Consider the following 86,396-nt stretch of genomic DNA (forward strand, 5'->3'; position numbering starts at 1 on the left):
GGGCGAGCGGTGGGGTGGGGGGCGCCGCCCTCTGCGGGCAAGGTGCCCCTGCCCGGCTCCGCCGGTGGCCGTGCGGCTTCGGGCCGCCCGCCTCGCCCGGTGCGTGAGCGGGTGGCGCGGGCCTCGGCGCCGGCGAGTTCACGCAGCCGGGTACGGGCGCGGGAGAGGCGGGATCGGACGGTGCCGACCGGCACGCCGAGCGCCTCGGCCGCGGCCGCGTAGTCCAGGCCCTCCCAGACCACGAGGGTGAAGACCTCCCGGTCCCGGCGCCGCAGTCGGGCGAGGGCGGTGTGCGCCGCGCGCAATTGCTCGGAATCCGCGAGGTGGGTCACGAGGTCGTCGGCGAAGTCCGGGACGGAGTCGCGTTCCGGGACGCGGGCGAGGGCGATGTCACGGCGCCGGCGTGTGCGTGCGTTGCGGCGCATGATGTTGGTGGCGATGCCCAGCAGCCACGGGCGCAGACTGTCCCCGTCGGGGTGCAGCTTCTCCCGGCTGCGCCATGCCTCCAGGAAGGTCACCGAGACGACGTCCTCGGCCTCCGCCCAGTCGCCGGTCACCCGAAGGGCATAGCGGTACAGCACCTGGGCGTGCTCGTCGTACAACTCCCCCAGGGCGTTGCGGTCCCCGTGGCGGAAGCGATTCCTCATGAGTGTTTCCACACTCTGCCCTGCCCCGTCCGTTGCACCGGTTCCCGTGACGTGCGCCACATGCGTTGTCCGGGGCTGTGGCCTCGTGGCCGGTGTGACGCGGCTCACCGGAACTCCTGGGCCGGGCGGCGCAGTGCAGGTCATGACCAATTCTTCCGTACCCCGCCGGACCGTCCTGCGGACCATGGCTCTCGCCGCGGCCGTGGCCGGCAGCACGACTCCGCTCTGGAACACAACGGCGTTCGCCGCGGCGCCGCAGACGTACGCCCTCACGATCAAGCACCTCGACCGCAACGGCCGGCCGACGGGGGCGTACGAAACCACCGTCACCGGCGTCTCCGGTCCGGGGGCCGACCAGGAGGTCCAGCCGCACGACGCCTCCGGCACGGTCACCGTGCGTCTGCCCAAGGGCCGTTACCTGCTGAGCAGCGCCCTGACGGCCGGTGACGGTGCGGGCGGCACCGACTGGATCGTCCAGCCGCGGCTGGACCTGGACCGTGACACCACCGTCACCGTCGACGCCCGGACCGCGGCGCCCGTCGACGTACGGCCGCCCGACCGCTCGGCGGGCTTCCTGCACAGCGCGATGGTCGTCGAGGTCAGGCATCGGGGCGCCGAACGGCTCGTCAACCTGATCTCGGCCTCGGCGAACCTGCGCGTGGCGCACCTGGGCCCCGACGCCGAGGCCGGTTCGGTGAAGCAGTGGTTCGACTCGTACTGGACGGCCAGGAGCGTCGACTACGCGCTCGGATACGTCTTCACGGGTGCCCGTGCCCTGACCGGCCTGACCCGGCACCCCTCCGCCAAGGACCTGGCCACCGTGAAGATCCGTGCCGCCGCGCTCCCGGGCACCGCGGGCACCGGCTCCGTCGACCTGCAGCCGAGCGCCGGACTGACCGTCGGTGTCTCGCGGAGCCTGGCCACTCCCGGCACCGCCACCTACCTCGTGAATCCGGAACGCGGCACCTGGGACATCACCTACATGGCTCCTCGTGCGCCCGGCGGTTCGACGAACCGCTACAGCGCGGACGGTGTCGCCGTGCGCGCCGGATCCACGACCACCCATGTCTTCGACAACGCCGTGTTCGGGCCCGCCCTCGCGGGCCGTCCCGGTGTCGTACGCGACGGGGACAGCCTCACCGTCGATGTTCCGCTGCTCGCGGACGGCGGCGGCCATGTGCCGTCGTCACCGTCGTACGCCTCGGCCTCGACCGCCCTGCACCGCGACGGCGTGCTCGTCGGAACCCGGACCGGCGCCCCCGGTCGGGCCGGGTTCACCGTCGCCCCGGGGCGCGCGGCGTACCGGATGACCAGCACGGTGAAGCGCACGGGTGCGCCCGGCACCGCCACCCGTGTGACCGCGTCGTGGACCTTCGTCTCGGACACGACCACCGGTCCGGCCCCGGTACCGGTGAGCGCCGTGCGGTTCTCGCCCGTGCTCGGCCCCACCGGAACCGCCGCGGCGGACGCGGTGCTCCGGGTTCCCGTCACCGTCCAGGGCGCCGCCGCGAAGGGACGTGTCCGTGTGCTCGCCGTTTCGGTGTCCATGGACGGCGGTGCTTCGTGGCGCCGGGTGCCGGTCGAGCGCGGTGCCGTCCTGATCCACAACCCGGGCGCGGGCACCGGTGTCTCCCTGCGTGCGGAGCTGACGGACACCGCGGGAAACACGCTCACCCAGACCATCGTCGACGCCTACCGCACGCAGTGACCCGGCCGGGGCCCGCGGCCCGGACGCCCGGCTGTTCCGGGCGACGGTAGACGGCCGGGGCGCAGGTGCCGGGGTGTCGATGCCGACATGGTGATCGCGGTCCGCGGGCCCCATGCGCATCGACGCCCCGGCGGCCGTGGAGCCCGCTCCGGTGGCTGACCCGGCGTCAGGCGGACGGCCGGACGGCCGCCGACGAGCACGGCGCGAAGTCCCGGCAGAACCACACCGCCGGAATCAGCCAGATCGAACAGTTCAGGCCACAGTCATCTGTGATACCCCACCGGGCCATCCCGAGCAGCGACACTCCCCCTGTCCCATTCGCACGGGGGCGTACAGACGAAGGAAGTTCCGATGGATCGCAGATCGTTCATGGCCACCACAGGCACCGCATCCCTGGTGGGCGGTGCTCTTGCCGCCGGGGCCGGTATCGCGGCACCGGCCGCCGAGGCCGCGCCGCACCGGCCCGGCAAGGGCCGGACGGTCCGGTTCAACATCATCAGTGACATCCAGGGCGACCTGACCGACTTCGGCAAGGCCCTCGACGACCTGCACCGCATCAACCCCGACAGCGCCGGCCTCGGTATAGCCGGCGACATCACCCCGCGCGGCTACGACTTCGAGTACGCGGCGGTCCGCCAGACCCTTCAGCGCCACCCGCACCCCAGGAACGTCGCCTGGGCCATCGGCAACCACGAGTTCTACGTACCGAAGTACAGCGACCCCAACACGCTCGCGCAGGCGACCTGGCCCAACGGCACCACGGAGGACTCCCTCTTCCGCAGCTTCTACAACTTCGCGGGCCGCAACAAGGTCTACTCGGAGACCTCGTTCGGCGGGGTGCCCGTGCTCAGTCTCGGGACCGAGCGCTACTCGCACTACCACGACGCGAAGCTGTGGGACGAGGTGTGGATCAGCGACGAGCAGTTCGCCTGGCTGGAGGACCGTCTCGCCTACTGGGCCCGCCGTCGCAGGCCCGTCATGGTGATGACCCACCACCCGCTGCCCAACACCGTGTCGGGCACCCACAACAAGCTCTACCTCAACGACTACCTCCAGCCCGACCGGCTGCTGTCGATCCTCGGTCGCCACAAGGACGTCTTCCTCTTCTCGGGGCACACCCACTGGGACCTGAACCTGTCCGACTGGGTGGTGCGCCGGGTCGTTCCCGGCACCGGCAACCTCGAAGGCTTCACCGTCGTCAACACCTCGGCCGTCCAGGTGGGCTGGATGGACGACGGCAAGGGCGGCGAGGTCTCCCTCGGCGATGCCTTCAACCAGGGGCTCCAGATCGAGGTCGGTCCCCACTCCGTCGTCATCAAGGCCCGTGACTTCACGACGGGGACCTGGCTCAAGCAGCTGACGGTCCCGCTGCACACCAGCGCCTGAGCCCCCACAGCACGGATGCCGTGCCGTTCCGCACCGAAGCCCGGCGCAGTACGGCACGGCATCCGCCGGCGGCTCACTTCGGCAGCCACGCCCGCCAGGTGGACTCGTTCTTCTTCGCCCAACGCTCAGCGGCCTGTTCGGGCGACAGCTTCTGGTCCGCGATCATCAGTGCCACCTCGTTCTGGTCCCCGGTCGTCCAGTGGAAGTTCTTCAGGAACTCGGCGGCCGGACCGCCCGCGTCGGCGAACCGGGCGTTGAGGAACTTGCGCAGCGGGGTGTGCGGATACGCGCACGCCACCTTCTCCGGGTCGGCGTCACAGCCCTCCTCGTACGCGGGCAGCTTCACCTCCGTCATGGGAACCTGCTCGAACAGCCACTGCGGCTTGTACCAGTAGGTCAGGAATGGCTTCTTCTCCTTGGCGAACTGCTTGATCTGGGTGATCTGTGCCGCCTCGGAGCCGGAGAAGACCACCTGGTAGTCCAGGCCCAGGTTCTTCACCAGTGCCTTGTCGTTGGTGACATAGGACGGCGAACCGTCCAGGAGCTGGCCCTTTCCGCCGCTCTCGGCGGTGCGGAGCCGGTCGGCGTACTTGTCGAGGTTCTTCCAGTCCGTCACGTCCGGGTTCGTGTCGGCGAAGTACTTCGGTACGAACCAGCCGATGTGGCCGGTCACTCCGAGTTCCCCGCCCGGCGCGATCGTCTTCTTGTCCGCGACGTACCGCTGCTCCTGCTCGGGGTGGCCCCAGTCCTCCAGGATCGCGTCCACCCGGCCCTGGCTGAGGGCGTCCCAGGCGGGGACCTCGTCGATCTGGACGGTGTCGACCCGGTACCCCAGCTCGTGGTTGAGCAGGTACTGGGCGACGGCGGCGTTGGCCTGCGCGCCCACCCACGACTGGACGGACAGGGTGACGGTCTTCGCACCGTGTGCGTCGGCGTACGGGGACGACTGCTTGGTCATGTCGGCCGCGCCGCAGCCCGTCAGGGCCAGCAGCCCGAACGCCGCGGCGGCCGCGATGGTACGGCTACGCATCCCGGGTCTCCTTTCCGGCGGGCTGGGTCACCCGGTCCAGCATCAGCCCGAGGCACACGATGGCCGCGCCCGCGACCAGCCCGGTGGCCAGGTCGCCCTGGGCCAGCCCGAACACCACGTCGTAGCCCAGCGCACCGCCGCCGACCAGGCCGCCGATGATGACGACGGCGAGGACGAGTACCACGCCCTGGTTGACGGCCAGCAGCAACGCGGGCCGGGCGAGGGGAAGCTGGACCTGGCGCAGCTGCTGCCAGCCGGTCGCGCCGAGCGAGCGCGAGGACTCCATCACGACCGGGTCCACGGCCCGCATGCCCTGCGTGGTGATCCGGACGACGGCGGGCAGCGCGTACACCACGGCGGCGGCCACGGCGGGTGCCCGGCCGACGCCGAACAGCGCGACCACCGGGATGAGATACACGAACTGCGGCATCGTCTGGAAGACGTCGAGCACCGGCCGCAGCAGACGCTCCAGGCGTGGGCTGCGCGCCGCGGCGACGCCGGTGGCGACCCCGGCGAGGAGTGTGACCGCGACCGCGGCCAGCACCTGCGAGAGGGTGTCCAGGGCGGGTTCCCACTTTCCGAGCACGCCGATCGCGGCCATGGCGAGCACGGCGGTCAGCGCGGTGCGCCAGGTGCCGATGAGCTGGGCGAGGACCGCCACCAGGAGCAGTACGGTCCACCAGGGCAGCCACTGCAGACCGTCGCGCACCGGGTCGAGGATCCAGGTGGTGAAGCGGGCCGCCCAGTCGGCGGTGCCGCCGACGACGGGCACCCCGGAATACAGGTGCGCGGTCATCCAGTCGACGACGCGGTTGACAGAGGCGGCGATGTCTACGGTCCAGGCGTCGGGCCACGACAGCCGGCCGGTGTAACGGCCGACGACAGCGACGGCGACCGTGCCGGCCGCGGCGACGGCCCAGCCGCGGCCCGTCCGCCGGGAGGGCCCGGCGCCGATCCGCTCCCCCGCCGCGGCGGTGACCCGGTCCAGGACGACGGCGAGCAGTACGACCGGCACACCGGCGGCGAGCGCCGCGCCGACATCCACGGAGGCCAGCGCCTGGTACACGCGGTCGCCGAGGCCGCCGGCGCCGATCACGGACGCGATCACCGCCATCGAGAGCGCCATCATGATCGACTGATTGACACCGAGGAGCAGTTCCTTGCGGGCCAGCGGGAGCCGGGCGGTCAGCAGCCGCTGCCGGCCGGTCGCGCCGAGCGAGGCCGCGGCCTCCATCACTCCGGCGTCCGCGCCGCGCAGCCCGAGCGCGGTCAGCCGGGCCATGGGCGGGGCCGCGTAGACGACGGTGGCGAGGACCGCCGCCGGGACGCCGATGCCGAAGACGAGCACGACCGGGAGCAGATACGCGAACGCGGGCAGCACCTGCATGGTGTCGAGCACCGGGCGCAGTGCCCGGTGCACCCGGTCGGACAGTCCGGCGGCGAGCCCGAGCAGCGCGCCGAGCAGTACGGACGCGGTGACGGCGACGGCCATCAGCGCGAGGGTCTGCATGGTGGGAACCCACATGCCGAGCAGTCCGCACACGGCGAACGCGGCGACGGCGGTGAGCGCCGGGCGGATGCCCGCGACGCGCCAGGCGACGAGTCCGGCGGCGGTCGTGACCCCGGCCCAGCCGGCGGCCAGGAGCACGAGGTAGACGGCGCGTACGGACAGGACGACGGCGTTGCTGATGTGGCCGAAGAAGTACAGGAAGAGCGGGTGGCTGTCCCGGTTGTCGATGATCCAGTCGCTGGCGTGGCCGAGCGGGCCGGACAGGTCGACGGCGAGGCGTGCGGGCCAGGTTCCGCCGCCCAGGAGCAGGGTGCCCAGGAGGAGCGCGAGGAGTGCGGCGCCCGCGACGAGGGCGGTGCGGTGCCGGGCGAGGGCGTCGCGCGGCCGGGTGCGCAGCGGGGGCGCGCCGGCCTCGGTGCCCGCGGTGGACCCGCTCCCCGTGGTGGCGGTGGAGATGCTCATCGAGGTCGCCTCCCCGTCGTGTGCGGGCCACGGACGGGCGCGGTGGGTCGTGCGGTGCGCAGGCCCGGCGGGCCCCAGGTGGTGTGTGCGGGCATCAGGCCGCCTCCTTCCGCGGGGCGAGCCCCGCCACCACACCGAGCAGGTCCGCGTGGCCGACCACGCCCACGCAGCGGCCGTTCTCGACGACGCGGGCGGTCCCGCCGCTGCGGACCACGGCCTCGATGGCCTCGTGGACCGTCGCGTCGGGGCCCAGCGCCGGACCGCTGTCCGCCTCCGCGGCCTCGGCCGGGCGCATCGCCGTGCGCACGGTCATGACCTGTTCGCGCGGCACGTCGCGGACGAAGTCGCGTACGTAGTCGTCCGCGGGGGCGCCCACGATCTCCTCCGGCGTGCCGAGCTGCACGATCCGGCCGTCCCGCATCAGCGCGATCCTGTCGCCGAGCTTCAGTGCCTCGCCGAGGTCGTGCGTGATGAAGACCATCGTGCGGCCCTCCTCACCGTGCAGCCGTACGACCTCTTCCTGCATGTCGCGTCTGATCAGTGGGTCCAGTGCGCTGAACGGCTCGTCGAACAGGAGCACTTCGGGGTCGACGGCCAGTGCGCGGGCCAGTCCCACCCGCTGCTGCTGGCCGCCGGAGAGCTGCTCGGGGCGGCGGTGTTCCATGCCTTCGAGGCCGACCTTGGTGACGAACTCGGCCGCCCGCTCGCGCCGTTCGGCGCGCGGGACGCCCTGGATCTCCAGCCCGTACGCGACGTTGTCGATGACCGAGCGGTGCGGCAGCAGTCCGAAGTGCTGGAAGACCATGGCGGCGCGGTGGCGGCGCAGTTCACGCAGCCGTGCCGTGTCCATCGACAGCACGTCCTCGCCGTCCATGGCGATCGAGCCGGAAGTGGGCTCGATCAGTCTGGTCAGGCAGCGCACGAGCGTCGACTTGCCGGAGCCGGACAGGCCCATGACGACGAAGACCTCGCCCTTGCGGACGTCGAAGGACACATCGCGCACGGCGGCGGTGCAGCCGGTGCGCCGACGCAGTTCGGCGGGCCCGAGCGCGGCGAGGGCCGGGTCCTTCGGCACCCGGTCGGCCTTCGGGCCGAACACCTTCCACAGCTCGCGTACGGAGAAGACCGGCGGCTCGGTGTTCATCAGGCGTTGCCTCCCAGCAGGTCCGCGCATTTCTCCCCGATCATCAGCACGCCGATCATCGGGTTGACGGTCGTCATCGTCGGGAAGACGGACGCGTCGGCGATCCGGATGCCGTCAAGGCCACGGATCCTCAGATCGGGTGAAACCACGGCGAGTTCATCGCTCGCGGCACCCATCCGGCAGGTCCCCGCCGGGTGGTAGACGGTGTGCGCGACCTTGCGCGCGTACTCGCCGAGCTCCTCGTCCGAGGTGATCCCGGGCCCCGGGCAGACCTCGCGCCTGAGCCAGCCGGCCAGCGGTTCCTGTGCCGCGATGCGGCGTGCGATGCGGATCCCGTCGACGAGGGTGCGGCCGTCGTAGTCGTCCTCGTCCGTGAAGTACCGGAAGTCCAGGGCGGGCTTCGCCTCGGGGTCGGCGCTGGTCAGGTAGAGCCGGCCGCGGCTGCGGGGCTTGGGGATGTTGGGAGTCATCGATACACCGTGCGGGGGCCGTTCGTAGCCCAGCCGCTCGGGGTTGTCGGTGAACGGGATCTGGTAGAAGTGGAACATCAGGTCCGGCCCGTCGGCGTCCTGGTCCCTGCGTACGAACAGGCCCGCGTCGCTGTCCATCGCGGAGTTCTCCGGGATCGGCCCGTCGGTCTCCCAGACGATGACCGACTCGGGATGGTCGAGGAGGTTCTCGCCGACGCCCGGCAGGTCGTGCACGACGGGGATGCCGAGCTTCTCCAGGTCGGCGCGGGGCCCGATACCCGAGTGCAGCAGCAGCCTGGGGGTGTCCACGGCGCCCGCGCAGACGAGCACCTCGCGCCGGGCCCGTACGACGTGTTCCTCGCCGTCCTTGGTGCGCACGTGCACTCCGGTGGCCCGGGTGCCTTCGAGCTCCAGCCGGAACGCCCAGGTCTCCAGGGCGATATGGAGGTTGGGGCGGTCCAGGAACGGGTGCAGATACGCCACGGAGGCCGAGGAGCGCTTGTTGTTCTCCGGGTGGTACGCGAGGTCGAAGAAGCCGACGCCTTCCTGGAACGGCTGCTTGTTGAAGCCCTCGACGCGCGGCACGTCGAGTGCGGTGCGCGCGGCTTCGACGAAGTCCCGGGCGATGGCGTTCCGGTCGGCCTCGTCGACGGGGACGATGTTGTTGCGCAGACGGGCGAAGTACGGATCCATCGACGCCGCGTCCCAGCCCTCGGCACCCGCGTCGGCCCACTCGTCCCAGTCGGACGGCAGGGGCTTGAACGCGATGAGGGTGTTGTGGGACGAGCAGCCGCCGAGCACCCTGGCACGGCTGTGACGGATGTGGGAGTTGCCGCGGGGCTGCTCGGTCGTCGGGTAGTCGTAGTCCAGCTCACCGCCGAGGAGGCCCATCCAGCGGCGCAGGGCGAGGACGTCGTCCCGTCCGACGTCGCTGGGGCCGCCCTCGATGACGGCGACGGTGGCGCCGGGGTTCTCGGTGAGCCGGGAGGCGATCACCGATCCGGCGGTGCCGCCGCCGACGACGACGTAGTCGTAGACATGGTTGTCGGTCATGTGCTTCTTCCCTCTGCTCCGTTGGGTGCCGGCGTGCATCGGTCACGTGCGTCGGGGCGGTCGCGGGCGTGGTGGGCCGTGCGGCGTGCCGCGCCGGGGTCAGGTGCGTCGCGTCGCGTGTTTCAGCCCGCGAACCAGCGCACGGGGCGCGGAGCGAGGTTCTGGTAGATGTGCTTGGCCTCGCGGTACTCGGCGAGTCCGGTCGGGCCCAGCTCGCGGCCGATGCCCGACTTCCCGAAGCCGCCCCATTCGGCCTGCGGCAGGTAGGGGTGGAAGTCGTTGATCCAGACCGTGCCGTGGCGCAGCCGTCCGGCGACGCGCCGGGCGCGGCCCGCGTCGGCGGTCCACACCGCGCCGGCGAGCCCGTACTCGGTGTCGTTGGCGAGAGTGACGGCCTCCTCCTCCGTGCGGAAGGTCTCGACGGTCAGGACAGGACCGAAGACCTCCTCGCGGACGACGCGCATCCGGCGGTCGCACCGGTCCAGGACGGTGGGGCGGTAGAAGTAGCCGGGGCCTTCCGGCCGTTCGCCGCCGGCCCGGAGCACGGCGCCCTCCGCGATGGCGGACGCGACGAAGTCCTCGGTCTTCGCGAGCTGTTGCCCGGAGACGAGCGGCCCGCATTCGGCGCCCGGGTCGGTGCCCCGGCCGAGGCGGATCCGCTCGGCGCGACGGGCGAGTTCGGTGACGAACCGGTCGCGCAGCGGCTCCTCGACGATGAGGCGGGATCCGGCGGAGCAGACCTGGCCGCTGTGGATGAAGGCGGCGTTGAGCGCCTGGTCGACGGCGGTGTCGAAGCCCTCGTCGGTGGCGCAGGCGTCGGCGAAGACGACATTGGGGTTCTTGCCGCCGAGTTCGAGGGCGACCTTCTTCACCGTGTCGGCGGCGGCCCGGGCCACCTTCGTACCGCTGGACAGGCCGCCGGTGAACGACACCAGGTCGACGTCCGGATGCTCGGCGAGGCGGGCGCCCACGGTGGCGCCGGCACCGGTGACGAGGTTGGCGACACCCTGCGGCAGCCCGGCCTCCATCAGGAGCCCGATCAGGGCGACGGTGGTGAGCGGGGTGATCTCGCTGGGCTTGATCACGAAGGTGTTGCCGGCCGCGAGGGCCGGTGCGATCTTCCAACTCGCCTGGAGCAGCGGATAGTTCCAGGGGGTGATCAGTGCGCACACCCCGACCGGCTCGTGCACGACGACGCTGTGGACCTCGTCGGTCCCGGCGTCGACGACGCGTCCGCCGCTCTCGTTCATGACGAGGTCGGCGAAGTAACGGAAGGCGTCGCGTACGCAGTCGACGTCGACGCGCCCCTCTTCGAGGGTCTTGCCCGCGTCCTGGCTCTCCAGGGCGCCGATCTTCTCCCGGTCCCGCTCCAGCAGGGTCGCGACGCGGCGCAGCAGGTCGGCCCGTTCGGCGACGGACGTGCGGGGCCAGGAGCCGTCGTGGAAGGCGGCACGCGCCGCGGCGACGGCGTCATCGGTGTCGGCGACGCCGCCCTCCGACACGACGGCGAAGACGCTCGCGTCGGCGGGGTCGATGATGTCGCGCGTGGCGCCGGAGACGGCCGGGCGCCACTCTCCGCCCACGTGGATGGTCTGTTGTGCTGCCGACACGTCGTATCTGGCCTTTCGGTCCGGGTGGCTTGCCGCGCCGGTCACACCCCGGCGATCTGGCCCCCTGCCCCGGGTCCGAAGAACCATGCCCCGCTGTGTACGGAAAGTGACCCTCCTCACGCGGCGACGCCGGCCGCCGGGCCGTGCGGCCGGGTGCGCCGCGCCGGAGAGGGTCTGCTGCCATGATGGACACCGATCACCGCACCGCACCGACAGCCCTTGGGGTTTCCACCATGGACAGATTCGTCCTGGGCGACACGGACTTCGCCGTCGACCGATCGGAGTCATCGGTCGACATGGCACCGGACGGCACGGTGACGATCGAGGTGTGGGGAACCGCCGAGGCCCTCGATGCACAGCCCGACACCGGCCGGTACGCGTGGGCGATCCATCCGCCGCGCCTCTATCTCACGGACGTTCCCGTGGCCCGGTCGGGTGCCGTGGCCACCGCGCGGCTCGACGACAGCATGGCCGACCGCTACGACATCGGTCTCTACCTCCACGAGCACGGTGACGTCATCGGCGAGCTGATCCTCGATCCGGCGCGCTCCCTGCGCATCAGCGGTTCGGCACAGGTCAACGGGCGGACCGAACCGATCGATGTCGAGGTGGAGCTCCCCCTGCCTCCCGAGTAGGGGAGCTCCGCGGCCCGCCGCCCTACCCTCGTGGCAGCGGGTCGACGGCGGCGGAGCCGACAGCGGCGAGCCAGGCGTCGGCGATGATCCGGTGGCCGACCGGACTCGGGTGGACCCCGTCCCGGGCCAGCTCCGCGGCCTCGTACCGTTCCCGGGCCTGCCGCATCGCGAGGTCCGCACGGACCAGCCGGGCCCCGTTGGCCTTCGCGGCACGGAGCACGGCGTCCGTACGGGGCGTCAGGTCCTCGAACCAGCCCTCCTGTTCGGCGGTGACCGGAAGCAGGAACGGCGTGATGACGACCAGTCGGGCCGACAGCTCCCGCGCGGTGTCCGCGAGCAGGCCGTCGAGGCAGGCCTCGAACTCGTCGACCGGGCTGGCGAGTCCGCTGTCGTAGCGCCGCCAGGTGTCGTTGATGCCGATCTTCACCGTGACCACGGTGGGCCGGTGAGCGATGACGTCGGTGGTCCAGCGGGCTTCCAGGTCGTACACACGGTTGCCGTTGACGCCCCTGTTGATGACGGCAGGACCGGGTCCGCCGTTCGTCCGCTCGTGCAGGGTGCGTGCGATCTCGTTCACGTACCCGCTGCCGAGCGATGCGGAGTCCGTACGGTCGCGGCCCGCGTCGGTGATGGAGTCACCGATGAACAGGAGTGTGTCCGTCTCCTCGAAGTGCGTGCCTTCTCCGTGCGTGCCTTCTTCGTGTGTGCCTTCTTCGTGTGTGCCTTCGGTGTGCATGTCTGCCGTCCTGACGGGGGGTGGGTGCTGGGTCAGTAGCTGCTGGTCGAGTGTGCCCCGTACGCCGGGGTGTCCTACCGAAGCGCGCCCTGGGACAGCGGTCCCCGGCGGTGGGCCGCCACGCGCCGCAGTGTCGAAGCCTCGCGCGCCAGTACGGCGGGATCGTCGCCGGGCACGAACTCCAGCAGCGCCTCCATCGGCACGTGCCGTGCGTTCAGCAGCTCGAACACTCCGGCCCACAGTTCGCCACGATCGGCCAGCGGCAGTCGATGGTTGGCCGGCCACCACGAGAAGACATGCACCGCGCTGACCCGGTCGACGAGCTGGGAGAGCCCCGCCAGCGCCTCCTCGTCACAGACGTCGAGCGGCGGCTGCCAGTAGGTGCGGAGATTGTCCGCGCCGACCTCGTCCAGCAGCCGGAGCGTCGAGGCGACGGTGTCGGTGAGGGTCTTCGAGTGGAACTCCAGCGCGAGTTCCAGCCCGTGGTCCGCGGCGATCCGGGCCGCCTCCCGCAGACCCGCCACGGTTTCGCCGCGTTCCTGCGGGGTGGCGGCCGCCGACCCGGTTCCGCCCGCCCAGACCCGTACCCGGGGCGCCCCCAGCAGGACCGCGGCGCGGGCGATCCAGGGGAACGCGGCCCGCTCGTCCTGCGTGGCGCGGAAGTAGGAGCCGTACGAGCAGCAGGTCAGCCCGTGCCTGTCGCAGGCCTCGCGGGCATCGCGGAGCGCGTCGGGGTCCGCCGCAGGCGCGTGCACATCCGCTCCCCACTCGATCGCCTCCAGGCCCGCGTCCGCGGCCCGGCGTGCGACCTCGGCCGCCGGCAGCTGCCGGAAGGTGACCGAGCACAGTCCCGGCGTGGTCACGGTGGTGCCCGGAGTACGGTCCCGGCTTTCCCTGCCTGTCACGGCGCTCCTCTCCTTCGGCCGCCGAACGGCGACTCGTTCCTGCCGGGCAGCACCCCGCCCTGCCCGGGGAGCCCGCCTGGCGGCCTTCCGTCGACGGGCTCCCCGGACCCTCTCACCGGCGGCGCGTCACATCACCACCGGTGTCGCCTCACGACGCGTTCGGGCCGACGTCCGCGGCCGTGAGGGGGTGCCGGAGCGCGGGCGCGGTCGAGTACTCGTCGGCGCCGATGTCCCGCGCGCTGCCTCGCGCGTCACCGTCGATGTCGTCGGCCACGGCCGTGCCGGTGAACGTTGCCGCGCCGATCGCCGGGCTTCCCGCCGACAGCCGGGCGACGCCGTCCGTGCCGGTCACCAGCTTCGGGTCGACACGGGTGTAGCCACCGGAAGGGATATTGCCGTTGGCGGCCGCACCCCACAACATGTTGCTCTTCCAGGTGAATCCGGTGGTCGCACCCATCGACACGAGGCTGCCGTTGTCGCCGACGATCAGGTTGTCGGCGACGACCACGTCCTTGGGCTCGTACGTCCGGGTCTCGCCCGAGAGCGAACCGGAGTTGCCGAGCAGGGTGTTGTGCACGATCACCGCGCGGTCGCAGGCGTCGTTGCCGCGCCGCTCCTCCTCGGTCTCGCCCGAGTTGTGGTCGCGGGTGGTGCCGCTGCCGACCACCAGGGCCCGGGCGGACAGCCCGCTGAGGTAGTTGTTGACGATCACATGGTCGTTGCCGTAGAGGCGTACGCCCTCGCTGCCGCCGATCAGGTAATTGCCCTCCACCCTGGAGCGGTTGCCGTGGCGCAGCACGATTCCGCCGCGGCTGTCGCGGATGGTGTTGTAACGGATGATGTTGTCGGATGACTTCACCGAGATCGCCTCGGGGTCTCCGTCCGCGTGCTCGAACAGGTTGTACTCCACCACCGCGTGGGCGCTGGACAGTGCCCGTCCGCTGACGCCGAGCCGGATCGACTCGCCGCCGTTGGCCCCGGCGAAGCTGTGGTCGGAGAAGTGGTTCCGCAGGATCTGGAGGTTCTGGGCCATGTCGGTCGAGCCGGGGCCGTCGACGACGAGGAAGATTCCGGCGGTGGTCTTGTCGTGGAAGTGGTTCCGGTCGACCTTCGAGTCGTTGGACCGCACCACGAGCCAGTACGGATCGCCGGTGTCCGCGAACTGGAAGTCGTTGCGGGTCATCCGGATCGACGAGCAGTTCGCCGGGAGTTCCATCGTGGTGCTCTGCCGGAAGGCGAAACCGCTGATGGTGATGTTGCTCGAATTGGCGAGGACGAAGCTGCGTTCGCCGCGCAGCACCGCGCCGCCGCGGGTCTTGGAGACGATGGTGATCTGCGCGGCGCTGGTGCCGTTCTTGCCGGACACGTTGATCGCGCCCCCGGACGGAACGGTGTACGTGCCGTCGGCCACGATGATCCGGTCGCCGGGTACGGCGGCGTTGATCGCGCTCTGGAGTTCGGCCAGGGAGCTGACCGGCTTGTCGGCCGCCGAAGCGTCGATCGACATCGAGGTGCTGAGCGGCACGGCGGCGAGTGCTGCCACCGCGGTACCCCTGAGGAACGTGCGTCGTTGCATGGTGCCTCCTGTGGCGACAAGGTCATGACGGGCCCGATCCGTGCAGCCCCCGCGGCTGGACGTGCCGGTGCCGGGTGATCGGCGGCGGGGACAGCCGGGGGCGCACCTGACCGGCTGTCCCGCTCGGGCGGAAGTGGTCAGCGGGCGTCGGGGCCGACGTCCGCGGTGGTCAGTGGCCCGCGCCGGGGCGGCCGGTGCGAGTACTCGTCGGCGCCCACGTCGGCGTGCCGGCCGCGCCGCTCGCCGTCGATGTCGTGGGTGACCGGTGGCCGCCGGAGCGTGCCCGCGTCGATCACCGGGCTGTCGGCGGCCGGCCGGGCGACGCCGTCCGCACCGGTCACCAGCTTCGGGTCGACGCGGGTGCGTCCGTCGGCGGGGATGTTGCCGTCGGTTCCGGCACCCCACAGGATGTTTCCGGACCAGGTGAAGCGGACGGTGTTCGCCATCGCGACCAGCTCGCCCGTGTCCCCGACGAGCAGATTGTCCGCGACGGTCACATCGCGCGGCTCGTGGGGGCGCTGGCTCTCGCCGGAGAGGGTGCCCTTGTTGTTCGCCAGGGTGTTGTAGGCGATGAGGACCCGGTCGGGCGCGTCGTTGCCGCGGCGGTCGTCGGGCGATTCGCCGGGCAGGTGGTCGCGTTCCGAGCCACTGCCGATCACCATGGCCCGCCCGGACAGACCGGCGAGGTGGTTGTTGACGATCACATGGTCGTTGCCGTAGATCCGGACGCCTTCCGTGCCCGCGACGAGGTAATTGCCCTCCACCCGGTTGCGGTTGCCGTGCCGCAGGACGATTCCGCCGAGACTGTTCCGGATGGTGTTGTGCCGGATGACGTTGTCCGAGCTCTTCACGGAGATGGCCTCCGGGTCGCCGTTGGCCCGCTCGAACAGGTTGTACTCCACGACCGCGTGGGCACTGGACAGTGCCCGGGGGCTGACGCCGAGCCGGATCGGCTCGCCGCCGTTGGACCCGGCGAAGGTGTGGTCGGAGAAGTAGTTCCGGAACACATGGACGCGCTGGGCCATCTCCTCGGTGCCCGCGCCCTCGATCCCGAGGTAGATGCCCAGTGTGGATTTGCCGTGGAAGTGGTTATGGTCGACCTTGCTGTCGTCGGCGCGCACCATCACCCAGTGCAGGCCCTCGATGTCCGCGAGCTGGAAGTCGTTGCGGGTCAGCCTGATGTGCGAACAGTTCGGGGGGATGTCCAGGGTGCTGCTCTGGCGGAAGGAGAAGCCGCTGAGCGTGATGTGGCTGGACGCGTCGAGGACGAAGCCCTGTTCGCCTTCGAGGACGACGCCGCCGCGGGAGGCGGCGACGACGGTGATGGGCGCGCGCTCGGTGCCCTGCTTGTTCCGGATCGTGATGGGCCGGTCCGACGGCACGGTGTACGTGCCGTCGGCCACGACGATGCGGGCGCCCGGCCGTGCCCGGTCGATGGCGGCCTGGAGCTCTTCGAGCGAACCGACGGCGGCCGGGGCCGTCGTGGCGCTCGCGGTCACGAGACCGCCGGTGGCGGCGACGGCGAGCGCCGCCCCTGCCGCGGAAGCCATGAGGAACGTGCGGCGTTGCATGGTGCCTCCGTGAGTGTGGTGGTGGATCGGTGGGGCAGGGCCGGTGTCAGCCGTCGGCCGGGTCGGCCGGGGTGTCCAGGAACAGCTCGATGACGGGCACCGGGGTGTCGGGACGCTGGACGGGGATCTCCAGGGTGAGCGTGCCGGCGGGCTGCCCGCCCATCTCCGTGTTCATCGCGGGCCGGTCCGGATCGATGTGCACCTGGATGATCTCGGAGGCGTCGTTCAGCAACTGGGCGTAGCGCACCCGGCCGGCGAGTCCCGGCAGGTGCAGATGGCGCAGCGGCCAGGCGAGGAGGTGGACGTAGAGCCGGTCGCCGCGCTGGGTGTACCGGCACTCGGGCGGGGCGGTGTACGGGGCCGGGCCGCAGCCGCGGACCGAGCGCTCGTGCAGGTCCATCCACCGGCCGATCTCGCCGAGGACGGCGGTGGCGCGCGGTTCGAGGTCGCCGCGGCCGGTCGGGCCGACGTTGAGCAGCAGATTGCCGCCCTTGGACACACCGTCGACGAGCATGCGGATCAGCAGGTCGGCGCTCTTGTGGTCCAGGTTGTCGCGGTCGTAGCCCCAGCTCCCGTTGAGCGTCTGGCACGCCTCCCACAGCACGGGCCGGCCGTCCTTGGTCATGGGACCGGAGGGCTGGTACTGCTCGGGGGTGATGAAATCACCGGGCAGGCCGGTCCTGTCGTTGACGAGGATGTGCGGCTGGAGTTCGCGGACCGTCTCCAGCAGCTTCGGGGAGTCCCAGTCGTCCGGCCCCTTGCCGCCCCACCAGATGCGGCCCGCGTAGGAGAAGTCGAAGAACAGGTAGTCGATGCGGCCGAAGGAGGTCAGCAGCTCGCGGACCTGGCCGTGCAGATAGCTCCGGTACTCGCGGATGTCGCGGTCGGCGGCCGCGGCCTTGAACTCCTCGTCGTCACGCTGCGGATGGGTGCCGTCCACGGGGAAGGAGGGGTGGTGCCAGTCGATCAGGGAGTAGTAGAGCCCGACCTTGAGCCCTTCGGCCCGGCACGCCTCGACGAACGGTCCGACGAGGTCCCGGCCGTGCGGGGTGTTGGTGACCTTGTACTCGGTGAGGGCGCTGTCCCAGAGGCAGAAGCCGTCGTGGTGCTTGGTGGTGAGGACGACGTACCGCATGCCCGCCGCTCTGGCGGCCCTGGCCCACTGGACCGGGTCGTAGCGGTCGGGGTCGAAGTGGTCGAAGTAGACCTGGTACTGCTCGTCGGTCAGCTTCTCCCGGTTCTTGACCCATTCGTGCCGGGCGGCGAGGGAGTACAGGCCCCAGTGGACGAACATGCCGAACCGGTCGTCGGTGAACCAGGTGGTCTCCGGGGCCGGCGCGGGGGCCGGGTTCGCGGCGGGTGCGGAGGTGGACGCCGACGGGGTCTCAGCGCTCGGGGTCATGGGGCATCGTTCCTTGTCGTCGGCGTCCGGGCTTGCCGGTGCGCTTCCGGAGGGCTGGGCTGGTCGTACGGGAGCTTCGGTGTGCGGACGTTGTGCCGGGTCAGCCCTTCAGTGCGCCGGAGGACAGTCCGTGCACGAAGGAGCGCTGGAAGAACAGGAAGACGATCACGGAGGGGAGCAGGGCCAGCAGGGAGGCGGCCATCACCACTCCGGGGGTGACGGCGGGGTCGATCCGCAGGGTCCGCAGCGCGAGCGGGAGGGTGTACGAGGAGGAGTCCGTGGAGACCAGGAGGGGCAGCAGGTACTGGTCCCAGATCATGGTGAAGCCGAAGACCCCGATGACCCCGAGCGCGGGCTTGCACATCGGCAGGATGATCTGGGCGAAGATGCGCAGGTCGCCGGCGCCGTCGATACGGGCGGCCTCTTCGAGCTCCCGGGGCACGTCCTTCATGAACTCGGTCATCACGAGGATGGAGAAGCCCCAGGCGCCCAGCGGGACGATCATTCCGGCCAGGGTGCCGATGAGGTTGAAGTGGACGACCGGCAGGTCGGAGAGGATCACGGACAGCGGGAGGGCCAGGATCTCCTCGGGCAGCATCAGCGTCGCGAGGATGGCGACGAGCACCAGGGTCATCCCCGGGAAGCGCTTCCTGGCCAGTGCGTACCCGGCCAGGACGGAGACGGCCACCTGGAGCAGCAGCCCGAAGCCGACCACGAAGAACGAGTTCAGCAGGTACGCGAGCACGCCCTGGTCGAAGGCGATCCGGAAGTTGTCCAGGGTGGCGCCCGAGGGGATGACGCTGAGCTGGGTCGGGTCCTTGATGTGGCTGAAGGCGCTGACCAGCAGGGCCAGCAGGGGCCCGGCGAAGACGATCAGGACCAGCAGGTAGGTGACGGCCTTCAGGATCCGCCCGCCGGGACTGCGGCTCTCCGTCAGACCCAGCGCGGTCTCGGTCGGCGCGTTCATTTGCTCTCTCTCCGTCGCAGCAGGTGGACGACGACTGTCAGGATCAGCGTCGCGATGAACAGCAGGACGGCTCCCGCCGCGCCGACGCCGAGTCGGTTCTGCTCAAGCCCGAGCTTGTAGATCAGGGTCATCACGACCTCGGTGGAGCCGTCGGGCCCGCCGTTGGTGAGCAGGAACACCTCGGTGAAGACACGCAGTCCGCGGATCGCGGCGAGGATGAACAGGATCGAGAACACCGACCGCAGTCCGGGCACCGTCACGTGCCAGACCCGTTGCAGCCGGGAGGCGCCGTCGACCTTCGCGGCCTCGTACAGGCCGCGGTCCACGCTGGTGAGGCCGGCAAGGAAGATCATCATGTCGTAGGGGGCGCCCCGCCAGATGCCGGTGACCATGATGGAGGCCATCGACGAGTCGGGGTCGTTGATGAATCCCGAGGGGCCGAACCCCACGAGGCCGAGGATGGAGTTGAGCATGCCGTCGGAAGTGGGGTGGTACATGATCCGCCACAGCTCGGCGACGACTGCGATCGGCACCACCACCGGCAGGAACGCGGCGGAGCGCACGAACCCGAGCCGGCGGCCCTGCCCCTCCATCAGCAGTGCGAGTGCGAGACCGAGGGCCATCGATCCGGCCGTCTGCCCGGCGGCGAGGACCACGGTGTGCCAGGCGGCCTCGCGGAAACCGTCGGACTGGAGCACCGTGGCGTAGTTCTCGGTGCCGACCCACCTGTTGCCGAGGTAGGGCTGGACGTCCTGGAAGGACATGGTCAGCGCACTGACCATGGGGATGAACTTGAAGTACAGGAAGAGGAGCAGTGCCGGTGCCAGGAACAGCCAGGGCGTCCACCACCGGCCCGCCCGGCGGTCGTGCCCGCGGCGGCCGGCGGCCCCGCCGGCCGCGCGGCCCGTTTTCCGGGTGGCGGGCCCGGCCGCCGGGAGGGCGGCCGGATCCGCCTGGTCAAGACTCATGACGCGGCGATTCCCTGTTCCTTGAGGATGTCGGCGAGCTGCTTGTCGAGCTCCTTCAGCTTGGTCCCGGTGTCCAGGTCGCAGTCGGCCAGCAGGGCGTTGACGGTCTCCGCGGTCGTCTGCCGGACGGGGGTCCAGTTCGGGATGGACGGCGCGTACCGGCCGGTGCTGCGGTAGATGTCTGCGTAGGTCTTCCACCGGGGGTCGGGGCGGACCTGGGAGATGTCCACCGTCTTGTTGACGGGCAGCTGCACGGTGAAGCCGGTGTCGCCCGCCATCCCGGTCTTCTGGCCCTCGGCGGAGATGGCGAAGTCGGCGAAGGCGTCCTGGCCCGCCATGTTCTCGGAGCCGGCCATCAGGTAGATGGATCCGCCCTCGGCGAGCACGGTGGCGTCCTTCGGGCCCTTGGGCATCGGGACGACCTCGTACTTGTCCTTGCCGAGGGTCTCGTCGAAGCGGGGCAGCAGATACGGGCCGACGACGAACATGCCGGTCCGGCCGGCCTCGAACGTCTCGTTGGTGGGCGGGGTCTCCATGGTCACGGCGCCCGGCTGGATGACCTTGCTCTTGCAGCCGAGGTCGCGGAACCACTGCACGGCCTGAACCGATTCCTTCGTGGTCATCGAGGGCTTGTACTTGCCCTCCCCGGCCCCGGTGATGAAGTCACCGCCCGCGGCCCAGAGGAAGTTGGAGAAGTACCAGGAGGCGTATCCGCGCTTGGTGGACAGCGGGGCGGCGAGGCCGTACGTGTTCTTCTTGCCGTCGCCGTCGGGGTCCTTGGTGGTGAAGGCGGCGGCCATCGCGGCGAAGTCGTCCCAGCTCTGCGGGACTTCGAGCTTCAGCTTCTCGCGCCAGTCCTTGCGGATGAGCAGCGCGGACGCCTGCGCCGAGTACGGCAGGCCGAACTGCTTGCCGTCCACACTCTTTCCGGAGTCCAGCCCCTGGCCGACGATCTGCTTGCTGTTCTTGAGCTTGTCCAGGTCGATCTCCCGGAGCAGGCCCTGACTGTGCATGGCGCCGAGCTGCGTCACATCGTTCATGACGATGTCGGGCAGCTTCTTCTGTGCGGCCCGCTGCTGGAGCTTGGTCTCGAAGTCGTCGAAGATCGCCGTGACCTTGACCTTGAAGCCCGTGGACTTCTCGAAGGCGGCAGCGAGCTTGAGGGCTCCCTGCTCTCCCGGGCCGCCCGGTGTCGTCCGGGTCCACAGTTCGAGCGGTGCCTTCGAGTTCTGCTTGGCGTCCACTCCCGCAGGCCCTGATGTACAGCTGGTGAGGACAAGTGCGGACGCGAGAACACCCGCACCGATCCACCGCGTTCTCTGCATGACAACTCCTGTTTCGCCGCATCACAGCTGGCCTGGAAGCGCTTGGTCACAACTGGGCTGGAAAGCGCTCGATCACAGCTGGCCTGGAAAGCGCTTGCTGGGACGCTAACGGGGTCCGAATCCTTGGTCAATAGTCCGATGAATACAAAAGCTTCGCGATGGCTCGCGAGAGCCTTGCCGGACCTGCTCCCACACCCCTCCCCCACTCCCCACCATCCCGGCACACAGACCGGACACCTCGCGAAAACACCTGGTGGGCCGGTAGTTCTGCCAGCTGGCACACCAGCCGGTCGACCGCACCCCGGCCGCGCGTGAGCATGACAGTCGCCGGGACAGCCAGTTCCGGGTGACCGATCTTCATCCGAGGTCTCCCCAATCATCCGATGTATCGTGCCTGCAAGCACATCGACCAAGGCAACGAACAAGCCACGCCAATCTTCAACACCGGGTCAGACATTTCCCCACACGCCCGACCAGGGCTCAGGAGTCGACTCGCTGACCGTCTGTCAGTAAAGAGCTGAGGAGCGCAACGCCATGAACGAGCCGGCCCGCAGACCGACAGCCCTGTTGGTCATGGAGGAAGAACGCAGGGCGGACGTCTATCCCCACGAAGTCCTGGCCGAGGTCGAACGTCTCGCAGACTTGCAGGGCCCACCGCTCACACGTCAGCAGCTCGACGAGGATCCCGGCGTGCTGCGACAGGTCGAAGTCCTGCTCACGGGCTGGGGCGCGCCCGTGCTCGATGCCGCCTTCCTCTCGCATGCCCCTCGGTTGCGGGCGGTCCTCGTCGCCGCGGGCTCCGTGCGGCATCTGACCACACCCGAGTTCTGGGCCCGCGGCATCCCGATCGTCTCCGCCGCCGCGGCCAACGCCGTCCCGGTCGCGGAGTTCACTCTCGCCCAGGTCCTCCTCGGGCTCAAGCAGGTACATCGCATCGCCCGGGAGGTGGCGAGCAGTCGCCGCTTCCCCCACAACCCCCAGGTACCGGGCGCCTACCGGTCACGCGTGGGCCTGTTGGGGCTCGGGCACATCGGCCGTCTCGTCGCGGCCCACCTCGGCCGATTCGACATCGAGGTCCTCGCCACGGATCCCGTCGCGTCCCCCGAGGCCGCCCGGCAGGCCGGCGTCCGGCTGGTCGGCATCGAGGAACTGTTCGCCACCTGCCATGTCGTCAGCCTTCACGCGCCCCTCCTGCCCGAGACCCGCGGCACGATCGGGGCACGGCTGCTGAACTCCCTGGGGCCGGGCGCGACACTGATCAACACCGCGCGCGGCGCGCTCGTCGACGAGGCCGCCGCGGCGCAGGTCCTGCACGCCAGACCGGACCTCACCGCCGTACTCGATGTCACGCACCCGGAGCCTCCCGCCCATGACTCGCCACTCTTCACCCTTCCCAACGTCGTCCTGACACCCCACCTCGGCGGCGCCCTCGGGGCCGAACGTCATCGCCTCGGAGAGCTTGTGCTCGACGAACTCCGACGCTTTATACATGACCAACCTCTCCAGCACGTGATCGACCCCGCCCGCGCCGCGTCACTGGCCTGAGGCGACAGGGGCCGGCCCGCGACGTCAGCGAAACGTCAGCGAAACGTGCGCGGAACGTCAGCGCGCAGCAGGAGAGTTCGGGGTCCGGCCGGGCCGTCGGCCCCGAATCGCGCATGACCTGTTGGGTCTTCGCGTGTTGGGCTTTCCCGTGTTGGGTTTTCGTGTGTTGGGTTTTCGCGCGTGTCCGCGGGTCGGCCGGGGCGGCCGTCCGGGAGCCGTGCCGGGGCTGAGCGGCGGTCGCGGACCTCGGCTCCACCGCGCCGAGCGGCCGGCGACGGCCGGCGGAGTGGGCGACGGACTCGCGCCGGCCACCCCGCACGGCCGCTGCAGAGCGAGCCTCAGTGCGGCCGCCAATGGAACTTGCCGCCGCCCACCCACCGCACGACACCGGGGTCGTCGAGGTCATGGACCCTGATTCCCGCGGCAGAGGCGGCGGCGAGCACATCCATCATCGACGTTGCCGCGCTGACCACCTCCCCGTCGATCTCCACCAGGCGGAAGGGCGGATCACCGGGCTGGACTCCCAGCACGGTGATCCGGGGCGACGAGATATAAGGACTGCCACTTTCGGTCATGCGTAGATCGCTTCCACGCCACGGGCGACACTATGCCCGGCGGCAGTACGGGTGACGCCCCATCGCGGAACAGTGCGTCTACCTGGGGCAATGGCATGCGGCCCGCGGCCCCGGCCCACGCCCGGGCCGGGGCTCGCCCACCTGTCGCCGTCCGGTGGCCCGGTGCCGGGCCCCGGGGTCAGTCCTCGCCCTCCAGGTTGCCCTCCGTCTCCAGGTACGCCTGGCGCAGGGCGTCGAGGACCGCCGGGTCGGGCTTGGCCCACATACCGCGGGACTCGGCTTCCAGGAGGCGTTCCGCGATGCCGTGCAGGGCCCAGGGATTGGCCTGCTGGAGGAACTCGCGGTTGGTCGGGTCCAGGACGTACGTCTCGGTGAGCTTGTCGTACATCCAGTCGGCGACCACGCCCGTCGTCGCGTCGTAGCCGAAGAGGTAGTCGACGGTGGCGGCCAGCTCGAAGGCGCCCTTGTAGCCGTGCCGCCGCATCGCCTCGATCCACTTGGGGTTCACCACCCGGGCGCGGAAGACCCGTGAGGTCTCCTCCACCAGGGTGCGGGTGCGGACCGTCTCGGGGCGGGTGGAGTCGCCGATGTACGCCTCGGGGGCGGTGCCGCGCAGGGCGCGGACGGTGGCCACCATGCCGCCGTGGTACTGGAAGTAGTCGTCCGAGTCGGCGATGTCGTGTTCGCGGGTGTCGGTGTTCTTGGCCGCGACCGCGATCCGCTTGTACGCCGTCTCCATCTCCTCGCGGGCCGGGCGGCCGTCGAGTTCGCGTCCGTAGGCGTAGCCGCCCCACACCGTGTAGACCTCGGCGAGGTCCGCGTCGGTGCGCCAGTCTCGGGAGTCGATGAGCTGGAGCAGACCGGCGCCGTACGTCCCGGGGCGGGAGCCGAAGATACGGGTGGTGGCGCGGCGTTCGTCGCCGTGGGCGGCCAGGTCGGCCTGGGTGTGGGCGCGTACGTGGTTCTGCTCGGCCGGCTCGTCCAGGGAGGCGGCGAGGCGGACCGCGTCGTCGAGCAGGCCGATGGTGTGCGGGAAGGCGTCGCGGAAGAAGCCGCTGATGCGCAGGGTGACGTCGATACGCGGGCGGCCGAGCTCGGCCGGCGGGATCGCCTCCAGGCCGGTGACGCGGCGCGAGGCGTCGTCCCAGACGGGGCGGACGCCGAGCAGCGCGAAGGCTTCGGCGACGTCGTCACCGGCGGTGCGCATCGCGCTGGTGCCCCACAGGGACAGGCCGACCGAGGTGGGCCAGTCGCCGTTGTCGGTGCGGTAGCGCTCCAGGAGCGAGTCGGCCAGGGCCTGGCCGGTCTCCCAGGCCAGGCGCGAGGGTACGGCCTTGGGGTCGACGGAGTAGAAGTTGCGGCCGGTCGGCAGGACGTTGACCAGGCCGCGCAGCGGGGAGCCGGACGGTCCGGCGGGGACGAATCCGCCGTCCAGCGCGTGCAGGGCGTGGTCGAGTTCGTCGGTCGTGGCGGCCAGTCGCGGCACGACCTCGCGGGCGGCGAAGTCGAGGATGTCGGCGACCGCCTCCGGGTGCCCGGCCGCCACTTCGGCGACGGCGTCCGGGGACCAGCCGGCGTCCTCCATCGCCTGGACCAGTGTCCGGGCCCGCTCCTCCGCCTCGTCGGCGGTGACTCGGGTCGCGGCGGACTCGTCGAGCCCCAGCGCCTCGCGCAGGCCCGGCAGGGAGGCGGTGCCGCCCCAGATCTGGCGGGCCCGCAGGATCGCGAGGACGAGGTTGACCCGGTCGGCGCCGGCCGGTGCGCCGCCCAGCACATGCAGGCCGTCTCGGATCTGGGCGTCCTTGATCTCGCAGAGCCAGCCGTCGAGATGCATGATGAACTCGTCGAAGCCCTCGTCCTCGGGGCGGTCCTCCAGCCCCAGGTCGTGGTCGAGCTTGGCGGCCTGGATGAGGGTCCAGATCTGTGCGCGGATCGCCGGGAGCTTCGCCGGGTCCATCGCCGCGATCTGGGCGTGCTCGTCCAGGAGTTGTTCGAGGCGGGCGATGTCCCCGTAGCTGTCGGCGCGTGCCATCGGCGGTACGAGGTGGTCCACCAGGGTGGCGTGGACGCGCCGCTTGGCCTGCGTTCCCTCGCCCGGGTCGTTGACCAGGAACGGGTAGACCAGCGGGAGGTCGCCCAGGGCGGCGTCGGGGCCGCAGGCGGCCGAGAGGCCGGCGTTCTTGCCGGGCAGCCACTCCAGGTTGCCGTGCTTGCCGAGGTGGATCATCGCGTCGGCGCCGAAGCCGTTGTCGTCGGCGGCAGCGGCGATCCAGCGGTAGGCGGCCAGGTAGTGGTGCGAGGGCGGCAGATCGGGGTCGTGGTAGATCGCGATCGGGTTCTCGCCGAAGCCGCGCGGCGGCTGGATGAGGATGAGCAGATTGCCGCGGCGCAGGGCGGCGAGAACGATGTCGCCGTCCGGGTTGCTCGACCGGTCCACGAACATCTCGCCCGGGGCGGGGCCCCAGTGCTGCTCGACGGCCTCGCGCAGCTCGGCCGGGAGGGTCGCGTACCAGCGCCGGTAGTCGGCGGCGGGGATCCGGACCGGGTTACGGGCCAACTGCTCCTCGGTGAGCCACTCCTGGTCGTGGCCGCCGGCCTCGATCAGTGCGCGGATCAGCTCGTCGCCGTCGCCCGAGACCAGGCCGGGGACCTCCTCCGTACCGAAGTCGTATCCCTGGTCGCGGAGTCGGCGCAGCAGGGCGACGGCGCTGGCCGGGGTGTCGAGGCCGACGGCGTTGCCGATCCGGGAGTGCTTGGTCGGGTACGCGGACAGCACCAGCGCGATCCGCTTCTCGGCGGCCGGGATGTGGCGCAGCCGGGCGTGGCGGACGGCGATCCCGGCGACGCGGGCGGCGCGCTCGGTGTCGGCGACGTACGCGGGCAGGCCGTCCTCGTCGATCTCCTTGAAGGAGAACGGCACGGTGATCAGGCGGCCGTCGAACTCGGGGACCGCGATCTGGCTGGCGGCGTCGAGCGGGGAGACGCCCTCGTCGTTGTCCTCCCAGTCGGTGCGCGATCCGGTGAGGCAGAGCGCCTGGAGGATGGGGACGTCGAGGTTGCTGAGGACGCCCGCGTCCCAGGACTCGTCGTCGCCGCCCGCCGATGCCTCGGCCGGCCGGGTGCCGCCCGCGGCGAGGACGGTGGTGACGATCGCGTCGGCGGCGCGCAGCGCGTCGATCAGCTCGGGCTCGGGGGTGCGCAGCGAGGCGACGTACAGCGGCAGCGCGCGGGCACCGGCGTCCTCGACGGCGCTGCACAGGGCGTCCACGAACGCGGTGTTGCCGCTCATGTGGTGGGCGCGGTAGTAGAGCACGGCGACGACCGGGCCGTCGGTGCGGCGGGCGGTGCGCTCCAGCGGGCCCCAGGAGGGTGCCGGGGCAGGCGGTGCGAAGCCGTGGCCGGTGAGCAGGACGGTGTCGGAGAGGAAGCGGGCGAGCTGGTCCAGGTTGGCGGGACCGCCGTGGGCCAGGTAGGCGTGGGCCTCGGCGGCGATGCCGATGGGGACCGTGGAGGCGGCCATCAGCTGCGCGTCGGGGGCCTGTTCGCCGGTGAGGACGACGACGGGGCGTCCGGTGGCGAGGACTTGGTCGAGGCCGTCCTGCCAGGCGCGTACGCCACCGAGGAGGCGTACGACGACCAGGTCGACGCCGTCGAGGAGCTGCGGGAGGTCCTGGAGCGGGAGCCGCGAGGGGTTGGCGTAGCGGTAGGAGACCGGGCCGTCCGAGGCGCGGGCACTGAGCAGGTCGGTGTCGGACGTCGACAGGAGCAGGATCATGCGGCGTCGGGCCTTCCTCGGGGTGTCCACGCCCCGGGCGGTGTCGGAATGGAGTCTCCCCTGCTCGACGGAGTCGAGGGGCGGGGAAGGGAGTTCCTGACTCGCCCGGCCGGGGCCGGGCTCACAGTGGCGGGACCGTGCCGGAATTGCACCGGACTTCCTCCCCTGTCGCCGTCTGTGGCGACGACGTGCCGGATGGCCCGTCACTAGGCATAGTAAGGGCCGGTCAACTGATGGAGGACATACGGTTCTGCTCGGATGGTCGGTATGCTCGCCGCCATGCCCCCACCTGCCACTTCGCCTTCGCTGCCCGCAGACGCGTCTGCCCGGGACCGCGGTGACGCCTGCCCCGGCACGCTGCGGCTGCACCGGGCGGACGACGGCGCGCTGGCCCGGGTCCGGGTGCCCGGTGGTCTGCTGACCGCGGTGCAGGCGGATGCCCTGGGTGCGGTGGCGGAGTCACTGGGCGATGGTGAGTTGCATCTCACTTCGCGCGGCAATGTGCAGTTGCGCGGGCTGAGCCCCGACTGCGGTGGCGAACTGGCCGGCCGGCTGGGCGAGGCGGGGCTGCTGCCCTCCGCCCGCCACGAGCGGATACGCAACATCGTGGCGTCGCCGCTCTCGGGGCTCGACGACAGCGGAGCGGCGGACGTCGGACCGTGGCTCCGGGCGCTGGACTCGCTGCTGTGCGCGGGCGAGGGGACGGCCGGGCTTTCGGGCAGGTTCTTGTTCGTGCTCGACGACGGCCGGGGCGATGTGGACGCGCTGGGCGGCGATGTGACACTGCTGGCGCAGGACGGCGGAGCGGCGCTGCTGCGGATCGGCACGGCCCGGACCGTGGTGCGGATACCTGGTGCGCGGGCGCCGCGGGCCGCCCTCATGGCGGCGGAGATCTTCCTGGAGAGGGCCTCGGGCACCGGCGCCTGGCGGGTGTCGGACCTGCCCGGCGGCGCCGGCTCCCTTCTCGACGAGGTCGTACGGCGGTTGCGGGAGGAGGATCCCGGCACCGCCGTCACCGAGGACCGTGGCTGCCCGCGCGGCTCGGACGGCCCGGCCCCCGGTGTGGTGACCGGTCCGCACGACGGGGCCGCGCTGTCCGCCGGCATCCCCCTGGGGCGGATCACCCCGGCGCAGTGGCGGTCGCTGACGGACACGGCCCGGCACCGGGGACGTGGTGAATTGCGGCTGACCCCGTGGCGCGGGGTCGTCGTGCCGGGGGTGGAGCGGCGGCGGGCGGCGGGGCTGCTGGACGAGCTGGGGGCCACCGGCCTCGTCGTCGGAGCCGACTCCCCCTGGACCGGGGTGGGTGCCTGTATCGGCCGGCCCGGCTGCGCGAAATCGCTGGCCGATGTGCGGGCCCGGGCGGCGGCCGTGGTGGGGCCCGTGGGTCTGCTGCCGGTGTACTGGTCCGGGTGCGAACGCCGGTGCGGCCATCCCCGCGGCGAGTGGGTCGATGTGGTCGCCGTCCCCGGCGGACACCGGATCTCCGTCGTACGGGGCGAGGAGCGGGACGCACCGGTGAGCGTCCCCGACAGCCCCGCCAGCCCCGGCGGGCTCGCCGAAGCGGTGGCTTCGGCCCGCGGTACGCGCGGCTGATCCCGTACGGCCGACTCCCCTGTACTCGCGGTACTTGCTGTACCCGACCGTTGCACGCCCGAGGAAGAAAGCGAAAGCACTGTGCACCAGTACGAGAAGGACGGACCGGCGATCTATCGCCAGTCCTTCGCCACGATCCGCGCGGAGGCGGATCTCGCGGGCCTGCCCGCCGATGTGAGCCAGGTCGCGGTCCGCATGATCCACGCCTGTGGGATGGTCGACCTCGTCCGCGATCTCGCTTTCACCCCGGACGCGGTCGCCCGTGCCCGTGCCGCGCTGCGGGGCGGCGCGCCCATCCTGTGCGATGTGGCGATGGTCGCCAGCGGTGTGACCCGCAAGCGGCTGCCCGCGGACAACGAAGTGGTGTGCACCCTGTCCGACCCGGCGGTGCCGGGCCTGGCGAAGGAGCTGGGCACCACGCGCAGCGCCGCCGCCCTGGAGCTGTGGCGCGACCGGCTGGAGGGTGCGGTGGTGGCCGTCGGGAACGCGCCGACCGCCCTGTTCCGGCTGCTGGAGATGGTCGAGGCGGGCGCGCCCCGCCCCGCCGCCGTCATCGGCGTGCCGGTCGGCTTCATCGGTGCCGCCGAGTCCAAGGACGCCCTGGCCGCGCACCCGTCGGGCCTGGAGCATCTGATCGTCCGGGGCCGCCGCGGCGGCAGCGCCATCGCGGCAGCCGCCCTCAACGCGATCGCCAGCGAGGAAGAGTAGACGTGAGCGAGCAGAAGACGGGCCGGCTGTACGGGGTCGGGCTCGGCCCCGGCGATCCGGCTCTGATGACCGTACGTGCGGTGGAGATCATCGCCGAGGCCGATGTCGTCGCCTATCACAGCGCCCGGCACGGGCGGTCCATCGCCCGGTCCATCGCGGCGAAGCACATCCGTGCCGACCATGTCGAGGAGCCGCTGGTCTACCCCGTCACGACGGAGACCACGGATCACCCGGGCGGCTACCGGGGGGCGATGGAGGAGTTCTACGCCGAGGCGGCGGCCCGTCTGGCGGCGCATCTCGACGCCGGGCGGACGGTCGCCGTGCTGGCCGAGGGCGACCCGCTCTTCTACGGCTCGTACATGCACATGCACAAGCGGCTCGCCGACCGGTACCCGACCGAGGTGATCCCGGGCGTGACCTCGGTCAGCGCGGCCGCCGCGCGCCTGGGCACCCCGCTCGTCGAGGGCGAGGAGGTGCTGACGATCCTGCCCGGCACGCTGCCCCAGGAGGAGCTGACCGCCCGTCTCGCGGCCACCGACGCCGCCGTGGTGATGAAGCTGGGGCGTACGTTTCCGGCCGTGCGCGGCGCCTTCGAGGCGTCCGGGCGGCTGCCCGAGGCGCGTTACGTCGAGCGCGCCACGATGGCCGGGGAGCGGGTGGGTGACCTGGCCGGGGTCGACCCGGACTCGGTGCCGTACTTCGCGGTCGCGGTCCTGCCCAGCAGGATCGGGGCGCCGCGTCCCGAAGGCGCCCCGGAGGGGGGCGAGGTGGCCGTGGTCGGCACCGGTCCGGCCGGGCCGCTGTGGCTGACCCCCGAGACGCGCGGGGCGCTGGCCGCCGCCGACGACCTGGTCGGCTACACCACGTATCTGGACCGGGTGCCGGTCCGGCCGGGGCAGGTGCGCCACGGCTCGGACAACAAGGTCGAGTCGGAGCGGGCCGAGTTCGCCCTCGATCTGGCCCGGCGCGGACGGCGGGTGGCCGTGGTGTCGGGCGGCGACCCCGGGGTCTTCGCGATGGCGACGGCCGTCCTCGAAGTGGCGTCGCAGGACGAGTACGCGCAGGTCCCGGTGCGGGTGCTGCCGGGGGTGACGGCGGCCAACGCCGCCGCCGCCCGGGCGGGTGCGCCGCTGGGCCACGACTACGCGACGATATCCCTCTCCGACCGGCTCAAGCCGTGGGAGGTGATCGCGGAGCGGCTGCGCGCGGCCGCGACGGCGGACCTGGTGCTCGCGCTGTACAACCCCGGGTCGCGCAGCCGGACCTGGCAGGTCGGCAAGGCCCGTGACCTGCTGCTCGAACACCGCTCGCCGGACACTCCCGTGGTCCTGGGCCGCGATGTGGGCGGGCCCGCCGAGAACGTACGGACGGTACGGCTCGCGGACCTGGACCCCGCCGACGTCGACATGCGCACGATCCTGCTCGTCGGGTCCTCGCAGACCCGCTGGGTGAAGCGCGGAGCGGGGCAGCAGATCGTCTGGACGCCCCGCCGCTATCCGGAGGGCTGAGCCGGATCCGCCGTCGCCCAGCCCTGGCGGAAGAAGTGTTCGCGTAGCCAGGCGACGGCCCCCTCCGGACCGTCGACGACCGGGATCCCCCGGGGCACGGGCGGCCGCCGCACCACCACCACCGGGATCCGCGCCTCGCGGGCGGCGGCGAGCTTGGGGGCGGTGGCGGCGCCGCCGCTGTCCTTCGTGACGACCACGTCGATGCGGTGGCGGCGGATCAGCTCGCGCTCCCCGTCCAGGGTGAACGGGCCCCGGTCGAGCAGCACCTCCATGCGGGCGGGGTACGGCGCCTCGGGGGCGTCCACCGAACGCATCAGGAACCACAGTTCGTCCAGCCCGGCGAAGGCGGCCAGCCCCATGCGTCCGGTCGTGAGGAAGACCCTTCGGCCCAGCGCGGGCAGCGCCGCCGCGGCCTCGGCCAGCGAACCGGCCGGGTGCCAGTCGTCGCCGTCACCGGGCACCCAGCCGGGCCGGCGCAGTGCCAGCAGGGGAACATGGGCCCCGGCGGCGGCAGCGGCCGCGTTGAAACTGATCGTCCCGGCGAAAGGATGGGTGGCGTCGATGAGCGCGTCGACCCGGTGGGTACGCAGCCATGCGGCGAGCCCGTCGGCTCCGCCGAAGCCGCCGACGCGGACCTCGCCGGGCGGAAGCCTCGGACCGGCGACGCGTCCGGCGAGCGAGCTCGTCAGCCTGGCCCCGGCCGGGAACACCTCCACCAGCAACTCGGCGAGGCGGCGGGCCTCCGTCGTGCCGCCGAGTACGAGTACATGCATCGGATCCATCCATGGGTGAGATTGAGGGCGGGCGCAGCGCCCAGCTGAAACACACCGGTCTGCGGCCCGGCTGGACCACCGGCGCCTGTGCCACCGCGGGGGCCACCGCCGCGTACACCGCCCTGCTGACGGGCGACTTCCCCGACCCGGTGACGATCACCCTACCCAAGGGGCAGACGCCCGCTTTCGCGCTCGCGGTGGAGGAGCTGGCCGGGGGGCGGGCGACGGCCGGGGTGGTCAAGGACGCGGGCGACGATCCCGATGTGACGCACGGTGCTCTGGTCCGGGTCACCGTGCGGCCGCTGCCGCCGGGCTCGGGTGTGGTGTTCCGGGCCGGACCGGGTGTGGGTACGGTCACCCTTCCCGGGCTGCCGCTGGATGTCGGGGAGCCGGCGATCAATCCGGTGCCGCGGCAGATGATCCGCGACCACATCGCCCGGGTCGCCGCGGAGCACCGGGGCACGGGGGACGTGGAGGTCACCGTGTCGGTGGACGACGGCGAGGAGATCGCCCGCTCGACGTGGAATCCGCGTCTCGGCATCCTGGGCGGTCTGTCGATCCTCGGCACGACCGGGGTGGTGGTGCCGTACTCCTGCTCGGCGTGGATCGACTCGATCCGCCGCGGGGTGGACGTGGCCCGTGCCGCCGGGCACACGCATGTGGCCGGGTGCACGGGTTCCACCTCGGAGAAGACGGTGGTGTCCGAGTACGGGCTGCCCGAGATCGCGCTGCTCGACATGGGGGACTTCGCGGGCGCGGTGCTCAAGTACGTCCGCCGTCATCCGGTGGACCGGCTCACGGTCTGCGGCGGCTTCGCGAAACTGTCGAAGCTCGCCGCCGGGCACCTCGATCTGCACTCCGCCCGGTCCCAGGTCGACAAGCCGTTCCTGGCCGGGCTGGCACGGCGGGGCGGGGCGGACGAGGCGCTGGCGGCCGAGGTGGCGGTCGCGAACACGGGGCTCGCGGCACTCCAGTTGTGCCTCGCCCGGGGTGTTCCGCTGGGGGACCTGGTGGCCGTGGCGGCGCGGGACGAGGCGCTGTCGGTGCTGCGGGGCGCGCCGGTCGCCGTCGATGTGATCTGCATCGACCGGGCGGGCACGGTCGTCGGGCGCAGCACGGTGCGCTGACCGGCCGCCCGGCCGATGCGGCGGCCCTGTCAGCAGACGTGGCGTTCGCGTCCCGGCGAGTAGAGGTGGCTGTCGTGGAACTGCTCGGCGCCCAGGGTGCGGCCGACCATGATGACGGCGGTACGGATCACGCCCGCCGCCTTCACCTGCCCGGCGATGTCGTCGAGGGTTCCGCGCAGGACGATCTCGTCCGGGCGTGAGGCCAGTGCCACGACGGCGGCCGGGCAGTCGGCCCCGTAGTGCGGCAGCAGTTCCTCGACGACGCGGTCCACGTACCTGGCGGCCAGGTGCAGCACGATCAGGGCGCCGCTGCGGCCCAGAGTGGCCAGGTCCTCGCCCTCGGGCATCGCGGTCGCGCGCTGGGCGATCCGGGTGAGGATGACGGTCTGGCCGACGGTCGGTACGGTCAGTTCCCGCTTGAGCGCCGCCGCGGCGGCCGCGAACGCGGGTACGCCGGGCACCACTTCGTAGGGCACCCCGGCCTCGTCGAGCCGGTGCATCTGCTCGTTGACCGCGCTGAACACCGAGGGGTCGCCCGAGTGCAGCCGGGCCACGTCGTGGCCGGCCCCGTGCGCGGCCAGCAGTTCGGCGGTGATCCGGTCGATGTCGAGCTGCGCGGTGTCCACCAGGCGGGCGTCCGGGGGGCATTCGGCGAGCAGTTCCCGGGGCACCAGGCTGCCCGCGTACAGGCACACCCCGCAGGAGGCGAGGATGCGGGCGCCGCGCACGGTGATCAGGTCGGCCGCCCCGGGGCCTGCGCCGATGAAATACACGGTCATCTGTTGTCTCCTGGGTGTTGCGCGGGCTCGTGTGCCGAGTGTTCCGCTTCGGGACCGGTCAGGGGTTTGCGCACGGACCACTGGGTGACGGGCATGGCCTGCCGCCAGCCGGTGAAGCCGCCGACCGGCACGGCGTGCGCGACGGCGAGCCGGACCAGTTCGCCGCCGTGTTCGCGGTGGGCCTCGGCGAGCAGTGCCTCGGACTCCAGTGTGACCGTGTTGGCGACCAGTCGTCCGCCGGGCGGCAGTGCGTCCCAGCAGGTGTCGAGCAGGCCGGGCACGGTCAGCCCGCCACCGATGAACACGGCGTCGGGCGTGGGCAGTCGGGTCAGGTTGCCGGGGGCCGGTCCGGTCACCACGCGCAGGGCAGGCACTCCGAGCCGGTCGGCGTTGTGGGCGATGCGTTGTGCCCGTCGCGGATCGCGTTCCACGGTGATCGCGCGGCAGGAGGGGTGGGTCCGCATCCATTCGATCGCGATGGATCCCGAGCCGCCGCCGATGTCCCACAGCAGTTCGCCGGGGGCGGGTGCGAGCACACCGAGGGTCGCGGCCCGGATGTGCCGCTTGGTGAGCTGCCCGTCGTGTTCGTACGCGGCGTCGGGCAGGCCGGGTACGGCGCCGAGGCGCAGGGCTTCGGGGGTGCGCCGGCATTCGACGGCGATGACGTTCAGCGGGTCGCCCGGTGGGTGCGGCCAGTGGTCCGCGGTGCCTTCCAGGCATGCTTCGTCCGCTCCGCCGAGCTGTTCGAGCACGCGCAGCCGGCTCGGGCCGAAGCCCTGTTCGCGCAGCAGTCCGGCCACGGCGGCGGGGGTCCGGGCATCCGCGCTGAGGACGAGGACCCGCCGGCCGTGGTGCAGGGCGGCGGCCAGCCGGGCGGCGGGGCGGCCGACCAGGGTGACGACCTCGGTGTCCTCCACCGGCCAGCCGATCCGGGCGCAGGCGTAGGACACGGAGGACGGGTGGGGCAGGATCCGCAGCGCGCCGGTGCCGAGCACTTCGGTGAGGGCCCGGCCGATGCCGTAGAACATCGGGTCGCCGCTGGCCAGGACGGCGACCCTGCTCCCGGCGTGCGCGGCGAGCAGGCCGGGAACGGCGGGCCGCAACGGCGAGGGCCACGGCACCCGCTGTCCCCGGCAGGACGCCGGGAGCAGGCCGAGTTGCCGCTCGCCGCCGATGAGGACCTCTGCGTCGATGAGCTCCGTACGCGCCGCGTCGGGCAGTCCCGCCCATCCGTCGGCGCCGATTCCCACGACGGTCACCGCAGGTGGGACGGGTTGTTCGGGTGGTGCGAGAGTCACGGACGGTACCTCGGTGTTCAGGGGATGACGCAGCCGAACTCTACTGTCCGGCCGTGATCGGGCAGCGGCCAGGTGGCCGCCGTGGGGCCTTGCGCCAGGGAGTCGGCTTCCTCAGCTGTGCGGCGAGTGAGCCGACGGCGGCCGGATCGCGTGGGCTTTCCGCCGGATCCGTGTGCTCGCGGGGCGTGGCCACGGGCGGCCGGTCAGTACGCGGACATGCTGGCGAGCCACGACCGACGGCACCGGCCGAAGGGCTCGGCGTCCTCTGTGAGCGCAACCCTCAGCTGTTCGGCCGTTGTTGTGGCCCGGGCGATGGCCTCGGGCGGGTAGGCGTACCGGACCTGGTGGTCGGCGAACTCGTCCTCGTCGTCGACGAAGACGATTCCCCCGTCACGTGTGCGGCAGACGTCGAGATCCAGGTCGACCATGGTGACCTCCCCGGGGTGCAGCCACCGGGACGGGGTGGTGACATCGCAGTAGGCGTCCAGCCGTGCCGGGGCCGCCTGGAACAACCCCGTCCACCAGCCGTCGCGGGGAATGACCATCACCCTGGCTTCCCGCGTGGTGTAGACGGGGCCCTCGGTGCCCTTGCTGTAGACGGTGCCGGCCGGCGCCCCGAGCCAGACCCCGTGCTCGTCCTCGCCCAGCCGGAGCGTGGAGTGGTGCCAGTGCAGGCTGCCGTCGTACTTGCGGACGGAGACCAGCACCTCAGCAGCGTTCATGGACGGGACAGTACAGCGGCGAGTGGTTCGTCCGTCGGCCGCACAACCACCGGTTGTGTTCCTCCGGCAGGTCGGTTGTTTGATCTCACTGTCCCTCGCTCGCTTTGATACCGACGTTCAGCGCGCGGTTGTTTCGGAGTCGGCGAGAGGTGCATCGGGAATGGCGGGCAGGCAGGCTCTGGGGCGGCGGTTCGGGTGGTTGTGGGCGGCGTACGCGGCCAGTGCGTACGGCACCGGGCTCGGGTTCGGCGCGTTGCCCCTCATCGCGGTGCTCGTGCTGCACTCCGGGCCGACCCAGGTGGCGGTGCTGGCCGCGGCGGGGCGGGCGGTGGGGGCGGCGCTCGCGGTGCCGCTCGGACCGTGGGTGGAGTTCCGCCGCAAGCGGCCGGTCATGATGGCGATGGACCTGACCCGATTCACGGCCTTGATGAGCGTCCCCGCCGCGTTCGCGTTCGGACTGCTCGGCTTCGCCCAGCTTCTCGTCGTCTCCGTGGTCGTCGCCGCGGCCAACATCGCCTTCAACGCGGCCAGTGGCGCGTATCTCAAATCGCTCCTGCCGCCGGAGCACCTGCTCGTCGCGAACGGCCGGTTCGAGTCCACGACGTGGACCGCGACGACGGTCGGACCGCCCCTCGGCGGGGCTGCGATCGGGCTGTTCGGCCCGGTGACGACCGTGGTGGTCGACGCGGTCAGCTATCTGCTCTCGGCACTGGGCATCCGCGCCATCGGCGGGACGGAACCCCGTCCCGCACGGTCCGGCGCCCCCCGGCTGCGGGCGGGCGATCTGCTCGCGGGCTGGCGCCACATCCTCGGCCACCCCGTGCTGCGCCCGCTGCTCTTCAACTCGATCGTGGTCAACGGCCTGATCATGGCGTCCGAGCCGCTGCTCGCCGTGCTCCTGCTCGGCCCGCTCGGGTTCTCCCCCTGGCAGTACGGTCTCGCGTTCGCGGCCCCTTGCGTCGGCGGCCTGATCGGCTCACGTCTCGCGCGCCCGCTCGCGGCACGGTTCGGGCAGCACCGGGTGCTCCGCATCGCCGGAGCGCTGCGCGCGTGCTGGCCCCTCGGGCTGGCATTCGTCCGGCCCGGTGTCCCTGGGCTCGTACTCATCATCGTCGTCCAATTCGGCCTGGTGACCTGCTGCGCGCTGTTCAACCCGCTGCTGTCCACCTACCGGCTCGACCACACCGATCCCGGCCGGGTCGCCCGTACCCTGACCGCGTGGTCGATCAGCAGCAGCGCCGCCATCGCCGTCATGACCGCGGGGTGGGGTCTGCTCGCCGCCGTCACCGGTCCCCGTATCGCGATCGCGGCCGCCGGAGTCCTCCTTCTCTTCACTCCGCTGCTGCTCCCGCGCCGCGGGAACGCTCCCCTGGACACGGGGAAACAGGCCGCAAGCCTCTTGTGACCGTTCGAACTCCGCCTCAGTCACCCGGCAGTAGGCGTTTCCAACGACCCGCCCGGTGGCTGGGCTCCGCGGTTCATGCATCACTGGATACCGGGAGCCGTCATGGAGTTCGGCCGCAGGGCTGCGTCGCGCGCAGCCATCGCCACCGCACTCGCCGTCGGTGCCGGCTGGTTGTTCGCCGTGAGCCCGGCCGCCGCATCAGTACCGTCTGAGGACCAGCTGTTCGGTGTCCGGAACCCGGCCACCCGCACCTGGACCGAGGAGCCCGCGCTCGACTACGCGGCGGCCGTGCATCAGCCGATCGGTCGACCCCGATGTCGTCCCGACGTCCGCGCATCGCCATCCGGTTCAGCGACGCCATGGGCCGCCGGGCACGCCCAGCATGGTCGGTGCGGGCCCGCACCGTCCGGGTCCCCGCCCCCACGGATTGAGAGGAACCATGTCTCCGACACGACGCGCCGCCCTCCTGATCGTCCCCCTCGTCGGCCTGGCCGCACTCGCGACCGCGTGCGGCGCACAGTCGGACGGTGACGCCGCCGGGCACAAGCCCTCGGTCACCGGCTCCGGCACCCTGACCGCGAAGCGGTCGGCCGCCGACCGCGAGCTGCTCGAAGCCGCACGCTCCGGTGACACCGGCGGGGTGCGCGGTGCGATCGAGCGGGGCGCCGACCTGGAGACCCGCGACGAGAGCCGCCGTACCCCGCTCCTTCTCGCGGCCGCCGGTGATCACGTCAGGGCCGCGGAGATCCTCGTCGACGCCGGGGCCGACCCGGATGCGCTTGACCATCAGCACGACACACCGTGGCTGGTGACGGGCGTGACCGGAAGCGCGGCCATGGCCCGTACCCTCGCGGCGGCCGGCCCCGACTACACCGTCGTCAACCGGTACGGCGGCACGTCCCTCATCCCGGCCGGAGAACACGGCCATGTCGCCTACGTCCGGGAAGTGGCCACCAACCCGGACATCGACGTCGACGTGAACCACGTCAACGACCTCGGCTGGACCGCTCTGCTGGAGGCCGTCATCCTCGGCGACGGCGGAGAGGACCACCAGGAGACCGTGAAGCTCCTGCTGGCGGCGGGTGCCGATCCGGCCGTCGCCGACAAGACCGGCACGACCGCGCTCCAGCACGCTCAGCAGCGCGGGTTCGACGAGATCGCCCGGCTACTGGGCCGGTGAGGCGGACCGGCCATCGGTGGTCCGCTCGATCACGACGCAGACGAACAGCGCCACGACCAGTCCGCTCACCGCGTCGGAGAACTGTGGTGCGTACCGGTCCGGGCGTCAGCACGTTGATGACATGCCGGAAGAAGCTCTCGACACGACCGCCGGGACCGGGCCTCCGCAGGTGGTCGAGGAGCACCGCGTCCGCGGCCGTGCGCGCAGCACGACAGCGCCGCACCGGGTGGACGTCATGGCGCACCCTCCTTCTCCCCCGTCGACAAGGACCTCGCCTCGGCGGCCCTGGCGGCCGAACTCAAGGCGGACATACTGGTGATGCTGACGGACGGTGACTTCGTCGGCGAGAACTGGGGGACGTCGAGCGGCGCGACATTCTCACCGCTTCACCGGAGGCGATCCGCCGGCCGGCCTTCGCCGAAGGGGCCATGAAGCCGAAGGCCGACGCCGCCGTGCGGGTCGCGCGGGCCGGAGGACGGGCGCTCATCGGCCCGCTCGAACGGCTCGACGATCCCCTCGGCCGGAGCGTCGGGACGGAGATCCGCCCGGATGTCCCGGACGGAATCGTCTGCGTCTGAGCGCTCGCGCGGCGGCCCGGCGCCGAGGCGTGCCGCCCCCGCCGGGCCGCCCCCGCTCAGTCCTGGGACTTGCGTCGTGCGGCAGCCGCGTTGCGGCCTGTCACCAGGTGCTTGCCGGCCAGCCGTTCGACCCCGGCGACGTCCCGCTCCGCGATCGCCCGGTACAGCCCTTCGTGCTCCTGCGCGACGCCCCCGAGGTCGTCGTGCTGCCCCAGCAGCCAGCGCATCCTGCTGCGCAGCGTGCTCTGGAGCTCGTTGAGGAGTTCGTTGTCGGCCAGCTCGGTGACCGTCTCGTGGAAGTCGGCGGCGGCGCGGTGGGCCCGTACGGCGTCCCCCTTGTCCGCCGCCTTCAGCTCGGCGTCGAGATCCGCCCGCAGCTTTTCGAGCCCCGCGCGGGTGCGCCGTTGGGCGGCGAGCCGGAAGGTCAGCGTCTCCAGTGCCGCGCGGACCTCGTCGAGGTCCTCGACGTCCGCCGGCGTGAACTCCCGTACGACGGCCCAGGTCCGCGGCCTCGGCGTGACCAGCCCCTCGGTGACCAGTGACTTCAGGGCCTCCCGGATGGGCAGCCTGCTCACACCGAGCTCCGCGGCGAGCTCGCGCTCGACGAGTTTGCTGCCCGGTTCACGCACACCGTCGATGATCTCGTCACGCAGCAGGCGTGTGACCCGCTCCGACTCGGGCTCGAACTCCCCAGACCCTGTCATGTGCTCAATTCTCTCATCGCTCGAAGTCAGTTCTCGGTATGCCGTCCGTGGGACGGGGTGCTCAGGCAGGTGCGTAGCCCCGTGCGCCGACCAGGTCGCGGGCCAGCCGGGTGAAGGCACGTGCGGCGGCGCTCTCGTAGGCGCTCTCCCGGTGCAGCAGCGTGGCGACGCGGGCGGGCAGCGGAGGGTCGACGGGAATGGGCCTGAGATGCGGGTGGTCGTCCGTGACCGCGTCGGGCAGCACGGTGGCCAGCAGCCCGGTGCGCCGGACGATCTCCGTGAGGGCCTGGATGGTGTTGGCCTCCACGGCGATCGGCGGGCTGACGCGATGCGTGGCGAAGTAGCCGTCGATGTGGACCCGGGTGGCGAAGTCACTGCTGAGCAGCGCGAGTTGCTGGTCCGCCAGATCACGCACCGGCAGCGGCCGGTCGCCCCGGTCCCGGGCGCGGTCTGTGGTGACGACCAGGCCCAGGGTCTCGGTGAACAGCGCGGTCGCGGTGATACCGGGCAGATGGGTGCCCGCGAAGGCGATCCCGAGGTCGAGGTCGTCGGCCAGCAGGCTCGCTTCTATGCGGTCCTGCGTCATCTCCCGCAGATCCAGCGTGATGCCGGGATGCCGCGTGTGCAGCGCCTCCACCAGTGGGCCGATGAGGTACGCGGTGAAGGTCGGCGTCACCGCGAGGCGCAGATGCCCCCGGGAGAGGTCGGCGACATCGAGCACGGCGCGGTCGGCGGCGGCCAGCTCCCGCAGTGCCCGCCGCGCGTAGTGCACATAGGCCTCGCCCGCATCGGTGGGGCGGACGCCACGGCCGCCGCGGTCGAGCAATTGCACACCGACGACGCGCTCCAGTTGCTTGATCTGCTGCGAGAGCGTCGGCTGCGAGATGTGCAGTTCTTCGGCGGCGCGCGTGAAGTTGCCGTGCTCGGCCACCGCGATCAGATAACGGAGGTGACGCAGTTCCGGACCCATGCCCGAAGTATAGAGAACCTCAATCGGTATTCCCGCATGAGCACCGTGACACCTATGGAACCCCGACCGACGGGCATCCACCCGGACTTCCTCATTGGCGCCATCTATGGAAATTATGGATGGCAAGACTTGGACACTATAGGCGGAGCCCATGCATGGTGGAAACCGCCGGCCCGCCGGCCCGCCGACCGAAACACAATGCTCCCCAACACCCAACGCCCTACTCCGGAGACCCCACCATGGACTTCGCCCAGCACACCATCGACATCGCCCGCAAGAACGTGGAGGAGGGCGGACGCCCCTTCGCCACCGTCATTGTCAAGGACGGCGAGATCCTCGCCGAGAGCCCCAACAAGGTGGCACAGACCAACGACCCCACCGCCCACGCGGAGATCCTCGCCATCCGGGACGCCTGCCGGAAGCTGGGCACCGAGCACCTGGTCGGCGCGACCATCTATGTGCTCGCCCACCCCTGCCCGATGTGCCTGGGATCGCTGTACTACTGCTCCCCCGACGAGGTCGTCTTCCTCACCACCCGCGACGCCTACGAACCGCACTACGTGGACGACCGCAAGTACTTCGAACTCGGCACCTTCTACGGCGAGTTCGCCAAGGACCACACCGAGCGGCGCCTGCCCATGCGTCACGAGCCGCACGACGCCGCCGTCGATGTGTACCGGTTGTGGCAGCAGCACAACGGCGGCGACCGCCGCGTCCCCGGCGCACCGACAGTCGCGTAACCCCTTCCCGGCCGGCCCGCCCGACACTCGTCCGAGTGTCGGGCACAGGGCGAACCACAACACAACATGTCGACTCCCGCATCCATGTGAACGACCCCGGGCGCAGCGAGTGGGAAGGCTCCTCAACAGTCACCCGGGCGGCGGCCGCCGGTGGCATCACCACGCTCGTCGACATGCCGCTCAACCCGCTGCGGCCGGCCACCACGGTCGACAACCTGTGGGTCATGCGGGAGGTCGCCTGCGCGAAGGCGCACATCGACGCCGGTTCCCGGGGCGGTGCCGTCCCCGGCGACGTGAAGGATCTGCGCCCGTTGCACGAGGCTGGGGTGTTCGGTTCCAAGTGCTTCCACTCGCCGTCCGGGGCCACTGATGGAGAGGGGCGAGGGCTGACCGGGGTGCCCTGCGGGGGCCGCCCGCACCGCCTGAAGCCCGGCGGGCCGGCCCGCCGGGCTTCAGCCCGTCATGCACCGCCCCCACCGATAGAGTCCAAGACTCACTTCCCATAGATTGCATTGCTGGCATCTATGGCCCCGCCCTCCGTAGGACGATCGGGCTTCGGCGCAGCGGGTCGCCCGCGCTTGCGGGCGAGGGCGGCCGTCACGGCGGCGGCGAGCAGCAGAGCGGCCAGGGGGTACCGGACGGCGGTGGTGAAGCCGTGGAGTGTGGCCGTTCGCGCACTGCCGTGAAACGCGGTCGCGGCGCTCGCCGCGACAGTGTTGAAGACGGCGGACCCGATGGAACCACCCATCTGCTGGGCGGAGTTGACCGAGGCGGAGGCGATTCCGGCGTCCTGCGCGGGTACATCGGCCGTTGCCCCGGTCATGATGGCGAGGAAGCTGGCGCCGTTTCCGACACTGAAGGTGACCAGCGCGGGCAGGACGTTCGCCGCGTAGCCGGAGTCCGGCGTCAGGAGGGCGAGTTGAAGCAGGCCGCAGGCCGATATGGACAGGCCCGCCGTCATCATCACCCGGGGGCCGAGCCGGGGCAGCAGCCGTGTGCCGACCTGGGTGGCCGTGGCGGTGGTGACGAGGCTGATCGGCAGGAAGCCGAGGCCACTGGCCAGTGCGGACCAGTCAAGGACGGTCTGCAGGTAGTAGGTGAGGAACAGCGAGACGGAGAGCTGTCCCATCATGAGGGCCGCCCCGGCCGCCAGCGAGGCCACCCTGCGGCCGTCGCGCATCAGCCGTGGCGGCAGCAGGGGCACCGAGGCCCGGGTCTGCCAGTACCCGAAGGCCACATTTTTGTATACCAAATGGCCGCCTTCTGACAAAGAAGACCCCATCCATGCCCCGACCCAGGCGACCAGAGCCACACATCCATGGAATATGGGATACGGAAATTCGATATCGGCAGGAGGAACGGATGCCTGAGCTGAATGCCCCACCGACACGCGTGGCCGGCCGTGGACGAGGTTGGTACCGCGGTGATTGCCATGTGCATTCTGTGCACTCGGACGGCGAGCTGACACCGGATCAGCTCGCGGCCGGTGCCCGGGCGGCGGGGCTCGACTTCCTGGCGACCACCGAACACAACACCGCCGCGGCGCACGGCGCCTGGAGCCGGCACGTCGGCGACGATCTGCTGGTGATCCTCGGCGAGGAGGTCACCACCCGGACCGGGCACTGGCTCGCGCTGGGTGTCCGCCCGGGTCAGGTGGTCGACTGGCGGTACGGCCTGCGGGACGGGCGGATCGACGGCCGGATCGAAGAGGTGCACCGTGCCGGTGGGCTGTGCGTGGCGGCCCATCCGCACGCACCGTACGCCTCGGGCACGTTCATGTATCCGTACCGGGGGTTCGATGTGGTCGAGGTGTGGAACGGGGCGTGGAGCTCGGACGTGCCGTGGAACGCCGACAACGAGGCGGCCCTGGCCGAGTGGGGACGCGGCCTGGCCGCGGACATTCACCGGGGGCGGTGGCGCCCGGCGATGGGCAACAGCGACACGCATCTGGCGGGCCAGATCGCGATCCCGCACACCGTCGTGCTGGCCGAGGAACTGAGCGCCGACGCGATCCTCGCCGGGATCCGGGCCGGCCGGAGCTGGATCGCCGGATCCTCCGCCGTGGAGCTGTCGTGCACGGCCTCGGCCGGTGGTCGGAGCGCCGGAATCGGTGAACGGCTGAAGGCAGGTGACGCACCGGTCGTGGTGCGGGTGGACGTACGCGGTGTGCCCTCGGGCACGGTCGGCTTCCACACCGAGCAGGGCAGGGCACACAGCGCGTCGTTGCCCGAATCGGGAACGGGCGCCGTGGAGTGGCGCACCGGTACGGCGGACTCCGCGTTCGTCCGTATCGAGGTGCGCCGTCCCGACGGGCACATGGCGGCGCTCGGCAACCCGATCATCCTGGCCTGAACGGCCCTGAACGAGCCAGGACAGGCCGGGACAGGCCGGGACAGGACAGGCCAGGGCCGGGCCTGAGAACAGGCCTGCCCCGGCCTGAACGGGCCAGGACCGCCTGCTACGCCTCCGGCGCCAGGTGTTGCCACAGGAAGGTGTGCATCAGTGCCTCGTTGTGGGCGGACTGCTCGTTGTCGCTGGCGCCCGCGTGTCCGCCGCCGGTGTTCTCGTGGAACAGGACCGGGTGGCCGAGCTCGCGCAGCCGTGCGGCCGCCTTGCGGGCATGGCCGGGGTGGACCCGGTCGTCACGCGTGGAGGTGGTCAGCAGCACCGGCGGGTAGACCTGGTCCGCGGTGAGCCGGTGGTACGGGGAGAGCTCGCGCAGGTGCGGGCGGTCGGCCTCGTTGTCCGGGTTGCCGTACTCGGCGGTCCAGGAGGCGCCGGCCAGGAGCTTGTGGAAGCGGAGCATGTCCAGCAGCGGTACCTGGGCGACGATCGCACCGAACAGGTGCGGGTAGCGGGTGAGCATCGCGCCCATGAGCAGGCCGCCGTTGCTTCCTCCCGCGGCGCCCAGCATGGCCGGGGTGGTGATGCCCCGCGCCACGAGGTCGCCGGCGACGGCCGCGAAGTCCTCGAAGGCTCGCGGCCGGTCCGCGCCGAGGGCGGCCTGGTGCCAGTCCGGTCCGTACTCGCCGCCGCCCCGGATGTTCGCGATCACGTACGTGCCGCCGCGCTCCAGCCACGCCCGGCCGGTCACCGCGTCGTAGGAGGGGATGAGGGGGACCTCGAAGCCGCCGTAGCCGTAGAGCAGCGCGGGGCCGGGTCCGGCGCCGGGGGCACGGCCGGGGCCGATCACGAAGTACGGCACCCGGGTGCCGTCCTGGGAGGTGGCGAAGTGCTGTTCCACGGCCAGCCCTGCCGTGTCGAAGCGGGCCGGGCTCTGTTTGAGGATCTCGGAGTCGGCGCCGATCCGCCCGTGGTGGAGGGCGGACGGCTGGAGGAACCCGGACACGTCCAGGAAGTACTCGTCGGAGACGTCGGGGTCGGTGTCGACGACCGTGACGCGGGACAGCGCCGGGACGTCCGTCAGCGGCCTGCGTGTCCATCCGCCGCCGGGGGTGGGGGTGAGGACCTCGATGTGGGTGCTGACGTCGCGCAGCGTCTCCAGGATCAGATGGTGGCGGGTCCAGGAGTGCCCGGCCAGGGCCGTCCGCTCGTCCGGGGTGAACAGCACCTCCGCGGTGCGGTCCCCCGCCAGGAAGGCGTCGAAGTCGAAAGCGAGCAGGGAGCCCGCCGGCTGTCCGAGCCAGTCGGACTTCAGGGTGACGATCAGATGCCGGCGGTGGGCGTAGGCGTTGGCGTCGTCGGGGACGTCGATCCTGACCAGCGAGGCGTCCGGAGTCAGGAGGTACGTCTCGCTGCGGAAGAAGTCCAGCCAGCGGGAGACGAAGCCCCGCTCGAACCCGGGTGTGGCGTCGTGCGTGCCCCAGGCCGCCACATCGCCCTTCCCGGCCTCGAAGACCAGGACGGACTCTTCCAGAGGCGTGCCGCGGCGCCAGCTGCGTACCGTGCGCGGATAGCCGGCGTCGGTCAGCGAGCCGGGGCCGAGGTCCGTGCCGATGAAGACCGTGTCCGCGTCGATCCACCCGATCCGGGTCTTCGCCTCCCCCACCCGGAACCCGTCGTCGACGAAGGTCCCGGTGGCGAGGTCGAACTCGCGGACCACGACGGCGTCCCCGCCGTCGCGCGACAGACACACCAGTGCCCGGTCGTGATCGGGGCGGCGCACCTGCGCACCGGCCCACACCCATTTCTCGTCCTCCGCCGCGGCGAGCGCGTCGATGTCGAGGAGGACCTCCCAGTCGGGCGAGTCCTTGCGGTACTGCTCCGGTGTCGTACGCCGCCACACACCGCGCACCTGCTCGGCGTCCTGCCAGAAGTTGTAGAGGAACGCGCCGCGCCGGACGGTGTAGGGGATGCGGTCCGAGGCGTCCAGCACCTCCCGCAGGTGCTCCTTCAGGACGGGGAACCCGGCGTCGGCGGCCAGTGCCGCCGCCGTCTCGGCGTTCCGCTCGGCCACCCATCGGAGTGCGGCCTCGCCGTCGATGTCTTCCAGCCACAGGTACGGATCTTCATCAGTCACGAGTCGCATTGTGCAGCCACGACCCGCGTACGGAGAACACAGCCACGCGTTCGACGTCCGGGCGTGCGGGCGTGCGGGCTCAGAGCCAGCCGCGGCGGGCGGCGATCACACCGGCCTGGAAGCGGTTGGCGGCGCCGAGGAGCTCGTGGAGGCGGCTGATGCGGCGGCGCATGGTGCGCACCGACCAGCCGAGCTGGCGGGCTATCGCCTCGTCCTTGAGGCCGCTGACCAGGAGGGTGAGCACGCGCCGGTCCTCCTCGCCGAGCGGGTCCTCGGCGGGGGCGTCGAGGGGAAGGGCCTGCTTCCAGCACATCTCCCAGTAGTTGGTGAGGGCGTCCAGCAGGGTGGACGGGCGGATCACCGCGGCTCGGACGTCGTCGAGGTCGAGGGAGAGCGGCATCAGGGCGAGTCTGCGGTCGGCGATGGCGAGCTTGATGCGCAGGCCGGGCATGACGCGGGCCTGTTCGCCGTGCCGGACCAGTTCGCGGATGTCGTCGAGGACGCCCGGCCATTCCAGGGCCTCGGGGGCATAGACCGCGCGGTAGCGCACGCCGCGGCCCATCGCCGTCGCCTCCACCGGGTTGGAGGTGGTCAGGGCGTACGGCGGCCGGTCCAGGGTCATCACGTCCTCGTGGGCCTCCTGTTGAAGCCGGACGAACCAGCGGCCGAGCGCCTCGCTGCCGGTGGTGATCTCCACCTCGTCCTCGTCCGTGGCGCCGGTACGCGCCGCGGCGAACAGCCGGGACAGCTCGTCGGCCGCGGAACGGACCCGTTCCAGCTCGTTGCTCCTGGCCCGGACCAGTGCCTCGACGGCGGCCCCCGGCTCGATCGCGGCGTACCGGCGGCGGGTGCCGGCGAGACGGCCGACCAGCCCGTGGTCGCGGAGCCGGTCCAGCGCCCTGGCGACGCGCTCGGCCGAACAGCCGAGGTCCGCGCCGAGTTCGGCGGGGGCGGCCGTCCGCCGGGTCAGGACGGCTCGGTAGACGCTCTCGTCGAACGGATCGATGCCTGCCGCGGTGAGTCGCGGTGTCTCGGGAGTCATGGACGGATGGTGGCCCAGTTGTGCCAGCGGCAGCAATGGGCCACGAAGATCCATTGTGCGGCAAGTGCCCGCACCACTAGGACCTTTACGCATGGCAATGAAGTCACGAAGATCTCGTCATGCCGCTCTCGCCGCCGCTGTTCTCGCCGGCACGTTGGCGGCGGCACCCGGTTCCGCCGACGCGTCCACGCCCGACCCTTCGCAACGAGTGATCGTCGAACTGTCCGGAAGGCCCGCGGTCACCGCCGCGCCCGGTGGTTCGCTGCTGTCCGCCGAGGCCGCCGACGGCGTCGGCGCCGCCCGCCGCGCGCTCGACGCACGGCAGGCGACGTTCCTCGGCTCGGCGAAGAACGCCGGGCTGCACCCTTCGGCGACCCGCAGGCTCGGACTGCTCATCGACGCCGTGGCGATGACGGTGCCCGCGTCCGAGGTGGGGCGGCTGTCCGCGCTGCCGGGCGTCACCGCCGTCCACCCCGACACCCGGGTACTCACGAAGACGGACGTGAGCGTGCCGCTGATCGGCGCACCCGCCGTCTGGCGGCGCGAGGACCCCGGCAAAGGCCGCGTCGACGGGACGGGGACCACCGTCGCGATCCTGGACAGCGGCATCGACTACACCCACCCCGACCTGGGCGGCGGGCTCGGCAAGGGCCACAAGGTCGTCGGCGGGCACGACTTCGTCAACGGCGACGACGACCCGATGGACGACAACGGCCACGGCACCCACGTCGCCGGGATCGTCGCGGCCCGGGCCGCCGCGAAGGGCGGCATCACGGGCGTGGCGCCGGGCGCGGATCTGCTGGCCTACAAGGTGATGGACGCCGACGGCTCGGGCTACACCTCCGACATCATCGCCGGGATCGAAGCGGCCTCCGACCCGGCCAATCCGCACCGTGCCGACGTCATCAACCTGAGCCTCGGCGGCCCCGGCGACGGCACCGACCCACTGGGGCGCGCAGCCACCGCGGCCGTACGGGCCGGTGTGGTCGTGGTGGCCGCGGCCGGCAACGAGGGACCGGGCGCGGGTACGGTCAGCAGCCCCGCGACGGCCGACGGTGTGATCGCGGTCGGCGCGTCGACGAGCAATGTGCGGCTGCCCAGCGCGTATCTGGCGGGCGAGAAACCCGAGTTGATCCAGAGCTACCGCGGCATCCTGTCCGCGAACCCGCCCGAGCGCCCGGTCACGGCGCCGCTCGTCGATGTCGGCGAGGGCACCCCCGAGGACTGGGAGCGGGCCGGCGACGTACGCGGAAAGGTCGTACGGGCCCGGATGCTCGTCGCCGCGGACGCCCAGTACCTGACGGCGAGCGCGCTGGAGTGGGCGCAGGAGGCGGAACGGCGCGGCGCGATCGGCGTACTGGCCGGACTGCCCGGCAACGACGGCCCGGTGTTCGCCGCCGGAGCGGCGGGAGAGGCCCGGCCACCGGAGGTGCGCCCCGAGCCGGGAGTGGCGCAGGTGCCGTCCTCACCCGCACGGATCGACGCCTCCGGCGACTCGCTGCGGATGGACCACCTGGTGGTCATGGGCATCGACTCGACCCAGTACACGGAGTTGAGCTCCAGGCTGGCCGCCGGGAAGGTCTCCGTGACGCTGCGCGGCACCGACACCACCGACCGGATCGCCTCGTTCTCCTCACGCGGCCCCTCCCGGTCGTTCGGTCTGAAGCCCGATCTGGTCGCGCCGGGGGTGGAGATCCGCTCCACGATGTCCAAGGCGCTGTACGGGCCAGGCGAGTACCGCATGTCGGGTACGTCGATGGCGGCCCCGCACGTGGCAGGCGCCGCGGCCCTGCTGCGCCGGCTGCACCCCGGCCGTACGCCCGCCGGGATCAAGGCCTCGCTGGTCGGCACCGCCGAGCCGCTGAGCGGCAGCGGGCCCACGACGCAGGGCTCGGGCCGCCTCAATGTGGCCGCGGCCGCCTCGGCCACGCTCGGCGCCGCACCTGCTTCGGTGTCCTTCGGGCTCGCCGACCTGTCCGGGCGGAAGGTCGGCGGCACCGCGAAGGTGACGCTGCACAACTCCGGCAGGCGGCCGGTCACGGCCTCGCTGCGCACCGACGGTCCGGCGACGGTCTCGCCGAGGCGGGTCACCGTACCGGCCGGGCGGACCGCGACCGTCACGGTCTCGCTGCGCGTCGCCAGGCCGGACACGGACACCGAGATCAGCGGCCGCGTCACGGCGACCCCCGACCGGGGACCGGCGATCCGGGTGCCGTACCTGCTCGCCGTCCGGCATCTGGCGGTCCAGGCCGCACCCGACCCGAGCGACGGTCACTCGACCGTGCACATCGCCCCGCCGACCCGGCTGGCCGCACCACCGGTCGTCACCGTCACCCCGCCTCGCGGCCGGTCCACCGACATCGCCTCCACCCTGGATCCCGCGACCGGCTACTACCGGGCGGAGGTGACCGGCAGGGCGGCCGGCGCGTACCGGGTCTCGGTGCACGGCACCGCAGGCACCGGGCAGCGGCTGACCGGCTCCAGCGCCTTCGAGGTCACCCCGGCCGACAGCCGCGGCGACCGCTGGCAGCCGGTGGGTCCCAACGGGGAGGCCGGCTCCCTCACCCTCTCGCCGGGCCGGCCGAAACAGGCCGTCCTCACCCAGTACCAGAAGGCAGCTCCCTGGCTGACCACCGACAGCGGTACCTCCTGGCGGCAATTGGGACGGCTGCCGGTCGCGGACGGTACGGGGCAGCTCGTGGTGGACGCGGAGAACCCCGACCGCTGGTGGTACTCCGTGAACAGCGTCCACGACCTCAGCCGCCGGGGCACCGTGCTGCGTACCGACGACAACGGCCGGACCTGGCGCACGCTCGACGTCCCGGACACCCGCATCACCGCGTTCACCGCCGATGAGCACACCCGCACCCTGGTCGCGGTCACCTCGGACGCGCTGCTGGTCAGCACGGACGCGGGCGACCACTGGACGACGTACCCGACCGGCGTCACCGGTGCCGTCACCGCCGCCGCGATCACCGGTGACACCCTCTACATGACGACGAACGACGGCGTCTGGGCCCGCTCCGGCATCGGCTCGGGCGATCCCGGTGAGGCGCGCCGGCTGTACGGCCCGTCCGGCGAGCACGTCGGCGGGCTGGCCGCCGACTCCTCGGTCGTGGCGGTGTACGTGACGGGCACCGGAGTCGTCGGGTCCCACGACGGCGGGAAGAGCTGGGCCACCCTGCTGCCCCTGGCGGAAGGCGGCCTCGGACTGACCGTGTCGGGCGGCGACCTGTACCTGCGCACGCTGTCCGGCAGCGGCCGGCTCAGCCGCGACCACGGGCGGACGTGGACCACGGTGGCCACGCCGTCGCGTGCGGCGGTACCGGTGGACTACGACCGCTGGGCCGACGGTTCCGTCACCGTCTCCGGCGAGCAGGACGGGATCTACCGGGGCGCCGCGGACGGCACCGGTTACCGGCGGATCGGCGTCCAGGGACAGACGGTCCTCGATCTCGCGGTCAGTGACGGTCATCTGCTCGCCGCCACCGACAGCGCGGTCTACCGCACCGCCCTTCCCGTCGCGGGCCCGGAGTGGGGCCGGTCGGGCGGCGAGGGCATGCGCGGCGTCACCGTCCCGCAGCTCGCCACTTCGGCCAAGGAGCCGAAGGTGATCTGGAAGGTCCGGCGCACCGCGTTCGGCGCGTTCACCGTCGAGCGGAGCGCCGACGGCGGTGCCACCTGGAAGAAGCGGGGCACCTCGGCCGAGGTGCCGACGGCGCTCCTGGTCCACCCCGCCGACCCGAACCGGGTGATGGTCAGCTTCCGGAGCCTGTTGGGCCAAGGGCTGTTCGCCACCAGTGACGGCGGCACGACGTGGAAGAACCTGTACCACGAGCGCTCCTTCGACACCATCGTGGGCGATCCCGCCGATCCGCTGCGCCTGTGGCTCGGCAACAGGTCCGGTCTCTACCGCTCGGACGACGGCGGAGTGACCGTCACCAGGGTTGCCGACGGCCCGGTGACCGCGATCGATCTCGACGGCCGACGGCTCGTCATCGGCGGTGAGAACGTCCGCGTCAGCACCGACGGCGGCCGGACCTTCCGCACCGCGGACACCGGAGCGCTCGCGATCCATGTCTCCGACCTGCTCCGGGTCGGGGACACGTACTACGCGGCCACCGCCAGTTCCGGGGCCAGCGGTCTCCTGCAGGGCGGCCGCGGCGTTCTGCGCAGCACCGACCGGGGCCGGAGCTGGCACAACATCTCCACCGGCCTGCAGAACACCGATACGACGAAACTCGCCGCGAGCCCCGACGGACGCACGCTCTACGTCGGCACCCTCGACGGCGGCGTACACCGTCTCGGCCTGCGCCGCTGATCAGCAGGGGACCGCGGGCGGCGGCTCACTCCCGCCGCCCGCGGTCCCCTGCTCCCGCTTCGTCACGAGCGACGAGGAGCGCACGACCGGGCCCTTCCGGCGCGTGTCCGGGAGATGATCACCGCTCAGAGACCGATGTCGCGGCCGTTGATGTCGGCGAGGGTTTCGCGCCGGACCAGCAGCCGTGCCCGGCCGTCCGCGACGGCGACCACCGGCGGGCGGCCGACGGCGTTGTAACTGGACGCCATGGAGAGGTGATACGCGCCCGCGACCGGCACGGCCACCAGGTCCCCGGGACGGATGTCGCCCGGCATGGGCACATCGGCGGCGAGCACATCGCCCGCCTCGCAGTGCCGGCCGACGACGGTCGCGGTGCGGGGCGCGGCCGTCGAGCGCCGGCCGATGAGCCGGGGTGCGTACCGTACGCCGTACAGAGCGGGCCGTGGATTGTCACTCATGCCGCCGTCCACGGCCACGAAGGTGCGGTCGCCGGTCTGTTTCACCGCGAGCACCCGGTAGAGCGCCACGCCCGCGGGCCCGACCAGCGCACGGCCGGGCTCGACGCTGAGCCGGGGCACGGGGATGCCCGCAGCGGCGCAGTTCGCGGCCAGTTCGCGGTGGATACGGGTACCGAGGGACGGAATGTCGAGGGCGGCCTCCCCCGGCCGGTAGGCGACGGCGTGCCCGCCGCCGAGGTCCAGTTCGGGCAGGGCGATTCCGTGCTGCCGCCGGATCTGGGCGAGCAGTCCGACGACCCGTCGCAGCGCGGTCAGATAGGGCTTGGCCGTGGTGATCTGCGAGCCGATGTGGCAGTGCAGTCCCACGAGTTCGAGCCGTGGCTGGTCGAGAATCCGGGCGACTGCGTGCCGGGCGCTGCCGTCGGCGATCGACAGCCCGAACTTCTGGTGATCCGTGCCGGTGCGGATCGCGGCGTGGCCACCCGCGCTCACCCCCGGAACCACGCGCACCAGCACCTTCTGCCGGGCGCCGTCCGGGATGAGCGCGGACAGCCGGGCGATCTCCCAGGCGCTGTCGATGACGATCCGTCCGACACCCAGGCGCAGCGCGGCCTCCAGGTCTTCCGGGCTCTTGGCGTTGCCGTGCAGCACGATGCGTTCGGGCGGGAAGCCCGCCGTCACGGCGAACTCCAGCTCGCCCGCGGAGCAGACGTCCAGTCCGAGGCCCTCCTCCCGTACCCAGTGCAGCAGTGCGCGGCAGAGGAACGCCTTGGCCGCGTAGACGACATCGGTGTCCGGGAAGGACCGCAGATAGGTGCGGCAGCGTTCCCGTACTTCGCCCTCGTCGAGGAGGTAGACCGGTGTGCCGAACCGTTCGGCCGCCTCGACGAGCGAGACGCCGCCCACCGCGACGTCGCCGTGGGCGGTGAGCCGGGCCGATGCGGGCCAGACGGACAGGCTCGCGGTGTTGCCCGAAGGCACGGGTGCCTGGTGAGGCACGGCCGGTGCCGCGGGCGGCTGCCCGGGGAGTGTGGTGGTCATGGTGTATCCCCTCAGCCGATCAGGAGGTTGCCGCAGGACACGAAGGCCGTTCGCCGGTCGTGTCGTGGCGCGGGTGCCGTGCGTCGGGCGGGGTTCACGACGGAGGCGGTGGCATCGGGCCCCGGTACGGCGAGCAGTGGGTCGACGACGAGGCCGACGATCCCCAACGGTGCGACGAGGGCGCGTACCGCCGGCTCGGAGAGGCGGATCCAGGGCTGGCGTTGTCCGAGAGTGAGGGTCAGTTGCCGCTCGTGGGTGAAGGCGACGGCGGTACGCACACCGAGGGGTGTACGGAAGAGGCGGGCGCAGTGGCCCCCGGGCCCGGGCCGGACCGGAACGAACAACGCTCCGGTCCGGCTCGGTCGAAGGGGGTCGGGGTCCTCGTCGGGCCGGCTGTCGTTCATGGCACTCCTCGTGGAGACGGGTACATCACCCCGGACCGATCGCGATCCGGAATGGCATGCAACGACGCTATGCCCGCTCCCACGGGGCCGGACGTCTCCGTTGGCGGCCCCTTGATCCCGCGGGTCCGACCCTTGACGCACCATTGACGACGGCGGAGGCGTGCGTCATCGGCGACCGCCCTTTTTGCGGACCGGACGTGGTCATCCTCACGGCCTCCAGGGCTGCTCTGCGCGTATCGCCCACCGAGGTGGGGACGCTAGCGCGTGGCGCTCTGCCGGCCGAACGTATCGAGACACACCGGATCCGCAGGCGGGCACGGTGAGTCCCCCGGCCTGCGGGCCGTGAAACGGCCTAGTTGCTGTGCACGATCTGGATCAGGTTGCCGCAGGTGTCGTCCAGGACCGCGGTGGTGACCGGCCCCATCTCCAGCGGGTCCTGGGTGAACCGCACTCCGAGTCCGCGCAGCCGGTCGAACTCGGCGTTCACGTCGTCCACGGCGAACGACGCGGCCGGGATGCCGTCCTCGACCAGCGCCGTCTTGTACGGCTTCACCGCGCGATGGCCGTCGGGCTCCAGCAGCAGTTCGGTGCCGTCGGGGTCCTCCGGCGAGACCACGGTCAGCCATCGGTCCTTGCCCACCGGGACCTCGTGCTTCTTCACGAAGCCCAGCACGTCCGTATAGAAGCGCAGGGCCTTGTCCTGGTCATCGACGAAGACGCTGGACAGGTGGATCCTCATGGGGTGTTCTCCGGGGTGTCGGTCCTGAGCGACCGGGTCACGACGCGCTCAAGGGATTCGGTGTTCAGAGCGTGGAACTCGTCGCGGCCCTGGCGCCGCGCATGGGCAGGCATCGACCTGCTTATCAAACGGTGTGCCTCGACGCAGCTCGGCCGAACCCTCAGTGGTGGAGCAGGCCGCCGACCGGAACGGGTTCGACATGGCCGGTCGCCGGCCGGCTCCGCGCCAGGGTGAGGCCGATGTCGACCAGCGACGATCGCCTCAGGCCGACGACGTCGGGGATCGGCGTCCACACCGACTCAAGGGTTTCGCCGTTGGGTTCGGGGCGGAGCCGGCCGCCGGTGATGCGGACCTGGTAGAAGATGCCGACGTTCTGGTGGTCGGGCAGGCGGTCGGCCGCGGGTATCACCCGTGAGTCGACGCCGAGCAGGCGTTCCACCACCGCGTCGCAGCCGGTCTCCTCGGCGACTTCCCGGATCACCGCGTCGAACGGATCCTCCGCGTGCTCGACGCGGCCGCCCGGAAGGGTCCAGTTCCCCGACGAGTGGTGCGCGAGCAGCACCCGTTCGCCTTCGATGCACACGGCGTACGCCGCCAGTCGGAAGCTCATCCCGGCACACTACCGGGACGCCCGCGCGATCCGCCCCTCGACCGGCAGCACGACGATCAGCCGGGTGCCCGGCCGGTTGTCCTCGATGTGGGTGCTGCCGTGGTGGGCCGTGACGATGTCGCGGACGATGGCGAGGCCGAGCCCGTTGCCGCCGGTGTCCCGGGCGCGGGCGTCGTCCAGGCGGGTGAACCGGTCGAAGACGCGCTCCCGGTCCGCCCCGGGGATACCGGGGCCGTCGTCGGCGACGACCAGTCGTGCGGTGCCGTGCAGGGTACGGAGGCTGACGTCGATGCGGGTCGCGGCATGGCGCAGCGCGTTGTCCAGGAGGTTGCGCACAACTCGGGCGAGGGCGTCCTCGTCCCCGCTCACGCGTGCCGCGCCGACGGCATGCTGATCGATGACGAGGCCTGTGCGGTCGCGGGCCTCGCGCACCTCGGCGAAGACGATCTCGTCCAGATCGACGGACCGGGTCCGCAGCCGGGGCCGGGCGTCCAGCCGTGCGAGCCGGAGGAGGTCGTCGACGAGACGGTTGAGCCGCTCGGTCTCCCGGAGCAGTTCGGGGGCGAGGGTCTGCCAGTGGGCGGATTCCGGGTGCTGGTCGGCGACTTCGAGGCGGGTGTGCAGGGTGCTGAGGGGGCTGCGCAGTTCGTGGGCGGCGTCCGCGATGAACCGTCGTTGTCGCCGGGTCGCGGCGTCCAGCCGAGGCCCAGCAGGTCGTTGAAGGTGGTGGCCAGCCGGCCGAGCGCGTCGTCGGCGGGCGGTACGTCGAGGCGGCGGCCGAGGTCGGACTCGGTGATCTCGGCCGTCTGGGCACGCATCGCGTCCACGGGCCGCAGCGCACGCCCGGTGAACAGCTATACGACTCCGGTGAGCAGGGCGACGACCGCCGGCACACCGGTGGCCAGGCCCGTGGTGAGCTGCGACAGCCCGTGGTCGACGCTTTCGGTGGGCAGCGCGACGTACACGGTCACGGGATTGCCGGCGGTGCCCGCGCGGACTCCTACGGCGCGCCAGGTCCCGTGCTCGTGCTCGGGAATGTCGTGGACGGTGTGGGCCCGCGGGGTGCCGGATTCGCTCGCCGGGAATGTGAAGACCCGGGGCAGACCACGCAGGTTGGCCGAACTGGCCAGCACGTTCCCCTTGCCGTCGACGACCTGCACGGCGGCTTCCGCGTGGGAGGTGGCCGGTACTTCCGCGCTGATCTGGTTGCTGTCCGCGTCGACCGCCACGACCTGGGCGCGCTGGAGTGCGGTCTGGTCGAGACCGGCGATCAGGCTGCCGTGCAACCAGACGACGAGCAGGACGGCGGCACCGGCCAGCCCGGCCGCCATGACCAGGGCCGCGGCGGCGGTCAGCCGCAGCCGCAGCGGTGCGGGAGACCATGGGTTCCCCCTCGTCCGGTGCGGAACGTGCTCGGTCACCTCAAGACTGGGTGGCACCGACTGAGAGGAAGCTGAGAGCCCGGCCCGGCAGGACCCACGGTCGTCCTGCCGCCTCTACTCGCCGGGGAACGAGAAGTAGAGCGCGTCGCTGTAGAAGGAGGCGAAGTGGTTCTGCCAGTCGGCCCGGACGGACGCGAGCCATGCGTCGTCCGCACCGGCGATCGCCGCCTCGGCACGGGTCACGGCGTCAGGGATGTCGTGCGAGACCAGGTACTGCACCGCCTCTTCGGGATCCTCGTCGCCGAGCGACACCATCTCCCCCGTCTCCAGCACGAAGCAGGTGTCACGCTGCTTGTCCAGGTGGGCTGTGGTCCTGGCGACGCACTCGGCGAATTCACGGTCGTCCGGGAGCCCTTGCCCGACCACGCGCAGGAGATCGCCGAGCAGGGTGGCGCCACCGGCGAAGTCCGCGGCTATGCCGATACGCCTGTTCCAGATCATGGACGGGACTATGTCCGTCTCGCGCCCGACGAGCAGCTTGTGCGCCAGCGGAATGCTCCAGTTGTGCTCGGACACGCACCGGATCTTCTCCGGATTCGCTTCCGCGGTCGGCGGTGTGCTCGCTGAATAGAGGTATGAACGGTTGGCCATGATGGTGACCCTAACTTCCCCCACTGACAGCCCGGACCCGGCGAACAGCGCGCCCCGCCCGGCACGAGTACGTGGTGTGCCGTCAGGAATCGTCGTGGGTCGCGGTGACGGGGACGTCGTGACGGGTGGCGAAGGAGCGGACCGTGTCGGCGAGCGGCGCCGTGCCGGCACCGGGAGCCAGCCGGCCGGTCCGGATGTGGATGGCTCCGTCCTTGCGCCTGCGTACCCACCGCGGTTTCAGGAAGGCCGCGGGCAGCCGGTGGCGCTGATGATGGTCCTCGGTGGCATGCAGGCCGTGCTCGGGCTCGCCCTGGTGAGCAACAGCGTGGAGATCGCCACGTCCATCTGGGGCGAGGGCGAGCCGAATCCGTGGGGCCGGACGGCGGGCGAGGCGCATTCGGGGCAGGTCGTCTTCGCCGGGATCCTGGTGCTGGCCATCGCGGCCTGGGGCATCACCACCGCCGTCGGGTTCCCCACCCGCAACCCCGCCCTGCGGACCTCGGCCTTCGCCTACGGCTGGACGGCCCTGCCCTTCACCGTGGTGTTCTTCCAGGTGATGCCCCTCCTCGGGATCGCATGGCTGGTGCCCGCGATCCTCGCCCTCGTCCGGCCCAACCAGCCGGAAACCCAAGCGTGGTTCGGCGGGTCCGGCGCCTCGCCACGTTGAACGTCCGCCCCCGCCCGCCCTCTCCGTCGGCAGGTGAGGTCGCGGGAGGGCGGTCGGCCGCTCGGCGGCGCCGTGGCGGCTCCGGCGGGCACGGTGTTGTCATCGGCGGGTGCCGGTGGGGTCAGTGGGGCTGGTGGGGCCGGTGCTGGAGGAACTCGATGGCGTGGCGGGCCGGTGGTCGTCCTTGAGATCGGTGAGAAAGAAGTCCCGGATGTCCTCGGCGAGCAGCTCCGGGACCTCCATCGCGGCGAAGTGGCCGCCGCGTTCGAACTCCGACCAGCGCCTGATGTCGTAGAGCCGCTCGGCCAGCGGCCGCACCGACTGCGTGATGTCGTGGGCGAACACCGCCACGCCGAGCGGCACCGGGCAGGGTTCGGTCCGACGCGGCGCCTCTCGGTGCAGCCGTGCCGAGGAGGCCGCGGTGGCGGTCAGCCAGTACAGCGAGACGTCGGTGAGCATCCGCTCGTCGCTGATCTGCGAGCGGGGGTCCGTCCACTGTGCGAAGCGCTCGGCGATCCAGGCCAGTTGGCCGACCGGCGAGTCGGTCAGGGCGTAGCCGATGGTCTGCGGGGTGGTGGCCTGGAGAGCCTGGTACGGGGGACGGCTCGCCATCAATTGCCGGACCTTGTCCAGCCGAGCTTCGTCGGTCCCGGACAGTTCGATGCCGGCGTCCGGATCGGGCCGGGTCGGGAGGTAGTTGACGTGTACCCCCATGACCTGTTCAGGTGCCACCGCGCCCAGCGCCGTCGATATGCCCGCGCCGAAGTCGCCGCCCTGCGCCCCGTAGCGCTCGTACCCGAGACGGCGCATCAACTCGGCCCAGGCCCGGGCGACCCGGACCACGTCCCAGCCGCGTTCATGGGTCGGCCCCGAGAAGCCGTAACCCGGAATGGACGGAATCACCAGGTGGAAATCGTGTGACAGCGGCTCGATCACATCGAGGAATTCCAGGAACGAACCGGGCCAGCCGTGGGTGAGGATCAGCGCGGGCGCGTGCGGCCGCGACGACCGGACGTGGATGAAGTGGATGTTCTGACCGTCGATCCCGGTGGTGAAGTGCGGAAGTTCGTTGAGCCTCGCCTCGTGCTCGCGCCAGTCGTAGCCGACGCGCCAGTACTCGGCCAGTTCCCTGAGCCGTGCCAGCGGGAAGCCGTAGTCCCATCCGGCATCGACGACCTCGTTGGGCCAACGGGTGCGTGTGAGCCGGTCGTTCAGGTCGTCGAGGTCGGCCTGGGGGATGTCGATGCGGAACGGCTTGATCATGATCTCAACTCCAAGGGGCTCTGCCCGGTGTCCAGGCGTCGGGGCGACAACACCTCGCACCTGAATCGTTTGTATCACTAACGTTCAATCCCCCAGCGAGGATAGATTGTTAGTGAGACTAACGCAACGCGCGATCGCGGCACGATCGGCAGCAGGCCTGGCATGGCTGTGACTGAGCACTACAGATGGCGGATGACAGCGACCCCGGCCCGGAACAGCGCGGAACCCGCATGGGGCACCGTGGTCAAGAGTGGTGTCCCGTGCGGGTTGCGTGGTGCCCGTCACCCGCTCGCCCACGGCGGGTGTGTCGACGCCCTCGCCGACGGCGGTGACCTCGCCGGCGAACTCGTAGCCGGCCCGGTACTCATGGCCGGTGCCGCCTGCTGTGGGGTCGGCGCCGGCGAGCATGGAGGCGTCGGCGTTGTTCAGGGCCGTCGCGCGGGCGCGCACCACGATCTGCCCGGGACCTGGCTCGGGTACGGGGACCCGGCGGGCGGTCCAGTCAGGTCCGGTGCCGCCGAACAGGGCGACATGGTCTCGGGCATGAGCGGGGCTCCTTTCGCGGCCGGCGCGGGGGTCAGTGGCTGCTGCGGGCGCGCTCGGTGTTGTACTGCGCGTCGGTGACGTGCTCCAGCCAGGTGGTCTCGGGCCGGTCGTCGCCGGGGGCGACGGCGTCCCACAGGGCGAGGTGTTCCATGAAGCGGTCTTCGGTCGCTCCGTGCCAGTGCTCCTCGCCGGGCGGGCAGGTCACCGTCTCACCGGGGTGGGCCTCGTAGACGGTGCCGTCACGGGTGCCGATCAGGGCGGTGCCGGAGATGACGTGGAGGGTCTGGCCGACAGCGTGGTGGTGCCACGCCGTGCGGGCGCCGGGGGCGAAGCGCACCATGTTGGCCCGGATACGGGACGGTTCCTTTCCTGCGTGGATGATGTCGAACCAGACGTCTCCGTTGAACCATTCCGCGGGTCCCTTGCCGGTGGGCTGGGGCTTGACGAATTCCATGCCGGGCTCTCCTTGAACGGGGGGAGGTGTCAGCGGCGGGTGTGGCGCCGCGAGTGAAGGACGGTGTCTGCCGCAGCCCCGGGAGGTGTCGGGGCCGGAGCCGTCAGGCCGCGTCGTCGAGGGAGAGGCCGGTGCCCAGAGCGCGCGACGCGTGGGCCTGGTCGGTGATCTCTTTGCCCTTGGCCTCGATGGCAGGTACGGCGTCGTCGCCGGCGACGAACCGCAGCGGGGGCTCGTCCAGGTCGACGACCCTCAGCAGGGCGTCGGCGAGCTTGACCGGGTCGCCTGCCTGCCGGCCGTTCATCGACTGCCACATCTTCTTGGTCTCGGCGGTGCGTTCGGCGTAGTCCTCGATCGAGTCCTCCGCCCAGCTGGTGGAGGCGTCCACGAGGAGTTCGGTGCGGAAGAAGCCGGGCTCGACGATCGTGGTCTTGATGCCGTAGGGCTCCAGGTCGAAGTGCAGGGACTCCATCCAGCCCTCGATGCCGAACTTGGATGCGGCGTAGGCGACGCAGAACTCCTGGCCGATCACGCCGGCCAGCGAGGAGATCGTGACGACGTGACCGGCACGCTGCTTGCGCATGACGGGCAGGACGGCGCGGGTGACGTTCATCGGGCCGAACAGGTTCGTCTCGATCTGCGCCCGCATCTGCGCCTCGGAGATCTCCTCGAAGTAGCCGGCCTGGAAGGTCGCGGCGTTGTTGATCAGCACGTCGATGCGGTCGAAGCGGGCCACGGCAGCATCGACGGCCGCTTGGGCGGCGGCGGTGCTGGTGATGTCCAGTGCGGTGGCCAGCAGGTTGTCCTGCTCGCCGCCGAGCGCGTCGAGCACCTTTTCGGGGCGGCGGCCGGTGGCGACGACCTGGTGGCCGGCGGCCAGGGCCTGGCGGGCGATGTCGGTGCCCAGGCCGCGGCCCGCACCGGTAACGAAGATGACCTTGCTCATGAATGCTCCTGCGTAGTGGTGTCAGTCCTGGGCGGCGTCGAGGACGGCCTTCAGCCGAGCGGCTGCGCCCATGGCGTTGGGCCAGCCGGTGCAGAACGCCAGGTGGGTGATGGCCTCGCTCAGCTCCGTCCTGCTCAGTCCGTTTTCGAGGGCGAGCCTGAGGTGGAATCCGAGCTGGTCGGAGCGGTACAGGGCGATCAGTGCGGTGACGGTGACCAGGCTGCGATCTCGTGGGGAGAGCCCGTCGCGCTCCCACACGTCGCCGAAGAGCACCTGGTCGGTGAGGTCGGCGAGCTTGGGGGTGATGTCGCCGATGGCCTGCTGTGCTGCGGATTCCTTTTCCGGCACGACGCTCTTTCCTTCCCTCGTGCTGTCCGGTGCAATTCCAGGTTGGCACCTCTGTGGGCGCACGTGCAGAGGAGGATTTGTTCCTGGGAAAGAAGCATCCTGGGAAGAATTCCTCCCCCTCACGCCGGACTCTTCCGCTGCCACACTGAGGGCATGAGTCCGACACCGCATCTGAACGAGCTGGGTGAGTTCCTCAAGGCCCGCCGCTCCGAGCTGAGCCCGCGAGCCGTGGGCCTGGCCGACAGCGGCGGGCAGCGTCGGGTCGCAGGGCTGCGCAGGGAAGAGGTCGCCCAGCTCGCTTCGATCTCCACCGACTACTACACACGCGTGGAGCAGGGCCGGCTGCCCCCGTCGACACCGGTGCTGGAGGCCGTGGCCCAGGCCCTGCATCTCGATGATGACCAGCGGCGCTACGTGTTCGGCCTGGCGGGCAAAGAGGCCGCCCGGCCCCGCCGCCGGGCCCGGCAGAAGGTGCAGCCGCAGCTGCGCAGGGTCCTGGACGACCTCACCGCCACGCCCGCCGTGGTGATGGGCCGCCGGATGGATGTCATCGCCTGGAATCCCCTCGCGGCGGCACTTGTGACCGACTTCGGTGCGGTACCGGAAAAGCACCGCAATTACGTGCGGATTCTTTTCACCGACCCGGCGATGCGTACCCTGTATGCCGACTGGAAGGGCGTTGCCCGTACTGCGGTTGCGCAATTGCGCATGGAGGCGGCGAAGTATCCGGACGATCCCCGGCTGACTTCTCTGGTCGGCGAGTTGTGCGTTCAGGACGAGGACTTCCGTCAGTGGTGGGCCGCGCACCATGTCTCCACGCTCGGCGTGGGCACGAAAGTTCTCCACCACCCGGTCGCCGGTGAGCTCTCCCTGGACTGGGACACCCTGACGGCCAGCACCGACCCGGACCAGCAGCTCGTCGTCTGGACCGCCGAAGTCGGCTCTTCCACCCACGACGGCCTGCGGATCCTTGCCTCCTGGGCGGCCGACCAGCACCGCACCATCACAGAACCCACTGACTGAGCGCCCGCAGGGCTTGGCTGGAACGCCTTGGCCTCGCCGGCTCGGCCGACCCGCGAGCCGACCGGCCCGGCCCCTCGCCGCCCTTGCGGAACGCCACGGCCGGAGCATGTGAGCAGAACGCGCAGCCTCACCGGGACGACACTTACGGTCCCGTGACGTGCCGGAGCAGAGGCGGACGGCTCGGCTCCGGGGGGCCTAGCTTGGGCGTATGCGTGTACTGGTCACCGGCGGCGCCGGGTTCATCGGGTCGGAAATCGTACGGACGCTCACCTCCGCCGGGCACGAGGCGGTGGTGCTCGACGCCCTGCTCCCCTCGGCGCACGGCGGCACGGCAGCCCCGCCCGCCGAAGCCACCGGCGGCAGCGGCAGCGGCAGCGGCAGCGGCAGCGGCAGCGGCAGCGGCAGCGGCAGCGGCAGGCGGATGATCTACGCGGACGTACGTGACCGCGAGGCCGTGGACCGTGCGCTCCGGGGCATCGACGTGGTGTGCCACCAGGCGGCGATGGTCGGCCTCGGGAAGGACTTCGCCGATGCCCCGGAGTATGTCGGCTGCAACGACCTGGGAACGGCCGTACTGCTCGCCGCGATGGCCGCGGCGGGAGTACGGAGCCTGGTGCTCGCCGGATCGATGGTGGTGTACGGGGAGGGCCGCTACTCCTGTCCCCGTCATGGCGGGGTCCGGCCGGGCCCGCGGGCGGAGGCCGATCTCGCGGCGGGCCGCTTCGAACCGCACTGTCCGCACTGCGGTGCCGAGTTGGAGTCCGGGCTGGTCACGGAGGACGCTCCGACCGACCCGCGCAATGTGTACGCGGCGACCAAGCTCGCCCAAGAACACCTCGCCGCGGCCTGGGCCCGCGCGTCGGGCGGAAGTGCGGTGTCGCTGCGCTACCACAACGTGTACGGCCCCGGGATGCCGCGCGACACCCCGTACGCCGGTGTCGCCTCCTTCTTCCGTTCGGCGCTGGCCAGGGGGGAGGCACCCCGGGTCTTCGAGGACGGCGGCCAGCGCCGGGACTTCATCCATGTACGGGACGTGGCGGCCGCGAACGCGGTGGCGCTGGAGGCGGTCGCCGGACGCCGTCCGGGCAGCTTCGCCGCGTACAACACCGGGAGCGGACAGCCGCACACCATCGGCCAGATGGCCACGGCCCTGGCCGCGGCCCACGGCGGCCCGGCGCCGGTGGTCACCGGTGAGTACCGGCTCGGGGACGTACGCCATGTCACGGCGGACTCGCGGCGGCTGCGCGACGAACTGGACTGGAAGCCGGAAGTGGGTTTCGCCGAGGGAATGGCCCGGTTCGCCACGGCATCGCTGCGGGAGGCGGCCGCGGGCCCGTCCGCCTGACAGCCTGTCGGGTGGGCCTCGGCCGGGCTGCCACCCGGCGGTGTCCCTGCTCAGGCCGGCGGCAGGGTCACCTCGAAGCAGCAGCCGCCGGTGACGTTGCGGACCTCCGCCCGGCCGGCGTGCGCCTCGACGATTCCTCGCACGATGGCCAGTCCGAGCCCCGCGCCGGCCGGGGGCGTACGGGCGTGGCTGCCGCGCCAGCCGGTGTCGAAGACCCTGGGCAGGTCCTCCTCCGGGATGCCGCCGCAGCCGTCCGTCACCGAGAGGACCACCCCGCCGCCCGTCCGGTGCGCGGCCACCGCGACGGTGCCGTCGGCAGGGGTACGGCGGATCGCGTTGATCAGGAGGTTGCCCAGGACCCGGCCCATCTCCTTGCCGTCGACCTCGACGGGCACCGCCTCGACCCGGTCGCCGACCAGCCGCACGCCGTGCTCGCGGGCCAGTGGGTCCGCACCGGCGAGCGCGTCGCCCACCAGGTCGTGGGCGGAGATCCGGGTGGGGCTCAGGGTGAGCGAACCGGCGTGGATGCGGGAGAGCTCGAAGAGGTCGCCGACCATGTCGTTCATCCGCTCCACCTCGGTGCGTATCTGCCGCAGATAGCGCCCCGAGTCGACGGCCATGCCGTCCTCCAGCGCCTCGGACATGGCGCGCAGACCGGCGAGCGGGGTGCGCAGGTCGTGCGAGATCCAGGCGACGAGCTCCCGCCGCGAGGTCTCCAGGGCGCGCTCCCGCGCGCGCGAGGCGTCGAGTTTGGTGCTGGTGGCGGCCAGTTCGCGGGTGAGCGCGGCGAGTTCGGCGGTGGCCGGGGCCTCTGGGGCGGCGAAGGTGCCGCCGTCACCGAAGGAGCGGGCGGCGAGCGTCAGATCGCGGCTCCTCGCCGCCACCCAGCGGCCCAGCAGCACCGCGGTGACCAGCGAGACGACGGCGGCCATGGCGACGACGGTGGTGACCACCGTCAGGTCGTGCGGCGACAGGAACATCGCCCGGGCGACGGCCAGCGTCCCGGCGAGCATCGCGGTGACGGCCACTGCGGCCACGACGCTCATGGAGACGGCGAGCGAACGGTGCCGGGACAGCCGCAGCACGAGTGCGCCGAGCAGCCCGGCCGCGGCGGCGCCCAGGAACGCGAAGAGCGCGATGAGGAGGATGTCGGTCATGACGGCGTTCCGGGGCCGGAATCGGAATCAATGCCGGTGGAGGCGGCGGTGGCGGTGGCAGGCGTGGAGGCGGCGGTGCCGGTGGCCGGGTCCGGCGGCAGGTCCAGGCGGTAGCCGACGCCCCACACCGTGCGGATCAGCTCCGGGCGGGCCGGATCGGCCTCGACCTTCCCGCGCAGCCGGCGGACATGGACGGTCACGGTCGACAGGTCACCGAAGTCCCATCCCCAGACCCCGCGCATCAGCTCCTCGCGGGTGAACACCCGGCCCGGGTGGCGCAGCAGGAAGGCGAGCAGGTCGAACTCCCGCAGGGTGAGGGCCAGCACCCGGCCCTCCCACGTCACGCGTCTGGCCACGGGGTCCAGGACCAGGCCCGCGCCCTTGAGCAGTTCCGAGCGGCCGGAGGGGGTGGCGGTCCTCGCGCGGCGCAGTACGGAGTCGACGCGCAGGACGAGTTCGCGGGGGCTGAACGGCTTGGTCACATAGTCGTCCGCCCCGGTCTCCAGGCCCAGGATGCGGTCGTCCTCGTCGCCGCGCGCGGTCAGCATGACGACCGGCACCGGTCCGTGCTCCCGCATGCGGCGGCAGACCTCGAACCCGTCCATGCCGGGCAGCATCAGGTCCAGGACTGCCAGGTCGGGGCGGCGGGCGGCGTACTGCTCCAGCGCGGCCGGGCCGTCCGCTGCCCGGGCCACCTCGTACCCGGCCCTGGACAGGTATTCGGTGACCACCTCCGCGACGGTGGGATCGTCGTCCACGACGAGTACATGGCCGCGGGCATCGGGGGCGTTCGTACCGGGGGCCGGGCAGGCCTGCCGACCGGGGTGCGCCGGAGGCTCCCCGGCGGCTGGGACGGGCGGCGGTGTGTCCGTCGTATGCATGTCACCACCTTGGCACCTGCCTCGGCGGTCCGGGGACGGCCCGGTGCCGCCGCCCGGCGACGTCCATATTTCGTAAGAATCCGGAACCCGAATTGTCGGTTTTCGCTCCGTAGGGTGATCCGGGTGAACCTTCTCTCCCATACTTCCGGCCCACGTGCCGACATCGTCCTGCCGTGCCTGGACGAGGCCGCCGCACTGCCCGGGGTGCTGGCCTCGGTCCCTCGTGGCTGGCGGGCGATCGTCGTGGACAACGGCTCGACCGACGGCTCGGCGGAGCTGGCCCGCTCGCTCGGCGCGGTGGTGGTGCATGAACCGCGGCGTGGCTTCGGGGCCGCCTGCCATGCCGGGCTGCTCGCCGCCGCGGCGGAGTTCGTCTGCTTCTGTGACTGCGACGGCTCCCTGGATCCCGGGCTGCTGACCGGTTTCGTCCGCCGGGTCGCCGACGGCGAGAGCGATCTGGTGCTCGGCCGCCGCCGCCCCGAGGGGCGTGGTGCCTGGCCGCTGCACGCGCGGGCGGGCAATGCGGCGCTGGCCCGCATGGTGCGTCGCCGCACGGGGCTGCGGCTGCACGACCTCGGGCCGATGCGGGCCGCGCGCCGGGCCGATCTGCTGGCGCTCGATCTCACCGACCGGCGCAGCGGCTACCCGCTCCAGATGGTGGTGCGGGCGGCCGACGCGGGACTGCGGGTCACCGAGACGGATGTGCCCTATCTCGCGCGTACGGGGAAGTCGAAGGTCACCGGCACCTGGCTGGGCACCTGGCACGCGGTGCGCGACATGCGGGCCGTGCTGGGCGAACCTCCGGTCCGGGCGGGGGTCTCCCGGTGAGCCCGGCGAAGCCGGACCCGCCTCGCGCGGCTCCGACCGGGGTGACGACACTGCTGGTCATCGCGAAGGAGCCGCTGCCCGGCCGGGTCAAGACCCGGCTCACCCCGCCCTTCGCCCCGGCCGAGGCCGCGCGGCTCGCCGAGGCGGCCCTCGGTGACACCCTGCGTACCGTCGCCGCGCTGCCCGCCGCGCGGCGCGCGGTCGTCCTGGAGGGGGCGCCCGGGCCGTGGCTGCCGCCGGGCATCGAAGTGGTGCCGCAGGGCCCGGGAGGTCTCGACGAACGGCTCGCCGCCGCGTTCGGCGCCTGTACGGGGCCGACGCTCCTGATCGGAATGGACACCCCGCAGATCACGGCGGCCGATCTGGCCCCCGCGCTCTCCCCCGGGGGCTGGGAGCGCTGTGACGCCTGGTTCGGTCCCGCCGAGGACGGCGGCTTCTGGGCACTGGGCCTGGCGGTGCCGGACCCAGGGCTGCTGCGCGGTGTGCCGATGTCCGTGCCCGAGACCGGTGCCGTGCAGCGTCGCCGGCTGGTCGACGCCGGACTGACCGTGCGCGATCTTCCCCGGCTCCGGGACGTGGACACGGCAGCCGACGCCGTGGACGTCGCGGCTCTCGCACCGCACGGTGCCTTCGCCGCCGAACTCGCCCGGCTGACCCGGGGGGCGGTCCGATGAGCCGAACGGGTCCGGACCGGGGCATGCTCAGCGCGCCGCTCCCGGAGGTGGCGTCGTGGGGCACCGACCCGTACGCCGACGCCCTGCGCAACGGGCACGGTCCACTCTTCCTCCGCCGTACGGACGGCTGGCTGCTGCCGCTGGACGTGGAACGCTGGTGCGCCGTCGCGGACGCCGCGGACCTGTCGGCGCTGAGCCGCTGCGAAGGCCCCGTCCTGGACATCGGGTGCGGGCCCGGGCGGCTGGTCGCCGCGCTGGCGGCACGCGGTCACCGGGCGCTCGGCATCGACGTCAGCGAGGCCGCGGTCGACCGCACCCTACGGCTCGGGGGTTCCGCCCTGCGCCGCTCGGTCTTCGAACCGCTGCCGGGCGAGGGGCGTTGGGGCACCGTCCTGCTGGTCGACGGCAATGTCGGCATCGGCGGCGACCCGCGGCGCCTTCTGCACCGCACGGCGGAACTGCTCGCGCCGGGCGGCCTCCTCGTCGCCGAGACCGCGCCGCAGGACATCGACGAGCAGGTCCTGGTCCAGCTGGACGACGGACGCGCCGCCGGCTCCGGACCGGCCGCGGCCGACCCGTTCCCATGGGCCCGGCTCGGCACACCCGCGCTGTTGGGATACGCCCGCCCCCACGGGCTGCACCCCGCCGATCAGTGGGACGCGGACGGGCGCTCCTTCGTCTCGCTGCGGCGCGGCCGGACCGTCCGGAACACCAGCCAGAGCCCGGAACCCAGGAACAGCACGGCCGTGATCAGCAGCCAGTTCCCCAGGAACACGTCGGGGGACAGCCCGCTGTACGGCTCATAGTGCTCAGCCTGCCGGGTGATCAACGGGAACCACATGAGCAGCAGCAGTCCGGAGAGGAAGGCCGGAACCCGGACGTAGTTCACCGAGCCGGAACGCCGGCCGGAACACCGGCGCAGCAGCAGGTCCGCCGACGCGTAGAGCGGAACCAGCACCAGGTCGTGCACCAGGGCCGCGCCCACGAACCACACCGCGACGCCGAGCGTGTCCCCCGCCAGCAGCCGCACCCCCGCATATCCCGCGAGGGCGAAGGAGGCGGCCATCAGGACGAGGTGCAGTGTCCCCTCGCCGTACCAACGCCGCACAAGGGTACGGGGGTTCGCTCTGTTCACAGCTCTCCAAAGGTCAGCCGGCCCACCCATTTGGTGTTGAGTACACCGGGTGCGGCCGGGACGATGATCCGCGCCGGGTATCCGTGATCGGGTGACAGGTCCTCGCCGTTGACCTGCAGGGCCAGCAGCGAACGCGGGTCGCGCACCTGGTTGTCGCGGAGTGCCGCCCGGCGGAACGGACCGCTGCGCTGGACCGATTCCACCAGTACACCCGGTGGCCGGTCCGGGTATCCGGCGAGCGCCGCCAGATCGCTCAGCCGTACGCCGCGCCACCACTGGTCCGAGGTGGACCAGCCCTCCACGCAGGCGATCGGCAGCGCCGCGCTGTACTGGTCCATGGCCAGCAGCTGTTCCCGGGTGAACCGGAGGTTCCCGGCCGGGCCGCTGACGGTGAGCCACCAGCCCTCCCCCGTTTCGGTCGTGGTGATGCCGACCGCGGCGGCCGTCTTGTTGATCTGGAAACCGTCAGGTCCCGATCCGGGTTCGGCGGCGCCGTGCGGGGTGAGCAGGGCCAACAGCCTCGCCGGCCCGTCGAAGCTCCGTCCGGCCGAAGTGACCAGCAGGAGCAGTGAGCCCGCGCCCACCATGGCCAGCGCGCCACGCCGGGAGATGGTCGGCCCGGCGGGATCCGGGGACTCCAGCGGATCGTCGCGCACCTTCCCGCTCAGTCCGCCCGACCGCAGCACCCGTACGGCCTGCGGCACCCGGAGCCCCGCGTGGGCGAGGAACGCGGCGAAGAACACCCATGCCCCGTAGAAGTGCAGCGGGTAGAAGGAGCCCGGGAACAGGTACTCCAGCTGGATGTTGAGCAGCCCGGTGAGGAACTCGAACAACGCCCCGCCCACCAGCAGCAACAGCGAGATCCGCTCCAGCGCGTGCCCGACGGAACGGACCGGCGGCAGTGCGAAGAGCTTCGGGACCACGGACCAGAGCTTCGCCAGCAGTACGGGGACCAGGACGATCCCCACGGTGACGTGCAGCCCCTGCGTCAGCCGGTACAGCCAGTGCGGCCCGGTCGGCCAGGCGAAGAGGTAGAAACCCAGCAGCCCCTTGTCGGGCGTCTTGTCGTTGACCGGATTCAGGTCCGGGTTGTAGGCGGCGTACGACAGCAGGCCCGTCACGAAGAGCAGTGTGATCCCGGCGAGCAGGACGAGCCCGAGGACCGCGGTGAAGCCGACCCCCCGCACGGGGCTGCGCCAGAACCCTGGCGCCGAGGGAAGCCGTTCGAGAAGCGTCGCGGCACGGCCGGAGGAGAACCGGGAAAGGGAAGCGTGAGGGGTCGGACTGTTCCGACGGCTGTCGCCCATGTTCCGACGCTATGCCCGGGGTGCCGGGGCGGGAGGGGTGCGACTCCTGACGAAACGATGACGTCACCCCTGGGAGCGTACGGGCCCGGCACCCGCACCCGCCCTGCCGGCCCGCCCACCCGTCGAGGTGTCCGGGAATCTGACGGTTCGGTGACGCGCCCCGCCGGCACCCGTCTCCGGGGCCCCGCCGTGCGTACGGTGCCTGCGTGAAGACCGAGGACCGCACCGAGCACATCACCGAGCCGATTCCCGCAGAGCGCTCCGGGCACCGCCGCGACCTGGCCGCCGTCGGCGTGGGCGTCGTGCTGGTCGCCGCCGCCGCGCTCGTCGGCCGGGCCGTCGAGAGCGCCGACCACTCCCTCTTCGTCCACTGGCCCCCACTGCTCGCGTCCTGGAACCCGCATGGGGGGATCGGTACGGTGGCCGCGCCCGCCGTCGCCGCCGCCGTCATCGCCCACGGTCCGCTCCTGGCCGTCCGGTTGCGCTGGCGGACACTGCTGCTCGGCTGCTACACCGCCTCGCTCGCCTGGATCTTCTCGCTCGCGCTGATCGACGGCTGGGGGCGCGGCATCGCCGAGCGCCTCACCACGAAGCACGAATACCTGCGGGCCATCGGCCGTTTCGACGACATCGGAGCCGCTCTGCGCACCTTCAACGACCACATCCTGATCGGACCGCCGGACAACTGGCCCACCCATGTCGCCGGACATCCGCCGGGCGCCACACTCACCTTCGTCCTGCTGGACCGCATCGGACTCGGCGGCGGTTCCTGGGCCGGGGTCTGGTGCATCGTGACCGCGGCCTCCGCGGTGGTGGCCGCACTGATCACGCTCCGGGCCCTGGCGGACGAGCGCACCGCCCGCCGCGCCGCACCGTTCGTCGTCCTCGCACCGGTCGCGGTCTGGGCGGGTACCTCGGCCGACGGCTACTTCACCGGGGTGGCCACCTGGTCCGTCGCCCTGCTGGCCCTGGCCGCGAGCCGAACGGTCCGCAGCCCCGCAGCCGCCGCGCTGGGTGCAGGGCTGCTGTACGGCCTGCTCTGCTACCTGAGTTACGGTCTGCCGCTCATCGCGCTCCTGTTCGTCGCGGTCCTCGCGCTGACCCGCACCGCCCTGCCGCTCCCCCTCTTCGTGCTGGGGGCTCTGGTGGTGCCGGCGGCCTTCACACTGGCGGGGTTCAACTGGTGGGAGGCCTACCACCTGCTAGTCGAGCGCTACTACCAGGGCGCGGGTGGAGTCCGGCCGTACTCCTACTGGGTCTGGGCCAATCTCGCCTGCACCGCGGTCGCCGCCGGGCCGGCGACGCTCGCGGGCGTGCGCCGTGTCGCGGCGGGTGCGCCGAGCGCCCTGCGTTCCAGGGCGGCGACCGCCCAGGACCGGCTGATCGTGCTGGTGCTCGCCGCCCTCCTCGCGTTGCTGGCCGCCGACCTGTCCGGGATGAGCAAGGCGGAGACGGAACGGATCTGGCAGCCGTTCATCCTCTGGCTGCTGCCCGCCGCCGCACTCCTGCCCGCACGGGGCCGGCGCGGCTGGCTGGCGGCGCAGGCAGGGGTGGCCCTGGCGGTCAACCACCTGCTCTGGACGGGTTGGTAGCCGCTGTCCCGGGGCCGGTGGCGTACGCCTTCCGGGGTGTGACCGAGATACGCGTCAAAGGGGCAACGGGATGATCTCGAAGCCCCGAGCGCCCGGCCCGTCACCCGTTCAGCGCAGTGTCGTTGGCGGTGATGTCGAGCGTCGTCCGGCCCTGGGGTGGGTTGTGACATCGATCGAGCGGACCGCGTATCCGCGGTTCAAGCGGCTGATCACCACGCACGAGCTGCATCTGTTCTTCTCACCGACTCGCGAGGACCTGGAGTGGGCGGCCGACGCTACCGACTGCGATGAGCATCTGCCGGCCCTGCTCGTGATGTTGAAGTCGTACCGGAGGGCACGCTGCCGGTGTCCCGGGCCGAGAGGACGGCCAAGCATCACCGTGGCCTGGTCCGCAAGCGGGTCGGCGTGACGTACGACCAGGCCAGGGCCAGGGGGGATCGTCGAGCAGTCGATCGGCAAGGAGGCGGAGGCGAAGAACCGTCCGGCGGATCTGATCGACATCGCGCTGGAGAAGGTGGTGGAGGCCGGGCTGGAGCTGCCGGGGTTCTCCACCTTTGACAAGATGGCCTCGAAGATCCGCACTGAGGTGAACGTCTCGATCCGCGCAGGCATCCACGACCGTATGAGCGCTCCTCAAGCGGGCGGGGCTCATGCGGCTGCTGGAGGAGCGCGACAGCGACGGGACGACGCTGTTCAACCGTCTGAAGAAGCCCGCCAAAGGCCCGACCTGGTCGCATTTCAAGAACTGACCGAGCGCCTGGAATGGCTGGGTGAGCTGGGCGACACCGAGGTGTGGATGGATGGAGTCGCCGTGGGGAAGATCACCGACTCATCCGCGCTGTTCTGCCGGCGGTGAACCCCGGCCCGACCGGGCTCGACGATCACTAAAGTCCAGCCCCATGACGACGATTACGACGCGCACGGTCGAGTACCCGGCCGACGGTCTGACGATGATCGGGCACCTCGCACTCCCGGCCGGCGTCGGCCGCCGGCCCGCGGTGCTGCTCGGGCCAGAGGGGACGGGGCTCAGCGACGTCGAGCGCCGCCGGGCCGATGCTCTCGCCGAGCTGGGATACGTAACGCTGGCCTTCGACCTTCACGGCGGGCGCTATTTGGGTGACCCCGAGGAGATGCTGGCCCGTTGCATGCCGCTGCTCGCCAACCCCGACCGGATGCGGGGCATCGGTCATGCGGCGCTCGACGTGTTGCGCGCCGAACCGCGGACCGACCCCGACCGGATCGCCGCCATCGGCTACGGCACCGGGGGCGCCGTCGGGCTGGAACTCGGGCGCGACGGCGTCAACCTGCGCGCGATCGGGACAGTCAACGCGCTGACCACGGGCCGACCGGGCGAGGCGGCGCGCATTCGCTGCCCGGTGTGGGCCGGGGTCGGGTCGGAAGACCCGATCATGCCGCCCGCGCAACGGAGCGCGTTCACCGCCGAGATGCAGGCCGCGGGCGTCGACTGGCGCCTCGTGGTCTACGGCGGTGCCTTGCACGCCTTCCACCACCCGCCGGTCGACCACACCGTGCGTCCCGGCGTCGGCTACCACCCACGGCACGCGCAGCGAGCCTGGCGCGACGTCGTCGACCTGCTCTCCGAGTGCCTGCCCGTGACGGAGGATCTGGTCAGTCCAAGCTCGGCCACCCGCTGACCAGCGCTTACCGGTCACTACGGCACATTTCTGGCGTGTTCCGGTCCCGTCCCTGTTTCGCGGCCCGCTGGACACAGCCGATACGCGGCCTGGAGAGTAGAGCGCGCTCGATCGGTCAGCCATCGACTCCGGGAGACCTCATGCGTACTCGTCTCGCCGCTGCGCTCTGCGGCGTCGCGCTCGCCGCAGGAACGCTGCTGAGCGCGCCCGCCGCCACCGCCCAGGCGTCCGCCTACCCGACCAGCACATTCGACGTCACCGTCGGGAACACCTACACGAGGGGCACCATCACCTGGTACAACCGTTCGGTCACCGTGACGGGCGAACAGAAGTCGGTGGACGGGTTCAGCTGCCGGGGCACCTCGGTGTTCACCCTCGACAGCGCCGACGTCGAACTGAGCCGGGAATTCAGCGCCAACGTGTGTGGCATGAGCTCGAATTTCACTGTTCCTGTCGATGCGAATGTCCCCGGTGGTGCAGCCGTCGTCCGCATCTGCCTCGATGACGGCGGCTCCCCAGCCACGTACTTCCTGTGTGAGCGGTACGGGCACCCCTGAGTGCCGGCAAGGCCGCTGAGACGGCCGTACGCACCAGGAGCCCCGGGCGGGGAGAGCGACGGCCCGGTCGCTCGGCACGGCCGGCCGGATATCACACTCGTCGGCGAGCAGCCGGCAACCCGAACCGGCCGTGGGCACGCAGAAGCCGGGCTCCGAAACTGGCCGGAACCCGGCACCTTTTGCGCATCTGGGCAACCCGTCCCTGTTGGTGACCTCAAAGGCGAAGGGGACCGTCTGAATCCGATTCGGTCGGACGTCGGTGAGCCCGGAGCGCCGCGCCGGATGCCACTGATGCCGGCCGCGGTGGGCAAGGTCGACCGATGCCCGGTCCGCTCCGTCAGCTCACGTGCTGCGCCCGCCTTCCAGGGCTCGTCGTCGCGCAACCGCGAGGCCTGCTGTCATGCAGTCAGATGCCCAGTTGAAAAGCGTGCCCGCGCTGGGCTGCACCAGCGTTCACGGGAGGCTGTATCGACGGTATGACCAGTTGCAGGTCTCGTTCAATGCGCTGGGCCGCTCCGCGAACCTCGTCCGGAACATTGCCTTTTTCCTGAACAAGGAGGTTGAAGATCGGAGTGTCTGGAAACATCGGAAATCTGCTCTCTCGGACTTGTCTGCGGGGGCAGAAGAGATCGTTGTGCCGGCCGAAGGCTCCCCCATCGCCCTGGCCTTGGCTGTGGAAGTCGGTTCATCAGGACCCAGCCGGTCCGTGGTGTCCATCGTGTGGTCCGGACCGGGGTGGGGCCGCATATCACTTGCGGGCGACGAACCCCCACTGGTCGACGGGCTCGGCCACTTCTTCCTCCGGGCTCGGACGCCACAGTGAGATGGACCCGAATCCCGGGGCGACCAGTTCCATGCCGTTGGCGCTCGCAAGGATCTCCTCGGGCCGGCGCACGAGATAGGGCGGGGTGTCCCCCGACGCGTACGCTTCCTGAGCGGCCAGCGTCTGTGGCGTGGCGACCGTGTCACAGAGAACCAGATGGCTGCCGGCCACGGTGCCGGCCATGTATCGCCGCATGAGGTCGATGCCGGCCTGGGGATCGACATGCCCCAGTGTGGACAGCACCATGACGGCTATCGGCTGTGTCATGTCGAGGGTTTGCGCGGCCTCCTGGAGCACCTGTTCGGCGTCCATCATGTTCGCGTGCACGTAGTTCGTCATGCCGTCCGGGGCGCTCGTGAGAAGCGCGCGGGCGTGAGCCAGGACCAGGGGGTCGTTGTCGACGTAGACGATGCGCGCCTTCGGCTCGATGCTCTGTGCGACCTCGTGGGTGCTGTTCTGTACGGGGAGGCCGGTCCCGATATCGAGGAACTGGGTGATTCCCGCTTCGCCTGCCAAGTACCGCACGGCACGGGCCTGGAAGGCCCGCGAGGCCAGGGCGAGGTCTCGCGTCTGAGGATAGGTCGCGATGACCTGGTCTCCCAGCTCCTGGTCGACGGGGTAGTGGTCCTTGCCTCCGATCCAGTAGTTCCAGACGCGGGCGGAGTGGGGTACACCACTGCGGATCTGAACTTCGAGATCAGGGTTCTTATTCATGTGAAACCTTGCTTCTTCCATACATGTCGCGGATCTGTTCCGGCGCAGATGCGCCGGGTCGTGCAGTGTTGTCGGCCTTCAGCCCAGGGAGCCATACGTGCTCGCGGCCTGAATCCGCACCCCCTTCGGCAGGCTGGGCTTGCTGGTCTCAGCCCACACGTGACGAAGCGCCGGCGCAGGTTGCCCGCCCAGGGGCTCCGCGGGGTCGCAGCGGCTGTGCAGCCTGTTGATACGGAAGTCTCTCAGGCCGCGGTCCAGGTTGCTGCAGCGTCTCCTCGTAGGAGGCTGCCTGTTCTCCGAGCTAGTTGGTCGGCTGCGGCTGGGTCTCCTGTCTCGGCTCGACAAACATACGAACTGAGCATGTAGATATCACGGATGTGTGGTCCAGTGACCTGGTTCAGCGTCAGTTTCCGGGGTGGGCAGGGGCTGTGGCGCCAGGAGGTGGGGATTCCTCGGCAAGCCGGCCCGTTCCACCGCCTCGCCACCCGAGAGCCAGTCGGCTGTGGTCGCTCGGAGCGTGATCGGGTCCGGCGAGCTGTGGGGCATGGCCCCGGGGCAGGAAGGCAACGCCACCGCTCAGGCGTGGCGTGGGATGCTGAAGTGAAGGCCGACGTCAACTTCGTCGTCTGCGGCGATGACGAACGGGCCTCTGTCCCCAGCGTCGTTACGGAGGTGAGATGGGCATGGATCTGCGGGAGCTGGATCCGATACGTCTGAAGCGGATCCCCGAAAAAGATGTCAGCCCGCGCGACATCAGGTGGCTGAGCCAGATCGACGTCGAGCGCGCGGTGCTCGAAGATCGTTGGGGTGCGCCGGAGATCGCCCACGACGACTTCGCGGAGTGGTTCCGCTTCGCTTTCTCTCCGGCGGCGGAGGAGGCGTTCATCCTGCTGCGTCAGGTGGACCATCCCCCCGTGCCCGGTTTTGTCCTCAGTGTGACCGCTGGTCTCTTCTCCTCGGAGGCTGCCGAGCGGATCGTCGAGGTCCTGGGGATTCCCGGGGCTCGCGTGACTCATTTGAACGACGAAGCCGCCCGCTGGCATCCGGTGCGGACAGCCACGCCCGCTCACCAGCACGTGAATGATCGCGGTGAACAACGTTCATCAGCTGTGTCCTGCGTCCCGCCACTCCGCGGACGCACCCTCGACGGCGCCTCGGCTCAGCTCTCCCCCGGCACCTCGATGTCGTAGACCAGCGCATACACGATGTCCCGGGCCTGGCGCAGGTCGTAGCCCGTCGCGTCCACGATCACCTTGAGCGCCCGGAAGGTGTCGCCGCCCAGCATGAACATGCGCGCGTCGGCCTGCGCCTCGGCCACAACCGGCAAGGCACGGGCTCGCCGTGGATCCACGCCCCGCGGGATCCTCGGCAGCCCGCCCTCCTTCTTCCTGCCCCCGAACACCTTCTGTCACCAACCCCTCACCCGTACGGCCAAGTTCGTGGGGCGCATCCTATCCGGACGGGCAGTGGCACTACATCGATCCCAACTGCCCACCGCCCGCGGAACCGGCCCGCGGCAGGCACAACCGCGCCCCCAGCCATGCCGACGGGGGGCGAAGAGCACGCACGAGCCTGCCTCACCACAGGGGCACGTTCTTCAAGGAGTGCGACCACCTGCAGTCCAGGTGATCCAAGTACCCCACGAGTACAAGATTCGCTACCGCGACGCGACCGGGAAGCAGACTCAGGAGTCCGGGTTCCCCGCCCGGAACAGGGTGCCGCACGTACCGTCCTGGCGCCGATCCGGTTCCGCTGGTGCCGGATTGTCCCGGGCCGACGGGTGGTACCGCCTCCGAGCGGGCCCTCACCGCACGCACCTTCGACCTCGCGGTGTTACAAAGGGCACTGGGTTCAGTCGTTTCGGCCGATTCCGGAGCGCACAGATGCGGTCACTCACGGGCAAGTACCCCCGGAGCCTCGCAGGCCAGGTCTTCGCCCTGCAGGTGGTTGTGGTCGTGCTCCTCGTGGCCGCTTCGGTGCTGGCGCTCGTGGTGCAGGCCCGGCACGACAGCAGTGCGGAGGCGCGAAACCGCTCCGTCGCCGTCGCACAGACGTTCGCCCATTCGCCGGGCCTCCTGACCGCGCTGAAGGCTCCTGATCCTTCCAGAGTGCTCCAGCCGCTCACCGAGGCGGGTCGGAAGGCGGCGGGCGTCGATTTCATCGTGGTGATGGACACGAACGGGATCCGCTACACGCATCCCCGGCCTGAGCTGATCGGGAAGAGGGTCGTCGCCACCATCGCGCCGGCGCTGGCCGGCCACGTGTACACCGAGACGGTCAACGGCCCGCTCGGCCGCGAGGCGCAGGCGATCGTCCCCGTCCACGAACACGCGCAGGTCGTCGCCCTGGTGGCCGCCGGCATGAAGGTCGAGAAAGTGACCGGAGCGGTGGCACGGCAGATTCCGATCATCCTCGGTGCAGGAGCGATCGCGCTCGGAGTGGCCACGAGCGGGACGGCCCTGGTGACCAGGCGGCTGCGGCGGCAGACCCACCGTCTGGGCCCTGTCGAGATTAGTCGCATGTACGAGCATCACGACGCGGTGCTGCACGCCGTGCGCGAAGGCGTGCTCATCGTCAGCAAGGACGGTCGACTGCTGCTGGCCAACGACGAGGCCAGACGGTTGCTGGATCTGCCGCTCGACGCCGAGGGGCGACGCATCCCGGACTTGTCCAGCCTTGATCCCGGCATGGTGGAGCTGCTGACCTCGGGGCGCGCGGCCACGGACGAAGTGCACCTCGTGGAGGGCCGACTGCTCGCGGTGAACCAGCGGCCCACGGATCGTCACGGTGGCCCCCAGGGGACGGTCGCGACCCTGCGTGACTCGACAGAACTGCGGGTGCTGTCCGGCAGGGCGGAGAACGCCCGCGAGCGGCTGAGCCTGCTGTACGACGCGGGCCTCGGAATCGGTACCACGCTCGATGTGGTGCGCACGGCCGACGAACTGACCGAGATCGCGGTCCCCCGGCTCGCCGACTTCGCAACCGTCGATCTGGCCGAACCGGTCCTCCACGGTGACGAGCCGACCAGTACGGACACGGACATGCGCCGCACCGCTGTACATGGCATCCGGGACGACCATCCCCTGTACAAAGTCGGCCAGCTGATCGACTTCCTCCCCTCCACACCACAGGCACGGGCCTTCGCCACCGGCCGGCCGGAGCTGGTGCCCGACCTGTCCGCCGCACCCGGCTGGCTCGCCCAGGACCCGGAGCTGACGCGGACGATCGTCGATTACGGCATCCATTCGCTCATCACGGTGCCCCTCCAGGCACGGGGCGTCGTCCTGGGAATGGCCAACTTCTGGCGCTCCGAGAAGCCCCGGCCGTTCGAGGAAGACGACCTGTCCCTGGCCGAAGAACTGGTCGCCCGGGCGGCCGTCAGCATCGACAACGCCCGCCGCTACACCCGCGAGCACGCCATGGCCGTCACCCTGCAACGCAGCCTGCTCCCGCGGGCCCTGCCCGAACAGAGCGCGCTCGACGTCGCCCATCGCTACCTGCCCGCAATCTACGGGGTGAGCGGCGACTGGTTCGACGTGATCACTCTCCCGGGCAGCCGGGTGGCGCTGGTCGTCGGGGATGTCGTCGGCCACGGCCTGCACGCGGCCGCGACGATGGGACGGCTGCGTACGGCCGTGCACAACTTCTCCACACTCGACCTGCCGCCCGACGAGATCCTCCGCCACCTCGACGACCTGGTCGGGCGCATCGACCAGGAGGAGGCGGAATCCACCGCCGATACGGGGATCACAGGAGCCACCTGCCTGTACGCGATCTACGATCCTGTCTCCCACCACTGCGCCATGGCCCGTGCAGGGCACCCCCCGCCCGCGCTGGTCCGGCCCGACGGCAGTGTGTCGTTCCCCGACCTCCCGGCCGGCCCTCCCCTGGGCCTGGGCGCCATGCCGTTCGAGACGGCCGAACTGGAGGTGGCGGAGGGCACGCAGTTCGTCCTCTACACCGATGGGCTCATCGAGGACCGCACCCGGGACATCGACGTGGGGATCGAGCTGCTGCGTCAGGCCCTGGCGTGCCATCCCGACCGGTCGCCGGAGGAGAGCTGCCAGGCGGTCCTCGACGCGCTCCTGCCGGATCGGCCGACGGACGATGTGGCGCTGCTCATCGCCCGGGCGCGGGCGATCCCGCCCGACCATGTCGCCGACTGGGACGTTCCGTTCGATCCTGCCGCTGTGGCGGGAATGCGTGCCGCCGTGGCAGAGCAAGTCGACGACTGGGGTCTGTCGGAGCTTGCGTTCGCCATGGAACTGCTGCTCAGCGAGTTGATCACCAACGCCATCCGCTACGGCTCCGCGCCGGTCACCGTACGACTGCTGTACGACCGCACCCTGACCTGCGAGGTGGCCGACAGCAGCAGCACCTCGCCCCATCTGCGTGATGCCGCCGCGATGGACGAAGGGGGCCGCGGTCTGTTCCTCGTGGCACAGCTGGCCGAGCGCTGGGGCACCCGTTACACCCCCCAGGGAAAGGTCATCTGGGCGGAGATGTCGTTGCCCCGGCCCGACGGAAGCACGGAAGGCACGGCGCGGCCGGACATCCTCGACGCGGAACTCTGACCGCTGGACCGGCAAGTCCCCGACAAGAGCGATCCGGAGGAGCACCCTCGCGGGTGGTGAAGATGATGGCTGGCATGTGGCTGGTCAAAGTGTCACCGTCGGCGTGGGTACCGGCTGTCCGTGAGCGACGATTACGCCGCCGTGCAAAAGGAGTTGGGATGTCAGCGCGTCGATACGCGGTTCACCGCGTATGCGTTCCGGGGCAGGTACGACGCGCCGGACAGGATCCAGGGTCCACCGAAGCCGAGCAGGGCCCGCGGCCGGCCCCAGTCGGTCGCGGCGAAGACCACCAGCCCGACGCAGATCAGGAAGACCGCGAAGTTCGGCCATTCGAGCCTGTGTCGGCCTGCCCAGAGGTCACCGACGAAGTGGTTGGCGTGCGGTATCCCGCACAGCTGTGATCCTCTCACCGTCCTTGGGTTGCCGCGCGGCTGGGAACCGCCTTGGAGGGCTGAGAGCCCCCAGGCCGCGAAACGATCACGAGCAGTCAGGCGGAAGCCGTAACCCCGACACCAGAAGCTGACTAACTATCAGAACTGTCAGCATCGGGTCAGCATCCATCCGGGCAGACCCTGCCGCAGATGGCCGCACCCGCGAATCTCGGGGATGTCTGCGGACCACCAGCGGCCAGCGCATTCGATGCCGCTCGGCGAAGTGCCGCGAGCAGCGCCGGCTAGCTGAATCGAAAGACGACGCCGAGCGCCGAAGGCCTCGTCAACGCACCCGACCACGCGGCTTGAGCGGTCCTGGCGGGAGTGCAGGGGCGGCCAGTCGGGCACCGTCGTAGCCGTGGACCTCGCCGAAGCGGGAGGTCTCCATCCAGGCCCGCCTGGCCTCCTCGATCTCCTCGTGGGAGCGCCCGATGAAGTTCCACCACATGACGATCTCTTCCTCGAAGGGCTCGCCGCCGAGGAGCATGAGGCCCGCGTCGCTGTCCGCGCGCAGCGGGAGTTCGGAGCGGCCGCAGCCGAGGTAGAGCATGGAGCCGGGCTGCACGGGCACGCCGTCGACCTCGGCACGGCCGGACATGGAGAGCACCGCGTACTCGAAGTCCGGGTCCAGCGGCAGCCGGGCCTCGGCGCCCGCGGTCAGGGCGAGGTCTGCGCCGACGATCGGGGTGTACGCGGTGCCGGGCGAGGTGGTGCCGTCGAGCTCGCCCAGGATCAGGGTGGCGGTGAGGCCCGGGGCGGAGACGGTCGGCAGGTCGGTGTGGTGCTGGAAGTGGGGCTCGACGTGGCGGTGGGCGGACGGCAGTGCGACCCAGAGCTGGGCGCCGTGCAGGAACCTCGCGTGGGACTTCGGGCTCTCCTCGGAGTGGCTGATGGCCCGGCCGGAGGTCATCAGCCCCAGTTCGCGCGGGCGGATCGTGCGCAGACTGCCGACGCTGTCCCGGTGCAGGACCTCGCCCTCGTGCAGCCAGCTGACCGTCTGCAGGCCCATGTGAGGGTGCGGCGGCACCTGCATCCCGGGTTCGTCCGCGATGTCGTCGGGACCGTAATGATCGACGAAGGCCCAGGCGCCGACCATCCGGCGGCCCAGGTTGGGCAGCAGTCTGCGGACCTCGGTGGACTCGCCCAGCCGGACGTGGCGAGGGGTGAGGAGTTCACGCACGGGCTCGGCGACGACGAAACCCCGTCCTCCACAGACGGAGAGTGCGGCCTGGCGATCGAGATTGCTCATGGCGCTCAACCTATTCCTGAGCGGGTCCGGGAGTGCCGGTACCCACGCCGATAATTTAGTGGAATATTCAATCACCATGCGCCGTTGGGGCAGTCACAGGGTGGTTGAGCAGCGGCTCGGCCACCGGTTGGACGGAGCGGGGCAGGACCCCGGCACGGTCCGTGACTGAGGAGGTCAAGTGAGCGACACCTACTACGAGTTCGGCACGGCTGCCGACCGCTGGGACCGTGCGCAGATGTTCTTCGAGGCCAAGGAGTACATGAGCGCGGCCCGGATCCTGGAGGGGCTGGTCGAGGAGGTCCCGGAGCAGGTGTCGCCGCGTCTGCTGCTGGCCCGGACCTACTACCACTCGGCACGGCTCGGCAAGGCCGAGACGGAGTTGCGGGCGGTGCTGGAGCGTGACCCGGTCGAGCACTACGCGCGGCTGATGCTCGGCCGCACCCTTGAGCGTCAGGGGCGGAGCGCGGAGGCGGCCGGTCATCTGCGGATGGCGGCGGCGTTCTCCGGGGACTTCGAATTCGCTCCGGACGGGGCGGCCGCTCAGGGGTCGTCGGGCACATGAGTCCGGGAGGGGCACGGTGCGGGGGGCCGCCCCGGCGTCGTATGCGCATGGCATGCACATCGGTATCGACGCCGTCGGCGGCCGCCCGGCCGATTTTCGGATGCCGTGCACCCGTCCCGCGTGATACTTCACTCCCTCATGACCGACCTTGAGACGCCTCGCCTCCTGCTCCGCCCGATGAACGCCTCCGACGCCCTGCGGGTGATCTCCGGCACGCCCGGTGACGGGGCCCGCTGGGCGCCCGGCTATCCGTCCCCCGGGGAGAACTCCGCGGCCCAGCGCTACCTGGAGACCTGTGCGACGACCGGCGATCCGAGCCCCTTCTGTTCGTACGAGATACGGCGCCGCACGGACGGACTGGTGATCGGCGGCATGGGATTCCATGGCGCGCCGGACGAGGACGGGGACGTCACGATCGGCTACGGCCTCGTCCCCTCGGCGCAAGGGATGGGCTACGCCTCCGAGGCGTTGCGCGCCCTGTTGCTGTTCGCCCGTGAGCAGGGGGTGCGTCGTGTGCACGGTGACACCGACCTGGACAACATCGCGTCCCAGCGCGTCATGGAAGCCGTCGGCATGCGTCTGGAGAAGCAGGACGAGCGGCTGAAGTACTACCGGACCGACTGGGACCCACAGCCCGAGTTGTGAGCCGGGGGGGGCGGAACGCCGGTACCCCGCCGGGAGGTCCCGGCGGGGTACCGGTCGTCGGTCCGCGTGTGTGGTGCCGGTCAGCGGGCCGCGGTGGCCGGGCGGTTCGCGCCGCTGCTTCCGGTGGTGACGGTTCCGGTCCTCGGTACGAGCAGCCGGTCCGTCAGATGGCCGAAGAGGAGCCCGAAGGTCACCCAGAGGGTGGCCTGTACGGCGAGGGTGCTCAGCCGGAACTCCCAGAGCAGGGAGGCCGGGAAGTCCTTGCCGACTTCGTTGTACGAGGGCAGGAACGCGTAGGCGAGCCCGATCACCAGGACGTACCCGGCGGATGCCGTGATCGTCGCGTTCCAGTTGCCCAGGCGCGGAGCCAGCCGTTTGCCGAGGATGACGGCGGCGACGGCCAGCAGCACGCTGAGGGCGACCATCAGGAAGAACAGCGCGGTGCGCGGGCCGATGGTGTCGGGGTTGCCGACGGCCGGCGGGTTGGCCGGGTACTTCAGGAACGGGACGACGTACACCGTCAGCAGTGCCGCACCCGCGATCAGCGCGGCCGTGGCCCGCGGGCCGAACCTGCCGATCCGGCCGAGGGCGTAACAGAAGACGAGTGCGGCGATGCCGCCGATGGCGACGCCGAAGACCAGTACACCGGTGGCGAGGCCGGCGGTGGACTGCACGGTGCGGCTGACCAGTTCCTCGCCGCCGTCGTGGTGGTGGCTGTGCGCCTCCTCCAGGGCGATGGCCGCGTCCACACGCGACTCACCGAGGAAGTAGGCGACCAGCAGAGCGAGCGCGCCCGCGGCGAGACCGGCCAGCATGCCGCGGACGAGCAGGGCTCTGACAGATATGGAGTTCATGAGGTTTCCCCAGGATCGGACGGTACGTCAGTGGCAGGGGAAACCGAGGAGGTGGCGGCCGTCGTGGACCCACTCGTGGACACCTTCGCCGGAGATGACCGCGGTGGCGCCCTGCTCGGCGCCGACGAAGTAGAGCAGGACGAGCATGAGGATGCCGAAGAAGACCGCCCAGGGGGCGATGGCCTTCAGGGAGATGGGGGTGATCGCCGGTACGGCGGTGGCGGGGGCAGCAGTCTGTGCCATGGCAGAACCTCCTGAGGGAACACGCGTCCCGATCGTGGTGCCTGAGACGTGGGTGCTGGGTCTGACTTCCCGCACAGGTACGGGTTCACAGTGGCGCGACCGTGCCGGATTCTCACCGGACTTCCGTCACACCTACGTCATGTCCGCCGTGACCATACCGCTTGGGGACAGGTGCCGCCATGGTGCCGGTGACCGGGCCCGACCGCCCGGATGCCATGGTGGGCACACCCGAGGGGCCGGAGTTCAAGGAGTTGACCGGGTCATGGCAGTTCAGGTGATGTTGATCTCACCGGCGCTCAACGCCGCGCTGCGCGAGGCCCGTTTCGACGGTGACGCGCCGCTGGACGCGGCCGGGGTCCGCCGGGCGGGGGCGGTCGCGGCAGCGGTGCCCGCCGCCGACCGGTATCTGCACGGGCCGTCCGAACGGTGCGCCGGGACCGCCGACGCGCTGGGGCTGCGGGCCGGGCCCGAACCCGCCCTCCATGGCTGGGACCTGGGCCGGTGGAGCGGTCGGCGGCTGGCGGCGGTGAGCGCGGCCGAGCCGGACGGGGTGTCGGCCTGGCTGACCGACCCTTCGGCGGCTCCGCACGGCGGCGAGTCCCTGCTCGAACTCTGCGCCCGGGCCGGACGCTGGCTGGCGGCGCTGGAATCCGCCGAGGACGACGGGGACCGCCGCGTTCTGGCGATCGTCGAGCCGGCGGTGGTGCGGGCGGTGACCGTCGGGGCACTCGCACTGCCGGTGGAGGCGTTCTGGCGGCTGGACGTCGCCCCGCTGACACTGACCGCGCTCAGCGGCCGTTCCGGCCGGTGGAACCTGCGGTGCGGGCAGCAGCTGTCCCCTGCCCCCGACCCCGCCGTCTGATCCGGCCGGCCGATCCGATCCGGCCGATGCGGCCGGCCCTGCCGATCCTGCCGATCCGAAATTCGCTGTCCAGGATCCGGAGCCGACCCCCTATGGTGGTGGGTGCAGCTGGTTCGCCCTGTCCGCCAGGCAGGCGCGTCGCAAGAGGGAACCCGGTGGGAATCCGGGACTGCCCCGCAGCGGTGAGTGGGAACGACCGCCGTCATCGAGCACTGGACCCGACGGGTCCGGGAAGCGACGGCCAGTAGGTGTCTCGTACGCGAGACGCGCCCGCGAGTCCGAAGACCTGCCACTGCCCGTGCGCGTCGGACGCGCACGGTGATCCCGGTGACCTCGTGGGCGGGTCGGCGTACATATCGGGCAGGTCGCGCGCCGGCACGGCGCCGCGGATCCGCCCGGTCCGTCATCCCTTCGCGCCTGCGATCCGTCCCGGGGTCGTACCAGGACACGCTCGCGAAGGAGAGTCACGTGACCACCGAGTCCGCAGCCGCGGCAGCCCGGGCCACCGTGTACGGCTACCCCCGCCAAGGGGGCGACCGGGAGCTGAAGAAGGCCGTCGAGGGTTACTGGAAGGGCCGCGTCACCGCCGCCGCCCTCCGGGAGACCGCCGAGGAACTGCGCCGCGCCAACTGGCAACGCCTTGCCGAGGACGGCATCCACGAGGTCCCGACCGGCGACTTCTCGTACTACGACCATGTGCTGGACACCAGCGTGATGGTCGGTGCCGTGCCCGTCCGGCACCGTGAAGCCGTCGCGGCCGACGCGCTGGACGGCTATTTCGCGATGGCTCGCGGTACACAGGACGTGGCGCCGCTCGAAATGACCAAGTGGTTCGACACGAATTACCACTACCTGGTGCCGGAGCTCGGCCCCGACACCGTCTTCGCCGCCGACTCCACCAAGCAGGTCCGGGAGTTGGGGGAGGCGCTGGCGCTCGGGCACGACGCCAGGCCGGTGCTGGTGGGTCCGGTGACCTATCTGCTGCTGGCCAAGCCCGCTCCCGGTGTCGCCGCCGATTTCGAACCGCTGACCCTGCTCGACCGGCTGCTGCCGGTGTACGCCGAGGTGCTGGCCGATCTGCGTGCGGCCGGTGCCCACTGGGTTCAGCTCGACGAGCCCGCGCTGGTGCAGGACCGCTCCCCCGCGGAGCTGAACGCCGTCGCGCGTGCTTACCGCGATCTGGGTGCGCTCACCGACCGGCCGCGGCTTCTGGTCGCCTCGTACTTCGACCGGCTCGGTGACGCACTCGCCGTTCTGGCGAAGACTCCGGTCGAGGGCCTCGCGATGGACTTCACCGGTCCGGCAGCCGCCAATCTGCGGGATCTCGCCGGGGTCGGCGGTCTGCCGGGCAGGCGGCTGGTCGCCGGGGTCGTCGACGGCCGCAACGTGTGGATCAACGACCTCCAGCAGTCCCTGGCCACCCTCGGCACCCTGCTCGGTCTGGCCGGCCGGGTCGATGTGGCGGCCTCCTGCTCGCTGCTGCACGTGCCCCTCGACCTGGCCGCCGAGCGTGACGTCGACCCGCAGGTGGGGCGCTGGCTGGCCTTCGCCCGGCAGAAGTCGGCCGAGATCGCCACCCTCGCCAGGGGGCTTGCCCGGGGCACCGCCTCGATCGCCGCCGAACTCGCCGCCAACCGCGCCGACCTGGCCTCCCGGGCGGGCTCCGCGATCACCCACGATCCGGCGGTACGGGCCCGCACCTCGGCCGTCACGGAGGCCGACGCCCGGCGTGAACTGCCCTATCCGCAGCGGGCGGTGGCCCAGCGTGCCCGGCTCCGGCTACCGCTGCTGCCGACGACCACGATCGGCTCTTTCCCACAGACATCCCAACTGCGCGCCGCACGGGCCGACCTGACGGCAGGACACATCGACGCGGCCGCGTACGACAAGCGCATCGAGGCCGAGATCCAGGAAGTGATCGCGTTCCAGGAGGCGGCGGGCATCGATGTGCTGGTGCACGGCGAGCCGGAACGCAACGACATGGTGCAGTACTTCGCCGAACGGCTCACCGGATGCCTCGCCACCCGGCACGGCTGGGTCCAGTCGTACGGCACCCGGTATGTGCGGCCGCCGATCCTGGCCGGGGACATCTCGCGCCCGGAGCCGATGACGGTCCGCTGGACGACTTACGCCCAGTCGCTCACCGGCCGGCCGGTCAAGGGCATGCTCACCGGCCCCGTCACCATGCTCGCCTGGTCCTTCGTCCGCGACGACCAGTCGCTCGGGGAGACCGCGCGCCAGATCGCCCTCGCGCTGCGGGACGAGGTGAACGACCTGGAGTCGGCGGGCAGTTCGGTGATCCAGGTGGACGAGCCCGCGCTGCGCGAGACGCTGCCGCTGCGGGCCGCCGACCGAGCGGGGTACCTGGCCTGGGCCACCGGGTCGTTCCGGCTGGCCACCGGCGGCGTACGCCCGGACACCCAGATCCATACACACATGTGCTACGCGGAGTTCGGCGACATCGTCCGGGCGATCGACGACCTGGACGCGGACGTGATCAGTCTGGAGGCGGCCCGCTCACACATGCGGGTGGCCGACGAACTGGCGGCGGCGGGCTATCCGAGGGAGGCCGGCCCCGGCGTGTACGACATCCACTCCCCCCGGGTCCCGAGCGGCGAGGAGGTGGCCGCCCTGCTGCGCAAGGGCCTCGAAGCGATTCCCGCCGAGCGGCTGTGGGTCAATCCCGACTGCGGTCTGAAGACCCGGGGCTGGCCGGAGGTGCGCGCCTCGCTGGAGCACCTCGTCTCGGCGGCCGCCGAAGTGCGGGCCGCTCTGCCCGGCACCGCCGGCTGACGGGTCCGCCGACGGTTCCGTGGCCCGGGGCGGGTGCCCGTTCGGGTGCCCG

General features: G+C 71.3%; 77 protein-coding genes, 2 pseudogenes and 2 riboswitches. Of the genes and pseudogenes, 32 read left to right on the forward strand and 47 right to left on the reverse strand.

Features of this window, described 5'->3' with window-relative positions:
• Positions 1–647, reverse strand: a 647-nt coding sequence (locus EES42_RS24120; RefSeq protein ID WP_164495303.1) for an RNA polymerase sigma factor, incomplete at its 3' end; no start/stop codon positions are given.
• Positions 648–789: 142 nt separating this feature from the next.
• Here EES42_RS24120 and EES42_RS24125 point away from each other — a divergent pair.
• Both EES42_RS24125 and EES42_RS24130 read left to right on the forward strand, forming a co-directional pair.
• Complete coding sequence (locus EES42_RS24125) at positions 790–2,355, forward strand: molybdopterin-binding protein (RefSeq protein WP_124720350.1); 1,566 nt, start codon at positions 790–792, stop codon at positions 2,353–2,355.
• 351 nt (positions 2,356–2,706) lie between these two features.
• Entirely contained in the window at positions 2,707–3,741 is a 1,035-nt protein-coding gene (locus tag EES42_RS24130) for a metallophosphoesterase family protein (RefSeq protein WP_124720351.1), read from the forward strand.
• 73 nt (positions 3,742–3,814) lie between these two features.
• Here EES42_RS24130 and EES42_RS24135 read toward each other — a convergent pair whose 3' ends face one another.
• The 5 genes from EES42_RS24135 to EES42_RS24155 form a co-directional block, all read right to left on the reverse strand.
• On the reverse strand, positions 3,815–4,771 hold the full coding sequence (locus tag EES42_RS24135; protein ID WP_124720352.1) for an ABC transporter substrate-binding protein: 957 nt from the start codon (positions 4,769–4,771) through the stop codon (positions 3,815–3,817).
• Positions 4,764–6,743: an ABC transporter permease subunit gene (locus EES42_RS24140; protein WP_124720353.1), complete on the reverse strand. Its 1,980-nt coding sequence runs from the start codon at positions 6,741–6,743 to the stop codon at positions 4,764–4,766. The genes EES42_RS24135 and EES42_RS24140 overlap by 8 nt, the downstream gene beginning before the upstream one ends.
• A gap of 94 nt (positions 6,744–6,837) precedes the next feature.
• Positions 6,838–7,887 (reverse strand): quaternary amine ABC transporter ATP-binding protein, encoded by a 1,050-nt coding sequence (locus EES42_RS24145; protein ID WP_241196562.1) that lies wholly within the window; start codon positions 7,885–7,887, stop codon positions 6,838–6,840.
• The gene (locus EES42_RS24150; RefSeq protein WP_124720355.1) at positions 7,887–9,410 is read right to left on the reverse strand and encodes a GMC family oxidoreductase; all 1,524 of its coding nucleotides are present in this window, start codon (positions 9,408–9,410) and stop codon (positions 7,887–7,889) included. Before EES42_RS24150 ends, EES42_RS24145 begins: the two co-directional genes overlap by 1 nt.
• Positions 9,411–9,532: 122 nt before the next feature.
• Entirely contained in the window at positions 9,533–11,020 is a 1,488-nt protein-coding gene (locus EES42_RS24155) for an aldehyde dehydrogenase family protein (RefSeq protein WP_124720356.1), read from the reverse strand.
• A 233-nt stretch (positions 11,021–11,253) separates the two neighbouring features.
• On the opposite strand from EES42_RS24155, the gene EES42_RS24160 reads away from it, so the two are divergent.
• Complete coding sequence (locus EES42_RS24160; protein WP_124720357.1) at positions 11,254–11,655, forward strand: hypothetical protein; 402 nt, start codon at positions 11,254–11,256, stop codon at positions 11,653–11,655.
• A gap of 22 nt (positions 11,656–11,677) precedes the next feature.
• Here EES42_RS24160 and EES42_RS24165 read toward each other — a convergent pair whose 3' ends face one another.
• From EES42_RS24165 to EES42_RS24200, 8 genes are all read right to left on the reverse strand, one after another.
• Positions 11,678–12,391, reverse strand: a complete 714-nt coding sequence (locus tag EES42_RS24165; RefSeq protein WP_124720358.1) for an SGNH/GDSL hydrolase family protein — start codon at positions 12,389–12,391, stop codon at positions 11,678–11,680.
• Positions 12,392–12,465: 74 nt separating this feature from the next.
• Positions 12,466–13,296 carry a sugar phosphate isomerase/epimerase family protein gene (locus EES42_RS24170; protein WP_241196563.1) on the reverse strand — a complete coding sequence of 277 codons (831 nt, stop codon included), beginning with the start codon at positions 13,294–13,296 and terminating at the stop codon, positions 12,466–12,468.
• A 148-nt stretch (positions 13,297–13,444) separates the two neighbouring features.
• Positions 13,445–14,872: a polysaccharide lyase 6 family protein gene (locus EES42_RS24175; RefSeq protein WP_124720359.1), complete on the reverse strand. Its 1,428-nt coding sequence runs from the start codon at positions 14,870–14,872 to the stop codon at positions 13,445–13,447.
• A 137-nt stretch (positions 14,873–15,009) separates the two neighbouring features.
• Positions 15,010–16,443, reverse strand: a complete 1,434-nt coding sequence (locus tag EES42_RS24180; protein ID WP_124720360.1) for a polysaccharide lyase 6 family protein — start codon at positions 16,441–16,443, stop codon at positions 15,010–15,012.
• 46 nt (positions 16,444–16,489) lie between these two features.
• Positions 16,490–17,845, reverse strand: a complete 1,356-nt coding sequence (locus tag EES42_RS24185; RefSeq protein ID WP_124720361.1) for an alpha-L-fucosidase — start codon at positions 17,843–17,845, stop codon at positions 16,490–16,492.
• 100 nt (positions 17,846–17,945) lie between these two features.
• Positions 17,946–18,812: a carbohydrate ABC transporter permease gene (locus EES42_RS24190; protein ID WP_124720362.1), complete on the reverse strand. Its 867-nt coding sequence runs from the start codon at positions 18,810–18,812 to the stop codon at positions 17,946–17,948.
• Positions 18,809–19,780, reverse strand: coding sequence for a carbohydrate ABC transporter permease (locus EES42_RS24195; protein WP_124720363.1), 972 nt, complete (start codon positions 19,778–19,780; stop codon positions 18,809–18,811). Before EES42_RS24195 ends, EES42_RS24190 begins: the two co-directional genes overlap by 4 nt.
• On the reverse strand, positions 19,777–21,105 hold the full coding sequence (locus tag EES42_RS24200) for a sugar ABC transporter substrate-binding protein (protein WP_124720364.1): 1,329 nt from the start codon (positions 21,103–21,105) through the stop codon (positions 19,777–19,779). The genes EES42_RS24195 and EES42_RS24200 overlap by 4 nt, the downstream gene beginning before the upstream one ends.
• A 534-nt stretch (positions 21,106–21,639) precedes the next feature.
• Between EES42_RS24200 and EES42_RS24205 the strand changes: the two genes are divergently transcribed.
• The gene (locus EES42_RS24205; RefSeq protein ID WP_124720365.1) at positions 21,640–22,650 is read left to right on the forward strand and encodes a hydroxyacid dehydrogenase; all 1,011 of its coding nucleotides are present in this window, start codon (positions 21,640–21,642) and stop codon (positions 22,648–22,650) included.
• A gap of 338 nt (positions 22,651–22,988) precedes the next feature.
• Here the strand turns inward: EES42_RS24205 and EES42_RS24210 are convergent, their stop codons facing one another.
• The gene (locus EES42_RS24210) at positions 22,989–23,225 is read right to left on the reverse strand and encodes a hypothetical protein (protein WP_124720366.1); all 237 of its coding nucleotides are present in this window, start codon (positions 23,223–23,225) and stop codon (positions 22,989–22,991) included.
• Between the two features lie 178 nt (positions 23,226–23,403).
• Positions 23,404–27,000 (reverse strand): cobaltochelatase subunit CobN, encoded by a 3,597-nt coding sequence (gene cobN / locus EES42_RS24215; RefSeq protein ID WP_124720367.1) that lies wholly within the window; start codon positions 26,998–27,000, stop codon positions 23,404–23,406.
• A gap of 90 nt (positions 27,001–27,090) precedes the next feature.
• Positions 27,091–27,163, reverse strand: a riboswitch (cobalamin riboswitch).
• Positions 27,164–27,267: 104 nt separating this feature from the next.
• On the opposite strand from cobN, the gene cobG reads away from it, so the two are divergent.
• The 3 genes from cobG (at position 27,268) to EES42_RS24230 (ending at position 30,812) form a co-directional block, all read left to right on the forward strand.
• Positions 27,268–28,596 carry a precorrin-3B synthase gene (gene cobG, locus EES42_RS24220; protein WP_206433585.1) on the forward strand — a complete coding sequence of 443 codons (1,329 nt, stop codon included), beginning with the start codon at positions 27,268–27,270 and terminating at the stop codon, positions 28,594–28,596.
• Between the two features lie 81 nt (positions 28,597–28,677).
• On the forward strand, positions 28,678–29,304 hold the full coding sequence (locus EES42_RS24225; protein WP_124720369.1) for a precorrin-8X methylmutase: 627 nt from the start codon (positions 28,678–28,680) through the stop codon (positions 29,302–29,304).
• Positions 29,305–29,306: 2 nt separating this feature from the next.
• Positions 29,307–30,812, forward strand: coding sequence for a precorrin-2 C(20)-methyltransferase (locus EES42_RS24230; protein ID WP_124720370.1), 1,506 nt, complete (start codon positions 29,307–29,309; stop codon positions 30,810–30,812).
• Here EES42_RS24230 and EES42_RS24235 read toward each other — a convergent pair.
• Complete coding sequence (locus tag EES42_RS24235; RefSeq protein ID WP_124720371.1) at positions 30,797–31,585, reverse strand: cobalt-precorrin-6A reductase; 789 nt, start codon at positions 31,583–31,585, stop codon at positions 30,797–30,799. The two genes, EES42_RS24230 and EES42_RS24235, sit on opposite strands and share 16 nt — an antisense overlap.
• 11 nt (positions 31,586–31,596) lie before the next feature.
• Between EES42_RS24235 and EES42_RS24240 the strand changes: the two genes are divergently transcribed.
• On the forward strand, positions 31,597–32,712 hold the full coding sequence (locus EES42_RS24240; protein WP_124720372.1) for a cobalt-precorrin-5B (C(1))-methyltransferase: 1,116 nt from the start codon (positions 31,597–31,599) through the stop codon (positions 32,710–32,712).
• Between the two features lie 29 nt (positions 32,713–32,741).
• On the opposite strand, the gene cobM is transcribed toward EES42_RS24240, so the two are convergent.
• The 3 genes from cobM to EES42_RS24255 form a co-directional block, all read right to left on the reverse strand.
• On the reverse strand, positions 32,742–33,491 hold the full coding sequence (gene cobM / locus EES42_RS24245) for a precorrin-4 C(11)-methyltransferase (protein WP_124720373.1): 750 nt from the start codon (positions 33,489–33,491) through the stop codon (positions 32,742–32,744).
• Positions 33,488–34,750, reverse strand: coding sequence for a precorrin-6y C5,15-methyltransferase (decarboxylating) subunit CbiE (gene cbiE / locus EES42_RS24250; RefSeq protein ID WP_124720859.1), 1,263 nt, complete (start codon positions 34,748–34,750; stop codon positions 33,488–33,490). Before cbiE ends, cobM begins: the two co-directional genes overlap by 4 nt.
• A 242-nt stretch (positions 34,751–34,992) precedes the next feature.
• Positions 34,993–35,511, reverse strand: coding sequence for a DUF402 domain-containing protein (locus tag EES42_RS24255; RefSeq protein ID WP_124720374.1), 519 nt, complete (start codon positions 35,509–35,511; stop codon positions 34,993–34,995).
• A gap of 160 nt (positions 35,512–35,671) precedes the next feature.
• On the opposite strand from EES42_RS24255, the gene EES42_RS24260 reads away from it, so the two are divergent.
• From EES42_RS24260 to EES42_RS44850, 3 genes are all read left to right on the forward strand, one after another.
• A complete protein-coding gene (locus tag EES42_RS24260; protein WP_124720375.1) occupies positions 35,672–36,916 on the forward strand; it encodes an MFS transporter in 1,245 nt (414 codons plus the stop codon).
• Positions 36,917–37,355: 439 nt separating this feature from the next.
• The gene (locus EES42_RS24265; protein ID WP_124720376.1) at positions 37,356–38,096 is read left to right on the forward strand and encodes an ankyrin repeat domain-containing protein; all 741 of its coding nucleotides are present in this window, start codon (positions 37,356–37,358) and stop codon (positions 38,094–38,096) included.
• A 428-nt stretch (positions 38,097–38,524) separates the two neighbouring features.
• A complete protein-coding gene (locus tag EES42_RS44850) occupies positions 38,525–38,674 on the forward strand; it encodes a hypothetical protein (protein WP_164495304.1) in 150 nt (49 codons plus the stop codon).
• A gap of 56 nt (positions 38,675–38,730) precedes the next feature.
• On the opposite strand, the gene EES42_RS24270 is transcribed toward EES42_RS44850, so the two are convergent.
• Together EES42_RS24270 and cynR are read right to left on the reverse strand one after the other, a co-directional pair.
• Positions 38,731–39,378 (reverse strand): GntR family transcriptional regulator, encoded by a 648-nt coding sequence (locus EES42_RS24270; protein WP_124720377.1) that lies wholly within the window; start codon positions 39,376–39,378, stop codon positions 38,731–38,733.
• 61 nt (positions 39,379–39,439) lie between these two features.
• Positions 39,440–40,348 carry a transcriptional regulator CynR gene (cynR, locus tag EES42_RS24275; RefSeq protein ID WP_124720378.1) on the reverse strand — a complete coding sequence of 303 codons (909 nt, stop codon included), beginning with the start codon at positions 40,346–40,348 and terminating at the stop codon, positions 39,440–39,442.
• A 239-nt stretch (positions 40,349–40,587) separates the two neighbouring features.
• On the opposite strand from cynR, the gene EES42_RS24280 reads away from it, so the two are divergent.
• The gene (locus tag EES42_RS24280; protein WP_124720379.1) at positions 40,588–41,088 is read left to right on the forward strand and encodes a nucleoside deaminase; all 501 of its coding nucleotides are present in this window, start codon (positions 40,588–40,590) and stop codon (positions 41,086–41,088) included.
• Positions 41,031–41,450 (forward strand): annotated as a pseudogene (locus tag EES42_RS46365) (hypothetical protein); the annotation flags it as partial. The gene EES42_RS24280 and the pseudogene EES42_RS46365, both read left to right, overlap by 58 nt.
• A 131-nt stretch (positions 41,451–41,581) precedes the next feature.
• Here the strand turns inward: EES42_RS46365 and EES42_RS24290 are convergent.
• Positions 41,582–42,340, reverse strand: a complete 759-nt coding sequence (locus EES42_RS24290; RefSeq protein ID WP_241196564.1) for an MFS transporter — start codon at positions 42,338–42,340, stop codon at positions 41,582–41,584.
• Between the two features lie 110 nt (positions 42,341–42,450).
• Here EES42_RS24290 and EES42_RS24295 point away from each other — a divergent pair, with 110 nt between their 5' ends.
• Entirely contained in the window at positions 42,451–43,440 is a 990-nt protein-coding gene (locus tag EES42_RS24295) for a CehA/McbA family metallohydrolase (RefSeq protein WP_206433557.1), read from the forward strand.
• A 106-nt stretch (positions 43,441–43,546) separates the two neighbouring features.
• Here EES42_RS24295 and EES42_RS24300 read toward each other — a convergent pair whose 3' ends face one another.
• Positions 43,547–45,577, reverse strand: coding sequence for a prolyl oligopeptidase family serine peptidase (locus EES42_RS24300; RefSeq protein ID WP_124720381.1), 2,031 nt, complete (start codon positions 45,575–45,577; stop codon positions 43,547–43,549).
• Positions 45,578–45,647: 70 nt separating this feature from the next.
• A complete protein-coding gene (locus EES42_RS24305) occupies positions 45,648–46,610 on the reverse strand; it encodes a helix-turn-helix transcriptional regulator (RefSeq protein ID WP_206433558.1) in 963 nt (320 codons plus the stop codon).
• A gap of 91 nt (positions 46,611–46,701) precedes the next feature.
• Here EES42_RS24305 and EES42_RS24310 point away from each other — a divergent pair, with 91 nt between their 5' ends.
• Complete coding sequence (locus tag EES42_RS24310; RefSeq protein WP_164495306.1) at positions 46,702–50,931, forward strand: S8 family serine peptidase; 4,230 nt, start codon at positions 46,702–46,704, stop codon at positions 50,929–50,931.
• A 125-nt stretch (positions 50,932–51,056) separates the two neighbouring features.
• Here EES42_RS24310 and lysA read toward each other — a convergent pair whose 3' ends face one another.
• From lysA to EES42_RS24345, 8 genes and pseudogenes are all read right to left on the reverse strand, one after another.
• The gene (gene lysA, locus EES42_RS24315) at positions 51,057–52,430 is read right to left on the reverse strand and encodes a diaminopimelate decarboxylase (protein WP_124720384.1); all 1,374 of its coding nucleotides are present in this window, start codon (positions 52,428–52,430) and stop codon (positions 51,057–51,059) included.
• Positions 52,431–52,441: 11 nt separating this feature from the next.
• Positions 52,442–52,834, reverse strand: a complete 393-nt coding sequence (locus tag EES42_RS24320; protein ID WP_124720385.1) for an SAV_915 family protein — start codon at positions 52,832–52,834, stop codon at positions 52,442–52,444.
• Positions 52,835–53,186: 352 nt separating this feature from the next.
• Positions 53,187–53,573 (reverse strand): VOC family protein, encoded by a 387-nt coding sequence (locus tag EES42_RS24325; protein ID WP_124720386.1) that lies wholly within the window; start codon positions 53,571–53,573, stop codon positions 53,187–53,189.
• Positions 53,570–53,671, reverse strand: a pseudogene (locus EES42_RS46370) (transcriptional regulator); the annotation flags it as partial. The gene EES42_RS24325 and the pseudogene EES42_RS46370, both read right to left, overlap by 4 nt.
• Positions 53,672–53,733: 62 nt before the next feature.
• Complete coding sequence (locus tag EES42_RS24335; RefSeq protein ID WP_124720387.1) at positions 53,734–54,183, reverse strand: NUDIX hydrolase; 450 nt, start codon at positions 54,181–54,183, stop codon at positions 53,734–53,736.
• Positions 54,184–54,192: 9 nt separating this feature from the next.
• On the reverse strand, positions 54,193–54,615 hold the full coding sequence (locus tag EES42_RS44855) for a sensor histidine kinase (RefSeq protein WP_164495307.1): 423 nt from the start codon (positions 54,613–54,615) through the stop codon (positions 54,193–54,195).
• Between the two features lie 422 nt (positions 54,616–55,037).
• A complete protein-coding gene (locus EES42_RS44860) occupies positions 55,038–55,604 on the reverse strand; it encodes a hypothetical protein (protein ID WP_164495308.1) in 567 nt (188 codons plus the stop codon).
• Positions 55,605–55,679: 75 nt separating this feature from the next.
• Positions 55,680–56,216, reverse strand: a complete 537-nt coding sequence (locus tag EES42_RS24345) for a DUF7822 domain-containing protein (protein WP_124720388.1) — start codon at positions 56,214–56,216, stop codon at positions 55,680–55,682.
• Between the two features lie 268 nt (positions 56,217–56,484).
• Here EES42_RS24345 and EES42_RS24350 point away from each other — a divergent pair, with 268 nt between their 5' ends.
• Positions 56,485–56,883, forward strand: coding sequence for a hypothetical protein (locus EES42_RS24350; RefSeq protein ID WP_124720389.1), 399 nt, complete (start codon positions 56,485–56,487; stop codon positions 56,881–56,883).
• Positions 56,884–56,982: 99 nt separating this feature from the next.
• On the opposite strand, the gene EES42_RS24355 is transcribed toward EES42_RS24350, so the two are convergent.
• From EES42_RS24355 to EES42_RS24375, 5 genes are all read right to left on the reverse strand, one after another.
• Entirely contained in the window at positions 56,983–58,146 is a 1,164-nt protein-coding gene (locus EES42_RS24355) for an epoxide hydrolase family protein (RefSeq protein ID WP_124720390.1), read from the reverse strand.
• A gap of 84 nt (positions 58,147–58,230) precedes the next feature.
• Positions 58,231–58,599 carry an alcohol dehydrogenase catalytic domain-containing protein gene (locus EES42_RS24360; protein WP_277426137.1) on the reverse strand — a complete coding sequence of 123 codons (369 nt, stop codon included), beginning with the start codon at positions 58,597–58,599 and terminating at the stop codon, positions 58,231–58,233.
• Positions 58,600–58,723: 124 nt separating this feature from the next.
• The gene (locus tag EES42_RS24365) at positions 58,724–59,146 is read right to left on the reverse strand and encodes a (R)-mandelonitrile lyase (protein WP_124720391.1); all 423 of its coding nucleotides are present in this window, start codon (positions 59,144–59,146) and stop codon (positions 58,724–58,726) included.
• A gap of 103 nt (positions 59,147–59,249) precedes the next feature.
• Positions 59,250–60,092 (reverse strand): SDR family oxidoreductase, encoded by an 843-nt coding sequence (locus EES42_RS24370; RefSeq protein WP_124720392.1) that lies wholly within the window; start codon positions 60,090–60,092, stop codon positions 59,250–59,252.
• A 21-nt stretch (positions 60,093–60,113) separates the two neighbouring features.
• Positions 60,114–60,440, reverse strand: a complete 327-nt coding sequence (locus EES42_RS24375) for a carboxymuconolactone decarboxylase family protein (protein WP_124720393.1) — start codon at positions 60,438–60,440, stop codon at positions 60,114–60,116.
• A gap of 153 nt (positions 60,441–60,593) precedes the next feature.
• Between EES42_RS24375 and EES42_RS24380 the strand changes: the two genes are divergently transcribed.
• Positions 60,594–61,463, forward strand: a complete 870-nt coding sequence (locus tag EES42_RS24380; protein WP_124720394.1) for a helix-turn-helix domain-containing protein — start codon at positions 60,594–60,596, stop codon at positions 61,461–61,463.
• A gap of 208 nt (positions 61,464–61,671) precedes the next feature.
• Positions 61,672–62,808: an NAD-dependent epimerase/dehydratase family protein gene (locus EES42_RS24385; protein ID WP_124720395.1), complete on the forward strand. Its 1,137-nt coding sequence runs from the start codon at positions 61,672–61,674 to the stop codon at positions 62,806–62,808.
• 50 nt (positions 62,809–62,858) lie between these two features.
• On the opposite strand, the gene EES42_RS24390 is transcribed toward EES42_RS24385, so the two are convergent.
• Both EES42_RS24390 and EES42_RS24395 read right to left on the reverse strand, forming a co-directional pair.
• Positions 62,859–63,965 carry a sensor histidine kinase gene (locus EES42_RS24390; protein ID WP_124720396.1) on the reverse strand — a complete coding sequence of 369 codons (1,107 nt, stop codon included), beginning with the start codon at positions 63,963–63,965 and terminating at the stop codon, positions 62,859–62,861.
• The gene (locus tag EES42_RS24395; RefSeq protein WP_124720397.1) at positions 63,962–64,846 is read right to left on the reverse strand and encodes a response regulator transcription factor; all 885 of its coding nucleotides are present in this window, start codon (positions 64,844–64,846) and stop codon (positions 63,962–63,964) included. The genes EES42_RS24390 and EES42_RS24395 overlap by 4 nt, the downstream gene beginning before the upstream one ends.
• Before the next feature lie 123 nt (positions 64,847–64,969).
• On the opposite strand from EES42_RS24395, the gene EES42_RS24400 reads away from it, so the two are divergent.
• The 3 genes from EES42_RS24400 to EES42_RS24410 are packed head-to-tail and all read left to right on the forward strand — an operon-like array spanning position 64,970 to position 67,154.
• Entirely contained in the window at positions 64,970–65,674 is a 705-nt protein-coding gene (locus EES42_RS24400; protein ID WP_266488473.1) for a glycosyltransferase family 2 protein, read from the forward strand.
• Positions 65,671–66,348, forward strand: coding sequence for a TIGR04282 family arsenosugar biosynthesis glycosyltransferase (locus EES42_RS24405; protein ID WP_241196565.1), 678 nt, complete (start codon positions 65,671–65,673; stop codon positions 66,346–66,348). Before EES42_RS24400 ends, EES42_RS24405 begins: the two co-directional genes overlap by 4 nt.
• Positions 66,349–66,371: 23 nt before the next feature.
• The gene (locus EES42_RS24410; RefSeq protein WP_241196609.1) at positions 66,372–67,154 is read left to right on the forward strand and encodes a class I SAM-dependent methyltransferase; all 783 of its coding nucleotides are present in this window, start codon (positions 66,372–66,374) and stop codon (positions 67,152–67,154) included.
• 325 nt (positions 67,155–67,479) lie between these two features.
• Here the strand turns inward: EES42_RS24410 and EES42_RS24420 are convergent, their stop codons facing one another.
• On the reverse strand, positions 67,480–68,790 hold the full coding sequence (locus tag EES42_RS24420; RefSeq protein WP_124720400.1) for a molybdopterin-dependent oxidoreductase: 1,311 nt from the start codon (positions 68,788–68,790) through the stop codon (positions 67,480–67,482).
• 206 nt (positions 68,791–68,996) lie between these two features.
• On the opposite strand from EES42_RS24420, the gene EES42_RS24425 reads away from it, so the two are divergent.
• From EES42_RS24425 to EES42_RS24445, 5 genes are all read left to right on the forward strand, one after another.
• Positions 68,997–70,382, forward strand: coding sequence for a hypothetical protein (locus EES42_RS24425; RefSeq protein ID WP_124720401.1), 1,386 nt, complete (start codon positions 68,997–68,999; stop codon positions 70,380–70,382).
• Positions 70,383–70,452: 70 nt separating this feature from the next.
• Positions 70,453–70,791, forward strand: a complete 339-nt coding sequence (locus tag EES42_RS24430) for a DUF4158 domain-containing protein (protein ID WP_241196566.1) — start codon at positions 70,453–70,455, stop codon at positions 70,789–70,791.
• Positions 70,792–70,899: 108 nt separating this feature from the next.
• Positions 70,900–71,238, forward strand: coding sequence for a hypothetical protein (locus EES42_RS24435; RefSeq protein WP_124720402.1), 339 nt, complete (start codon positions 70,900–70,902; stop codon positions 71,236–71,238).
• 43 nt (positions 71,239–71,281) lie between these two features.
• A complete protein-coding gene (locus tag EES42_RS24440; RefSeq protein WP_124720403.1) occupies positions 71,282–72,037 on the forward strand; it encodes a dienelactone hydrolase family protein in 756 nt (251 codons plus the stop codon).
• 140 nt (positions 72,038–72,177) lie between these two features.
• A complete protein-coding gene (locus EES42_RS24445) occupies positions 72,178–72,594 on the forward strand; it encodes a hypothetical protein (protein ID WP_124720404.1) in 417 nt (138 codons plus the stop codon).
• A 748-nt stretch (positions 72,595–73,342) separates the two neighbouring features.
• Here the strand turns inward: EES42_RS24445 and EES42_RS24455 are convergent.
• Positions 73,343–74,131, reverse strand: a complete 789-nt coding sequence (locus EES42_RS24455) for an SAM-dependent methyltransferase (RefSeq protein ID WP_124720406.1) — start codon at positions 74,129–74,131, stop codon at positions 73,343–73,345.
• A gap of 683 nt (positions 74,132–74,814) precedes the next feature.
• Between EES42_RS24455 and EES42_RS24460 the strand changes: the two genes are divergently transcribed.
• Positions 74,815–75,321, forward strand: a complete 507-nt coding sequence (locus tag EES42_RS24460) for a hypothetical protein (RefSeq protein WP_124720407.1) — start codon at positions 74,815–74,817, stop codon at positions 75,319–75,321.
• On the opposite strand, the gene EES42_RS24465 is transcribed toward EES42_RS24460, so the two are convergent.
• A complete protein-coding gene (locus EES42_RS24465) occupies positions 75,291–75,482 on the reverse strand; it encodes a hypothetical protein (RefSeq protein WP_124720408.1) in 192 nt (63 codons plus the stop codon). The genes EES42_RS24460 and EES42_RS24465 overlap by 31 nt on opposite strands.
• Before the next feature lie 532 nt (positions 75,483–76,014).
• On the opposite strand from EES42_RS24465, the gene EES42_RS24470 reads away from it, so the two are divergent.
• Complete coding sequence (locus EES42_RS24470; protein WP_124720409.1) at positions 76,015–78,705, forward strand: SpoIIE family protein phosphatase; 2,691 nt, start codon at positions 76,015–76,017, stop codon at positions 78,703–78,705.
• A 161-nt stretch (positions 78,706–78,866) separates the two neighbouring features.
• Here EES42_RS24470 and EES42_RS24475 read toward each other — a convergent pair whose 3' ends face one another.
• Positions 78,867–79,115 carry a hypothetical protein gene (locus tag EES42_RS24475; protein WP_124720410.1) on the reverse strand — a complete coding sequence of 83 codons (249 nt, stop codon included), beginning with the start codon at positions 79,113–79,115 and terminating at the stop codon, positions 78,867–78,869.
• 304 nt (positions 79,116–79,419) lie between these two features.
• On the reverse strand, positions 79,420–80,385 hold the full coding sequence (locus EES42_RS24480) for a pirin family protein (RefSeq protein WP_124720411.1): 966 nt from the start codon (positions 80,383–80,385) through the stop codon (positions 79,420–79,422).
• A gap of 178 nt (positions 80,386–80,563) precedes the next feature.
• On the opposite strand from EES42_RS24480, the gene EES42_RS24485 reads away from it, so the two are divergent.
• Positions 80,564–80,947 carry a tetratricopeptide repeat protein gene (locus EES42_RS24485; RefSeq protein WP_124720412.1) on the forward strand — a complete coding sequence of 128 codons (384 nt, stop codon included), beginning with the start codon at positions 80,564–80,566 and terminating at the stop codon, positions 80,945–80,947.
• Positions 80,948–81,085: 138 nt separating this feature from the next.
• Entirely contained in the window at positions 81,086–81,592 is a 507-nt protein-coding gene (locus EES42_RS24490) for a GNAT family N-acetyltransferase (protein WP_124720413.1), read from the forward strand.
• A gap of 80 nt (positions 81,593–81,672) precedes the next feature.
• On the opposite strand, the gene EES42_RS24495 is transcribed toward EES42_RS24490, so the two are convergent.
• Positions 81,673–82,446 carry a CbtA family protein gene (locus EES42_RS24495; RefSeq protein WP_124720414.1) on the reverse strand — a complete coding sequence of 258 codons (774 nt, stop codon included), beginning with the start codon at positions 82,444–82,446 and terminating at the stop codon, positions 81,673–81,675.
• A gap of 27 nt (positions 82,447–82,473) precedes the next feature.
• Positions 82,474–82,689 carry a CbtB domain-containing protein gene (locus tag EES42_RS24500; protein ID WP_124720415.1) on the reverse strand — a complete coding sequence of 72 codons (216 nt, stop codon included), beginning with the start codon at positions 82,687–82,689 and terminating at the stop codon, positions 82,474–82,476.
• Between the two features lie 262 nt (positions 82,690–82,951).
• Between EES42_RS24500 and EES42_RS24505 the strand changes: the two genes are divergently transcribed.
• Complete coding sequence (locus EES42_RS24505; RefSeq protein ID WP_124720416.1) at positions 82,952–83,551, forward strand: histidine phosphatase family protein; 600 nt, start codon at positions 82,952–82,954, stop codon at positions 83,549–83,551.
• 92 nt (positions 83,552–83,643) lie between these two features.
• Positions 83,644–83,860, forward strand: a riboswitch (cobalamin riboswitch).
• A gap of 159 nt (positions 83,861–84,019) precedes the next feature.
• Entirely contained in the window at positions 84,020–86,344 is a 2,325-nt protein-coding gene (gene metE / locus EES42_RS24510) for a 5-methyltetrahydropteroyltriglutamate--homocysteine S-methyltransferase (RefSeq protein ID WP_124720417.1), read from the forward strand.
• The last annotated feature ends 52 nt before the right edge of the window (positions 86,345–86,396 follow it).

Source organism: Streptomyces sp. ADI95-17, assembly GCF_003846175.1.
Classification (GTDB): domain Bacteria; phylum Actinomycetota; class Actinomycetes; order Streptomycetales; family Streptomycetaceae; genus Streptomyces; species Streptomyces sanglieri.

Bases quoted from the DNA above. Each gene is read 5' to 3' on its own strand.
- EES42_RS24125 (WP_124720350.1), top strand. From the start codon at position 790: ATGACCAATTCTTCCGTACCCCGCCGGACCGTCCTGCGGACCATGGCT.
- EES42_RS24130 (WP_124720351.1), top strand. From the start codon at position 2,707: ATGGATCGCAGATCGTTCATGGCCACCACAGGCACCGCATCCCTGGTG.
- EES42_RS24135 (WP_124720352.1), bottom strand. From the start codon at position 4,771: ATGCGTAGCCGTACCATCGCGGCCGCCGCGGCGTTCGGGCTGCTGGCC.
- EES42_RS24140 (WP_124720353.1), bottom strand. From the start codon at position 6,743: ATGAGCATCTCCACCGCCACCACGGGGAGCGGGTCCACCGCGGGCACC.
- EES42_RS24145 (WP_241196562.1), bottom strand. From the start codon at position 7,887: ATGAACACCGAGCCGCCGGTCTTCTCCGTACGCGAGCTGTGGAAGGTG.
- EES42_RS24150 (WP_124720355.1), bottom strand. From the start codon at position 9,410: ATGACCGACAACCATGTCTACGACTACGTCGTCGTCGGCGGCGGCACC.
- EES42_RS24160 (WP_124720357.1), top strand. From the start codon at position 11,254: ATGGACAGATTCGTCCTGGGCGACACGGACTTCGCCGTCGACCGATCG.
- EES42_RS24165 (WP_124720358.1), bottom strand. From the start codon at position 12,391: ATGCACACCGAAGGCACACACGAAGAAGGCACACACGAAGAAGGCACG.
- EES42_RS24175 (WP_124720359.1), bottom strand. From the start codon at position 14,872: ATGCAACGACGCACGTTCCTCAGGGGTACCGCGGTGGCAGCACTCGCC.
- EES42_RS24180 (WP_124720360.1), bottom strand. From the start codon at position 16,443: ATGCAACGCCGCACGTTCCTCATGGCTTCCGCGGCAGGGGCGGCGCTC.
- EES42_RS24185 (WP_124720361.1), bottom strand. From the start codon at position 17,845: ATGACCCCGAGCGCTGAGACCCCGTCGGCGTCCACCTCCGCACCCGCC.
- EES42_RS24190 (WP_124720362.1), bottom strand. From the start codon at position 18,812: ATGAACGCGCCGACCGAGACCGCGCTGGGTCTGACGGAGAGCCGCAGT.
- EES42_RS24195 (WP_124720363.1), bottom strand. From the start codon at position 19,780: ATGAGTCTTGACCAGGCGGATCCGGCCGCCCTCCCGGCGGCCGGGCCC.
- EES42_RS24200 (WP_124720364.1), bottom strand. From the start codon at position 21,105: ATGCAGAGAACGCGGTGGATCGGTGCGGGTGTTCTCGCGTCCGCACTT.
- EES42_RS24205 (WP_124720365.1), top strand. From the start codon at position 21,640: ATGAACGAGCCGGCCCGCAGACCGACAGCCCTGTTGGTCATGGAGGAA.
- EES42_RS24210 (WP_124720366.1), bottom strand. From the start codon at position 23,225: ATGACCGAAAGTGGCAGTCCTTATATCTCGTCGCCCCGGATCACCGTG.
- cobN (WP_124720367.1), bottom strand. From the start codon at position 27,000: ATGATCCTGCTCCTGTCGACGTCCGACACCGACCTGCTCAGTGCCCGC.
- cobG (WP_206433585.1), top strand. From the start codon at position 27,268: ATGCTCGCCGCCATGCCCCCACCTGCCACTTCGCCTTCGCTGCCCGCA.
- EES42_RS24235 (WP_124720371.1), bottom strand. From the start codon at position 31,585: ATGCATGTACTCGTACTCGGCGGCACGACGGAGGCCCGCCGCCTCGCC.
- EES42_RS24240 (WP_124720372.1), top strand. From the start codon at position 31,597: ATGGGTGAGATTGAGGGCGGGCGCAGCGCCCAGCTGAAACACACCGGT.
- cobM (WP_124720373.1), bottom strand. From the start codon at position 33,491: ATGACCGTGTATTTCATCGGCGCAGGCCCCGGGGCGGCCGACCTGATC.
- EES42_RS24255 (WP_124720374.1), bottom strand. From the start codon at position 35,511: ATGAACGCTGCTGAGGTGCTGGTCTCCGTCCGCAAGTACGACGGCAGC.
- EES42_RS24260 (WP_124720375.1), top strand. From the start codon at position 35,672: ATGGCGGGCAGGCAGGCTCTGGGGCGGCGGTTCGGGTGGTTGTGGGCG.
- EES42_RS24265 (WP_124720376.1), top strand. From the start codon at position 37,356: ATGTCTCCGACACGACGCGCCGCCCTCCTGATCGTCCCCCTCGTCGGC.
- EES42_RS44850 (WP_164495304.1), top strand. From the start codon at position 38,525: ATGAAGCCGAAGGCCGACGCCGCCGTGCGGGTCGCGCGGGCCGGAGGA.
- EES42_RS24270 (WP_124720377.1), bottom strand. From the start codon at position 39,378: ATGACAGGGTCTGGGGAGTTCGAGCCCGAGTCGGAGCGGGTCACACGC.
- cynR (WP_124720378.1), bottom strand. From the start codon at position 40,348: ATGGGTCCGGAACTGCGTCACCTCCGTTATCTGATCGCGGTGGCCGAG.
- EES42_RS24280 (WP_124720379.1), top strand. From the start codon at position 40,588: ATGGACTTCGCCCAGCACACCATCGACATCGCCCGCAAGAACGTGGAG.
- EES42_RS24295 (WP_206433557.1), top strand. From the start codon at position 42,451: ATGCCTGAGCTGAATGCCCCACCGACACGCGTGGCCGGCCGTGGACGA.
- EES42_RS24300 (WP_124720381.1), bottom strand. From the start codon at position 45,577: ATGCGACTCGTGACTGATGAAGATCCGTACCTGTGGCTGGAAGACATC.
- EES42_RS24305 (WP_206433558.1), bottom strand. From the start codon at position 46,610: ATGACTCCCGAGACACCGCGACTCACCGCGGCAGGCATCGATCCGTTC.
- EES42_RS24310 (WP_164495306.1), top strand. From the start codon at position 46,702: ATGGCAATGAAGTCACGAAGATCTCGTCATGCCGCTCTCGCCGCCGCT.
- lysA (WP_124720384.1), bottom strand. From the start codon at position 52,430: ATGACCACCACACTCCCCGGGCAGCCGCCCGCGGCACCGGCCGTGCCT.
- EES42_RS24320 (WP_124720385.1), bottom strand. From the start codon at position 52,834: ATGAACGACAGCCGGCCCGACGAGGACCCCGACCCCCTTCGACCGAGC.
- EES42_RS24325 (WP_124720386.1), bottom strand. From the start codon at position 53,573: ATGAGGATCCACCTGTCCAGCGTCTTCGTCGATGACCAGGACAAGGCC.
- EES42_RS24335 (WP_124720387.1), bottom strand. From the start codon at position 54,183: ATGAGCTTCCGACTGGCGGCGTACGCCGTGTGCATCGAAGGCGAACGG.
- EES42_RS24345 (WP_124720388.1), bottom strand. From the start codon at position 56,216: ATGGCCAACCGTTCATACCTCTATTCAGCGAGCACACCGCCGACCGCG.
- EES42_RS24350 (WP_124720389.1), top strand. From the start codon at position 56,485: ATGATGGTCCTCGGTGGCATGCAGGCCGTGCTCGGGCTCGCCCTGGTG.
- EES42_RS24355 (WP_124720390.1), bottom strand. From the start codon at position 58,146: ATGATCAAGCCGTTCCGCATCGACATCCCCCAGGCCGACCTCGACGAC.
- EES42_RS24365 (WP_124720391.1), bottom strand. From the start codon at position 59,146: ATGGAATTCGTCAAGCCCCAGCCCACCGGCAAGGGACCCGCGGAATGG.
- EES42_RS24370 (WP_124720392.1), bottom strand. From the start codon at position 60,092: ATGAGCAAGGTCATCTTCGTTACCGGTGCGGGCCGCGGCCTGGGCACC.
- EES42_RS24380 (WP_124720394.1), top strand. From the start codon at position 60,594: ATGAGTCCGACACCGCATCTGAACGAGCTGGGTGAGTTCCTCAAGGCC.
- EES42_RS24385 (WP_124720395.1), top strand. From the start codon at position 61,672: ATGCGTGTACTGGTCACCGGCGGCGCCGGGTTCATCGGGTCGGAAATC.
- EES42_RS24390 (WP_124720396.1), bottom strand. From the start codon at position 63,965: ATGACCGACATCCTCCTCATCGCGCTCTTCGCGTTCCTGGGCGCCGCC.
- EES42_RS24395 (WP_124720397.1), bottom strand. From the start codon at position 64,846: ATGCATACGACGGACACACCGCCGCCCGTCCCAGCCGCCGGGGAGCCT.
- EES42_RS24410 (WP_241196609.1), top strand. From the start codon at position 66,372: ATGCTCAGCGCGCCGCTCCCGGAGGTGGCGTCGTGGGGCACCGACCCG.
- EES42_RS24420 (WP_124720400.1), bottom strand. From the start codon at position 68,790: ATGGGCGACAGCCGTCGGAACAGTCCGACCCCTCACGCTTCCCTTTCC.
- EES42_RS24430 (WP_241196566.1), top strand. From the start codon at position 70,453: ATGATCTCGAAGCCCCGAGCGCCCGGCCCGTCACCCGTTCAGCGCAGT.
- EES42_RS24440 (WP_124720403.1), top strand. From the start codon at position 71,282: ATGACGACGATTACGACGCGCACGGTCGAGTACCCGGCCGACGGTCTG.
- EES42_RS24445 (WP_124720404.1), top strand. From the start codon at position 72,178: ATGCGTACTCGTCTCGCCGCTGCGCTCTGCGGCGTCGCGCTCGCCGCA.
- EES42_RS24455 (WP_124720406.1), bottom strand. From the start codon at position 74,131: ATGAATAAGAACCCTGATCTCGAAGTTCAGATCCGCAGTGGTGTACCC.
- EES42_RS24460 (WP_124720407.1), top strand. From the start codon at position 74,815: ATGGATCTGCGGGAGCTGGATCCGATACGTCTGAAGCGGATCCCCGAA.
- EES42_RS24470 (WP_124720409.1), top strand. From the start codon at position 76,015: ATGCGGTCACTCACGGGCAAGTACCCCCGGAGCCTCGCAGGCCAGGTC.
- EES42_RS24480 (WP_124720411.1), bottom strand. From the start codon at position 80,385: ATGAGCAATCTCGATCGCCAGGCCGCACTCTCCGTCTGTGGAGGACGG.
- EES42_RS24490 (WP_124720413.1), top strand. From the start codon at position 81,086: ATGACCGACCTTGAGACGCCTCGCCTCCTGCTCCGCCCGATGAACGCC.
- EES42_RS24495 (WP_124720414.1), bottom strand. From the start codon at position 82,446: ATGAACTCCATATCTGTCAGAGCCCTGCTCGTCCGCGGCATGCTGGCC.
- EES42_RS24500 (WP_124720415.1), bottom strand. From the start codon at position 82,689: ATGGCACAGACTGCTGCCCCCGCCACCGCCGTACCGGCGATCACCCCC.
- EES42_RS24505 (WP_124720416.1), top strand. From the start codon at position 82,952: ATGGCAGTTCAGGTGATGTTGATCTCACCGGCGCTCAACGCCGCGCTG.